99 protein-coding genes, 1 other RNA gene, 1 pseudogene and 1 other annotated feature (2 of these 102 cut by a window edge) are annotated in these 115343 nt (G+C 34.1%); of the genes and pseudogenes, 40 read left to right on the plus strand and 61 right to left on the minus strand.

Annotated elements, in window-relative coordinates:
* The 6 genes and pseudogenes from DS830_RS03085 to DS830_RS03110 all read left to right on the plus strand — a co-directional run.
* Positions 1–228, plus strand: partial view of a LytR/AlgR family response regulator transcription factor gene (locus DS830_RS03085; RefSeq protein WP_118901689.1) — the 3' end only. It extends 534 nt beyond the left edge of the window; the window shows 228 of its 762 coding nt (coding positions 535–762); its start codon lies beyond the left edge, outside the window; it ends in the stop codon at positions 226–228.
* A gap of 140 nt (positions 229–368) precedes the next feature.
* Positions 369–1035: pseudogene (locus tag DS830_RS09020) on the plus strand (response regulator transcription factor).
* Entirely contained in the window at positions 1017–2342 is a 1326-nt protein-coding gene (locus DS830_RS03095) for a sensor histidine kinase (RefSeq protein WP_162887491.1), read from the plus strand. Before DS830_RS09020 ends, DS830_RS03095 begins: the two are co-directional and overlap by 19 nt.
* 70 nt (positions 2343–2412) lie before the next feature.
* Entirely contained in the window at positions 2413–2817 is a 405-nt protein-coding gene (locus tag DS830_RS03100; RefSeq protein ID WP_118908208.1) for a YxeA family protein, read from the plus strand.
* 9 nt (positions 2818–2826) lie between these two features.
* Positions 2827–3579 (plus strand): ABC transporter ATP-binding protein, encoded by a 753-nt coding sequence (locus tag DS830_RS03105; protein ID WP_118908209.1) that lies wholly within the window; start codon positions 2827–2829, stop codon positions 3577–3579.
* A 10-nt stretch (positions 3580–3589) separates the two neighbouring features.
* On the plus strand, positions 3590–5386 hold the full coding sequence (locus DS830_RS03110) for an FtsX-like permease family protein (RefSeq protein WP_118908210.1): 1797 nt from the start codon (positions 3590–3592) through the stop codon (positions 5384–5386).
* A gap of 51 nt (positions 5387–5437) precedes the next feature.
* Here the strand turns inward: DS830_RS03110 and DS830_RS03115 are convergent, their stop codons facing one another.
* The gene (locus DS830_RS03115; RefSeq protein WP_118901707.1) at positions 5438–6076 is read right to left on the minus strand and encodes a TetR/AcrR family transcriptional regulator; all 639 of its coding nucleotides are present in this window, start codon (positions 6074–6076) and stop codon (positions 5438–5440) included.
* A 175-nt stretch (positions 6077–6251) separates the two neighbouring features.
* Between DS830_RS03115 and DS830_RS03120 the strand changes: the two genes are divergently transcribed.
* Entirely contained in the window at positions 6252–7646 is a 1395-nt protein-coding gene (locus DS830_RS03120) for an MFS transporter (protein ID WP_118908211.1), read from the plus strand.
* A 128-nt stretch (positions 7647–7774) separates the two neighbouring features.
* On the opposite strand, the gene DS830_RS03125 is transcribed toward DS830_RS03120, so the two are convergent.
* Both DS830_RS03125 and lepB read right to left on the minus strand, forming a co-directional pair.
* Positions 7775–7957 (minus strand): LBP_cg2779 family protein, encoded by a 183-nt coding sequence (locus DS830_RS03125; RefSeq protein WP_118908212.1) that lies wholly within the window; start codon positions 7955–7957, stop codon positions 7775–7777.
* 14 nt (positions 7958–7971) lie between these two features.
* Complete coding sequence (gene lepB, locus DS830_RS03130; RefSeq protein ID WP_118908213.1) at positions 7972–8631, minus strand: signal peptidase I; 660 nt, start codon at positions 8629–8631, stop codon at positions 7972–7974.
* Positions 8632–8795: 164 nt separating this feature from the next.
* Here lepB and DS830_RS03135 point away from each other — a divergent pair, with 164 nt between their 5' ends.
* From DS830_RS03135 to DS830_RS03150, 4 genes are read left to right on the plus strand one after another with little or no spacing between them, the layout of a single operon-like run.
* The gene (locus DS830_RS03135; RefSeq protein WP_118908214.1) at positions 8796–9572 is read left to right on the plus strand and encodes an NAD-dependent epimerase/dehydratase family protein; all 777 of its coding nucleotides are present in this window, start codon (positions 8796–8798) and stop codon (positions 9570–9572) included.
* A gap of 5 nt (positions 9573–9577) precedes the next feature.
* Complete coding sequence (locus DS830_RS03140; RefSeq protein ID WP_118908215.1) at positions 9578–10558, plus strand: hypothetical protein; 981 nt, start codon at positions 9578–9580, stop codon at positions 10556–10558.
* Positions 10558–11892, plus strand: coding sequence for an RsmB/NOP family class I SAM-dependent RNA methyltransferase (locus DS830_RS03145; RefSeq protein ID WP_118909091.1), 1335 nt, complete (start codon positions 10558–10560; stop codon positions 11890–11892). Before DS830_RS03140 ends, DS830_RS03145 begins: the two co-directional genes overlap by 1 nt.
* Positions 11893–11905: 13 nt before the next feature.
* A complete protein-coding gene (locus tag DS830_RS03150) occupies positions 11906–12844 on the plus strand; it encodes a 3-hydroxyacyl-CoA dehydrogenase family protein (protein WP_118908216.1) in 939 nt (312 codons plus the stop codon).
* Positions 12845–12875: 31 nt separating this feature from the next.
* On the opposite strand, the gene fni is transcribed toward DS830_RS03150, so the two are convergent.
* Genes fni through mvk form a run of 4 tightly spaced genes read right to left on the minus strand, consistent with a single transcriptional unit; the run spans position 12876 to position 16958 of the window.
* Entirely contained in the window at positions 12876–13919 is a 1044-nt protein-coding gene (gene fni, locus DS830_RS03155) for a type 2 isopentenyl-diphosphate Delta-isomerase (RefSeq protein ID WP_118908217.1), read from the minus strand.
* Positions 13920–13934: 15 nt separating this feature from the next.
* Positions 13935–15008, minus strand: a complete 1074-nt coding sequence (locus tag DS830_RS03160; RefSeq protein ID WP_118909092.1) for a phosphomevalonate kinase — start codon at positions 15006–15008, stop codon at positions 13935–13937.
* A 51-nt stretch (positions 15009–15059) separates the two neighbouring features.
* Positions 15060–16016 (minus strand): diphosphomevalonate decarboxylase, encoded by a 957-nt coding sequence (mvaD, locus tag DS830_RS03165; protein WP_162887492.1) that lies wholly within the window; start codon positions 16014–16016, stop codon positions 15060–15062.
* A gap of 12 nt (positions 16017–16028) precedes the next feature.
* Positions 16029–16958: a mevalonate kinase gene (mvk, locus tag DS830_RS03170; protein WP_118908219.1), complete on the minus strand. Its 930-nt coding sequence runs from the start codon at positions 16956–16958 to the stop codon at positions 16029–16031.
* A gap of 105 nt (positions 16959–17063) precedes the next feature.
* On the opposite strand from mvk, the gene DS830_RS03175 reads away from it, so the two are divergent.
* The 8 genes from DS830_RS03175 to DS830_RS08850 all read left to right on the plus strand — a co-directional run bounded on the left by DS830_RS03175 (position 17064) and on the right by DS830_RS08850 (position 31168).
* Positions 17064–20519: a PD-(D/E)XK nuclease family protein gene (locus DS830_RS03175; protein WP_118908220.1), complete on the plus strand. Its 3456-nt coding sequence runs from the start codon at positions 17064–17066 to the stop codon at positions 20517–20519.
* A gap of 3 nt (positions 20520–20522) precedes the next feature.
* Positions 20523–24185 (plus strand): helicase-exonuclease AddAB subunit AddA, encoded by a 3663-nt coding sequence (gene addA, locus DS830_RS03180; RefSeq protein ID WP_118908221.1) that lies wholly within the window; start codon positions 20523–20525, stop codon positions 24183–24185.
* 4 nt (positions 24186–24189) lie between these two features.
* Complete coding sequence (locus DS830_RS03185; RefSeq protein WP_118908222.1) at positions 24190–26979, plus strand: helicase C-terminal domain-containing protein; 2790 nt, start codon at positions 24190–24192, stop codon at positions 26977–26979.
* A 33-nt stretch (positions 26980–27012) separates the two neighbouring features.
* The gene (locus tag DS830_RS03190) at positions 27013–27495 is read left to right on the plus strand and encodes a hypothetical protein (protein ID WP_118908223.1); all 483 of its coding nucleotides are present in this window, start codon (positions 27013–27015) and stop codon (positions 27493–27495) included.
* Between the two features lie 29 nt (positions 27496–27524).
* Entirely contained in the window at positions 27525–28820 is a 1296-nt protein-coding gene (gene asnS / locus DS830_RS03195; protein WP_118908224.1) for an asparagine--tRNA ligase, read from the plus strand.
* A 102-nt stretch (positions 28821–28922) separates the two neighbouring features.
* A complete protein-coding gene (locus DS830_RS03200) occupies positions 28923–29534 on the plus strand; it encodes a DnaD domain-containing protein (protein WP_118908225.1) in 612 nt (203 codons plus the stop codon).
* Between the two features lie 2 nt (positions 29535–29536).
* Positions 29537–30181 carry an endonuclease III domain-containing protein gene (locus DS830_RS03205; RefSeq protein WP_118908226.1) on the plus strand — a complete coding sequence of 215 codons (645 nt, stop codon included), beginning with the start codon at positions 29537–29539 and terminating at the stop codon, positions 30179–30181.
* A gap of 810 nt (positions 30182–30991) precedes the next feature.
* Positions 30992–31168 (plus strand): hypothetical protein, encoded by a 177-nt coding sequence (locus DS830_RS08850; RefSeq protein WP_162887493.1) that lies wholly within the window; start codon positions 30992–30994, stop codon positions 31166–31168.
* A 336-nt stretch (positions 31169–31504) separates the two neighbouring features.
* Here the strand turns inward: DS830_RS08850 and DS830_RS03210 are convergent, their stop codons facing one another.
* Positions 31505–33817, minus strand: a complete 2313-nt coding sequence (locus DS830_RS03210; protein WP_118908227.1) for a transglycosylase domain-containing protein — start codon at positions 33815–33817, stop codon at positions 31505–31507.
* Positions 33810–34421, minus strand: a complete 612-nt coding sequence (recU, locus tag DS830_RS03215; RefSeq protein ID WP_118908228.1) for a Holliday junction resolvase RecU — start codon at positions 34419–34421, stop codon at positions 33810–33812. The genes DS830_RS03210 and recU overlap by 8 nt, the downstream gene beginning before the upstream one ends.
* Before the next feature lie 64 nt (positions 34422–34485).
* Here recU and DS830_RS03220 point away from each other — a divergent pair, with 64 nt between their 5' ends.
* From DS830_RS03220 to DS830_RS03235, 4 genes are all read left to right on the plus strand, one after another.
* On the plus strand, positions 34486–35043 hold the full coding sequence (locus DS830_RS03220; RefSeq protein ID WP_240366831.1) for an SLOG family protein: 558 nt from the start codon (positions 34486–34488) through the stop codon (positions 35041–35043).
* An 80-nt stretch (positions 35044–35123) separates the two neighbouring features.
* The gene (gene gpsB, locus DS830_RS03225; protein WP_118908229.1) at positions 35124–35561 is read left to right on the plus strand and encodes a cell division regulator GpsB; all 438 of its coding nucleotides are present in this window, start codon (positions 35124–35126) and stop codon (positions 35559–35561) included.
* A gap of 48 nt (positions 35562–35609) precedes the next feature.
* Positions 35610–35976: RNase P RNA component class B (gene rnpB, locus DS830_RS03230), an RNA gene on the plus strand.
* A 62-nt stretch (positions 35977–36038) separates the two neighbouring features.
* Complete coding sequence (locus DS830_RS03235) at positions 36039–37166, plus strand: THUMP domain-containing class I SAM-dependent RNA methyltransferase (protein ID WP_118908230.1); 1128 nt, start codon at positions 36039–36041, stop codon at positions 37164–37166.
* Here the strand turns inward: DS830_RS03235 and DS830_RS03240 are convergent.
* Entirely contained in the window at positions 37154–38077 is a 924-nt protein-coding gene (locus DS830_RS03240; RefSeq protein WP_162887494.1) for a magnesium transporter CorA family protein, read from the minus strand. The genes DS830_RS03235 and DS830_RS03240 overlap by 13 nt on opposite strands.
* Before the next feature lie 168 nt (positions 38078–38245).
* Here DS830_RS03240 and DS830_RS03245 point away from each other — a divergent pair, with 168 nt between their 5' ends.
* Genes DS830_RS03245 through DS830_RS03275 form a run of 7 tightly spaced genes read left to right on the plus strand, consistent with a single transcriptional unit; the run spans position 38246 to position 45696 of the window.
* A complete protein-coding gene (locus DS830_RS03245; protein WP_276103705.1) occupies positions 38246–38641 on the plus strand; it encodes an EbsA family protein in 396 nt (131 codons plus the stop codon).
* Positions 38625–40304 (plus strand): formate--tetrahydrofolate ligase, encoded by a 1680-nt coding sequence (locus DS830_RS03250; protein ID WP_118908233.1) that lies wholly within the window; start codon positions 38625–38627, stop codon positions 40302–40304. The genes DS830_RS03245 and DS830_RS03250 overlap by 17 nt, the downstream gene beginning before the upstream one ends.
* Positions 40305–40309: 5 nt before the next feature.
* Positions 40310–40768, plus strand: coding sequence for a signal peptidase II (lspA, locus tag DS830_RS03255; protein ID WP_118908234.1), 459 nt, complete (start codon positions 40310–40312; stop codon positions 40766–40768).
* Between the two features lie 14 nt (positions 40769–40782).
* On the plus strand, positions 40783–41697 hold the full coding sequence (locus DS830_RS03260) for an RluA family pseudouridine synthase (RefSeq protein ID WP_118908235.1): 915 nt from the start codon (positions 40783–40785) through the stop codon (positions 41695–41697).
* Positions 41697–42221 (plus strand): bifunctional pyr operon transcriptional regulator/uracil phosphoribosyltransferase PyrR, encoded by a 525-nt coding sequence (gene pyrR / locus DS830_RS03265; RefSeq protein WP_118908236.1) that lies wholly within the window; start codon positions 41697–41699, stop codon positions 42219–42221. The genes DS830_RS03260 and pyrR overlap by 1 nt, the downstream gene beginning before the upstream one ends.
* Before the next feature lie 5 nt (positions 42222–42226).
* Entirely contained in the window at positions 42227–43306 is a 1080-nt protein-coding gene (locus tag DS830_RS03270) for a carbamoyl phosphate synthase small subunit (protein WP_118908237.1), read from the plus strand.
* A complete protein-coding gene (locus tag DS830_RS03275) occupies positions 43303–45696 on the plus strand; it encodes an ATP-binding protein (protein ID WP_118908238.1) in 2394 nt (797 codons plus the stop codon). Before DS830_RS03270 ends, DS830_RS03275 begins: the two co-directional genes overlap by 4 nt.
* Here DS830_RS03275 and DS830_RS03280 read toward each other — a convergent pair whose 3' ends face one another.
* A complete protein-coding gene (locus DS830_RS03280; RefSeq protein ID WP_118908239.1) occupies positions 45697–47418 on the minus strand; it encodes an Rqc2 family fibronectin-binding protein in 1722 nt (573 codons plus the stop codon).
* 159 nt (positions 47419–47577) lie between these two features.
* On the opposite strand from DS830_RS03280, the gene DS830_RS03285 reads away from it, so the two are divergent.
* Entirely contained in the window at positions 47578–48444 is an 867-nt protein-coding gene (locus DS830_RS03285; protein ID WP_118908240.1) for a DegV family protein, read from the plus strand.
* 45 nt (positions 48445–48489) lie between these two features.
* On the opposite strand, the gene DS830_RS03290 is transcribed toward DS830_RS03285, so the two are convergent.
* The 3 genes from DS830_RS03290 to DS830_RS03300 all read right to left on the minus strand — a co-directional run bounded on the left by DS830_RS03290 (position 48490) and on the right by DS830_RS03300 (position 52568).
* Positions 48490–49893, minus strand: coding sequence for an MFS transporter (locus DS830_RS03290; RefSeq protein WP_420836985.1), 1404 nt, complete (start codon positions 49891–49893; stop codon positions 48490–48492).
* Between the two features lie 127 nt (positions 49894–50020).
* Complete coding sequence (locus DS830_RS03295; protein WP_118908242.1) at positions 50021–51664, minus strand: peptide ABC transporter substrate-binding protein; 1644 nt, start codon at positions 51662–51664, stop codon at positions 50021–50023.
* On the minus strand, positions 51654–52568 hold the full coding sequence (locus DS830_RS03300; RefSeq protein ID WP_118908243.1) for a proline iminopeptidase-family hydrolase: 915 nt from the start codon (positions 52566–52568) through the stop codon (positions 51654–51656). Before DS830_RS03300 ends, DS830_RS03295 begins: the two co-directional genes overlap by 11 nt.
* A 63-nt stretch (positions 52569–52631) precedes the next feature.
* Positions 52632–52884 (minus strand) — a binding site (T-box leader).
* An 817-nt stretch (positions 52885–53701) separates the two neighbouring features.
* On the opposite strand from DS830_RS03300, the gene xerS reads away from it, so the two are divergent.
* From xerS to DS830_RS03315, 3 genes are all read left to right on the plus strand, one after another.
* Positions 53702–54787 carry a tyrosine recombinase XerS gene (gene xerS / locus DS830_RS03305; protein WP_118908244.1) on the plus strand — a complete coding sequence of 362 codons (1086 nt, stop codon included), beginning with the start codon at positions 53702–53704 and terminating at the stop codon, positions 54785–54787.
* Between the two features lie 70 nt (positions 54788–54857).
* On the plus strand, positions 54858–55562 hold the full coding sequence (locus DS830_RS03310) for an ABC transporter ATP-binding protein (RefSeq protein ID WP_118901808.1): 705 nt from the start codon (positions 54858–54860) through the stop codon (positions 55560–55562).
* 16 nt (positions 55563–55578) lie between these two features.
* Complete coding sequence (locus DS830_RS03315) at positions 55579–58161, plus strand: ABC transporter permease (RefSeq protein WP_118908245.1); 2583 nt, start codon at positions 55579–55581, stop codon at positions 58159–58161.
* Positions 58162–58253: 92 nt separating this feature from the next.
* Here DS830_RS03315 and DS830_RS03320 read toward each other — a convergent pair whose 3' ends face one another.
* The 5 genes from DS830_RS03320 to parE form a co-directional block, all read right to left on the minus strand.
* Positions 58254–59471 carry an ArgE/DapE family deacylase gene (locus DS830_RS03320; RefSeq protein WP_118908246.1) on the minus strand — a complete coding sequence of 406 codons (1218 nt, stop codon included), beginning with the start codon at positions 59469–59471 and terminating at the stop codon, positions 58254–58256.
* Positions 59472–59604: 133 nt separating this feature from the next.
* The gene (locus tag DS830_RS03325; protein WP_118908247.1) at positions 59605–60534 is read right to left on the minus strand and encodes a manganese-dependent inorganic pyrophosphatase; all 930 of its coding nucleotides are present in this window, start codon (positions 60532–60534) and stop codon (positions 59605–59607) included.
* 51 nt (positions 60535–60585) lie between these two features.
* Positions 60586–61554, minus strand: coding sequence for a LysR family transcriptional regulator (locus DS830_RS03330; RefSeq protein WP_118901820.1), 969 nt, complete (start codon positions 61552–61554; stop codon positions 60586–60588).
* Between the two features lie 17 nt (positions 61555–61571).
* Positions 61572–64055 (minus strand): DNA topoisomerase IV subunit A, encoded by a 2484-nt coding sequence (gene parC, locus DS830_RS03335; RefSeq protein ID WP_118908248.1) that lies wholly within the window; start codon positions 64053–64055, stop codon positions 61572–61574.
* A 14-nt stretch (positions 64056–64069) separates the two neighbouring features.
* Positions 64070–66070, minus strand: coding sequence for a DNA topoisomerase IV subunit B (gene parE, locus DS830_RS03340; RefSeq protein WP_118908249.1), 2001 nt, complete (start codon positions 66068–66070; stop codon positions 64070–64072).
* Positions 66071–66182: 112 nt separating this feature from the next.
* Between parE and plsY the strand changes: the two genes are divergently transcribed.
* Positions 66183–66803, plus strand: coding sequence for a glycerol-3-phosphate 1-O-acyltransferase PlsY (plsY, locus tag DS830_RS03345; protein WP_118901829.1), 621 nt, complete (start codon positions 66183–66185; stop codon positions 66801–66803).
* A 292-nt stretch (positions 66804–67095) separates the two neighbouring features.
* Here plsY and DS830_RS03350 read toward each other — a convergent pair whose 3' ends face one another.
* From DS830_RS03350 to DS830_RS03430, 17 genes are all read right to left on the minus strand, one after another.
* Positions 67096–67785 (minus strand): methionine ABC transporter permease, encoded by a 690-nt coding sequence (locus DS830_RS03350; RefSeq protein WP_118908250.1) that lies wholly within the window; start codon positions 67783–67785, stop codon positions 67096–67098.
* A complete protein-coding gene (locus tag DS830_RS03355) occupies positions 67786–68829 on the minus strand; it encodes a methionine ABC transporter ATP-binding protein (RefSeq protein ID WP_205526809.1) in 1044 nt (347 codons plus the stop codon).
* 27 nt (positions 68830–68856) lie between these two features.
* Complete coding sequence (locus DS830_RS03360; protein ID WP_118908252.1) at positions 68857–70185, minus strand: M20/M25/M40 family metallo-hydrolase; 1329 nt, start codon at positions 70183–70185, stop codon at positions 68857–68859.
* A gap of 16 nt (positions 70186–70201) precedes the next feature.
* The gene (locus tag DS830_RS03365) at positions 70202–71035 is read right to left on the minus strand and encodes a MetQ/NlpA family ABC transporter substrate-binding protein (protein ID WP_118908253.1); all 834 of its coding nucleotides are present in this window, start codon (positions 71033–71035) and stop codon (positions 70202–70204) included.
* 420 nt (positions 71036–71455) lie between these two features.
* Positions 71456–72313, minus strand: coding sequence for an aldose 1-epimerase family protein (locus DS830_RS03370; RefSeq protein WP_118908254.1), 858 nt, complete (start codon positions 72311–72313; stop codon positions 71456–71458).
* 10 nt (positions 72314–72323) lie between these two features.
* Positions 72324–73724 carry an ATP-dependent protease ATPase subunit HslU gene (gene hslU, locus DS830_RS03375; protein WP_118901847.1) on the minus strand — a complete coding sequence of 467 codons (1401 nt, stop codon included), beginning with the start codon at positions 73722–73724 and terminating at the stop codon, positions 72324–72326.
* Between the two features lie 10 nt (positions 73725–73734).
* Positions 73735–74259 carry an ATP-dependent protease subunit HslV gene (hslV, locus tag DS830_RS03380; protein WP_118901850.1) on the minus strand — a complete coding sequence of 175 codons (525 nt, stop codon included), beginning with the start codon at positions 74257–74259 and terminating at the stop codon, positions 73735–73737.
* Positions 74260–75198 carry a tyrosine recombinase XerC gene (gene xerC / locus DS830_RS03385; RefSeq protein ID WP_118908255.1) on the minus strand — a complete coding sequence of 313 codons (939 nt, stop codon included), beginning with the start codon at positions 75196–75198 and terminating at the stop codon, positions 74260–74262.
* A gap of 49 nt (positions 75199–75247) precedes the next feature.
* Positions 75248–77359 carry a type I DNA topoisomerase gene (topA, locus tag DS830_RS03390; RefSeq protein WP_118908256.1) on the minus strand — a complete coding sequence of 704 codons (2112 nt, stop codon included), beginning with the start codon at positions 77357–77359 and terminating at the stop codon, positions 75248–75250.
* 60 nt (positions 77360–77419) lie between these two features.
* Positions 77420–78268: a DNA-processing protein DprA gene (dprA, locus tag DS830_RS03395; RefSeq protein ID WP_162887496.1), complete on the minus strand. Its 849-nt coding sequence runs from the start codon at positions 78266–78268 to the stop codon at positions 77420–77422.
* A 40-nt stretch (positions 78269–78308) separates the two neighbouring features.
* Positions 78309–79082: a ribonuclease HII gene (locus tag DS830_RS03400; protein WP_240366832.1), complete on the minus strand. Its 774-nt coding sequence runs from the start codon at positions 79080–79082 to the stop codon at positions 78309–78311.
* Positions 79075–79923 (minus strand): ribosome biogenesis GTPase YlqF, encoded by an 849-nt coding sequence (gene ylqF, locus DS830_RS03405; RefSeq protein ID WP_118908258.1) that lies wholly within the window; start codon positions 79921–79923, stop codon positions 79075–79077. Before ylqF ends, DS830_RS03400 begins: the two co-directional genes overlap by 8 nt.
* A 7-nt stretch (positions 79924–79930) precedes the next feature.
* Complete coding sequence (locus DS830_RS03410) at positions 79931–81346, minus strand: S41 family peptidase (RefSeq protein ID WP_118908259.1); 1416 nt, start codon at positions 81344–81346, stop codon at positions 79931–79933.
* Positions 81347–81358: 12 nt separating this feature from the next.
* Positions 81359–81589 carry a YozE family protein gene (locus tag DS830_RS03415; RefSeq protein ID WP_118901866.1) on the minus strand — a complete coding sequence of 77 codons (231 nt, stop codon included), beginning with the start codon at positions 81587–81589 and terminating at the stop codon, positions 81359–81361.
* A gap of 13 nt (positions 81590–81602) precedes the next feature.
* Positions 81603–82214 (minus strand): YpmS family protein, encoded by a 612-nt coding sequence (locus DS830_RS03420; RefSeq protein WP_118908260.1) that lies wholly within the window; start codon positions 82212–82214, stop codon positions 81603–81605.
* A gap of 1 nt (position 82215) precedes the next feature.
* Positions 82216–82968 (minus strand): SGNH/GDSL hydrolase family protein, encoded by a 753-nt coding sequence (locus DS830_RS03425; RefSeq protein WP_162887497.1) that lies wholly within the window; start codon positions 82966–82968, stop codon positions 82216–82218.
* A 57-nt stretch (positions 82969–83025) separates the two neighbouring features.
* Complete coding sequence (locus DS830_RS03430; RefSeq protein ID WP_118901875.1) at positions 83026–83871, minus strand: DegV family protein; 846 nt, start codon at positions 83869–83871, stop codon at positions 83026–83028.
* Positions 83872–83987: 116 nt separating this feature from the next.
* Between DS830_RS03430 and trhA the strand changes: the two genes are divergently transcribed.
* The gene (trhA, locus tag DS830_RS03435; RefSeq protein ID WP_118901878.1) at positions 83988–84653 is read left to right on the plus strand and encodes a PAQR family membrane homeostasis protein TrhA; all 666 of its coding nucleotides are present in this window, start codon (positions 83988–83990) and stop codon (positions 84651–84653) included.
* Here trhA and DS830_RS03440 read toward each other — a convergent pair.
* The 19 genes from DS830_RS03440 to dnaE form a co-directional block, all read right to left on the minus strand.
* Positions 84648–85133 (minus strand): dihydrofolate reductase, encoded by a 486-nt coding sequence (locus DS830_RS03440; protein WP_118908262.1) that lies wholly within the window; start codon positions 85131–85133, stop codon positions 84648–84650. The genes trhA and DS830_RS03440 overlap by 6 nt on opposite strands.
* A gap of 23 nt (positions 85134–85156) precedes the next feature.
* Complete coding sequence (locus DS830_RS03445; protein WP_118908263.1) at positions 85157–87043, minus strand: ABC-F family ATP-binding cassette domain-containing protein; 1887 nt, start codon at positions 87041–87043, stop codon at positions 85157–85159.
* Positions 87044–87048: 5 nt separating this feature from the next.
* Positions 87049–88248 (minus strand): CCA tRNA nucleotidyltransferase, encoded by a 1200-nt coding sequence (locus DS830_RS03450; RefSeq protein WP_118908264.1) that lies wholly within the window; start codon positions 88246–88248, stop codon positions 87049–87051.
* Entirely contained in the window at positions 88238–89509 is a 1272-nt protein-coding gene (locus tag DS830_RS03455; RefSeq protein ID WP_118908265.1) for a tetratricopeptide repeat protein, read from the minus strand. The genes DS830_RS03450 and DS830_RS03455 overlap by 11 nt, the downstream gene beginning before the upstream one ends.
* A 139-nt stretch (positions 89510–89648) precedes the next feature.
* Positions 89649–89924 carry an HU family DNA-binding protein gene (locus DS830_RS03460; RefSeq protein ID WP_118901892.1) on the minus strand — a complete coding sequence of 92 codons (276 nt, stop codon included), beginning with the start codon at positions 89922–89924 and terminating at the stop codon, positions 89649–89651.
* Between the two features lie 162 nt (positions 89925–90086).
* Complete coding sequence (gene der / locus DS830_RS03465) at positions 90087–91403, minus strand: ribosome biogenesis GTPase Der (RefSeq protein ID WP_118908266.1); 1317 nt, start codon at positions 91401–91403, stop codon at positions 90087–90089.
* A gap of 130 nt (positions 91404–91533) precedes the next feature.
* The gene (gene rpsA / locus DS830_RS03470) at positions 91534–92739 is read right to left on the minus strand and encodes a 30S ribosomal protein S1 (RefSeq protein ID WP_118908267.1); all 1206 of its coding nucleotides are present in this window, start codon (positions 92737–92739) and stop codon (positions 91534–91536) included.
* A gap of 68 nt (positions 92740–92807) precedes the next feature.
* A complete protein-coding gene (gene cmk, locus DS830_RS03475; RefSeq protein WP_118908268.1) occupies positions 92808–93476 on the minus strand; it encodes a (d)CMP kinase in 669 nt (222 codons plus the stop codon).
* Between the two features lie 45 nt (positions 93477–93521).
* Positions 93522–94121: a LysM peptidoglycan-binding domain-containing protein gene (locus DS830_RS03480; protein ID WP_118901903.1), complete on the minus strand. Its 600-nt coding sequence runs from the start codon at positions 94119–94121 to the stop codon at positions 93522–93524.
* 117 nt (positions 94122–94238) lie between these two features.
* Complete coding sequence (locus DS830_RS03485; protein WP_118901906.1) at positions 94239–94961, minus strand: pseudouridine synthase; 723 nt, start codon at positions 94959–94961, stop codon at positions 94239–94241.
* A gap of 12 nt (positions 94962–94973) precedes the next feature.
* Positions 94974–95537 (minus strand): SMC-Scp complex subunit ScpB, encoded by a 564-nt coding sequence (scpB, locus tag DS830_RS03490; protein ID WP_118901909.1) that lies wholly within the window; start codon positions 95535–95537, stop codon positions 94974–94976.
* 9 nt (positions 95538–95546) lie between these two features.
* On the minus strand, positions 95547–96278 hold the full coding sequence (locus tag DS830_RS03495; protein ID WP_118908269.1) for a segregation and condensation protein A: 732 nt from the start codon (positions 96276–96278) through the stop codon (positions 95547–95549).
* Positions 96279–96280: 2 nt separating this feature from the next.
* Complete coding sequence (locus DS830_RS03500; protein ID WP_118908270.1) at positions 96281–96643, minus strand: N-acetyltransferase; 363 nt, start codon at positions 96641–96643, stop codon at positions 96281–96283.
* Between the two features lie 8 nt (positions 96644–96651).
* Entirely contained in the window at positions 96652–97542 is an 891-nt protein-coding gene (gene xerD / locus DS830_RS03505) for a site-specific tyrosine recombinase XerD (protein WP_118909095.1), read from the minus strand.
* Position 97543: 1 nt separating this feature from the next.
* A complete protein-coding gene (locus DS830_RS03510; RefSeq protein WP_118908271.1) occupies positions 97544–98404 on the minus strand; it encodes a CvfB family protein in 861 nt (286 codons plus the stop codon).
* A 12-nt stretch (positions 98405–98416) separates the two neighbouring features.
* Positions 98417–98878, minus strand: coding sequence for a DUF441 domain-containing protein (locus DS830_RS03515; protein WP_118908272.1), 462 nt, complete (start codon positions 98876–98878; stop codon positions 98417–98419).
* A gap of 114 nt (positions 98879–98992) precedes the next feature.
* The gene (gene pyk / locus DS830_RS03520; protein WP_118901923.1) at positions 98993–100762 is read right to left on the minus strand and encodes a pyruvate kinase; all 1770 of its coding nucleotides are present in this window, start codon (positions 100760–100762) and stop codon (positions 98993–98995) included.
* Between the two features lie 57 nt (positions 100763–100819).
* Positions 100820–101779 (minus strand): 6-phosphofructokinase, encoded by a 960-nt coding sequence (gene pfkA, locus DS830_RS03525; RefSeq protein ID WP_118908273.1) that lies wholly within the window; start codon positions 101777–101779, stop codon positions 100820–100822.
* Between the two features lie 97 nt (positions 101780–101876).
* Positions 101877–105179, minus strand: a complete 3303-nt coding sequence (gene dnaE, locus DS830_RS03530) for a DNA polymerase III subunit alpha (protein ID WP_118908274.1) — start codon at positions 105177–105179, stop codon at positions 101877–101879.
* A 103-nt stretch (positions 105180–105282) separates the two neighbouring features.
* Here dnaE and DS830_RS03535 point away from each other — a divergent pair, with 103 nt between their 5' ends.
* Complete coding sequence (locus tag DS830_RS03535; protein WP_162887498.1) at positions 105283–105462, plus strand: YjzD family protein; 180 nt, start codon at positions 105283–105285, stop codon at positions 105460–105462.
* A 34-nt stretch (positions 105463–105496) separates the two neighbouring features.
* Here the strand turns inward: DS830_RS03535 and DS830_RS03540 are convergent, their stop codons facing one another.
* From DS830_RS03540 to obgE, 6 genes are all read right to left on the minus strand, one after another.
* A complete protein-coding gene (locus DS830_RS03540; protein WP_118908275.1) occupies positions 105497–106219 on the minus strand; it encodes a hypothetical protein in 723 nt (240 codons plus the stop codon).
* A 79-nt stretch (positions 106220–106298) separates the two neighbouring features.
* Positions 106299–106484 (minus strand): 50S ribosomal protein L32, encoded by a 186-nt coding sequence (gene rpmF, locus DS830_RS03545; RefSeq protein ID WP_118901937.1) that lies wholly within the window; start codon positions 106482–106484, stop codon positions 106299–106301.
* Between the two features lie 153 nt (positions 106485–106637).
* A complete protein-coding gene (locus DS830_RS03550; protein WP_118901940.1) occupies positions 106638–107444 on the minus strand; it encodes an SDR family NAD(P)-dependent oxidoreductase in 807 nt (268 codons plus the stop codon).
* Positions 107445–108389, minus strand: a complete 945-nt coding sequence (rnz, locus tag DS830_RS03555; RefSeq protein WP_118908276.1) for a ribonuclease Z — start codon at positions 108387–108389, stop codon at positions 107445–107447.
* Between the two features lie 17 nt (positions 108390–108406).
* The gene (locus tag DS830_RS03560; protein ID WP_162887499.1) at positions 108407–110317 is read right to left on the minus strand and encodes an acyltransferase family protein; all 1911 of its coding nucleotides are present in this window, start codon (positions 110315–110317) and stop codon (positions 108407–108409) included.
* Between the two features lie 20 nt (positions 110318–110337).
* Complete coding sequence (obgE, locus tag DS830_RS03565) at positions 110338–111624, minus strand: GTPase ObgE (RefSeq protein WP_118908277.1); 1287 nt, start codon at positions 111622–111624, stop codon at positions 110338–110340.
* 176 nt (positions 111625–111800) lie between these two features.
* Here obgE and DS830_RS03570 point away from each other — a divergent pair, with 176 nt between their 5' ends.
* The 3 genes in view from DS830_RS03570 to DS830_RS03580 are tightly spaced (at most 16 nt apart) and all read left to right on the plus strand, a layout consistent with a single transcriptional unit that may run on beyond the window.
* Complete coding sequence (locus DS830_RS03570) at positions 111801–112559, plus strand: DeoR/GlpR family DNA-binding transcription regulator (RefSeq protein ID WP_118901949.1); 759 nt, start codon at positions 111801–111803, stop codon at positions 112557–112559.
* On the plus strand, positions 112556–113473 hold the full coding sequence (pfkB, locus tag DS830_RS03575; protein ID WP_118908278.1) for a 1-phosphofructokinase: 918 nt from the start codon (positions 112556–112558) through the stop codon (positions 113471–113473). The genes DS830_RS03570 and pfkB overlap by 4 nt, the downstream gene beginning before the upstream one ends.
* Before the next feature lie 16 nt (positions 113474–113489).
* Positions 113490–115343, plus strand: partial view of a PTS fructose transporter subunit IIABC gene (locus tag DS830_RS03580; protein WP_118908279.1) — the 5' portion only. Its footprint extends 81 nt past the window's final position; only the first 1854 of its 1935 coding nucleotides appear in the window; the start codon lies at positions 113490–113492; its stop codon lies off the right edge, out of view.

Genomic DNA, 115343 nt, shown 5'->3' on the forward strand with positions numbered 1-115343 from the left:
CATGCACTCAATCAACAAATGGAAATTTATGGTTCATTAGATGAGGTTATGACAATGTCGAATAAAATATTACGCTGTCATAATTCATATGTTATTAATTCTGATCAGTTGCAACTGCTAGACCTAAATTCCATGTTACTATTTTTGAATCATAACTGTAGTTGCCCAGTTTCACGCAAATACTTGTCCTCCATAAAAAAGATTTTAAACTCAAAGAGACAAGGTTAATTTTAGTAAATTACTATATTAAGTTTTGAAAATATTAAGATTATTGTATTTCTCTCACCTTATTGTTATAGTGTAGTAGTACAGAAGAAAGCAACTGCACACTTGTTTAAGTTTTTTAATTTATGAGGGAATTATATACTATGAAAAAAATATTAGTAGTAGATGATGAATCATCGATTTTGCGGATAATAAAGCATAGTTTAGAAAAAAGTGGCTATAGTGTTGTGTGTTATGACAACTTACTTGAATTGAGATTAAATGAATTAAATGCGTATGATTTATTGATTTTAGATGTTATGTTACCCAAAATGAATGGTTTTGAATTTTTAAAGCGTTATCGTAATGAATTAGATTGTCCGATTATACTATTAACTGCTAAAAATCAAGAGAGTGATATTTTATTAGGATTAGGAATCGGTGCTGATGATTACATTACAAAACCGTTTCGTATTGCTGAATTACGAGCGCGGGTTGAAGCTCACTTGAGACGTGAAGATCGTCCACGACGTCATTTTTATAAATATAGATAATTTTAAATTTGATATTAATCAAAAAACGATGTATTTACAAAATCGAAAGATTTTTTTAACAAAAAGTGAATATGAGATTTGTGAATTTTTGGCAGTCAATAGAGGATCCGTTTTTTCTAAGGAGCAAATATATGAAAAAATATTTGGTTATGAAGGTGAGGGTGATAGCAGTTCCATAACTACGCATATAAAAAACATTAGACAGAAGTTAACATTAAAAAAATGTCCAATTCAAACAATTTGGGGGGTAGGTTATTTATGGGAAAAAGACAATTAACACTTAATCTGGTCTTTGGTGAATTTATAGTATCACTACTAGGTTCCTTAATTATAGCAGTTACATTACCAATAATAGTATTTATGTTAGGAGTTAATTGTAAGGCTTTTCATACGGCTGATTATTATCAAAATTTAGCCATCCAAACAGTGCAAAAAATCGAGGGCTCTTCACAATTTTCAAAATCACAAATACCGTCTGATCTTGATTATGCTATATTTAAAAATGGAAAATTACAAAAAAACAATTTAACACATAAAATATTAAAATATGCTGCTAAATATCAAAAAAATGCGATAAATACTTCAAAATATCACTTTTTGGCTGCAACAAATAAAAATAATAAGATAGTTATTTATTATCAAATACATACTAGCTACAATAATAAAAAATTGAATTATTATTTAGCTCCTCCCGAAAAATTACTATTATGGTTAGCATTTATTTTATTAATAATTTCTTGTTGGTTAAATATTCATTATTTTGCTAGACGTATTAAAAGGCAGTTAGTGCCTGTAGAAAAAGCAATAACCCAAATTGAGCAAAAGAACCTTAATTTTACGAGTAATTCGTCTCAAATAATGGAAATTAACCAGATCATAGCATCACTAAATACAATGAAAAATTCACTGAAGCAAGCATTAATGGATCAGTGGAATAGTGAATCTCAACAAAGAAATAAAACTGCTACTTTATCACATGATTTACGTACACCATTAACTGTAATTTTAGGAAATGCCGATTTATTAAAGGAAGAAAGTCTAACAACTGAGCAAAGACAAGAACTGAACGACCTAACTGCTAGTGCCGAAATTATGGAAGAAGATTTAGATAAACTCATTTCACTTTCTAAAAATAGACCTCTGATTTTAAAAAACGAGCAACAAAAAATTTTATTATGCGATTTTATGAAAAAGGTGACTAAAGAAATATTACCTTTAATAAAGCTTAAACATCTTAATTTTGAATTTGATAATCAAGTAGATTCCAGTAATCAAATCAGTGTGCCTATAGAATTACGCAGAGTTGTTGTCAATATTTTTAGTAATGCGGTAGATTTTTGTCCATCAAATGGAAAAATAAATTTAAAACTACTTTTAAAAGATAATATTCTAAAATTTGTTATTAATACTAACAGTACAGATAATAATTGTAATCGCTTGAATAATAAACATTTTGGTTTGGGGTTACCAATTTCGAATCAAATTATTAAAAAATATCATGGAAATATAGAATTTATTCAAGTTGAAAAGTCAAATATTACTCAATCTATTATCAATTTACCCATTGAGAAGACGATTATCTAACTCATTTTGATTTCTTTATAATTTCTTCATAATTACCTCTTAAAGTTGTAGTTAAAAGGAGGTACTAATCATGAAGAAAATTGTTAAAAGTGTACTACTGATTATTGTAATAATATTTTTGCTTTTGTATGTATTATCTAGAATGACTATCAATAATACTTCGACTTGGGCATATCTAATTGATATGTTAAATCCAATGGTAACAACTGAAACAGTTTATGCTAATGCTCCTACAAAAACAATAGAAGAATATCGCGATAATGCAAATAATAAAACTGATTATAGTTATAAAGTTAATAGTTATAACCAAAGCGGACAAAAGCGACAAATACAAGTTACTTCGTATGGTTCTAAATTAAAATTAGATTCTCATAGATATTTGAAGATTAGAGCAAAAGGACAATATGTAGGTGATTTTAGAATTGTTACAGATAATCAAGTTCCTAAAAAAGTTATAAATTACTTAAGGCATTAGGGTAAAAAAATGACAATAATTTTAAAAGTTCAAAAATTAAATAAAGTATACGGTAAAAAGGGCGATTATCAAACTACAGCTTTGAAATCGATTGATTTTACATTGGATAGTAAAGAATTTGTGGGAATTATGGGAGCCTCAGGTTCAGGAAAATCTACTTTATTAAATATAATTGCTTCCTTAGATAAGCCTACATCTGGACAAGTACTATTTCATAATCAGAACATAACGAAACTAAATGAAAATGAATTAGCCGATTTTAGAGCTCAACAAATTGGCTTTATCTTTCAGAATTTTAATCTTTTAGAGAATTTGACCAGTAGAGAGAATATATCTTTACCACTAATGTTACAAAAAACTGATTCCTACCAAATTAGCAAAAAAGTAGAAAAGGTTGCAAAACAATTATCAATTTACCATTTACTTGATAAATATCCTACTGAATTATCAGGTGGGCAAAAGCAACGTGTTGCAAGTGCACGTGCTCTAATTTCTGAACCACAATTAATTTTAGCAGATGAACCAACAGGAGCATTAGATTCTAAAAGTGCTCAAAATTTGCTAAATTTGTTGTCACAGATTAATGAGAATAACAATGTACCTCTTTTAATGGTCACACATGATCCAATCGCTGCTAGTTATTGTGATAGGGTTCTATTTATTAAAGATGGTGTGATTTTTAATGAGGCAAGCAATAATTCACAGAATAAAAATGATTTTTATCACAAAATTCTCACTATACTGGAAAGAATAAATTCTTGAGGTGACATAAATGATCAGGCTAGCTATTAAAAGCTTTCGTGGTAAGACCCGTGATTATGTAGTTCTTTTTTCTGGATTAATTTTTGCAGTGGCAATATTTTATATGTTTGAAGCTATCGCATGCAATCAAAAATTTTTATATAAAACTACTAGTCTTAGTTCAATTGTTATAATTTTTCAACTCGGCTCATTTTTATTAATAGCAATAACGTTGATTTATATAATGTATGCCAATTCTTTTTTTATTAATTTACAACAAAAAATGTACGCCTTATTATTAATATTAGGATCAAAAAGAAAAAGTTTATTAGTGTTAATAAGTAGCGAAATTATTATTATTGGTGGAATTTCAATTTTCATTGGAATTATTCTAGGAATAATTTTGACACAGTATACTAGTCAACTTTTAATTAGGTCTTTAGAATTAAAACTTAATAATTTTGATGTGATTAATTTAAAAGCAATAATCATAACAATTATCGTATTTCTAGCTATTTTTTTCTTTATAGTAATAGTTAATACGCAAAAATTTTTTAAAAAAACAGTGTTAGACATCCTAAATGAAATCACTCTTCCTAAAGTAAAAGCACAAAGTACTCTTAAAGCAATTGGAAAAGCTATTGCTGGTGTCATTTTGTTATTAATTGGTTATTTAGCAATGAGCCCTAAAATTGTAGAAACTTTTCAAGTATTAGCAATTTTAATTGCAATTATAACAATTCTTATGGGAACTTATTTAGTTTTAAATTCTATAATTCCATTGGTTATTTTGGAAATTAAAAAAAGACCTAATATAGTAAACAAACAATTAAATACTTTTATATTAGCTCAATTGAATTATCGAATCCAAGAATATACACAAGTTTTAACAATGATTACTATTTTATTCGCCTTATCTTTGGGTGCTGTGATTGTTGGCTTAAATTTTTATAACGAAGTTCCTATTTTAACAAATAGATCTACCGCTTATGATTTAAGCTTGGTAAAATCACAGCCAACCACTAAGAAAAAATTGGATAAAATAGCGCCAACTAAAGTTTCTAATTATCACTTTAAAAAAATGAATCATAATATTTATTTTGAAAAAAATCAATTTTCTAAAAATCCATTATTAATGAATCAACCAATCAATAATTCTAGTAAGGTTAAATGTTTAAAATTAACATCTCAGCAATTACAAACTGAGACAAAGGCTATAAATTATTTGCGCTCTTTCTTAACACCGGAAGATCAAGACAAACGATTGCTATTCATTGATAATAATACCTTTAAAAAACTCCCGGTAAATCCATACTATTTAACAACAGTGCAAGTTCAAAATTTTATGAAACATCGAGTAACTATTAAAAAATTAGTTAAAGAAAATGAAAAAATAAATCATTCTCATGAATTTAATTATAATCAAAAAATATATAATTATGAAAGGTTTAATAGTGCATTATCTGGATTTCAATTTATGGGTTTCTTTTTAGGAATTGCATTTTTAACAATGCTAGTTAGTTGCTTAATGTTTAAAATTTTATCAGGTGCAGCAATTGATCAATCACGTTATCAAATTTTACGAAAAATTGGAGCAAAAGTTCATGTTATGCAACAATCTATAGGAATAGAAATAGGTGTATTATTTGTATTACCAGCCTTTTTAGGAATTATTCATGTTTTATTTGGTTTGCGAATGTTTGGTCTTTTTTTTACTAATCCATATCATCAAGTTTTCGGGGTAACTTTATTATTTTTGCTTATTTATGGGTTATATTATTTGTTAACAACATATCTTTATCAAAAATTAGTTTTAACAAGAAAATAAATAATTAGCACTGTTGACTAATACAAAAGAAAAAAACTAATTTAATTGATATTAGTTTTTTTCTTTTGTATTTATTAGGGTTTGTTTAATGATTAACTCTAGACAAGTAATTCCTGTATTTTGTAACTGTTGCTTTTGTTCAATAGAATTATCTCCATAAATGATTTCATCAACTAACGAACTAATAAAATCAAATAAAATAATTGATAAATTATCGATATCTTCATCATCAAGGTGAACATTTTGTTTGGAATATTCAAGTATGCATTGTCGTGTTAGTTCTTGAACTTTTTGCTTTTGTTGAACAACGGTTTGCTGTACTTCTGGAATAGTATAACTAAGCATTTCAATTTGCGAATGGAATTGTTGATCTTCTAGTTTAGACAACATATTAACTAGATTTTGCAACCATTGATGAGTATCATTTTCAAATAATGCTAAGGCCGCATCAGTATTTAAATGTCCAAAAACACTATCAAAAGTTTGGTTATATTCATTCAATAGAGTTAAAAGAATTGCTTTTTTATCTTTAAAGTAAGAATAGAGAGTACCAATTGAAACTCCAGCAACTTTAGCAATTTCATTAGTTGAAACAATAAAATAATTTTTTTGGGCGAAAAGTTGCTTGGCTGTTTTTAATATTTTTTCTTGTTTAATGCGACTTCTTTGTTGTAGTGGTTGTCTAGGCATTAATTAGTCTCCAATATAATAACTTATTAAGTAGATTATAAGTCTCTAAAGTAGTAATTACAACATTAATTGAGTTAATGCTCATATTTATTCTTGCTTTTTTTGAATAACGGCTTATAATTAAAATCGTTTTAAAAACGAGCAATCGCTCATATTTTTGAGAAAGGAGAGAATTATGATATTAACAAGAAGAAAGAAAGTGACCGCTACTATTGCGATGTGTCTTGGTATTTTCTTAGTAATGTTAGATACAACTATCATGAACATTGCTTTACCAGCAATACAACAAGGACTAAAAATTAGCACTAGTCAACTTTCTTGGACTTTGAATGTTTATACAATCATTTTCGCATCATTTACTATACCACTAAGTAGACTGGGGGATATTTTTGGCCGTAATCGGTTATATTTATTAGGGCTATTGTTTTTTGGATTAGGATCAGTCGTGGCCGGAATAGCGACTAATTTTACTCTTTTAATTGCTGGACGACTTATTTCCAGTATTGGTGCAGCGATTTTGTTACCATTAGCAAATACAATTGGTATTTCTACTTGGAAAGTTGATCAAAGATTTAAAGTGGTGGCAGTTTTAGGATTAACTCAAGGCGGGGCTGCAGCTATTGGTCCCACTTTAGGAGGATTGGTAACTGATTCTTTAAATTGGCATTGGATTTTTCTAATCAATATTCCTATTGTTATATTAGCCATGATATTAAGTTTGACCAGTCTATCAATGGAAAAGCAAACTTATAAAAATATAAAGATTGACTGGTTAGGTAGTATTACTTCAATGTTATCATTGTTCTTCTTAACCTTAGGAATTATTAAAGGGCGTGTTTGGCAATGGGCTGATGTCAAAACAATTACTTGTTTCACTGTAAGTATTGCTTTATTAATACTATTTGTTTTGACAGAAAAACATACTGCTTCACCAATGGTTAATCTAAAATTATTTCAAGTTCGTCCATTTGTAAGTTCTGCAATTGTTGGATTATTAGCTCAATTTTTCTATATTGGAGTCATCGTAATGATGCCAACTTTCTTTACTCGTATTCAAGGAAAAACTGAATTACAAGCAGCGTTAATTTTATTGCCAATGTCGATTGCGGTTTTTTGCTTTGGTGGCTTAGGCAGTCTGTTGATTAATAAATTAGGACCACGAATGATTGTTTTTAGTGGTTTAATATTTTTAACACTGTCATATTATTTATTAAGTAACCTAAATCCAGATAAAATTTTTAATATGTCTTTAGCAACTTTTGTTTGTGGAATTGGTTTTGGTATTATTTCAGGTCCTGTAAATGTACTTGCAGCTTCAGAACTTGAAGGAGGGTTATTGACTGCTTCTCAAAGTGTTATTACGGTTTTTCGGCAAATTGGCTCTGTTTTAGGAGTAGCAATTTTTATGTCAATGCTAAATAGTAATTTGCAGAATTTAAAGATAAGAACTCCCCAACATTTAGCAATTTCTTATTTAAATATTTACAAATTTTGGATTCCATTTTTAATAGTCTCACTATTATTAAGTTTTAGTTTCGTTAAAAAAAGTCAATATTTAAAAAATAAATAAATATAAAATCAATGAACTAAAGTAGTATAGGAAAATTTTTAAGACTATCGATGATTTCCTGTGCCATTTCTTGAAATATAAAATAAAGAGTGCAACCACTAACTGAAATATGGTTGCACTCTTTTTAACTATGCGTGATCTTTGATGTATTGAATAATTCGACGTTCTTCATCGGCTGTATAATCATTTTTACCAGCTTTGATGTTATGAATTTTTTCAACGGTAAAGTGACTTTCAAAAGCAAACTGTGCATCATTTTTATCGGTTTTTTTCTGGTATTGAATAATTAGCTCAGCTAATTTATTTGGCATAATTCTCCTCCTTTTTAAAAAATCCGAAATTGGGTTAATGGCCAGTACCGGAATTTCACAACGCCCACAACTTTGTTCCGTTCGATGCAACCAATATAGCGACTATCTTTAGAAACGCTACGATGATCTCCCATTACAAAGTAAGTTCCTTTGGGTACACGATTAGTCTTTTTCATTTGGTCTAATTGCTTTTTAGAATAAATATCTTGATAATTAGAAGTTTTTGCTAAAGACCTAATCGAAAAATCTCCTGTATCTGTGTAGCGGGTACCATAAACATTATTAGAACCATCATCAACTAACTTACTACCAGGTTTGAGATAATTTTGAGGTAACTTCTTACCATTAATATAAATTTTATTATTTTTGGATACGACTTTTTGACCAGGCGTAGCAATAATCCGTTTAATGTAAAATGCACCTGGCTCATCAGGAGCGTCAATAACAACAACATCCCCAGTTTTCAACTTACTATGACGCCAGGCAATTGTTCGATCGCCATCTTCAAAAGTTGGCTGCATAGAAGTACCGGATACTTTAGTATTATAAAAAACGTACTTATTTAACATCAAAAAAGCTCCATAAATGATTGCAGCCAATACAACGGTTTGCACAATCCAGATTAGCCAATCTTTTGCTGTATTGCCTTCATTATTTTTACCAGTATCGCTCATTCAACTTGCCTCACTATCAATTCAGTTTATTTATAATCTATGATACACTTTTAAAGAGAAAATATGTTTAAATGTTTGTTAAAGAATTTTGAATTTTCATAAAACTTGCATTCTGTTTGCGTTATTATTATCTAAGGTTGTTATCTCACAGTAAAGGAAACATCATGGAAGTCTCAAACTATGAACAGAAACTTAAAGATTATCAAGCGCTTTTTTTGGATATTCCCAAATTCAATTATTTATTAGGACAATTAGAGCAGGTAATTAATACTTATCAAAAGCACCAATTACCGAATTTTATTTTATCAGATTTAAGGGTAAATACTACTGATTTTACGCAATTGATGGCTGATAAACAATTTTTATCCCAATATAATCTTGCGGCTAAAAGTGATTTTCTGCAGCAATTTGCTCGTTTTTTAGATGATTTTCGTGATTTTATTCAAACTAAATTTGGCATTTGGGCTATGTTGAATCAACCAATGATGGATTGTTGGGTACAATTATTTCCGCATGTTAAATATTTGGAATTAATGGCTGGCAATGGCATTTTAGCACGTGCATTGCAAGAACGTGGTCAACAAGTAATTGCAACGGACAATTTAACTTGGGCTCAAAGTAGCGCTACTGGTCAACAAAAATGGACTGCGATTGAACAGCTGGATGCCTTAACGGCCCTCCAGCAATATTTTAATGAGGTAGATGTCGTATTATTAGCTTGGAGTCCAGATCATGATAATATTGATGTTCAGATTTTGCAGTTTATACGCAAGTTAAATTCTAATTTGCAATTTTGGATTATTGGAGAATACCAAGGAGCTACTAATAGTGCAGAATTTTGGCAGCAAGCTCATTTAATTTATGATTGGCGATTAGCCAAAATTAACCGGCTTTATCCTGCTTTTGATATTGTGAAAGATCATGTATTTAAGATTGGGTGATAATCATGAAAAAAAATGTTCTAATTAATCTCGTTGTAATAATTGTGTTACTAGTAGCTGGTTTATTGGTTTCAAAAAATGATATGCGTAATTATCAAAGATTAATGGACCGGGGTAATATCCAAGACGGCGCGCTCATTTTTCCATCACGTTCACAGCAATCAATTCCGACAGCTTTGCGTAAAATCCAAGCTCACAACTTGCATGATTTTCAGATTTATTTTATTCAGAAAAAAAATCCCGATTTGAGTTATGTTTATATGTCTAAACATTTGACCAAAGTGCCAATGAATAGTGGACGCTATTTTTCTGAAAATGATTTTGCATCGCCAATCCCATTTGTGGTTTTAGGTAAAGATGTATATAAGAATACTTATAAACCGCAAACACAACCATATTTTCAGATGGATAATAATTATTATTCTGTTATTGGCTCCGTAGGCATGACTAATACGAAAAAACTGAATCGCCATATCTTTATTTCCGCTTCACCTAATCAATACAATAAAACGCAATTGAAGCATTATCAAATTGTTGTGGACGGTAATATTTTGCATCATCCGCAACATTTAAAACAAATGCAACATATTTTAAAAGCTCATCATTTGTATCGTTCTGCTAATAAAATTAATAATATTCATCAAACCTGGTGGATACGCTGGGGAGTAACTTTATTTGATTTGTTGGCATTAGCTATTGTTGTTATCATTTTATGTTGGTTCGCGCAAGTTCCAATGATTCAACTTTTAAAAAATACACCACTTAGAGGAGATTTATTAGCCGATTTTCAATTAGGCAATTGGTTTAAGTTTTTCTTAACAGAAGCCATTACATTTATCATTGCAGCTGCAATTATTTTCTTAAAAATCCCAATCATCAGCACCCGTTATATGTCACTTTATCTTTTTACTGTATTTATTGTGGTAAATATTATTGCTGCTATAAGAATTTTTATTGTTAAACAACAAAAGGAGTGGCAAGAATGATTCAATTACCGGCAGATTTTATCCAAAAATATCAACAATTATTAAAAAATCAAGCAGCCAAATTTTTAGCTAGCTTTAATAATGAAGCAACAGCTGGATTTCGTTTGAATCCATTAAAAGTTCAAGCACAATACGTTGACGAAGATTGTAGTCAACCAATAGCTCATATTTCTAATGCATACTACGGTACAATCAATGGCAATAATATTGATCATTTAGCGGGGTGGATTTATTCACAAGATCCAAGTGCTATGCATGTAGCCCAATTTGCGCAGCCGAATCCTCATGAAAGGGTGCTCGATTTATGTGCTGCTCCAGGTGGTAAAACTACTCAATTAGCGGCCTTAATGCAAGATACTGGTTTGTTAGTAGCTAATGAAATTAATCGTTCACGAGCGCGTGTTTTGTCTTCTAATGTAGAACGTTGGGGCTTGCAGCATACGCTTGTCACTAATAATTCTCCCCAAGACTTAGCAAAATATTTTCCAGAGTTTTTTGATTGCATTGTAGTAGATGCTCCTTGTTCAGGGGAGGGCTTATTTCGCAAAGATTCTGAAGCTATGCAATATTGGTCGTTAGAATATGTACAAAAATGTGCTCAACGGCAACGTCAAATATTAATTGAAGCTGTTAAAATGCTACGTCCTGGTGGACGCTTAATTTATTCGACCTGCACTTTTGCTCCAGAAGAAGATGAACAAAACATTAATTGGCTGACACAAAAATTCAATCTGACCATTTTACCGTTACACCATTATGAAGGCATGGATTGTGGACGCCCTGAATGGGGGGATAATAATTTGGAATTGCGTAAAGCAGTTCGGTTATTTCCGCATCATTACCAAGGTGAGGGCCACTTTATTTGTGCTCTGCAAAAGGCGGGAGATGCAGTTGCTACTTCTACTGCAAAAATGAATACTACGAAATTACCCAATTTAAAATTATGGCAAGAATTTGTTGATCATACTTTAGTTGATGTACATTTCGATTCACTGATTGTCCAAAAGAACACGCTTTATAATGCTGCCTTAGAGTTTTCTCAGCACCATCCACAAATAGTTCGTAATGGATTGATGCTAGGCGAATTTAAAAAAAATCGTTTTGAACCTAATCATGCTTTAGTCTTAGCTTTAAAGCCTACACAATTTCAACAAGTAATTGAATTAGAAGCTGAACAATTTCAGCATTTTGTTCATGGTGAAGCTTTAATTATTGATAATCAAGGTTACAATAAAGGTTGGGTAGCTGTAAGTTTTGAACATAAAATATTTTCTTGGGGTAAGTTGGTTGGTACGCAGTTAAAGAACTTTTATCCTAAGGGATTACGCCAATAAAGGAGATTTGGTCATGGATTTAAAAAATATAAAAATTATTGCTAATATCGGTGCAGGAACGATGGGGCATGCGACAGCACTACAGTTTGCAATGAAGGGCTATCAAGTTAATTTACTTGATACAAGTCAAGCAGCATTAGATAAGGGTATGCAACAAATTAAATCAGATATTGAAACATTTAAGCAGGCTGGTATTTTAACAGATAATTCTGAAGATATTTTGAATAAAATTTCAACAACTACCAATTATGAACATGCACTCTCAAAAGCGGACTTTGTAATTGAATCTATTATTGAAGATTTAGACATCAAAAAGCAGGTCTGGCAAAAAGTCGAAGAATATGTGCAACCAGAAACGATTTTGGCCACAAATACTTCTGGATTGAGTCCTACTGCTATTCAAGAAGTTTTACAAAAACCTGAAAGATTTGTGGTAGCTCATTTTTGGAATCCAGCACAATTAATGCCGTTAGTTGAAGTGGTCCCTGGAAAATCTACTACCCAAGCCACAATTGATGTGACAGTTGATTTAATGAATGATATTGGCAAACATGCAGTAGCCTTAAAGAAAGAATCCTTAGGTTTTGTTGGCAATCGCATTCAATTAGCTGTTTTACGGGAAGCCTTTCATATTGTAAGTGAAGGCATTGCTGAACCCGAAGCTGTAGATGATATTATCAAGTATAGCTTAGGTCGGCGTTGGAGTTTAGTTGGTCCTATTGCTAGTGCTGATTTAGGCGGATTAGATGTTTTTAAAAATATTAGTTCGTATTTGTATGCCGATTTAAGTTCTGAACAAGAAACTGATCCTTTATTGTCAAAGATGATTGCTGAGAAGAAATTAGGCTTAAAATCTGGACAAGGATTTTTTGATTGGCATGGTAGTGAAGGCGAACAAATTGTACAACAGCGCGATGAAGCATTACTAAAATTGCTAAAACAAGATCAATAAAATATTAAAAAATCTCGTTGGAATATTAATTCTAACGAGATTTTTGTTGAATAAAGTTATTAAGATTGACTGATAAGCGATAATCAACTTGTTTTAATTCAGTAAGTTGTGAACAATTAAGTAATACCATAATTTCTTTAATTTGCTGTAACCACTTTGCAAAATATTGAGTTGTTGATTCTAAAGACTGATGTTCTAAGATATGCAAGACTGGTGCAGCAATCCCTACAGCATGGGCACCTAAGACAAGACATTTGACGACGTCCAGCGGGGAACGAATACCCCCAGATGCTAAAATTGTCATTTGCTTTTGCAGCGGTTTAGTCTCTAATAAAGATTCTAAAGTTGTCAATCCAAAATTCTGTAAAAAGCTATAATCAGCCTGATGGTTGCGCGTGTTTTCAATTTGAGCAAAGTTAGTACCACCACGACCTGAAATATCAACTATTTGCACTCCGAGCTGTTGCAATTGGTTTGCCATTTGGGCGCTCATACCGAAGCCAACTTCTTTGATAATGATAGGTACTTGAATATGTTCAAGTAATTGTTGAATGTTATTTAGCCAAATAAAATCATGATTACCTTCAGCCATAACAATTTCTTGAGTAGAATTAAGATGTACTTGCAAGGCATCAGCAGCAATTAGATCTACACACTTTTTAGCGTCTTGCCAATTGGTATGAGCTGAAACGTTAGCCCAAATAATCCCTTGCTGATTAGTTTCACGCACGATAGCATAAGAACGCTGGACTTCAGGATTATTCGGATATTTTAGATAATTACTCATCGAACCAACGGCCATAGGAATTTGTAATTGGGCTGCCAAGCTAGCTAGTTTTTGATTAATTAAAATTGTTTGGGGTGAGCCACCAGTCATCGCATTAATATATAGAGGCGAACTGGCCACCTTGCTGCCCCAAGAAATTGTCGAGTTTACTTGCTCAAATGTAAAATTAGGCAAGCTGCTTGGTATTAATTGGATTTCATCAAACAATGGATTAGTCGGTTGATAATACTTTTCTGCCAAAAAAATATGTTCATTTTTGCGTTGCCAATCAAGTGGCTGTTTGGGCATTTTGTCACCTCATTATTAATCTAAGGAATGGACATTAAAATTTAAAGGCTGGATATCATTTTGACTCCAATCTTGTAATAAAGCTTCTTCAACTTCAGGACTAGCATCAATTACTGCAATCCCGCAATCACCGCCGCCGGCACCAGAACTTTTAGCTGCAGCGCCATGTTTTAAGGCTATTTCACATAAACGTGTTAGTTTAGGTGTTTCAATGCTGACACCACTAAAATGGGCTAATTGGTGTAAAAGTTGCCGATTAATCGTAATTTGCTCTTTAATAATTTGACTGGAACCACTTTTAAAACCAGCAATCATGGTTTGTAAACATTTTTTAGATGCCTGCAAAAAATGTAAATAATTAGTTTGTTGGCTAGCGCGAGCTACTGCAATTTTATCAACTAATACAGGCGTTGAAGCAGGGCTGCCACTCCAACCAATTAACAGATTTAATTTAGCGGGGAATTCTAACTGTTCAATATTTAATTCTGGCCAATCTAATTGGATAACTTCTGATAAAGATTTTGTAGCCAACATTTGAGTCAGCCACTGGCGATCAGGTGATTGATAGGCAATCCAACCACCATAAACACTAGCAGCTATATCACCAAATGAGCCGTTATTTTGCACCTTAAAATGTGAAATCGAAGCTAATTTAAAGACTTCTTCTTTGCTTAAATGTAAGTGATAAAACTCAGACAAAGCTTTGACGGTTGCTACAGTAATTGCTGCAGAAGAACCTAGTCCATATTTTTTACCATCTTGGGCATCCAATTGACTATTCACATTAAGATTAAAAAGTGCTAAAGGATGCTGCTTTTCTAAAGCGTATCTTTCTGTATATTTAATTGAAGATAAAATATATTCAAATGGATTATCCCGATTATCAATTATTAACTGGTTGCCATGACGGCGCCAATGTACAGGTATTTCTTCATACTGCTTGGAATTAATTGTTCCATGATCATATGCCTTGTTTATGGAAACCGTCACAAATTGATCTAATGCGACCACAATAGCTGGATATCCTGGTTCTACAACCGCGTATTCACCCGCAATATATAACTTGCCGGGAGCTTGAACAGTTATCACATCATCAAAACCTTTCCCTAAATAATTAACCAAGCAACTATTATATCATAATTAACGAATACCTGGACCAGGTTTTAATTTTGTTACTTGCGCTTGTGGGAAATTGGCTTGTACTTGCGCTTGTACCTGAGCCAAATCAGCAATAGATGTAATGATTTTGACGTTAGGTCCAGCATCGATTGTGTAGTAGGCTAAATAACCTTGTGCGCGTAGTTGGTGTACTAAGTTAATAATCTGGTAAGTAGCAGCAGTAAAATAAGTAAATGCCGGTCGAGAAGTCCAATTTAACGCATGCATTGCTAAACAGTTATCTTCTGCTATTTGACCGATAAGTTCTAAATCATGATTACGAAGCGCTTGTAACATAGACTTTAAATCTGTCTGCACTACTTGCGGCCATTGTGCGTAAAAAGGTGAAGTTTCTACGGCCTGCAGCATGCCTTTAGTAGAGGTAATCTTTTTTTCTTGATTATTAATGACCACACTTAACAAGCGGATAGGAAGATTAGGATTTTCATCAATTGCTTCAGCAAACGATGATGCATCATCAGTACCTTGATGCCATTGGACAAAACCCCCAAAAATTGAGCGGGTAGCAGAACCCGAACCCCGACGAGCTAAACGGGATAAGTCTGTTTTGGATAAATTCATTTGAAATAGCTTATCTAAAGATCCTGCTAAGGCAGCAAAACCTGAAGCCGATGAGGCTAAGCCTGCAGCAGTTGGGACATGATTAACAGTCTGAACACAAATGCGTTTTTGAGAATGATTTAAAGTGCGAACCAAATTTAAAAATTTTTCCACTCGTGCAGCAAAAGCTGCATCAGCAAGTTGGTGGTCTAGCCAAATTTCATCTTGAGCTGCGTCAATAAAGTGGGTTGTTGTCGTTGTATAATAACCATCTAGAGTTAACGATAAACTGTCAGTATAGGGTAAATGTAACACAGCATCTTTTTTACCCCAATATTTAATTAAGGCAATATTGGTATGAGCTGTAGTCTTCGTCATTATCATCACGTCCTATTTCAAATTTGCTAGAGATTGGATCCACACTTTTTGTGCTTGGGAACTTACGGCTTGAGTGATTTTTTGGGCAATTGTTTTAGTCGGAGCTAATGCAATGAGACAACCACCACGACCTCCGCCTGTAATCTTAGTGCCCAGAGCACCAGCAAGATTAGCAGTGCTAACCAACTTATCTAAGTTCGCATTGCTGATATTTAGTGTTTGTAAAATATTTTGGGCGGTTTGAAAAATTTGACCTAACGTCTTTATATCGTGCTGGGCGATTGCTTGTTGTGTTTGCTGAGTTAGGTCACCTAGTTGTTCTAAGAGGGGATTAACTATTTGTGGTTGTTGTTGCTTGAAAACACGCAAATCATGTACTGCCGCACCGGTATTACCCTTGATACCTGAATCGATAATAACTAAATACGCTGCTAGATTCATAGAAAATGGTTGCGTGATTTTATTTTTAATAAAATAAATTGGTTGTTGAGAATTAACCGTGATAGCATCAATACCGCTAGGCGTTCCATGGATTATTTTTTCTGAAAAATTAGTGTAATGAATTAATTCAGAATATTCTAAGGGAACTTTTGCGTAATCAAACATGGCTTTAGTAATTGCCGCACCGGTAGCAGCCGAAGAGCCCATGCCGCGTTCAATTGGTAGGTCGCTATTAATTGCAACTTTAAACGTTGTGGCAATCGGTAAATCTTTAGTTAACAATTCAATTAAAATACGAATACCAGCTAACTCAGGTGGACAATTAGTAATTGGTCCTTCAAAATAACGGGAGCTTAATTGCGAAATACTTTCATCAATGGGAGTAATTTTTACAATTGTGGGGATATCTAAGAGGGGAATCGTAATAGCTGGTTGCCCATAGACAACCGCGTGTTCACCAATTAAGATAATTTTCCCATGAGTTTGACCAATACCAACCATAAATAATTCCTCCTTTTTCCTTAATCTATTTTACACAAATACTTACAGTTGCACACATAATTCTCCTCGTTATAATAAAGTTAATCAAACAGTGAGGCTAAATATATGAAATTAAAATTTATTTTGGGCAAGGCACAAAATAATCGTCAAGCCATTTTATTTAAAGATTTGCAACAACAAATTACTCAAGCACCCGATGATCAATTTATTTGGATTGTGCCTAACCATTTAAAATTTGAAAGTGAAGTCAGCGTTTTAAAAACTTTAAAATCGCAAAAACAAATGTTTGCTACCAATCAAGTGCAGGTTTTTTCTTTCTCACGTTTAATTTGGTATTTTTTGCGTAATGATCCACTGTATCAAAGTCCTCAATTAACAACCACAACTCAGGCGATGATTTTAGCAAAAATTGTTCATCGTCTCGCGCCCCAGCTGCATTTGTATGCAGGTGAAGCTAATCGTTATGGCTTTATTGCTACTTTACAAGATCAAATCAATGAATTAATTACAGGTAATGTAACTGCAGAGCGCTTAGACCAATTAACCCAAGAGGTCAGCAAAATTGGAGATTTGGCCTTAAAATTGGCTGATTTGCAACTAATATATCGCTCTTATCAAGAACAAACACAACAACATTACAGCGATCAGCAGCAATTAATGCAATTGTTAAATAACTATCTGACAACTGATTCTCAGCAGAGTCATTTTCATTATTTAATTAGCGGATTTTCCCAATTTAGTGCTCAAGAAACTACACTTTTGCAGACTATGATTAGTCATGCTGCTAGTGTCGAGTTGAGCTTAGTCTTAGATCATCCGTATTCATCTCAACAAGAAAGTATCTTTTTTCAACGACCTCGAAAAACATTTATAGATTTATTTCAATGGGCCCGCCAGCAACAAATTCCAGTGACAACTCAAATCGCCACTGAACAACGAGTATGTGCTGATTTAGCACAGTTAGAAGATTTTTGGATTGCACAAAATACTAATATTGCTCATTATCCTTCCACACAATTACAAGATCCGAGTGCTATTCAAATTTGGACAGATACAATTGCCCAAAAAGAAGTAGCGGCTGTTACTACTTATATTCGTCAATTAGTTGCTACTCAAGGTTACCGTTATCGAGATTTTTTGGTTTTAGCACGTAATTTAGATGATTATCGCCAATTTTTGGAACCTTATTTTACTAATCAAGGAATTAGCTATTTTGTGGATTTGCAGCATTCTATGAAGGATCACGCCTTTAAAGATTTGATTGATAGTTTATTTGCGCTCTATCAAAATAACCTCCAATATACTGATGTCATGCGCTTTTTACGGACTGAATTAGTAATACCAGCGACAATGACTGTTGCTCAATACCGCCAAGCTGTTGATTTGACAGATAATTATATTTTAGCGCATGGTATTCGTGCGGCTGATTGGCTTAATGAGGCTGATTTTACTAGTGAGAGTTTAAATTCACAACTGCAAACACAATTGCAGCAAATTAACCAAATTAAAAGCTTGATTAAGTCTACTTATCAAGCAGTTGTTCAAATTGCTGAAACAGCAGGTAATTGTCGCCAAGCTAGCAGCCAATTATATGCTTTATTAGATAATTTAAGTGTTTTTATTAATTTGAAAAAATGGGAACAAACGGCAATTGAGGCAGGCGATATTACTCTGAGTCAACAACCACAACAAATTGTTAAAACTTTTGCCCAATTGTTGGATGAGTATGTCACTATTTTTGGGGACGATCAATTTGATGTCAGTGAATTCTTACTGGTTATTAATAATGGTTTTGAGCAAGCTCAATATTCAACCATTCCTTCGGTTTTAGATTCTGTGCATATTTCTGAATTAGGTATGGTCCAAAGCAATCAACAATTAATAACTATCATTATGGGTGCTAATGATTTAGATATGCCACAGGTGAATACAAATAATAGTTTATTGTCGGATGATGATTTAAAAGTTTTGCATCCCTTATTACAAGATGATGAACGTCTTCCCGAAACTGAGCAGCAGTTAAATAGTAATGAACCTTATCTGCATGATATTGGCTTTTTATCCAGTCAGCAACGGTTAATTTTTACTTATTCGTCCACTAAATCAGGTAATGAAGTTCATTTGTCACCATATGTTGAACTAATTAAACAGCATTTTAATCTCTCAGAACAAGTTTTAGATTGTGTAAAATCAAATAATGAACAGCAAGTTTTACGAACTGTTGGCAGTCCAACAATTACCCTCAATCATTTGCTGGAAATTTATCGTCAAGCCCAAGATCAACACCAAGAGATCCCACCGGCTTGGCAGAGTATTCATGATATTTTATTTGCTAATCCAGATAATAAAGCATATTTGGATTTGTTGTGGTCGAGTTTATACTATCAAAATATACCGCAGTCCTTAACTAATACCATTAGTCAAGCTTTATATGGTGACCATTTAATAGCCTCCATTTCGCAACTGGAAACTTTTTACCAAAATCCGTATGAATATTTTCTACGTTACGGTTTGAAATTGCAGCCACGAGCAGAATTTAAAATTACTCCTGCTAATCAAGGGACGTTTTTCCATGAAGTGATGGATCAAACCATTAAAACTTTACAAGATAATCACCAAACAATAAATCAATTAAGTGCCGAACAATTGCAGCATTTGTCTACACAAGTTATTCAAAAGATTTTATCTCAAAAACAGTATCAAATTTTTTCTCGTAGTGAAAAATTTGCGCGACAGCGAATGATTCAAACTGCTCAAAGTTCTTTAGAAGCTATTCGTCAGCAATCACGTTCTGCTGAGTTTTATCCTTACAAAACGGAAATAGCCTTTGGGCAGGTGGGGGCGTTACACAATATTGAACCCTTGCGTTATCAACTTAATGATCATCAAGATGTGGTGGTGCGCGGGCGGATTGATCGAATTGACCGCTTATTAAGTGATCCTCAAGATTATTTTGTAGTTGACTATAAGTCAAGCAAGCACGACTTTAAATTTTCTGAATTTTATGCGGGTATTAATCTACAAATGATGACTTATTTGGCTAGTTTAATTAATGATCCTTCTTTATTTGACGGTCCAGCGTTTGCTTTAGGGGGATTTTATTTTCAATTGCAAGATCCGACAGTGAAATTTGAAGATTTGAAGGGTCATTGGGATGATTATCAAAACTTTTTATTTAAACAATATAAATATCAAGGAATAATTATTGATAATGGAAAAACAGCCCAATTATTAGAGCCGCATTTAACGCAAGCTTCGCAAATTTTCCCCATTACTAAAAATTATAAAATTCGCGGGCAAAAAGTTGTCTCACCTCAAGAATTTACTGAAATGCTGCATTATAATCAGTTTCTGATTAAGCAAGCAGCGCAGAAAATCTTGACCGGTGACAATCAATTAAGTCCATTACGCCAAGATAAGCAGACCACAGCTTTACAATACAGTGATTATCTGCCAATTATGCAATTTGATGCAATGCTTCCAGAAAATAATTATCGCAGTTTAGAAAACATTGACAAGAAAACCTTTTTTAAAAAATTAAATCAGCCCAAGGAGCCATAAGTAATGTCTAAGTTTAAACCTACTAAAAGTCAACAACAAGCACTAACGGCACATGATAGTGATATTTTGGTTTCGGCTTCCGCTGGATCGGGTAAAACCACTATTTTAGTGGATCGAATTGTTAAAAAATTAATTGCTGGTCAAGAAATTGATCAGCTGTTAATTGTTACTTTTACTGATGCTGCTGCGCGAGAAATGAAACAGCGCTTAACAAAACGAATTCAAAATCAAGCCGCGGAAATTTCACCAGATAAAAGACAGCACTTATACCGGCAATTGTCTTTAATTCCAAGTGCCTATATCAGTACTTTGCATGCTTTTTGTCTGCGGGTTATTCGTAAGTTTTATTATTTAATTGATTTAGATCCTACTTTTCGTTTGCTGAGTGATGATAATGAGCGTTATTTGCTGAAAGAACGGGCTTGGCAAAAGGTTCGTGCAGACTATTATCAAGCCGACGATGCGGAATTTTTTGCTTTAGAAGATAATTTTGTGAGTGGTAACGACGACGATGATATGGCGGATTTAATTTTTCAATTGGCGGATTTTGCCTTAACTACTCCTAATCCAAATGAGTGGTTGGCACAGTTATCACAACAATACTTTATCGAAAATGATGTTAGTCAAACTGATTTTTATCAAGAAACATTATTAGATACGCTGACTAATAATATTGCCTATTTAAAACTGCAAGTTCAAAAAACTTTACAATATATTGACACATATGAACAACTAGAAGGTTACTATGATAGTCTGGCAGCATTAAATGAGCAGCTAAAACAAATTCAACAACAACTGCCAGAGCTTTTATGGGATGACTTGCGACGCTTAATTGTGCAACTGCCGCCAATTAAAGGCCGGGCTAAAGCAAAGACTGAGCCAGAAATTATGCAGCCGTTTAAAAATTTGAAAAGCAGCATTACAGAGCAATTACAAGAATTGCAATATAAATTATTTGCGCTTGATAATCAACAATGGCAAAAAATTTTACAGTCTGCCGGTCAGCTGGTGGATAAGCTGGTTACAGTGGAAGTTAAATTTTTAAAAAAATTCAAACAGGAAAAACAAGCACAGCACAGTTTGGATTTTAATGATTTAGAACATTACACTATGCAAATTTTACAAACTCAAAAAGATGGGATTGCAGTTGCTAAAGAGTACTATCAACAACAATTTACAGAAATTCTAGTTGATGAATATCAAGATACTAATCCGCTGCAAGAAGCAATTGTCCAACAGATTAGAAGAAATAATCCGGCTAATTTATTTATGGTCGGTGATGTCAAACAATCGATTTATGGTTTTCGCCAAGCAGCACCACAGCTATTTGTACACAAGTATCAGCGTATGCAAGTTGATTCGCAAGTGGGACAATTAATTAACTTATCCGAAAATTTTCGTTCAACTAAAAATGTGATTGATACCGTTAATGGTATTTTTGAACGAGTTATGGATCAGCATTTAGGAGACCTGGATTATACTCAAGATACCCGGCTGATTGCTGGAGCTGATTTTCCAGCTGATCTGGATACAACTACTGATGTTATTTTAAATCAAGCAGCTGAAAATTCTACTGATACTACTAATGAGCAAGCAGAGATTAATTTAATTATTGAAAAAATCCAACAATTATTTGCGGATAATTATCAAATATATGATCGTCAAAGTGGTCAAAAAAGACCCTTAAAATATTCGGATATTGTAATTTTAACGCGCGTAAAAAGTCTAAATAATGACATCGTTAATCAATTTGCGCAGGCTCATTTGCCGATTGTGGTACCAGATGCTGCAAACTATTTTCAAGCGACGGAAGTCCGTGTGATGCTATCAATGCTCAAAATTATTGATAATCCTCGCCAAGACATCCCGTTAGTTGCAGTATTGCGGTCCATGATTGGCGGACTCAACGAAAATGAACTAGCGTACTTGCGGATTAATAGTCGTACTGGTGATTATTACCAGGCTTTAATTAATTATTTAGCTGACAATAGTTATAATCAAAAAAATGAATTTGCACATAAATTGACCACTAAAGTTCAGCATTTTATGGAACAACTGGCAGGTTTTCGCGAACAAGCCCCTAAAATCAGCATTTCTGAATTAATTTGGCAAATTTATTTGCAAACGGGCTATTTGTCCTATGTGCAGGGGATGCCTAATGGTCGCCAACGAGTAGCTAATTTACATGCTCTCTATCAGCGAGCAGATCAATTTGAACAAATGGAATTTAAAGGCTTATTTCAATTTATTCGTTTTATTGAACATATTCAAAATAATCAAAAAGATTTGGCACAACCTCTTGAATATCAGCAGGAAAGTAATGAGATTACCGTAATGACTATTCATGGGAGCAAGGGCTTAGAATTTCCTATAGTATTTCTTTTAAATATTGACCATCGCTTTAATAATGAAGACAGCCATCGCAAATATTTGTTTGATACTCAACAAGGTATTGGTATCAAATATTTAGATCAGCAGACTCATATTATTTATGAAACTTTACCTATGTATACTGCCAAGGCCAAGCAAAGAAACAAAGTTTTATCGGAAGAAATCCGTTTGTTATATGTGGCTTTAACGCGAGCGCAGCAAAAATTAATTCTTGTCGGTTCTACCAAAAAAAGCCTTGAAGAAGAGTGGAATAATTGGCAGCTTCCCAATCAAACAGACACAGTCATTGATACTGCTATTCGTAGCAAATTTAATTCTTTTCAAAATATGTTGCAATATGTATGGGGACTTAATGGACAATTTACAGAAGATCAAGTGGAGGCTAAAGCTCAGAGTGCCTTCCAATTTGTAATAAACTGTAAATCTCCTCAAAAAATCACTCCGGCTGCTTCTATTGCCAATCAACAACCAGATGACTCAGCAATGAATCAAGAAATTACTCCCTTATTCAAAAGCACTGTCCAGAAAATTTTGAATTTTAGTTACCCTTACAATGTAGCTACCAAAACAACAGCTTATCAATCAGTTTCAGAAATTAAGCATCTTTTTGCTAGTCCTGATGATCAAGATTTACCCGTAATTGATTGGCAGCAACACAAACCCCAAGGTAATCGATATATTTTAGATGATTTTGTTCGACCACATTTTTTGACTGATGAAAAAGTGGCAGTTACTCCTGCTGATATTGGGAGTGCTACTCATTTGCTCTTACAAAAAATTGACTTAAAAAAACAACCAACAATGAGTGATTTTCAAGCTTTGGCACATACTCTGGTTCAGCAAAAAATATTAACCGCTGCAGTAGCAGCAAAAATTAATTACACTAGTCTAGCTCAATTTTATCAATCAGATTTAGGGCAACAAATATTACAGCAACAAACTAAGCTTCATCGTGAATGGGCGTTTTCATTGTTGTTGCCTGCAAAACGTTTATTTACACAAATGAGCCAAGAAATGGATGATCAGATTTTAATTCACGGAATTATTGATGGTTTATTTAGGGATGCAGACAATCAAATTATTATTTTTGATTACAAAACAGATTATTTAGATCCCCAGAAATCTAGCGGAAAACACTCGATTCCAAATGCTGTCCAAGAGTATTCTGGTCAATTGAACTTATATCAGCAAGCAGTTGAACAAATTGCTCATCAAAAAGTTGCACATAAATACCTCTGTTTACTTTCCATCAATCAGGTAGTTGAAGTAAAATAAATGCATGATGATTAAAGAAAAATATGTAGTAGTTGATTTAGAAACTACCGGAACACAATTTAAATCTGGTGATCAGATAATTCAATTTGCTGCTGTTGTTATTGAAGGACAGCAAATAACAGACAAATATAACTTTTTAATTAATCCGCAAAAAGAACTCAGTTCTAAAATTGCAGAATTAACCGGTCTTACTAATGCACAACTAGAGCAGCAACCTGAATTTGCTCATTTTGCGTATCAAATTCAAGCAGTTTTAGATGGTGCAGTTTTTGTGGCCCACAATGTTAATTTTGATTTGCCATTTTTACAGTCTGAATTACATGCGGCAGGCATCAATTATGTACCACAAGCAGCTATTGATACAGTAGAATTGGCCCAGATTCTCTTACCTGAAGCGCCCAGTTTTAAATTAGCTGATTTAACCAGTTATTTAAATATTCAACATTTAAATCCGCATCAAGCTGATAGTGATGCTTTAGTAACGGCACAGCTATTTTTGTACTTGCAACAGCAATTATTACATTTGCCGCAACCGACATTACAGTTATTGAAGCATTTTACGCACAGTTTAATTCGCCAAACTGGTGATTTTGTTGAATTAATGATTGATCAGGCTTGCAAGAACCCCAGCAAATTACCTGATTATTTAATCAATATTCAAGGATTGGTTTTCAAAAAGCCACAAACAGTTGTTAATAGCACGCCAATGAATAGTAAATATCCAGTAACAACGGCCAAAAAATCTACAATATTTAATCAGACTATTGCTTGTCGTCCCCAACAAATGAAAATGATGAATTTCATCCAACGTAAAGTCAGTCAACAAACTCCTTTAGCATTAGTGGATGCTCCCACAGGGATGGGAAAAACGTTAGGATATTTATTTCCTTTATCGTATTATTTAGACCAAGGCAAACAAGTTATTATTGCAACATCCACTAAGTTGTTACAGCAGCAATTAATACAAGAATCGCTGCCGTTATTGGAACGATTGCGACAGCGCCAATATAGTGCCACGATTATTAATAGTGCGCATAATTATTTAGATCTGGATAATTTTTATCAGGTATTACGGCATAACTTTGGTCATCGCCAAACAGATTTAGTAAAAATGCGCATTATTGTTTGGCTAACACAAACGCAAACCGGTGAATTATCAGAATTGAATTTAACTAATTATCAAAGTGATTTTTTCAAATTAATCGTAAGTAATGGACATCGGCAATCAGGTTTATTTTATGAATATGATTTTTGGCGGCGCCGCTGGCAAAATGCGCTCCAAAGTGATATTTTAATTACTAATCATGCTTATTTGTTAGATAATTTGGATACAAAGTTGTGGGATAACAAGCGCGTATTACTTATTGATGAAGCCAACAATATTTTGCAACAATCATTAAAACCGCAAGCGCATCTAATTTTTCGTACTTTAAAAGATGCTTTAAAAAAAATAAGTGATATTTTATATCAACAACGAGTAACTATTAGAAACTTTTTTAATCAAACTAGATTTAATTCTTGGACTCATGACGATTTATTAGCCTTGGATGCTGACTTTAATACTGCAAAACAACGTTTGGAATTTTTAGAAGCAGATTTATTAAGTAACTATTTAAAAAAGCAAATCCCGTTATCAAAACGCAAGTCTGAAATGGTTTTAACTTTAAGCAGTGAACAATTGCATCACCGAACTGTTAAAAGTTTGAATAAATTGGCTCAAGATTTACAAGCGATTTTAGCACGGCTAACCAAATTGCTACAACTTTATGAAGTGACTAAAACGAATTCTTTATTAACTATTGAGCAAATTATCTATCAATTAAAAATTCAATATCAAGTTCTTTGGCAGCAAGAACACCAATTAGAACAAGTATTAGCTGGTTTATCAGTTTGGCAGCCTGACACAGGGCTTATGGTAATGATGCAGGATTATAGTAATTGGGACTCCATTAGTTTAGCCACGCAAATGTTTAATCAAAATACGATAGTAACCAAACTCCAAGAAAAGTTTAGAACAACGATTTTTATTGGTGCAGCTTTACAATATCACCATAGTTTTCGTAATTTTTGTCAGCAATTGGGTATCAAAGAAAAATTACCCAAAAAAGATTACTTGATTTTAAAACGTGATTATGATCTTAATCAGCAGTTGCAAGTATATTTACCCAGGGATGTAGCAAATCCACGTAATAACCCAGAATTTGACAATTATTTAGCACATAGCATAGCTCAATTGCTTACTAATACTACTTGTAAAGCATTAATTATGTTTAATTCTTTGGCAACTTTACAGACTGCTTATCAGTATTTAATATCAACTAAGATCTCTGATCAACGAGAAATCTTAGCACAAGGGATAACAGGATCTAATCAACGAATTAAAAAACGATTTTATTTAAATCCTACTGCTATCTTATTAGCTGCCAATAGCTTTGGCGAAGGGCTGAATTTATCAGCTGGTGAGTTAAAGTTACTAGTCATTACCCGTTTGCCTTTTGAAGCCCCAAGTAATCCCTTAGTTCAAGCTAAAAATAACTATTGGCGCCAACAAGGATTTAATCCTTTTCAAGTTGAAAGTTTACCAACAGCAGTTAGGCGCCTTAAACAAGAAGTGGGGCGTTTGATTCGTTCTCCGTCAGATCAGGGTATTATTGTTATTTTAGATGATCGCATTGCTTCAACCAAATATGGAGAACGAATGTATCACGAATTAGAATTGCCACCTTACAACAATCAGCTAGCCATTTCCGAAATTGCTCTGCAAATAAATATGTTGCTTCGGACTAATTTTTGATACACTATATAAGAATGTTAATAAGGAGTACTCATGAAAAATCAATGGCATCGGACAGCTATTATTATTATTTTCATTGCATTAGTTGCTTTGGTTTGGGCTTTTTATTTGTTAGCTACTGGCTTACATAGTTCAGCTCGAACACAAGCACTTAATGTAGCTCAAAGTAAGGCTGATGTGACAAATGCAACTTTTTATTCGGAGTTTGACCGCCAACAGCGTTATTTTTCAGTGGGTGGTTATGATCAGCACCATCCCCAACAATTTAAATATGTTATTATCAATGGGCATAGTGGTAAAATTAATGTCTTAAAAGGTAAAGCAAATTTACCTTACCAAGCTCGGCAAATTGTGGAGGACAATCAACATCCGAAGAAAATTACCAAAGTTGCTCTAGGTTATCATCAGCAAAAACCGGTTTGGGAGATAACTTTTGTTAACAAGAATCAAACAGTTGGTTATTATTTAACTAATTTTAAAAATACCAAAATTGTCCAAGTTATTAATAATCTTTAAATTTAATTATAATGTTGGAGGAATAAGTAATGCAGCAAATTAATATTATTGATGCCCCAAAGCATGTTGATGAAGAAGTGAAGATTGGCGTTTGGCTCACTGACAAACGTTCTTCTGGGAAAATTGCTTTCTTACAATTACGTGATGGTACTGCCTATTTTCAAGGTGTTGTCGTCAAAAGCAATGTCAGTGAAGAAGTTTTTGAAATAGCTAAAAAATTACGCCAAGAAACAAGTTTTTATGTAACCGGCATTATCCATCAAGATAAACGGTCTCATTTCGGCTATGAAATTGAGGTTTCTAATTTAGAAGTTGTTGGTGAAAGTGAAGATTTTCCAATCACTCCTAAAGAGCATGGGATTGAATTTTTATTAGATAATCGGCATCTATGGTTACGTTCACGGCGTCCTTTTGCTATTATGAGAATTCGTGATGAATTAATTCGTGCTACTTACACTTTCTTTCATCAAGAAGGCTTCATAAAATTTGATGCTCCATTATTGACAGGTACTGCCCCAGAAGGAACGACTGAATTATTTGCCACTGACTACTTTGATACTGAAGCTTATTTGTCTCAAAGTGGTCAGCTATATGAAGAAGTGGGGGCAATGGCCTTTGATAAAGTGTACTCTTTTGGACCAACGTTCCGTGCAGAAAAATCTAAAACACGCCGTCATTTGACTGAATTTTGGATGATTGAACCTGAAATGGCATTTATGCATCAAGAAGAAAGTTTACAGATTCAAGAACGTTATATTGCTTTCTTAGTACAGTCTGTCTTGGATAATTGCCAATACGAATTAAAGCTTTTAGATCGTGATCCAGAAGTTTTGGCTCGTTATACTAAAACCCCATATCCACGGATTTCTTATGATGAAGCTATCAAGCTTTGTCAAGAGGGGGGAATTGATATTCAATGGGGTGATGATTTTGGTGCACCCGAAGAGACATATATTTCCGATCAATTTGAACAACCAGTTTTTGTTTTGAATTATCCTAAGGCTATTAAACCTTTCTATATGAAGTCTCATCCTACTAGAGATGATTTATATATTTGTGCTGATATGCTGGCTCCTGAAGGCTACGGTGAAATCATTGGTGGTTCTGAAAGAGAAGCAGATTATGATAAGTTAAAAGCTGAAATGGTTAAAAAGGGCTTAGATTTAGAAGCTTATGATTGGTACTTAGATTTACGTAAGTACGGTTCTGTACCACATGCTGGTTTTGGCTTAGGGTTAGAACGGGCCATTACTTGGATTTGTCATTTGGATCATTTACGTGAAGCTATTCCGTTCCCAAGAATGATTAATCGATTACGCCCTTAATTAGAAAAATTATTACAGGAGGATGGGACAACATTTTGTTCCATCCTCTTTCATTAAAGTATGTATAGTATTAAGTTATCTTTTTAAGAAAGTGGTGTAATAATGGTTAATTGGAAAAGTGTCGTCAATGCCGGTAGTACTAGTATTAATAACTTATTAATCCAACATTTTCAAGATTTAAAATTAACGAGTGAAGAATTTGTCTTATTTGTCAATTTAAAGATGTTTCAAGAATTGGGTGTCAAATTTCCTTCAACTGCTCAATTGACTCACAATACTGGTTTTTCGGCTGCTCAAATTTATCAATTAACACAAAGTTTAATTGATAAAAAATTAATCAAAATTCAATCCCAAACTAGTGAAAATCATAAATTTCAAGATTACTACGACTTATCACCGGTTTATGAAGCTTTGCAAAATTTGCAGGAATCTTCAAAACCTGCCCAAAAAGATGATGCCGCGCAGACTATTTTTCAAAAAATTGAAGTGGAATTTGGTCGACCATTGTCACCCATTGAACGACAAACGATTCAAGAATGGTTAACCCAAGACAATTACAGCCCTGAAATTATTAATTTAGCTTTAAAAGAGGCAGTTTTAAATCAAGTTTATTCTTTAAAATATATAGATCGTATTTTGATTAATTGGGAAAAACAACACATCACCACCGCAGCTCAACTCCAAAATAATAAGTCACATTATGGAGGTAATTAAAATTGTTATCTGCCCCTCAAATTAATCAAGCCTTTCAAATTATTTTAAAAGAATTTCCCAACGCGGGTCCTAGTTTACAAGCTCAAAGTAATTTTCAATATTTAATTGCAGTCTTACTAAGTGCGCAAACAACAGATAAGTCAGTTAATCAGGTGACTCCAAAATTATTCCAGCAATTTCCTACTCCACAAGCAATGGCAACAGCTACAATATCTGAAATCGAGCCATTAATTAAATCTATTGGTTTGTATCATAATAAAGCACGTTATTTAGTTGCCTGTGCTCAAAATTTATGTCGCCATTTTAATGGCGAAGTACCCTCAGTTAAATCGCAATTGGTTACCTTGCCGGGGGTCGGAACTAAAACTGCCAATGTTGTCTTAGCAGATTGCTTCGGTATTCCTGCATTTGCTGTTGATACTCATGTTAGTGCAATTTCTAAGAGGCTCCATTTTGTATCTTCTACAGCAACAGTCAATCAAATCGAGCGTCGTATTACTAGTGCTTTGCCAGATAATCTGTGGATTAGGGGACATCATGCTTTAATTGAATTGGGAAGAAAATATAACTTTCATAATGAAAAACAAATCCAAGATTTGCTTATTGTGCAAATCTGTGATCAATGGGAATTGAGTAATCAAAAATAACAAATAATCTGGGAAAAAGATCAGCATTAATAGATTCAAACCTTTGGAAAATCCAAAATTTTGAATCTATTTTTTATGCATTTACCATTGAGTGTAAGTTGTTTATCATAGTTAGCCCAAAACTTGGTTAATTGAGATAAAGTCATTATCATTAACAGGATTCCTAATTTAATTGAAATTGTCTCTTTGCTTCACCACCATATCCGGTATCTGCCACAATGTATTTGAATAAGTTTAGCCGGAGCATTTTTTATTTTATAGTATCGTGATGTACTAAAATTACAAAGACAAATATCTCTTTCAACAACGAAGCACATCTTTTCGAGATAAGTTGCCAAAAATAAATTATATCATTCTAAGAATGAAAATTAGTGAATATTAAAAGGACATAGCACTAACAGCACCAACTACAACAGTTTTTTAATATTAAACGTAAATAAAATTAAAAAATATATTGACTTTTAATTTTATTTTTAGATATAATCCCAACATAGAAAATTTATAAAAACCTGGAGGTGTCACCAATGAAACAAACTATTAAAAGAGCAAGTGTAATTACCCTTTTAGCTATTTCACTCGGCGCAACAACAACTCCATCACGCTGGGGCAGCTACATTGAATAACCAATCAACAACAATTTAATAAAGAGAATTAAAAAAATAAATTTTAGATTATGGTAAGCAACAAGATTCAAAAGCATACGCCAAAATTCCTCAATCTATCATAAATAAACAGCGGCGGAAATTATGTTAGGGGCAACAGGAATGGATTTACACTTTATTTAAATTCAGAAAAGTGGGGATACCAATAATGAAAAAAAAACAAGTAGAAAGAATAATACCAGTAATAGTTTTACTTTTAATTTATATGCCATCTTATTATTTCATTGTTCCATTATTCAAAAATCAAAAATTAGGAAACATATTAATGTCATTAATATGTATAGCAATAATTTGCATTACAACATCAAAAATAGAAAAAAAATAAAAAGTATAGAAAAATGGAATGCCTCATAATTGTTAGACAAAGACTAGCGATTGTGAGGTATTTATTATGACTTAATATCTCTGAAAAATTCAAAGTCAAAGTTGTTCAAGAATATACTCAGTTGTACAGCACTCAACGTATTCTTCAAAACTCCAAGGCTAAACGCCTAGCGAATATCGAAGACAAGCATTTTTTTAGTGTACCTTAAAATTTCTAAAAGATTAGTTCAAAGAAGAAAACAAAAAGCAAAAACCAAAATTAGTTTAAAATGGTTTTTGCTTTTTTAAGATTTTGCTTATGCAGTTTAAGAAATTCTAGAGTGTCTAACGTTTTGTTTTATTGAGTAGGGGGTTGACCATTATTGGCCGGGGGCGCGACTGGAGGAGTATTAGAAGCAGGCGGAGTTGTGGAATTGGAATTATTATCAGTATTATTATTAGGATTAGTAGCACTATTGCCATTGGTAGGTGGGGTAGTGGTGTCAGGAGAACTGTTAGTTGAATTATTGTTATTAGAATTGGAATTATTATCCCAATCACTATTACTGCGATTATCATCATCAGTACCAAATTCAGCGCTATTATTAGAATGTGCGCGTCGACCACGATTAGGTACGACTTCATTTGCACTATTGTCGTTGTTGTTATTAATAGTCGAATGAGCTGGAATATTATTAGGACGATGATGACGAATATATAAGATGTTGGTTCCAGCCACCCGAACTACACTGTACGGTTTATTCCAATTTTGGTTATTGGAATGTGCTGCTAAATAACGCATCAAATGCTGATATATTTGTGCCGCAATTTTTTGTTGAGTAGCGTCTAGTCCATGGATATTAGGTTGATCATAGCCAGTCCATACGCCAATAGCATAATTTTTGGTGTATCCAGTAAATAAAGTATCTTTAGACATATTTGCTAATGAAGGATTACGGGCAATTTCTTCATTGCTATAGTTACTCGAGCCGGTTTTACCTGCTTGATAAAGGCCACTAATATAAGCTTGTGAGCCCATTCCTGTAGGTTTCACAACATCTTTTAAAATGTCAGTAATTAAATAAGCAGTAGCTTCGCTCATTACCTTTTTACCAGTAGGATCATAGTGGTGGTTAAAACCATCAATAGTTTGAATTTTGGAAACATAGCTAGGTTTATAATAAGTGCCACCATTAGCAAAAGCTGAGTATGCACTAGCTAATTGTAAAGAAGAAACCTCACTGCCGATTCCCGCAGATAATCCTTCATTTTGAGGCACATTAATTCCCATATTACGGGCAAATTTACGTGCTCGATCAAATCCTACCGTTCCTAATGTGCGAATTGCCGGAACATTACGAGATTCAGCTAAAGCTGTACGCATGGTAATATTACCCATATAAGAATAATCCCAATTATTTAAACTGATATTGGTGCCAGGATAGGTGTAAGGAGTATCTCGAACAATTTGATTAGTAGGCCAATGTAAATATTCAATTGCAGGTGCATAATCCAAAATAGGCTTCATTGTGGAACCGTTGCTGCGAGAAGTTTGAACTGCTCGATTTAATCCTAACTGCACATCACCTAATTTGCGCCCGCCAATCATTGCAATTACGGCGCCATTATTAGGATCAACGACGCTAACGCCTGTTTGAAATAAATTATTAGGAAAAGCAATTTCATCGCTATTAACTATTTCATATAAACGTTTTTGCACTTTGGTATCCATATTAACAGTAATTTTTAAGTTATCGCGATAAGGATCGAAACCTTTCGCTTTAACTTCATGAATCACTTCTTTTATATAGGGATCTACAATTAATTTATTTTCTCCAACTCCCGTGTTCGGGCGATAGGCTTTCAAACCTGAAGTAATTGGGGTATTTTTAGCATTCTGAGCTTGTTCTAAAGTGATTTTATGATTGTTGTACATAGCTTTTAATACTAAATCACGTCTGGTTTTAGCTGCATCAGGATTTTTATATGGATCATAATTATTAGGTGCTTGTGGCATTCCAGCCAGCAGTGCCATTTGTTCTAAAGTTAATTGATTGAGATTTTTACCAAAGTAATAATGAGCTGCTGTTTGAAATCCATATGTCCCATTAGCCAAATATACTTTGTTTAAATAATATTCTAAAATTTGATCTTTAGAAAAATTTCTCTCTACCTTGACTGCTAACCAAACTTCTTGCATTTTACGCTTCAAAGTTTGATCAGATTTTTTAGTGGAAAAAACCGACAACTTAATTAATTGTTGCGTTAGCGTACTTCCACCTTGAATAGAGTCTCCTCGCAAATTATTAATTGCTGCCATAAAAATCCGAAATGGATTGAAACCTAAATGTTCTTGATAAAAATGCCGATCTTCTGTAGAAATAATAGCATCTTTCATAGATTGGGGTACTTTATCAATGGTAATATAGGTTCGATTTTCATTACCTAATGTTGTAATTTCTTGTCCTTTATGATCATAAATAGTTGAAGAACCACCACTTTGTAAAATTTCTGAGTTGACTCTAGGAGCGCTAATACCATAATAGACAAAAACAACGACCATTATAACAATCAAAGCCAAGATAGCATTTAAAAGGTATTTAAGTCCTTTATGATGAGATTTTTGCGGTTTTTTTTGACGATGATATTTTTCAATACGTGAATTAGCCATGATTTTCTCCTGTTTGGTTAATTAGTTGGCGGCAAATATCTAAATAGGGTAAGATAGGGTTATAGCCAGCCTTAATTTCTAAGGATTTTTTTTCAATGAATGCCAATGGTATTGATTTTTTACCACCCTTAATGGCACTTTGCCAAAAGTCAATTAGCACTTGTGCAGGCAACACAAAATAACGTTGGAGTGTTACAAATTTAATAATTGCAAAACAAATACCAGCTTGTTGCAAGCAACTATCTAGATGTTGAATTTGATGTTCATGAAAGTTGCTCAAGGGAAATGAACGTTTGTGTCGTGTTTCTTTGGCTTCAAAGTCAATGTAATGTCCTTGATAGACACCGTTATAATCAGTTGTGGATGCTTGCCGAAAATAGGCTTCTTTAATCACTGCGCGGCTGCGTTTAGGATAATCAACTTTGACAATTTGAATCGGTGTCGGTTTTTTATAAATGACGGCCACCTTGTGATTACGATAATAAGCATTACTTTCGTTGATTTCTTGTTCCAAGGTCATTCCACGATCACCAAAAATTGTCGGTCCTTTTTTGGTAATCGAATTAGCTGTCAAGTTTGTGCCTTGGGGATAATTAATAGTCAAATTATATCACTCCTAGCTGTTGAATATTATATCATGGTTCCTTAATGGACAAGAAAGATACTAAATGGAAAATATTAAAAATTTATGGGTCAGTGGATATCGTTCCTATGAATTAGGAATTTTTCAAGATGAGGATCCCAAAAAGAAAATTATTATGGATTATTTGACACAAATTTTACAAGATTATTGTGAAGATGGTTTGCAATGGATTTTAACAGGCGGTCAATTAGGAATCGAACAATATACGATTGAAACAGTTAAAAAAAATTCAATATTTCAAACCTATCACTTAAAAACAGCAATTATGTTACCATTTACTAATATAGCAAACAATTGGAGTGAAAAAAATCAACAACGCTTTGCCCTTGCTCAACAACAAGCTGATTATGTGAACAGCGTTAGTGCACAAGATTATGTAAATCCAAGTCAATTTACTAATTGGCAACAATTTATGTTGCAACATACGGATGCTGGTTTAATGGTTTATGACTTAGAACATCCAGGAAAAGCACAATATGAATATCGGGCTATTAAACAATATCAAAAAGAGCATGATTATGATTTGCGGTTAGTTGATTTTTATGATTTGCAAGATTTTATTGATGCACAAGTAGATTTTTAAAAAAAACTAAAGTTCTACGTTATTAAGAAAGCGGCCACTAGTTTTTGTTATAATGAATTAGTAAGATTGGGGTGTATTAAATGACAGAGGTTAAATTAAGTCCAAAACAAATTGTAGAGAAAAGATTTAAAACTGCCATAAAAGGGTATAGTGCTAAAGAGGTCGATGCTTTTTTAGATGAAATTATTCAAGACTATGAAGCATATGAAAAAACAATTGCTGATTTAAAGTCTGAAAATAAACGTCTCATTGATCAAATTGATAATAATAGTGGTGTTAAGACTGAAGTTAGTCCCAAAGAAACTGCACAGTCAGTAACACCTGTGAGTTCTGTTACCGATTCTTTGGACAATTCAGCTCCAGGAACAACTTATTATGACATTTTAAAACGATTATCTAATCTAGAACGGCACGTATTTGGTCAATCAGCAACAGTTGCAAATACTGTTAATTATGCTAAAGCTGACGATCAGCGCCAACCGATTGTTAATTCAAGCGATCAATTACCACGAGATTGAATTAAAGGCTAGCATTTTTAGGTCAGAGAGTGTAAGATATTAAATGCAGGTTTTGTGTAATCGCGGTTTGTTTATTGCAAACTGAGGAAAGTCCACGCCGGCATAAGCTGCAATGCTTATAGTGTTCGCGTTCAGCCCAATAAGCTGGAGAATCTGTTAATCAGATTACGGCGGTGAAAATTCTAAGGTCTTAACAAAGGCTATGTACGAGTAACCTGAAAGTGCCACAGAGACGCATACTTTTGGAAACAAAAGATTGGAACGGGTAAACCCCACGAGCAGGAAACCCAAACTTTGGTAGGGGAGTTTCGACACGGGGAATTAAACTCACGTCGAAAACACTGTAAAGTGTAGATAGATGATTACAAAAGGCAGTTAGTGGCGTAACTGCTGGAACAGAACGTGGCTTATAGAAATCTGCTAAGCCAAAGGGTGGACAACTATGTCCGCCCTTTTTATATATAGAAGGAGAAAATTATGAAATTATTAGCAACTATGGCTAGTGGATTTGAGGCTATTACGAAAAAGGAATTGCAGGATTTAGGCTATCAAGTCCAATTAGAAAATGGTAAGGCCTACTTTGAAGGCGAATTAGCTGATATTGTTAATACTAATTTATGGTTACGCAGTGCGGATCGCATTAAAATTGTTTTAAAAGAATTTACAGCAACAACTTTTGATGAGTTATTTGAAAATGTTAAATCTGTTAGTTGGGACAATTGGTTACCATTAGATGCTGCTTTTCCAGTTAAGGGACGCAGTGTTCGCTCACAATTACACTCAGAACCCGATATTCAATCACTAACCAAAAAGGCAATTGTTGATAAGATGACCACAGTTTATCATCGCCATGGTTGGCTGCCTGAAAGTGGCCCCACCTTTCAAATCGAAATCAGATTAGTAAAAGATCATGCTGAATTAACATTAGACACCACAGGTGAATCACTGTTTAAAAGAGGCTATCGGCAAGAACATGGTGGAGCTCCTTTAAAAGAAAACTTTGCAGCAGCACTCGTTTTACTAACACCTTGGCGCGCTAATGATCCTTTTTGTGACCCAACTACTGGTTCTGGAACTATTGCAATTGAAGCTGCTTTAATTGGTCGCAATATTGCACCAGGTTTACAGCGACATTTTGCGTTTGAAAAATTCCCCTGGTTTGATTCCAATTTGCTAACTAATGCGCAAGAACAAGCCCGCACGCAAATTCTTCCTAGCGGTGATTTGCAGATTCAGGCTAGTGATATTGACGGATCAATGATTGATATTGCAAAATTAAATGCTCATCAAGCGGGTGTTTTGCATGATATCAGTTTTAAACAAGTTGCTGTAAAAGACCTTAATATTACGACTGATAATGGAATATTAATTGCTAATCCACCTTATGGCAAACGAATGCAAGACCAAAAGCAAGCTCGTAATCTTTACCAACAAATGGGCGATAACTTTTCACAATTAACTACCTGGAGTAAGTACTATTTGTCAAGTGATCTAGAATTTGAAAAGTACTATGGCACAAAGGCTACTAAACGACGTAAATTGTATAATGGCGCCTTAAGGACTGACTTTTTCCAATATTGGGGACATCCAACTTATAAAAAATGACGGCGAATCATATCAATAATTAAAATAGCCGTTAAAGCAATCGTGATAATAAGGGCGTACAACCAAGCCCATTTACCATCAGCTAATGGTAAATGCATATTCATACCGTAAAACCCAACTACAATCGTAGGAATGGTTAAAATGAGAGAATAAACTGTTAAATAACGCATTACATCATTGGTATCATTATTTAAGATATTATTATATGTTCCCGACAACTGTTGGACGATGTCATTTATTAATTGAAAATCTTTCAAAGCTTGATTGGATTCGATACGGGCTGATTCTAATTGTTGACGCAAATTATGATCCATTTTTAATTTGTTGTTAGGCATTTTAAAAAAGGCGCGAATTTGTCCGACTAAGTTTTCGTTGCCTGAAGTTGCTGTTAAACCGAAAGTAATCTTTGATTGAAGTTCGGCTAAAGTTTTAATCGTTGCTGCTCTTTTGGAACGTTTATGAAATGCAACTTCAATTTTTTCTTGCTGATCATAAAAATGTTTGACAATATCTAAGAATTCATCAGAAATCCGATGAATAAGATAGGCAAATAATTGAAAAGCAACATGTGATAGTTGTTGATCTTGATTAAAAAATTTAACAATATAACCCATAATATGTTGGCTATATTTATTAGTAAAGCAAATAATATTTTGATCATTGACAATAATAGTTACAGATTGGACCATTTTGGCAAGATCATCTTTAAAAGACGGAATACTAATGACCATTAAATAACTATCAGTTGCCTCAGTGTAACTTATGCGGGGACGCTCAAACTTGTCTAACGCATAATTAATCGTTTCTCGAGTAATTTTATAATCCTTAATTAAACGATTTTGTTCCTCAGCAGTGATGTCATTGGCATTAATAACGGCTAAGTTGGTTTTAAGTGCGTACTCTTTTATCATAACTAAATCTCCATTTGCAAGTTGTTTATAATAAATAATCATAACTTTAAAACTGGTATTTGTCATGGATTCTTCAATGGAAATAAATTCACTCTTTACCAATGGCAATTAATTTTGTGATAAAATCAAGCTATTGAAATTAGTAAATGGGGTGAAATCATTCAAAGAATTCACTATCAACTAGCCAACCAACTGGGAATTATTGCTTGGTGCTGGATTTTAAGTGTTCTTTTGTTAGGCGGAATCGTTCTTTTTGAGAGTCAGTGGAATAATTATTGGGGCTGGGGATTAATAGTTTTAGCTGTTATAATTATACTTTTACAAATTCAACGGCATACCCTAATAATTGATAGTCATCAACAATCTTTAACGATTCACGGATTAATTAATACCAACCAGCATCATTTTAATTTTGCACAAATCAAAAATGTCAAATTCCAAAGACATCAATGTGTTTTTATTTTTCAAGATAAAAGTTATTTTCCCTTACAGTTATGGGTAAGTAAAAAGGGTATTAAACAATTAAAAAAATTAAATTTAGGAAGTGATGCTTGTGAAAACTGATATTCAAATTGCACAAGAAAATGAAAGTAAAGATATTCAACCAATAACTAAAGTGGCTGCTAAACTAGGATTAGAATCAGCAGACTTAGAATTATATGGCAATTACAAGGCTAAAATTAATCCTGCAGTAGTTGAAAAGTCAAAAAAGCAATCCATGGGTAAATTAATTTTAGTAACGGCGATGAACCCAACTCCTGCAGGTGAAGGTAAATCCACAGTTATGATTGGTTTGGCTGATGCATTGCAACAATTACAACAAAAAACAGTCGTAGCAATGCGGGAACCATCTTTAGGACCAGTAATGGGAATTAAAGGCGGAGCTGCTGGTGGCGGTTATGCGCAAGTTGTGCCTATGGAAGATATTAATTTGCATTTTACAGGCGATATGCACGCTTTAACTGCTGCAATTAATACTCTTTCAGCTTTGATTGATAACCACATTCAACATGGTAATCAGCTGCAACTTGATCCACGACGCATTACTTGGAAGCGAGCTTTAGATGTTAATGATCGGGCTTTGCGTAATGTAGTTATTGGCTTAGGTGGTCCTACTTCTGGAGTGGTGCGAGAAGATCATTTTCAAATTACAGTTGCTTCGGAAATGATGGCAGTTTTATGTCTAGCACAAAATCGTTCTGATTTAAAACAAAAAATTGGTCAAATTTTGATTGGCTATACTTATGACCAACAACCTGTATTTGTTAAAGATTTACATGCCGAAGGTGCTTTGACTTTACTTTTAAAAGATGCTATTAAGCCTAATTTGGTACAAACTCTCGAACACACACCAGTAATTATGCATGGTGGACCTTTTGCGAATATTGCCCATGGGTGCAACAGCATTATTGCTACTAATTTGGCTTTACATTTAGGTGATTTTGCTTTAACAGAAGCAGGATTTGGTGCTGATTTGGGAGCTGAAAAATTTTTAGATATTGTTTCGCCCAAATTAGATAAAAAACCAGATGCTGCAGTAATTGTTGCTACTATTAGGTCGCTTAAATATAATGGTGGCTTATCGTTAGATGAAATTCAAAAACCTAATTTAACAGCTTTAAAGGCTGGGTTTGCTAATTTAAAACGTCATATCTTAAACATGAAGCAATACGGGTTACCTGTATTAGTAGCAATTAATCGTTTTAGCAATGATACAGATGACGAAGTTAAATTGTTACAACAACTATGTCAAGAATTAGATGCAGCGGCTTATCCTGTAACGGTTCATCAAGATGGTGGTCAAGGTGCATTGGAATTAGCTCAGGCAATTGTTGACTTACCTAAAGCTACTGCATATCAAAGACTTTATGACGATAATGAATCCATTTCTACCAAAATCACACATGTTGCTCATGATATTTATGGGGCACAGCAAGTTGTTTTCAGTACAGCTGCCTTACGTCAATTAAAATCAATTGAACAACATGGCTGGGATAAAATGCCAATTTGTATTGCTAAGACCCAATATTCTTTTAGTGATGACCCACATCAATTAGGTGCGCCAACAGATTTTGATTTACATGTTCAATCAATTGTTCCTAATCTAGGAGCGGGATTTTTAGTAGTCTTAACAGGTAATATTTTAACAATGCCTGGATTACCTACCAAACCAGCTGCTTTAAATATGGATATTAATGACCAAGATCAAATTACAGGACTATTTTAATCACTATGGCATGGATTAGTCTTTTAATTATTATTTTAGGTGTGGGGTTGGATCAAATTATTAAGCAGTGGGCAATTATAGCTTTACCAGCTGGAAAAGAGTCTGTAATTGTTCCTAATTTTCTAGCTTTAACGCGATTAAATAACCATGGCGCCGCTTATAATATTTTGTCAGGTCAACGAGGAATTTTCTTAGTTATTACTGTAATAGCATTAGCAATTTTGATTTATTTGTTCTTTAAATTTAAAAATCGTTCTCATTGGTTAACAATTAGTATCGCATTTTTATTGGCAGGGACTATCGGTAATGCCTGTGATCGTTTATTTCGGGGTTATGTGGTTGACATGATTTATTTAAATGTTTTTAATTTACCATTTTTAAACTTTGTTTGTAATATTGCCGATATTTTAATTACAATAGGCGTTATATTATTGCTAATTTATGTTTTTAAAACTGATGAGTAAAGAGGAGAAAGACAATTACTACTTTTGCTTTTAAAAATAATGAAAATTCAGATCGACTTGATAAAATAATCTTGAAGTTTCATCCTGAATATACCCGTGCTCAAATTCAAAAATGGATTAAAGCTAATCAAGTGTGTGTTAATCAGCAAATTATCAATAAAACTGGTTATCGTATTTTAACTAATGATTTAATTGAAGTTACAGTAACAAAACGCGAACCATTACATGCAACTGCACAAAAGTTGCCTTTAAATATTATTTATGAAGATGATGATGTATTAGTAGTTAACAAACCGCAAGGGATGGTCGTTCATCCCTCGGCAGGGCATCCAGATGGGACTTTAGTTAATGCAATTTTGTATCATACACAGATACAGAGTAAGGATATAATTCGACCAGGCATTGTTCATCGGATTGATAAAGATACATCCGGTTTATTAATGATTGCTAAATCAGAATTAGCCCAAGAATCACTGAGTGCACAAATTAAAGCTAAAACCAATTTACGTGATTATTTAGCAATCGTGCATAATCCTTTTGAGGAAAAGGAGGGCACTATTGAAGCTCCGATTGGTCGTGATCCCAACGAACGTAAACGCCAAGCTGTGATTGCCACTGGAAAAAGTGCAATTACTCACTTTCAAGTACAGGAAAATTTTACCAAGTTTGCTTTAGTCAAATGTCGTTTAGAAACTGGACGGACTCATCAAATTCGGGTACATTTACAATATATCGGTCATCCTGTTGCTGGAGATCCCTTATACGGTCCTCGACACACTTTGGCTGGAGCAGGGCAGTTCTTACATGCGCAAACATTAGGTTTTCGCCATCCACGCACTGGACAATGGTTAGAATTTCATGTCGACCCACCACAAATATTTCAAACAACCCTAAATAATTTACGGACTAATGAGAAAGGAAACTTGTAATGAACAAGGAAATTGTTGACGATAAAACAATGAAGCGGACATTAACCCGCATTACTTACGAGATTATTGAAAAAAATAAAGGTAACCAGAATTTAGTCTTAATTGGAATAAAAACAAGAGGAGCTTATTTAGCTAAAAGAATTAAATCTCGACTTTATCAACTAGAAGATATTGATGTACCTCAATTTGATCTGGATGTTACTAATTTTAGAGATGATCACCCTGTCGAAAAGCAAGCCGAAAACCCCCAGTTTAAGGCAGTCGATGTTAATGGCAAACATATTGTTTTAGTGGATGATGTACTGTACACCGGCAGAACTATTCGGGCAGCTTTGGACGCTATTATGAGTATTGGCCGTCCCAGTAAAATTTCTTTAGCCGTTTTGGTAGATCGAGGCCATCGAGAGTTGCCAATTCGTGCCGATTATGTAGGGAAGAATATTCCTACCTCCCATAAAGAAACCATCAAAGTTTCAATGGCAGAAATTGATGATGAAGATAAAATTGAGATTTTAGCTAACTAATAATTATGAAAAAATATTTAATTTTAGAAGATGGCACCGTTTTTCGTGGTGACAGTGTGGGTGCTACTTCAATATCAACAGGGGAATTAGTGGTTACTAATAATATCAGTGGTTTAGAACAAACTATTACTGACCAGACCTATAATGATCAAATTATAGTTTTTATAGCGCCACTAATTAATACTATTGGAATGAACCGTGATGACTATGAGTCAATTGCTTTAAGTTGTAAGGGTGTAATTTTTAATAGTATCCCAGTCAATCAAATGAACGCAAATAACCCTAGTTCTTTGGCACATTTTTTAGAAAAGCGCCATTTACCTGGTATTACCAATATCAATGTTCAACGCTTGGCAGCTCATATTAAGAAGCATGGTTCTATGAAAGCTAGTATTATGGATACAGATGATGAACATGCGATTGACCAAATTCGAGCACTCGTTATTCCACGTGACCGAGTCAAAACTGTTTCTACCAAGCAACCATATCCTAATCCTAATGTAGGATTTAAAATTGCTGTCATTGATTTAGGATTAAAATTTTCAATTTTGCGCCAATTATCTATTCGAAAATGTGATTCAGTTATTTTGCCCTATAATACTAGTGCAGAAGACATTATGGAATTAGATCCAGATGCTGTTTTATTCACAAGTGGGCCAGGAGATCCACATGAAATCCCGGAAACAATTACAACTTGTCAACAATTAGAAGGTAAAATACCCATTCTGGGTATTGGTTTAGGACATTTGGTGGTGGCCCTTGCAAACGGTGCTGAAATTGAGCGCATGCGTTATGGCCATCACGGCTCTAATGTACCTACTTTAGAAATTGCTACTGAAAATATTGAATTTTCTAATCATAATCATAATTATGCTGTTGCGCATTCTAATATGGCAAGAACTAACTTTTTTATTACTTATCGCTGTGTCAACGATAATGTGATTGAAGGTTTACGCCATCGCAGCGATCCAACGATGACTGTCCAATTTCAACCAGAAGCTGCTCCAGGAACTCATGATGCGTTGTACGTTTTTGATGAATTTATAGAAATGATTAACTCGTTTAAGCAAGGAAAACAACTATGACCAAAAATGTCTTAATAATTGGAACCACCACTGGATTAGTATCTGGCGAAAAACTAGATCAAGAAAAAGCTATTTATGCCACATTGGAAACTTTTCACAAAGAAGGCTATAAAACAGTTTTATTAACAGAAAATCGTGAACTATTTCCGGAATTTCATACTTTGGCTACTCATATAGTATTTAGAGAAATTAATCTTAGTAATTTAAAAACAGTTATTTTACAATATCAAATTGATTTAGTCTTTCCAACATACACAGCCAACAGTAATTTACATCTTTTTCGAAATCTCATCAAACAGGACTTCTTTAAAAAGCATCAAGTGAAATTGCTAAATTTAAATCAACAAAATTTAAATTTAGCAATTAGTCACAAAACGCTTACTAGTTATCTTCAAAATAAAGGATTTAGAATAATTGAACATGAGCTAATTAGTAATCTGGATGAGGCAATGGCTTTTGTAGATAAACACCACTTTCCGGTAATTATCCGGGTAAACAATAAAGAACAAAGGACTTATTGGAATAGTATCAATACTAAAGCTGAACTAGCCAAATTGTTTGCAACTACTACTGCTGTGGAAGGTTATGAAATCGAGCGTAGTATTAATAATTTCAAAGAAGTTACTATGACCTCTATTCGAGATCGTTTTGATAATGCAGCTTTGATCTATTCGTCTGAAGATATTGATCCAATTGGAATCCATTCCAATGACTCTATTAGCGTTACTCCAGTGTTTTCTATTGCTAATTCTATGTTTCAGCGCTTACGTGATGCCATTTTAAAATTAACACGTATACTGAAAATTGTAGGTGTTTGTACTTTTCATCTAGCTGTGGATGAACAAACTAATTCTTTTTATGTATTGGAAATTTCACCTTTATTTCAAAGCAAAATTTTACCAATTATTGCTAGTACTGGGTATCCGTTATTTGAAGTGATTTGTCAAGTCAGTCTAGGTAAAAGATTACAAGAAGTAGTTTCTTTAGATGGTTCCAAATTTAATGCTGCTGTAGAATTGACTCCTAACCATATTACAGCAAGATTTCCCATTTGGCAGACGCACAATTTATCTAAACTCAATAACAATTTGGGACCTCATAAATCTTCTTTAGGAGCCATTATTGTTAATGGAAATAATTTAGAGACTATTATTATGAAGGGATTTCAAATACTTGATTTAACAGATGATATTTTTATTAATCATCCCGATGCTAATTTGAGTGACGAACAAATTGAATCGGCCTTGTTTCATACTAATATTCGCAGAATTATTGCGGTTTGTGAAGCGTTAAATAGAGGATTTGATGTTCACGAAATATACAGTTTCACCAAATATAATCATGTGTTTTTGGAATCTTTAAAACACTTATTGGATCTTGCACGTTTATTAGAATATCAAAAGGGTAATTTAGAAGTTTTATCAACATGTAAGCGTTATGGCTTTTCTGATTTTTTGATTGCTCATTTATGGAAAATTACGACTGAGCAAGTACAAAAAATCACTGCGCAATTAAGTCTGCAGCCAATTGCGCTACCAGCACCGAGTTCCTTTTCACTAGATCAAGGCACTGTAAATAATTACTATACGGTCTTTTTGGATGATCCACTACCGTCATTACCAACTTATCAAATTATCATTAACGACTATCCTAATTCAGATATGATTTCTAATTATGAAATGACGATTTTAGCGCAACAGTTGATTCACCAATTTCAAATGGACGGTTATTTAGTTGCTGTACATGGTAGTTTATTGAGTAAAATTGACTCTAATACGATAAGTGATTATTTTATGGATTCCATATATAACAAGTCATATTTATATAGTGATCAAAATCGATTAAACATCACCATTAATACTCTAGAAAATCAGCATCTCAGTTATCCGTTAGCCATTCATAATTTCAATTACCAGCAAGAAATTTTTAAAAATCAAAATGTAATGACAGAAATTGCTTTTATCCAAGATGCTTCTCAACAATTATGGCTTTCATCGCCGATTACCAACGTTGCCAAACAAAATTCGTCCCAACGTTTTGAAGTCACGTCTGTTCCGGGCAAATTAAGCCCTACATTAGCACACACAGTAATCAATTATGTGCATCAGCATCTTTCTAATTTAAAATTTGGTACTCTAATTATGTCAGATGCAACTGTATCTCAATTTATTCCCGGCTTTACTACTAATGTTGGCATTATCAGCCAAATTAATCCTAATTTCACAGATGTTTTGTGCCATGCGCTCGTGGGTATCGCTACTCCTAAATCTCAAAAAAGTAAAAACTTATTTGGACGCAAGATTAGTTTTAGTCAATTATCCAATGGTTTATATAACACTAAAATACATTACTTTGACTTGCCAGAAGGTTATCGTAAGGCATTTAAATAATTATTTTTGGGGTAAATCCTGCTTAGGTTCGACCATTAATGTTTTTTGGTCGGTGTAAATGACAAATCCTGGCTTGGCACCATTAGGTTTATGCACGTGTTTAACTAGGGTATAATCAACTGGTACTTTAGCTTTATTTTGTCCCGCTTTAGAGTAGAAAGCAGCCAGCTGGGCAGCTTGTTTAATTGTTTCTGGACTTGGTTTAAAATCGGCAATGATAACATGTGAACCAGGCATATTTTTGATATGCAGCCATGTATAGCGTTTATCAGCAAATTTAGTGGTTAAATAATCATTTTGTAGATTATTTTTACCTACATGAATTTGGGTTCCATCAGCAGCAATAAAAGTTTCACCGTGATGAATTTTAGCTGGACGTTTTTTGTTTTGCTGTTTTTGCTTGAGATAACCTTGCTGGCGCAGTTCCACTGTAATATCAGCAATATCTTGGACTTGCGCATATTCTAATTGCGCAAGAATTCCTTCTAAATATTCTTTTTCTTGCTGGGTTAAATTCAATTGTTCTTTTAAATGAGCAATTGAATTTTTTAATTTTTGGTAAGTTTTAAAATATTTTTGTGCGTTTTGAGAGGGGCTTAATTCTGGCTGTAAGGTGATTGCAATTGGTTTGTTGTTATCATAATAATTTTCTAGAGTTATTGATTGAGCACCTTTAGGAACCTGATTCATAAAGGTTGTTAAGAGTTCCCCCCGCAAGCGAGCTTGATCGGCAGATTCAGTTTTTTGTAAATCTTTTTGCAATCTTTTGATTTTAGTCCGATCACGTTTTAAATTACGCTTAATGACTTGCAACAAATTATCCGCCTGCTGGCGTACGCGATCTTTACGTGCCCGATCGTGGTAAAAAGCATCTAACATTAAACTTAAAGTAGTAAATTGTTGGTCTATAAATCCTTGTGCTTGGATAGTTTGATAGGGAATGGGTGTAAAAGTTTGTTGCTGTTGTTTAGTATAAATTGTAGCTTGTGGTTGTTGTAATTGTTTGAACATCTGATTAAAACTTTTTAAAATAGCATCTGCATTTGCTTTAGTTGTTGTCAGCCGAGTAACTAGCTCTTTTGTAGAGTCTTTGCCTAAACCCATAAAATTTTCTTTAATTAAATTGGTAACATCGGCTACATTTTGTTTTACAAGCACATCTTGGTGTGATTTTATAAATTGTTCGCGGGCAAAGGCATCAAATGGATCCTGTAAATTCTGTTGTGGCGGTAATTTGTAAGACACTTGAGGTAACAATTCGCGGTAACGATCTTGATTGGAACTAATGTGCTTGATTGCATCAATAATTTTTTGATCGCTTTGTCGAACCAATACGATATTACTGTGGCGATTCATAATTTCTACATATAAGAATAAGGTCTGTGTATCACCTAATTCGTCACGGTTTTGTAGTTGAAAAACAATCATCCGATCATTTTTGATTTGACTAATATCTTTAATTATTGCTCCAGATAAATGTTTCCGTAATGTCATGACAAAATTACTTGGTTTTGCAGGACTTTGAAACTTCACTTCTGTAATTTGCACACGGGCATAGCTAGGATTGGCAGACAATAAAAGACTATAATTGTGATTAAAAGCACGAACAGTTAATAATAATTCTTGTGCAAATGGTTGCTGAATTTTGGTAATTCTTCCTGAAAGAAGATGCTCTTTCAATTCGAAAACCATCGTGTGTGTAAATATTCCGTCAAATGACATTATAAAAACAACTCCTATTTTATTTTTATTTTAAAAAAAATCAGATTAATACTTAGCTAACATTTTACACCATTCAAGATAATATGATACAATTGGTCGTATTGTAATATTAGTCATCATGCTTTAGCAATGCTAATGAAGAACGGTTGGTGAAAATATATGAAAATTGCTGTAGTAACAGACAGCTCTTCATACCTATCTAAAGAAGAAGCAAAGGAAAACAACATTTATATTATTTCAATACCAGTGATTATTGAAGATCAAGTTTATCATGAAGGTGTAGATATAACTACTAAGGAGTTTTATGAGCGTGTACGCAATCTCAAAGAACTTCCTAAAACTTCACAACCAGAATTTGGTGAATTAAATAAATTGTACGATCAATTGGCTGATAAAGGTTACGATGCTGTTATTTCAATTCATTTAGCATCAACAATCTCTGGATTAATTAATAGTTTAAATGTCTTATCCAAGACTAAGACAAATATTAAAATTATACCATATGATTCGCATATTACGGTGCGTTTAATGGGATATTTGGCGCTGGAAGCAGCACGTATGGCCAATGCAGGTAAAGACCTGGAGACAATTTTAGCGCGCTTAGACGATTTACGGAGTACAATTGATGAAAACATTATTGTCAATGATTTAACTAATTTGGTAAAGGGTGGGCGATTATCTAACGCTTCAGCCGTAATTGGAACTATGCTTAATATTAAACCTTTGTTAACCTTTGATGATCAAACTGATGAAATTGTTGCTTACGAAAAAGTTCGTTCAATTAAAAAGGCTTATCTGAAAAGTGAACAGCGATTTGCGAAAGCTCAAGCAGCAGCAGATTTTCCATATCGTTTAATAGTAATTGACGCAAATGATCAATCAGAAAATGATATTTGGACTGCAGATTTACAGAAAAAATTTCCTAATACAACAATTGAACAAAGTTATTTTGGTCCAGTAATTGGAACGCACTTAGGTGAGAAAGCTGTGGCTTTAGGGTGGATTAAAGATTTTGAAAAAGTTTAAACTAAAAGCGTCTGAAACAATTTTTGTTTCAGACGCTTTTTGATTTTATCGAACTTTATCATCTAAGATATGTTTACCGATTAGAGTTGTACTGAGAGCAATTATAGCTAAAATAATTAAAATTAGAAAATCTAACTGACAGCCTTTGGCTGCTGTTTTAGCTATCATACTGGAATTATGTGCAAGATTTAATTGCTGTGCAGAAACAACAGCTGACATAATTCCAGTACCTAGTGATCCAGCATATTGTTGCAATGTATTAAACAAGGAATTAACATCTGGTTTTTCATTAATTGCAACCAATTTGCTGGCATCCGACATTGTATTGCCATAACCAAAATTAAAGCCACCACGCATAAAACAATAAAAAATCATAATTAGAGTAATTGTAATTTTATGGGTAAGTAACGTAAATAAAATTGCACCAAATAACATCGAAATATTTGAAATAAACAAGGGTAAAAATGAACCCTTACGATCATAAACACTGCCAGCAATCGGTGAAATAATGGCACCTAAAATTGAACCTGGTAATAATATTAAACCTGCAACCATTGAATTGGTTTTTAAAGTTTCTTCAGCTAAAATAGGAATAACAAATGAAATCCCAATATTCATAAACTGTAAAATAAAAAAATTAATTGCTCGTAAACTGACAATCGGATATCGAAGAATTTGAAAATTCAAGAGCTGTCTTTTTCCGTATTTAAGATGATACATAAAAAACAGCATTAAAATAATAGTTATAATAATTCCTACAATGAAATTATTACTAGTAAAACCTTGTTTACCACCTTGATCAATACTGATGATTAAAGTTACCATTAAACCAGCCAAAATTGCTAAACCTAAAAAATCAAATTTTGGATTATCATGACGTGCTTGAAGACTGATGGTTAAACCACCTGTTAACATTACAATCACAATAATAGGTAACACACCAATAAAAATCATTCGCCAAGACATATAGTTATTAATAATCCCGCCATAGGTGGGTCCTAAAGCTGGGGCAAAAGATGTGACCATAGTTGCAAAGCCGGTATAGATTCCTAATTTATTAGTAGGAATTCGTGAAAGAATAATATGAAATAAAGTTGGTGTCGATAAACCAGTTGCAATAGCTTCTAGTAAACGTCCTAACATTAAAATTGAAAAAGTAGATGCTGCAGCACAAATAATTGTTCCAAGTAAACACATAGTAGCAGCAGTTAAAAATATTTTACGCGCATCAAAACGTTTAACTAAATAAGAAGTTGTACTCATTACTATTGTAACTAATAATAAATAACCGGTTGTTACCCATTGCACCGTACTCAAAGTAACTTGGAATTCTTTCATTAAAGTAGGAAAGGTAACATTCATAGATGTTTCAATCAAAATCCCAATAAAGGATAAAAAACCAGTCGCTAAAATTGACAATTTAGTTTTAATTGTAACTGGTTGATCCATAAAATTCATCTCACTTTCTTAATAGACACACCCAATAATTTTAACACAGAAATTTATCATAGACATAGCTGCTTAATAGACAAAAAAACACATTCTTAATAGAATAGTGTTAAGAATGTGTTTTAATTTATTTTAAATATGCTTGGGTATAATCAGTTTCTCCAACTGGATGCCGTAAAACACCTTTTAATTTAGGATTTACCAAATGGCTTTCTACCATTTGGTAAAGTGGAATAACAGGTAATGTCTGATTTAGACGTTTTTCTAAGTTATTCATATGTTGCCAATACTGCTGATTATTATTTGAACTAGCGATTGCCAGATTGTACTGTTTATTAAAATATTCATCGTTATATTTACCATAATTTTGTGGATTATCTTTAGTCAAAATACTCATAAAACTTGTAGGATCGGCAAAGTCAGCCAACCAAAGAGTATTTCCCAAATCAAATTTTCCACTGTGAACATAAGATGAAGCACTTTTTTCAGGAATATTTTTCATATTAACTTTAACATTTGGTAAATTATTTTGAATTGATGCTTGAACAAATTGTGCTACATTTTTTGTGACAGTCTGATCATCACCAATTAAAGTTAAAGCAACAGTCTTTTTGAATCCTGATTCACGATACCCTTGTTTCCATAATTTGCAAGCTAATTTAACATTATAAGTTTGTTGAGGTTGATTTTCATCAGCAAAATCTTTACCATTAATTGGATCTTTGACTAAATTTTTAGCAACATAAGTATTGGCAGGCAAAGAACCATCAGCAAGTACATTTTTGGTTAGAGTTTTACGATTCAACACTAAACTAAGTGCTTGACGCATTTTGTTATTTGTTAGTGGGTGATTGTTTGCTAAATTAACACGAAGATAATAATTACCAGCTCTATTTTGATGAATAAGATTTTTATCTCCTTGTAATTCTTTAGCTGTAACTCCCGTTATAGTAGCATCATCCAATTTATTTCGTTCAAATAGTTCATGAGCTGTATTAGGGTCTTTGATTACTAAATACTTAATTGTCTTTAAATGAACTTTTTTCTTGTTATAATAATACTTATTAGCTTTCAATGACCAATTTTCATTAGTGCCATCCCATCCAGTTGCATAAAATGCACCATTATAATATAAAGATTTGGAATTAGTTCCATACTTATTACCGAATTTTTTTAAGGCTGTCTGATTTTCTGGAAAGAATGCGGGCATAACCATCATTTTATTAAAATAAGGCATTGGATGTTCTAGTTTAACTTGTAATGTATACTGATCTAGTGCTTTAACTCCCAATGATTGAACTGATTTTTGACCAGCAATAATTGCATCAGCATTTTCTATACCAGAAAAAATATAATTATAACCGGATTTAGATGTTGGAGCAACGGAACGCTGCCATGCAATTACAAAATCATGCGCTGTTACAGGATCTCCATTGCTCCATTTTGCATTATGACGCAGGGGAAACGTATAAACAGTCCCATTATCAGTAGGCTTAACTATTTTAGTTGCCATAGCAGGGGCAGGTTGATGCTTACTGTCAGCTTTATATAATCCCTCCATTGTATTTTCTAAAATATTCCAAGTGGTTAAATCAGCATGATTAGAAGTATCTAATGATAATAATTCATTAGTTTGCATCAAGGTAATTGAATCTTTAGAAGTTTCCTTATTTTCTTGTTTTGCATTAGATTTTGTTGATGCACATCCAGCTAAAAGCAATACCGATATAAATACATTGAGTGAAGAAAATAATAACTTTTTATTTAACATTTGAAAATTCCTTTCGCGAATTGTTAACATCTTCAATATAATTACCTAGAGTATTGAAAAATGCTCTGGGATTATCAACACTATGACAATGACCTCCGTCAGGTGTTAATACAAAACGTGAATGTAATAATTGGTGGTGCATACGATCTGCAGATTTTAAAGACATTGTGTCATATTCCCCAAAAGTTAATAGAGTAGGTACTTTAATCTTTGAAGTATTATTTCTGTTATCCCAGTTTTTTAATATTCCAGTCATAACAAACTCATTATTTCCCTGAAAATAATTGTATACAGGGGCAGCATTAGTTCGAACAAGGTGGTGTGGTCCATTTTCTGGATGTCGCATTACGTATTTTTTATAAAGTTTTTGAACTAACAAGTTATACATAGGGTCTTCAAAACGTTCAGAACTTTCAACAGATTTCATGTATGATACTTCTTGTTCGCTAAATGTTTGCTCGCGTAAATAATTGATATAACTAATATATTCAGGAATATTATCAATCATACTCATTAATATTAAACCTTTAAGATGTTTACCATACTTCAAAGCATATTCTTGCGCTAGTAATCCGCCCCAAGAGTGGCCTAGTAAGTAAAATTGATCCCATCCAAGTTTTTTTCTTACTTCTTCTAATTCATTTAAATAGTAATCAATTGACAAGAACTTTTTATTGTTTGTTTTATTAAAATCAGGTTGGTCAGAATAAAATGATCCTAATTGATCGTACATAGCAACTTGTACTTTATATTTTTTTAATTCTTCACCAAAATTTTCAAATTCTTCATGCGTTCCACCAGGTCCACCATGGACACACAAAAGCTTGGTTGGTCCATCACCAGATATTCTAGAAAATAGGTGAAACCCATTATTTAATGTTAAAATTTTACTTTCATTTTGCATTTTAATACTCCTCCTTAAATAAATTAAAAAACAAAAAAGCACCCTGACAAAAGAAAAAACTTTTGAAAGGGTGCTAAACAAGCACGGTACCACCTTTATTTGCTTTAAAAACTTAAAGCCTTAATTACACAAACGATTATTCTTACAATAAAAACAATGATTTGCTGCATTTATAACGGATGCATACCGACGTAGCTTACTTAATTCAGCTAATAGCTCCAAAGAGATTTTCGTAAATAATTTTTGTATCTGCTTGCACTAAACCAGACTCGCTAAACAATCCAATATTTACTACTTACTTTTTCAATGCTTTTTAATTTATTTTTAATTTTATGATAATCGAATGATAAAACATAGATCAATTAATGTCAATATTTATTTTATAAATTATTTTAATTTTTTGGAGTAGGTAGTAAATAGGTAAAATTATTAAATTGATTCTACTTTACATAATATATATTATACGAAGTTGTTATTTTGATTTTATCAACAATAAAATTATTAAATGTACTCATGAGTTTAGATATACATCTTAATTACAACTATAAACTGTAAGCTGTATGTATATATAATATATTTATTACTTGTAGTTATTTAATAATTTTTCGCATAACTTTTTAAAAATTTAGAACTTTAATACATTGAGTTTAAAACAACTTCATTATCATTAATAATATACTCTTAATTTTAAATTGATTAATATGAACCGTTCAATTTTGATACTGAATCATAATGTATCTTCTTGATCAAGTTAAAAAGATATTACACATTCATGAGCCTTGGAAAAAACTCACAAGTTATGAAATTATCTTTATAAGACAAGCTAAAAAACGCTTGAAATCAATGTTTAACAAAACGGATTTCATGCATTTCTTGTTTTTTCGGTACTTTTTTCTCAGCCTCATTGCCTCATTTGATTACTTAACTAACTAGTTATCTAATATTAGATCTGTCTTTAATTAATAAAAGCATTAGTTGGTTGACTTAACGACTATGTGTGTTTGACTTTATCTTGGTATTGTCTTTGAATTTATGCTAAAATATAACTTAATAAAATTGATGTTTTATTAAGTTATATTTATTAATGAAAGACCCCCTATCAATTTTAATCTAATTTTGGGAGCTTATTAAAAATGCAAAAAGAAATTTATATTCAAAAAAACGACAAACTCGTAGCTACTATGCCTTTTTATGTTAAAAAATATTATTTGGATAAATCCACCGTCCCATTGTCTCCCTCAACGTTATATCAATATCTTAATGAATTTCGGCGTTTCTTTAATTGGTTAATTGATACCAATATCACCCACACTCACCAAATTAAAGATATTTCTCTTGCTGATCTTGAGCATTTAAGCAAAGAAGATTTAGGACTTTATAAAGCTTTTTTATTAAATCGAGGTAAAGAAACTTCCCAAAATCCCAGAACAACGTTATCGCATCGCACAGTTAATCGTTCTTTAAATGCTTTATCTGCTTTGTTTCGCTATTTAACAGTTGAATCTGAAACTGAAACCGGCGAACCATATTTTTATCGAAACGTTATGAAAAAAATATCTTTAGTACCTGATAGTGAAACTCTCCAAACTAGAGCCCATAATATCAAATCGCAATTAATGTTAGAAAATGATCAACAATATTTAGATTTTATTTGGCATTCCTATGCAAAAAAATTAACCAATAAACGTCAAGCAAAACTATTTGAACGGGATTGGGAGCGTGACTTAGCAATTAATGCTTTAATGTTAGGCAGCGGTATTCGAGTTTCTGAATTAACTAATGCTAATATCAAAGATTTAAATTTTAAACAAGCTCAAATTACTGTCTTACGCAAAGGTGGTAAGCAAGATTTAGTCCCAATAGCTAATTGGGTTTTAAAATATATTCAACCATACTTATTAATTCGCAATGAACGCTACCAAGCTGCCACTACCCCTGCCCTCTTTGTCACTAAGGGGAGCAAAGGGCCACGAAGGATTTCTAGTGCTACCGTTGAACTATTAGTTGCTAAGTATTCTTCGGCATTCAATAATATTCGTATTACTCCTCACAAATTACGGCATACATTAGCTTCTAAACTATATTTAGAAACTCATAATGAACATTTAGTGGCTACCCAATTGGGACAAACTTCTACTAAAGCCACCGGTTTGTATACTCATATTATCGATACTGAACAAAAAAATGCGCTTGATCAGCTAAATTCAGATAGCGACTAACAATTTACTATTATAATGAGATATGTTTTAATAACCACATAAAATAAATAGTTATCATAAAGGAGTAAATATGTCTTATATACATTTGCAAAATGTTTCAAAAATTTATAATTCTGGACAAAGCAACGAAATCAAAGCCAATGACAATATTAATTTTGATTTGCAAGCTGGTGAATTAACTATTATTGTGGGCGAATCAGGTGCAGGTAAATCGACATTACTTGATATTTTAGGAGGAATGGATACTGTTACTTCTGGTGAAGTGATTATAAATAATGAAAAAATTTCCAACTATAATCACCATCAATTAACAACCTTTAGACGCAATTCCATTGGTTTTGTTTTTCAATTTTATAACTTATTGCCTAATTTAACCGCTCGCGAAAATGTTGAATTAGCTGCTGAATTAGTACCTCAAGCTTTAAGTGTGACAGATGTATTAGCTAAAGTGGGCCTTAGTGAACGTCAAGATAATTTCCCCGGAGAACTCTCAGGTGGAGAACAACAACGAGTTGCCATTGCACGAGCAATTGTTAAAAATCCCGCATTACTACTTTGTGATGAACCAACTGGCGCTTTAGATTACCATACAGGTAAAAAGATTTTAAAATTTTTGCAAGATTTTTGCCATTCCAAAAATAAAAACGTTATCATTGTAACACATAATCAAATGATCAAACCAATGGCTGATCACATTCTGGAAATATCTGATGGTAAAATTAAGCACGATGAAATCAACTCTCACCCTACTCCTGTAGAAGAGATAGAGTGGTAATTAGGCGGTGCAAGTAATGAAAAAAATATTACGAAAAAACATTTGGCGAGAGTTTCAATTTTCTTTTTCACGCTTTTTATCAGTAACTATTTTATTAGCCTTAGGTGTTTTTGTTTTGGTTGGCTTGAAATCTACTGGAACTGATATGCGCTTAACAGCTAATCAGTACTATAAGCAACATCATTTGGCTGATGCCCAACTAACTAGTAATTTGCCCTTAACTAAATCTGATCAAAACAAAATTCAAAACCAACTCAAAAAGCATCATGGCCAATCATTCTCTGTTGCTGAACAACAAGATAGTATTATTGCTCATTCACAAGATGTTATTCGATTACAAAATCTAACCACAAATGTTTCGCAAGCCAAATTAGTCAAGGGTCATTTTCCCCATCATGAAAATGAAATTGTACTAAATGTTCAAGATCAAAATCACTACAAGATTGGCGATTGGTTAAAACTAGAAAAGAAAAACAGCCACAACTTAAAAAACCAAAACCTAAAAATTGTAGGTTTTGTTACTTCTAGTGACTATTTAGATAAATCACAATTAGGAACAACTACTCTCAAAAATGGACGGGTTAATACTTTCGGATATTTAAAGCAAAGCGCTTTTAAAAAATTTCAACCTACTATTATTAAGTTGAATTTTAATAATGTTAATCGTCAAGCATATAACGATACTTACGAACGTCAAATCCAAAAAAATGTAGACCAATTACAGCATTCTATGAACACTTTGGCAAAAGATAAAAATCAGCAATTACAACGTCATTGGCAAAATATCTATCAGCAAAAAGCATTACAGTTACAACAATTACTTCAATTCAATTCCCCTGTACTTAATCAACAAATCATTCAAGGACAAAACCAATTACAGCAATTAAAAAATAAAATTAAACAAATTCCTCCAGTTGAATATACTATTCAGACTCGAAGTGATTACAATTATGGATATAATACTTTTGGTGAAGAAGCTAAGCGAATTGATATTTTATCCAATGTTTTTCCTTATGTCTTCTTTATAGTAGCTTTAATTGTTTGTTTTACGACAATGTCGCGCATGGCTAGTGAAAAACGGGAAGAATTGGGATTATTAACAGGATTAGGTTACTCACATTTTGATGCTATAAAAGTATTTTTAGTTTATGGATCTTTATCTGGCTTATTAGGCGCAGCAATCGGGGCTTATTTAGGTTCAACGTTTTTAACAACCAAAATTTACGAAGCTTACTCAGCTAATTATGCCTTGCCTTCTCTTACAATCCAACCAGTGTGGACCTGGATTCTGGTCGCATCTGTGATTGCATTTGCAGTAGCTGTTTTACCAGCCTTATCGGTTGCATTGCAAGAACTAAGAAGTGAACCAGCTATTTTATTACAACCTACAGTTCCTACTAAAGGCGGAAAAATTTTATTAGAAAAACTTACTTGGGTGTGGCAAAAAATTAGTTTTAAATATCAGGTCACTTTTCGTAATATTTTTCGATATAAAGCACGCATGTTAATGACAATAATTGGTATTTTCGGGTGTACAGCACTCTTGATTACCGGCTTTGGTATTCGTGATTCATTGACTGGAATTGTTAAAACGCAATATCAACAATTAATTCATTATGATGAAGTTAATATTTTTAAACCCGGCGTTACAACTACCCAAAAAAATAATTATTTACAAAAAATTAAAAAGCATAATAATGTTAAACAAGCTCAGTTAATCAACTATCAATCTATGTATGTTCGTGGTAAGCAAAATATTAATAATCAAGAAGTCACACTGATGGCTGCTTCCAACTTCCAACAACTTAATAAATTTGTAAGCTTAAAAACTATTAATGAGCAACCAATTGAATCGAAAAACCTTCAAGGCATAGTTGTTACCCAAAAGTTAGCTGAATCGATGCATTTAAAGGTTGGTGATTATTTAAAATTTGAAAATAAGATTGGACAACAATATCAAGCCCGCATTGGAGCTATTAGTAAAATGTATGCTGGTCATTTTATTTTTATGACCGCAGCCCAATATCAGCATATATTGGGACAGCAATTTATAGCTAATTCGCTGATTGTTAATAACAAACAGCGATCATCGCAAAAAATTAATCATCTTTCGACGTGGCTTAACCGGCAACCAGAAACTTTAACGATTATCCGTTCAGATACCATCAAAGATGCTATCAATTATATTTTGGATGGTTTAAATAATTTAATCTTCATTATTATAATTTGTTCGTCACTTTTAGCCTTAGTCGTCTTATATACTTTAACCAATATTAATGTTTCTGAAAGGTTACGTGAGTTAGCAACAATGAAAGTTATTGGTTTTTATCAATCTGAAGTAGTGATGTCAATCTTTCGAGAAACTATTTTTCTGACAATTGGTGGAATTATTTTAGGATTTGGTGGTGGTTATTTGCTACATCATTATATTATGCAAACACTGCCTCCACAAAATGTGATGGTCAGCATGTATTTACGTAATTCTAATTTTTTGATTTCTACTATTATGACCCTGATTTTTGCAATTTTTGTGATGATCATCATGTCCCAAAAAATTAAAAAAATTGATATGTTGGCCGCTTTAAAGGCCGTTGACTAAAATTTAACGCTCGACAAAATTTATTTTGCTGGGCGTTTTTATATGTAAGAAAATTAGAACCTAGGGGGTTCTAATTTTAGTTATTAACCTAATTATTTAAAAAATTCTACAATAACTTTTTTAAATATTTCGATAAATTCTAAATACATTGCTTTTGAAACAAATTCATTATCTTGATGAGAATTACCATTACCTGGACCAAAAACAACATAGTTACAATTAGTAGGTTGATCAATAAAGAACTTAGAAGCATCAGTTCCACCCGAAACCCCTACCGCTAAGATTTCATCAGCAGAAAATGGAATTCCTGATAATTTGGCTTGCTGTTCAAATTGCTTAATTTGTTCTGCAGTATAATTTTGTTTTTGTAAATAAGGTTGTCCAATTTTTTGTACTAATTTCAATAAGCGTGCGTCTTTATTACCTAAAATCGGCACAATATTCATACCACATTCTAAAGCGATCTGGCCAGTTGTATGGGCATTATATTGGTCTATTGTGTTTTGAATAATATCTAGTATCTTTTGATTAGGTAATTCTGGAATGGTCCGAATATTTAAAACAGCTTCTGCAGATCCAGGAATAGCATTAGGTTGGGTACCACCTTTAATAACATCAATATTAAAGACTGTTTTTCCAAGGACCTCATTTTCAGCTTCATCCATCAGATTCTTTAATTGTTTTTGAATATCATTTAAAACATTTAACAAATGTTCTACTGCATTATTACCTAAAGCTGGCATGGAACTATGTGCAGCTTTTCCAATGGATTTAATATCAATATCTAATTCACCTTTGCTGGCATACACAGCTATAAATCCTGATGGTTCAGCTATTAATAAGCTATCGACATCTTTCATATAGCCTTCTTTTTGCAAAACTTCAGCACCTTCTTGGCCAACTTCTTCTCCTGCGGTTGCCATAAAGCGAATTGTACCATTAATTGGTGTCTTACTTTGTTTCAATTCAATTAAAGCAATTACAATAGCGGCTAATCCCGCTTTCATATCTGTAGTACCGCGTCCGTATAATTTATCTCCTTGTTCAGTTAGTTGAAAGGGATCTGTATCCCAATTCTTTTCTTGGACATCCACAACATCCATGTGCCCCGATATTGCTAATACCGGTTTGCCAGTTCCAATTTCGGCTACTAAATTAGCACGATCGCCACTAACCGGAACCAACTTACTTTCAATTCCATTTTCCTGTAGTAAAGATTGTAGATACAAAGCAACTTGTTTTTCATGATCATTGACAGATTTATAACTGATTAACTTGCTTAAAATTGCAATTTTGTCTTCTTCATTCATATTATTTTTCTCCCTTAAGTTGTAGTACTTATAGTATAACAAAGTTAACTTATAAATGATAAAAAAACCATATTCTCATAATATTTTAATATTATATTTAAAATATTGATAGAATATGATTTGTCTATTTTTATTAAAATTGTTGTTGTAATGGCGGTACAATTTGTTTCTTTCTGGATACTACACCAGGTAAATCTAATCGAGAATTCTCAATATCGTGGTTGAATGCTTTGGCAACCTTAGTTTGTAAATCATTATCTCCAGTAACAACCATCGTTGTATCACTGTCTAAAACATTAGTAATTGCCAATAAAAATAAATCATAACCATTAGTCTGACTACTTTGCTTCATCGCATCTTCAAACTCTGATTGTCGCTCCAAAGCCTCAGCCAAATCAACAACGTTAACTTGGGCAATTCGAACATTATGGCCACCCATATCAAAGGTTTTAGCATCAGCATCTATTAGGTCTTCTGCTGTTTTGGCAGCAATATTAGTTCCTGCTTTTAACATCTTTAAGCCATAATCTTGATAATCAACATTGGCCACATCAGCTAAAGCTTGAACAGCTTGACGATCATCATCAGTGGTGGTTGGTGACTTTAATAATAACGTGTCTGAAATGATAGCAGATAACATCAAGCCAGCAATTTTTTGCGGAATTTGAACTTCATTTTCATTATACATTTTCCACAAAATCGTACTCGTACATCCAACTGGTTCTGCATGATAAAATAGCGGTGAAGTGGTCTTAAAATTAGCGATTCGATGGTGGTCAACCACATGTGTTACTGCCACAGTATCGATATCTGGTACACTTTGTTGTGCTTCATTATGATCAACTAACATAACTGCTTGAACTTGATCACCAATTTTGTCGATAACTCTAGGAGTTACTTGATCGAAATAATCAAGTACAAATTTAGTTTCATCATTAGGTTCGCCTAAGGCTACTGCCTCTGTCTCATATCCTAATTGATTTTGCAATTGTGAGTAAGCAATTGCTGCTACAATTGCATCGGTATCAGGATTTAAATGCCCAAATACTAATTCTTTTGCCAATATTATCCCTCCAAATAATTACAACTTACTATTATTATAATACAAAGGCACCTACATAGGGCGATAATCTTGTAATCGTTCATAATAGGATTTCTTAGAAATATATTCGTCCCAACATTCAAAGAAATTAGCAATTCTTGGAATACTGGATTTTTCATGACGAAAAATAAAACTCATTTCAAATTTAATTTTTGGATCTAGTGGAGTTTGATATAAGTGAATCTTATCTTGATTGGCGATCACAAAACTCTCTGGAAAGGCTGCATAATAATTTTTTTGTTGAGCAAACCGCAAAATTTGTAAAGGTGAGGCAAACCGTCCTTGACTTTTGGGCGGATCAATTAATTGATTTTTGAAGTGTTCTCGCAAAAGCTCAGTTAAATAGTAATCATTAGGGTATGTTACCCAAGGATGAGCTGTCACGTATTTAAGTTTTAAAGATTTTTTTTGAATCCATTTTTTATTATTATGCAACAAAATTAAACGTTCATCCATAATCTTCCGTGCACAATATTGTTTCCAGTTTTTAATTGATTTATCTGGAAGATACATAATAGCAATATCAATTTGGTTATTTTCCAAATCACTCCATAAAGCTCGGCGCGTAAGAAGTGATACTTCGATTTCTACTTCTGGTTGTAAATCATTATAGTGAATAATGAAATCTTCTAAAACTTGGTCCTCAATAGTTGCTAGTAAGCCAATCCTAATTGAGCCGGTTGAAGCCATGGTAGATTTTTGAATATTGTCAACAGCTGTAATCATGGTTTGGTAAATGTCAGTCACTGCACTTAAAAGTATCCGTCCTGCATCAGTTAGATTAATTTGCTTTCCCACTGTATAAAATAAAGGAGTGCCAATACCATGTTCTAATTTTTTGATTTGCTGAGTTAGAGCTGGTTGTGTAATTCCCAATGATCTTGCTGTTTTAGTGTAACTTAAAGTATGAGCTAACTTAGCAAAATAACTCAACGATTTAGAAGTTAATGAATTAATAAAATCATCTTTACCAGAATTCATAATGACTCCCCCATATTTTATTCATTGTTGTCTCCCTTATTTTCAGAATTGTTTGATGTAGTTGGACGTGCATTTATGAATGCTTGCTCAATTGTACCTGATTTTTCCAAATCAATAACAAAAGAACCATTAGAGTAACGATCACCAAAATTAAATTCGCTAGGATCAATGTCAATTTCGCCAGCATTTGTAGTCATAACTTTTAATATCTCATCATTAGTTAGCAAACGCGCAATTTTTATTCGATGAGGCTTATTCTTTAATTCTCGTAAAGTTAAAACTCCACGACGGGCTCGGGAACTTTCTGAAAGTTCAGATAGTTCCATTTTCTTGAAAGCTCCTCTTTGAGTCAAGATGATGATAAATTGCTTTTTAGACGGATCCACTACATCATAATCCACCACTTGGTCTTGATCCTTAAGGGACATAAATTTAACACCAGCGGCTTGCGCACGCACGATAGGTATTTCCTCAATACTAAAACGCAATGCATAAGATTTTTCCGTAAAACCAATCACTTGTAAATTAGCATTTGATTCAGACAAATAAAAAACACGCAAAATTTTACTATTATCAGAATGTAATTTCATGGTTTTTATTGCGCGCGAACGATAAGTCCTTCCCGGTAACAAATCTGCAAATTTCACTTGCTTGATATAACCATCAGTGGTCGCAAATAAAAACTTGCCCGGACCTTTTAAGTCTTTAAACACAAAAGCATTTAATATTTCTTCATCTGGATTTAAGCCAATAGTTTGTGATAAATGTTGACCAGTATCTTTCCAACGCACATCGTCTAGTTCATGAATTGGACGATAAATTAAATGTCCTTGATTAGTAAAAATATAAAGGTGATCTAAAGTTGAAGCTTCACAATCTAGGATTGGATTATCTTCCGGACGCAAACCATTATCGGTTGCAGTTGAAGCTTGATATGAGCGCAAACTACTCCGTTTAAGATATCCTTGTCGACTAACTAAAACTCGAACTGTTTCTTCAGTTACCATCACTCGCCGATCAATTTTTATTTCAGCAACTTCTGCTTCAATTTTCGTCAGCCGGGGTGTAGCAAATTCTTTTTTAATCGCTTGTAATTCTTGTTTAATAACCTTCAATAATTGCTTTGGATTAGCAATGATAGCTTGATAGCCAATAATTGATTTTTGTAGCTGCGCCTGTTCTTTTTGAAGTTGTGTAACATCTGTATTTGTTAGACGATACAGTTGCAATGCCACAATTGCGCTGGCTTGTTCTTTAGAAAATTGATGTTCAGCTACTAAATTTTTAACTGCATCACTTTTATTCTTGCTGGCTCTAATGGTATGAATTACTTGATCAAGAATTGAAAGAGCCTTAATTAAGCCATCAACAATATGCAATCTCTTTTGAGCCTTGTCCAAATCAAAGTTAGTTCTTCTTAAAACTACTTCCTTTTGATGATCAATATAAGCCTTTAGGATTGGCAAAAGTCCCAGTTGCTGGGGGCGCATCTTAGCAATTGCCACCATGTTGAAATTATAAGTCACTTGTAAATCGGTATTTTTGAATAAGTAATTCAAAACTGCTTGCGCATTGACATCACGTTTTAGTTCAATCACAATGCTTAATCCATGTCGATCAGATTCATCTCGCACCTCAGCAATACCATCAATTGTTTTTAGTAATCTTATTTCATCAATCTTTTTTACTAAAAGTGCTTTATTAACTTCATATGGAATTTCCGTTACAATAATTTGACTGCGATGACCGCGTAATTCTTGAATTTTCGTTTTAGAACGTAAAATTACTTTGCCACGACCAGTTTGATAAGCTTTTTTAATGCCACTTTTTCCTTGCAAAATTCCACCCGTAGGGAAATCGGGACCTTGTACATATTGCATAGCCTCATCTAAAGTCAACTCGGGATTATCAATTAAGGCAATAGTAGCATCAATGACTTCACCTAAATTATGCGGAGGAATCTCAGTAGCATAACCGGCAGAAATACCAGTAGCACCATTGACTAACAAATTAGGAAAACGTGCTGGTAAAACTGTTGGTTCTTCTAACGTGTCGTCGAAATTTAAAACCATATCGACAACATCTTTTTCAATATCCTGTAATAACGCTTCTGAAGCTTTGCTCAAACGAGCCTCAGTATAACGCATAGCTGCTGGAGGATCGCCATCCATGGAACCATTATTACCATGCATTTCAATTAAAGGTACTCGTAATTTCCATGATTGACTTAACCGAACTAAAGCTTCATAAATAGGCGTGTCCCCATGTGGATGAAAATTACCCATTACATTACCAACCGATTTGGCAGATTTACGAAAAGCCTTGTCAAAAGTATTGCCATCTACATGCATTGCATAGAGAATTCGCCGCTGTACTGGCTTCAGTCCATCACGCACATCTGGAAGAGCTCGTTCTTGAATAATATATTTGGAATAGCGACCAAAACGATCACCCATAATTTCTTCCAAAGAAAGCTCTTGAATTTTGGAACTATCTGCCACTTTCTTCACTCACTTTATTTTGAATTTAATTGATTTTTTAAATCACGTTTAGCAAGAACATTCTTGCTTGAATCAGTTTCCAAAAGACTGCCGTCTTCTTCTAGATTAAATTTAACATTTTCTTCAATCCATTCCCGGCGAGGTTCCACTTTATCGCCCATCAATGTTGTCACTCGTCTTTCGGCAAGAGCCGCATCATCAATTCGAACCCGCACCAAAGTACGAGTAGCAGGATTCATTGTGGTTTCCCAAAGTTGACCAGAATTCATTTCACCTAATCCTTTAAAACGCTGCAAACTATACCCCGGACCCATTTGCTTAATTTCAGCATTTAATTCAGAATCGGTCCATGCGTATTCAATTTTTAGTTTGTCTCCACGCCCCTTTTGTAGCTTGTACAAAGGTGGTAAAGCAATATATACTTTGCCTGCTTCAATTAAAGGACGCATGTAACGATAGAAAAAGGTTAATAACAAGATTTGAATATGCGCACCATCGGTATCAGCATCAGTCATAATAATAACTTTATCATAATTACTATCTTCGGCTTTGAATTCAGGACCTACGCCAGCACCAATTGTATAAATCATAGTATTAATTTCTTCATTTTTAAAAATATCATCCAGCTTCGCCTTTTGAGTATTTAATACTTTCCCCCGGAGCGGTAAAATGGCTTGAAACTTGCGATCACGTCCCTGCTTAGCAGAACCACCGGCGGAGTTTCCTTCGACTAAGTATAACTCATTTTTTTGAGGATTACGTGACTGCGCAGGCGTCAATTTACCCGAAAGTACACCTTGATCTTTCTTTTTTCTTTTACCAGAACGGGTATTCTCACGGGCTTTGCGCGCAGCTTCGCGGGCTTCGCGCGCTTTTAAGGCTTTTTTAACTAAAGTTTGTCCAAAATCTCCGTTTTCTAAAAGATAAAAAGACATCTGCGTATAAACAACGTTATCTACGGCTCCACGGGCCTCGGTAGTTCCTAATTTACTCTTAGTTTGCCCTTCAAATTGTAGTAAATCTTCAGGTATCCGTACAGATAAAACGGCGCTTAAACCTTCGCGGACATCTGTCCCTTCTAAGTTCTTATCATTTTCTTTAAGTAACCCGACTTTGCGAGCATATTCGTTAAACGCCTTGGTTAAACCAGTTTTCATGCCTACTTCATGGCTACCACCATCGGGTGTGCGCACATTGTTCACAAATGAAATCATATTTTCTGAATAACCATCATTATATTGGCCGGAGAACTCCACTTCAATATTATTTTGGTGGCCATCAAAATAAAAAACATCTTTAATGGGATCTTTACCTTCATTGAGATATCTCACAAAAGATTGAATTCCATCAGGAAAAAAGTACTCTTCCTTATGCGCTGAATCAGTTCTTAAATCAGTTAAGGTGATCGTAACACCCTTTAAAAGAAAAGCCGATTCTCGCAAACGTTCAGCCAAGGTATTAAAATTAAACGTAGTTGTTTGAAAAATTTCAGGATCTGGCTTAAAAGAAATTGTGGTTCCACTTGTTTGTTTAACTTTACCGATTTTTTTAAGCGTTCCTTGTGGTTGACCACCATGAGCAAACTCTTCTTCATAGGCAATGTGATCTCGTACAACTCGAACTTTGAGCCATTCGGATAGGGCGTTAACTACTGATGAACCTACTCCATGCAAACCACCAGAAGTCTTATAATTATTTTCAGAAAATTTACCCCCAGCGTGTAAAACTGTTAAAATAACTTCAATAGTGGGAATACCAGATTTATGCATCCCGGTTGGCATCCCTCGACCTTGATCGGCCACTGTTATAGAATTATCAGGATTAATTATTACATCGATATTTTTTCCAAAGCCAGCCAAGGCTTCATCAACTGAATTATCAACAATTTCATACACTAAATGATGTAAGCCGCGAACATCCGTAGAACCAATATACATTCCAGGACGTTTGCGTACAGCTTCCAAACCATGTAAAATCTGAATAGATGAATCATCATATTGTTGTTTTTTAACCATTAATCGAATCTCACTTTCAAAAAAAGAACAGTATAGTTATTTAATTTGTATTAAAATATCTTTGATACACAATTTCGAATTAAAAAAGGTATCTTCATTGGAGGTTTAATAATTGAAACTTATAATCTGTTTTATTCTGGCATATTTAATTGGCTCTATTCCCTCAGCTTACTTACTAGGAAAAATTTATTTTCATCAAGATATCCGACAGTTAGGTAGTGGCAATATTGGGACCACTAATACTTTTAGAACTTTTGGATTTTTCCCGGGGACAACGGTTCTGTTACTAGATATTTTTAAAGGCACCTTAGGAGCCAGTCTACCGTTATTTTTAGGTGTTCCTGGTAAACAATGGGTTTTACTAGTCGGAATTGCTGCTGTTATTGGCCATTGCTTTCCCATTTTTCTGCATTTTAAAGGTGGAAAGGCTGTTGCCACAGGTTCTGGAATTTTATTAGCTTATAATCCCGTGCTATTTTTAGTTGCAGCTACCATGTTTGCAGCTTTAGTATTGTTAACCAGTACAGTTAGTATTGCTAGCTTAGTAGTAATGCCCGTCTTTACAATTATCACTTTTGTGATTCATGATTACTACTTGTTATTAGCTGCTATTATTGTCACCATTATTATTTATATTCGCCATTTACCAAATATTAAACGTTTGGCAAAGCATCAAGAGAATCTTGTTCACATCGGTTTAGTTTATTATTTACAAAAGAAGCGCCATCAGTAATTATACACCAGAACGTTTGTTCGGTTAAGCCTCAATTTTAAAAATTGGAATAATTATTGAAAGCAAACTATATTGTAACTAATTTTTAGCTAAATTGAAACTCGAATAATAATTAATAACTTAAAGAATCTATAATTTTATATTATAAGAGTGCTTATAAAGCTGGAACATACTTTTGTTCGAGCTTTTTATATTATACAAGTAACAAAAGATTTAAGTACATACTAGTTGTGATAATATTATTTAGCAAAAAAATAGCTCAGTATTCTTTAAAATACTCAGCTAGTAACAATTAATGTTGTAATTTTTTCACTGCGAAATCCCCAATTCCTTGGACAATAAAGACTAAAATCAAAATTAAAATCATTGACACAATTGTGACGTCATTTTCAAAACGCTGATATCCGACGGCAATGGCCATATTACCCAGGCCACCGCCACCGACAGCACCCGCCATAGCGGTTAACCCAATTAAACTAATTAAAGTCAAAGTGGCCGAACGAATTAACTCTGGTAGTCCTTCTGTTAAATAAACATGATAGATAATCTGCCAAGGTGATAACCCCATTGCTTGGGCCGCCTCTATGATTCCTGGATCCACTTCCACTAAAGCTAATTGAACCTGACGTGCAAAAAATGGAGCTGTTCCAATGATTAACGGCACCAAAGCTCCTGTAGGACCAATTGTTTGTCCTACAATTAGCTTCGTAAACGGTCCAATAACTGCCAGTAAAACTACAAAAGGAATAGAGCGAAATAAATTAACTAATTTATCTAACACATAATATAACCGCTTATGAGGCAAAATTCCATTGGCATCAGTAACCAGTAAAGCAATGCCTAAAATTATTCCCAAAATACCTGCAAAAATTGCACTAATAAAAGTCATATATAAGGTTTGGTAAATTGCAACTTCAAATCCATTATCACCACTCCAATTGGCAACTACGTTGGGCATCCAAGTATTAATTAATTTAACCATTTAATTCGCCTCGATTTCTGCTAAATTAATTTGTTTAACATTGACATTTAATTGATTTAAATAAGCTAAGGCCTTTTGGACATCAGTAGCTGAACCATTTAGTGCTAATAACATAATACCAACTGTTGTCCCTTGTAATTGTTCAATATTGCTAAACAAAATATTTGCTTCTACATTAAATTTTTTATACAACTCCACGACGATTGGTTCTTCAGTTACATCCCCTAAATAATTTAATTCAATTAAATTTTGGGCGTTAGCCGGCAAAATTTGACTCTTTTTGATTTCTTTTAGTGCTGGTCCTAATTGTGTCGAAGAATCAACAAATTTTTTAGTCAAGGCATGCTGTGGTTGGCCAAAGATATCAAGTAAACTGCCTTTTTCTACAATTTTGCCTTGATCCATAACTGCAACATGGTTACATACTTGCTTGATAGCGTCCATTTCATGAGTAATAATCACAATCGTAATTCCTAAGGATTGATTTAAATACCCTAATAAATTCAAAATTTCAGTTGTAGTTTCTGGATCTAACGCACTAGTAGCTTCATCGGAAATCAAAATTTCAGGGTCATTAGCTAGGGCGCGGGCAATGGCAACTCGTTGTTTTTGCCCTCCTGATAATTGCGAAGGATAATTATCAGCCTTATCACTTAAGCCCACTAATTTTAACAATTTGTTAACCTTTTGTTGCCGCTCAGTAGAAGTTAGTTTTGAATCCATTAAGGGAAAGTCAACATTTCCAAATACAGTACGCGAATTCAGTAAATTAAAATGTTGAAAAATCATCCCAATATTTTTGCGTTCCACGCGCAATTGCTTGGGTGTTAACTGTAGCAAGTTTTTATGATTAACGATTACTTGTCCGGCTGTTGGCCTTTGCAAAAGATTAATCACTCGCACCAGCGTACTCTTGCCTGCTCCCGAATAACCTATAATTCCATAAACATCCCCTTGCTTGATTTCTAAGGAAACGTCCTGAACTGCATCAACTATTTGATCCTTTTGCGTAAAACGTACTGCCACTTGATTAAGTTCAATAATTGTCTTCGTTTCTGCCATAAATTATACCTACAACCTATCTAAAAATTGATCAAAAAAGTCAATAAATGCTAAATAATCTTGAATCCGAATATTTTCATTGGGAGCATGATCTCCAGATTTACTGTAACTAACACCACATGATACAATTGGTGCCTGCGTATATTTATTAATCAAATACATTGGACCAGTTCCAGGGCTGGAAGGCAATAGTTCTACTTGTTGGTCTGATCCATAACACTTTTGGGCAGTATCAACTAATAAATCAACTAGTGGATGATTTAAATCCCAACGGTATCCTGCTTCTCCTAAAAGATAATTCACTTTAATATCAGCAAATCCTTGTTCTTGTAAATAGTTAGTTAGCTTATTAAATAAATCTTGGGGATCTTGATTGGGTACTAATCTAAACTCTAACTTGGCTTTCGCAGTTTTGGGTGTAACTGTTTTAACACCATCGCCCTCCCAGCCACTACTTAAACCTTCAATATTAATTGTTGGACTAAAAGTTAAATTATAATTAACAGATTTATTTTTGAGCAAAGGTAACTGTAGATCCCATTTTTGCTGCAAATCTGGGGTGATTGCCTGATTCACTAAGTCTTGTTCCCTTTTTGTAGGTTCAACCACATCATCATAAAATCCTGGCACTTTAATAGTACCATCGCTATCTCGTAAAGAGGCTAAAGCTGCTACTAAACGCCACGTTGCACTATCGACTACTGCAGCAAAGGAAGAATGCAAATCAATTGCAGCAGAATTAGCTACTAATTCAAAACACAAAACGCCTTTATTTCCACCTTGAATACTAAATTGTTCATGCTCATTTTTGCTGCCCGACTCCCAAATGACTAAATCCGCTGCTAATAATTGATGATATTTTTGAAGATAGTCTGGCAAATGTTCACTAGCGACTTCTTCTTCACCTTCAATCAAAAATTTAATATTACAAGGCAAATCTCCATGTTGTTGACGATAAATCTTTAAAGCTGTAATTCGACTAATTAAATCAGCCTTACAATCCGAAACACCACGTCCGATTAACTTATCGGAGGTAACTTTTAATTTAAAAGGATCTGAATTCCAAAGTTCTACTGGTTCTTCCGGTTGTACATCGTAATGATTGTAAATTAAAATCGTTGTTGAACTAGGGGTTTGAGGTTTAATTTCTGCAAAAACTAAGGGTACTTGATAATCATCAAAGACCTGAACTTGAGCACCGAAGTCACTTAATAGCTTTTTTAAAAATTGTGCTGTTTCGACTTGATATTGCTTCTTAGCTGAAACGGAGGGTAAAGCTATATAATCAGATAAATCCTGCAAAGAACTTTGAATTATTGGATCTGTCAATTTTGTCATTTTATCGCTCTCTTTATTAAAATTTTGAATTCCAGACAGTTACAGCACCTTGACCGTATACTTTCTTAATTGCTTTGGCTACATCAGCAGATTGGAAAGCTTTAACAACCTTTTGATAAGTCTTATTGTGCTGATCTTTCTTATTAGCAACAATAATATTAATCCAAGGCTTGGACTGCTTAGAAATCTTTTCTTTATAAATAACTTTTTTTGCACTTAATTTAGCAGCATTAGCGACGTTACCGTTAATAACAGCTACATCAACATCACCTAATGAATGTGCTGTCTGAGCTGCATCTAAAACATTAAATTTTAAATTCAATTTATTTATTTGGATGTCTTTGGTTGAAGGTAATTTTTTCTTAGTATTTTTTAAAGTAATTAGGCCAGCATTTTCTAATAATTGTAAAGCTCGTGCTTCATTAGACGCATCGTTGGGTACTGCTACTTTGGCGCCATTTTTAATTTGTTTAATATCTGTGAGCTTGTTAGAATAAACAGCCATTGGTTGAATTACTGTATTGCCAATAGCAACCAAATTAGTATGATGAGCCTTGTTCCAATTACTCAAGAAAAAACGATGTTGAAAGGCATTGATATCTAGTTCTCCTTGAGATAAAGCTGTATTAGGCTGATTATAATCAGAAAACTCCACAATTTTTAAATTAATATGGTCCTTTTTAACTTTTTGCTGAACCACTTTCCAGATTGGCTCATCAGCATTGTTAATACCAACTTTAACAGTTTTTTCTTGTGAACCCTGAGCACCACATCCGACAGCTAAGAAAATAACTCCCACAAAACTAATTGCTAGAAAAACTTTTTGAATAATCTTGTTAATATGTTTCACGTTCTCCACCTCATTTTATTTTTTGGTCAACGTTCCTACGCAAACAAAAAACCGCTTCTAATTGACTTTAACAGTCTTTTAGAAGCGGTTTTTATCCGCGGTACCATTCTAATTTGGCTTTAGCTTACACTAATACCCTTAACAACGTACAAAATATCTATACGCGTGTACGTTAAAGGGTACCAACCATTGCCACCTAATTGGTTCTATACACCAACTCGGTACACCAATCACAGGTCATTTTCATTAAAGATTAAGGGCCTCATCTCAACATGCAAGGCTTTCTGTACCTAAATTCTTTAATTACTTCCCCTGATCATTTTGTTTGTCATATTCACGTTAACTATTGTGATATATAATAAAATTATTTTTAATTGTTGTCAACTAAAAGTTCATTTTTTTAATATAAATGAGGATATGCTAATTAAAAGTCACTTGCCAACTAGCATTGAACAGTTGCTGAGGTTGAAGTTGATTAATGCCAAATTTATGAAATATTTGGCCGTCACTGTCTTCAGTATCAGCTAATCCCCACCAAGGCTCCAAACAGATAAATTTTCCTTTCTTGGGGTAGGCTGACCAAACTCCAAAATATGGAGAATTAGTTGTCATCTTAATTTGATAATGATCTGGTGTGCCAATACTATAACTATTCATACCATGAGATTGATAAACCCAAGCATCATGGTCAAAACTCTCGGAATTTAAGGCAATTTCACGCGTTGAAACAGCTTGCAACTGAGTTTGATCGATCAAATTATTGTCAGTGAATTGCAATCGTTGTACTTGTTGCGGATTTTCAATTATTAATTGTGCTTGAGGTTGCTGGTAATCAAAAACAAATCCAGGATGACCGCCAATGGCAAAAGGCATAAGCTCTTGACCATGATTTTGAATGCTGTAATTTACTTGCAAATCATTATCATGCAAAATAAATGTGATTTCTAAAGTAAATAAAAACGGATAAACAGTTTGGGTTTCTCTATCAGCCTGCAGTTTCAGAGTCAAATAACTATCTTGCTGATTAACAACCTCAAATTCACAATCTCGAGCAAAGCCGTGTTGTCCTATCTCATATACTTGTTTATTTAATCGATAATGATTATCTCGCAACCGACCGACTATTGGAAACAGTACTGGAGCATGGCGCGGCCAAACATCTGCTTGTGCCTGCCAAATACGTTCTTGATTTGATTGATCAACGACACTTTGCAGTTCAGCACCTAAAGTTGAGATTTTAACAACTAACTGATTATTCTTCAAAGTAATTAAAGTCATACAATTCCCTCTACAAAATGTATTTAGTTAAATCATTATCATCAGCAATAGTGCCAACTTTTTGATCGACATATTCTTGTGTAATTGTAATATCACCCATCTGCATGTCAGGAGCTTCATACATAATTTCTTCTAATACTTTTTCTAATACAGTAGCCAAACGCCGAGCACCAATATTTTGGCTTTCATGATTAACTTTATAAGCAATGCGAGCAATTTCTTCAATGGATTCTTTAGTAAATGTTAAATGAATACCATCACTGCCAATCATGGCAATGTATTGTTTAACTAAGGCATTATCTGGAGCTGTAAGAATGCGAATAAAGTCATTTTCAGATAAATCATTTAATTCTACTCGAATGGGGAAACGTCCTTGTAATTCAGCAATTAAATCGCTCGGTTTGCTTTCGGCAAAAGCTCCTGAACCAATAAATAAGATGTGATCAGTTTTCACGGTACCATATTTAGTATTAACACTAGAACCTTCAACAATTGGCAAGATATCACGTTGGACACCTTCACGAGATACTTCACCAGAATTTTTCTTATTGCCAGCAGTAATTTTATCAATTTCATCAATAAAAATAATGCCATCATTTTCAGCGCGCTGAATAGCAGCTTGGTAAATTGCATCATGATCGACTAATTTGCTGGATTCTTGCTCAATTAAAACTTCCCGAGCTTCTTTGACTGGTAATGTCCGACTAACTTTTTTCTTTGGCAAAATAGAGTCCATCGCACTATTTAAATCAATTCCCATTTGTCCCATCATATCATTCATTGGATTAACTTTATGAGACTCTTCGACTTGGATTGTTACTTCTTCATCTTCTAATAATCCCTTATCTAGTTGTTCTTTAACACTTAAGCGTTGATTGCGGACATCATCTGTTACTTCTTCATTATTAGGTACAGGATTTTCTCCTTGAGAAAGTGAATTAAAAGCCGCCATCATATCTTGAATACCGTTAATCTGCTTAGGTTCTTTCTTAACTCCAGGGACTAATAACTTGACTAATTGTTTGTCAGCTTCTCGAGTAGCTTGTGATCGAACATCACGATATTGAATATCTTCTTCAATTTTGACAGCTACATCTACTAAATCACGAATCATAGATTCAACATCACGACCAACGTAACCTACCTCTGTAAATTTGGTAGCTTCAACTTTAACGAAGGGGGCTTGAACCACTTTAGCTAAACGCCGAGCAATTTCTGTTTTACCAACACCTGTTGGTCCAATCATTAACAAATTCTTAGGAGTAATATCTTGTTGCATAGCTTCTGATAATTGCATCCTCCGGTAGCGATTATACAAAGCAATCGCCACGGCCTTCTTAGCTTCATCTTGACCAATAATATATTTATCCAATTGTTGAACAATTTGTTTAGGTGTCATTTGCGTTGTCATTTATATCCTCCTACAACTGATCTGTAATAATGCTTTTGTTGGTAAAAATATCAATATCAGAAGCAATATTAATTGCTTCTTGTGCAATTTGTTGAGCTGACATCCCTGAACTATGGCGAATCATGGCAATTGCAGCTGCTTGCGCAAAGTTACCGCCAGAACCAATTGCAATTACGTCTTCATCAGGTTCAATGACTTCACCATTACCTGAGATGAGCAACAAATCAGTTTGATTAAAGGCAATCATCATTGCTTCTAATTTTTGTAAAGTTGGATCTTTACGCCAATCTTGTGCTAATTCTACTGCAGCACGTTTTAAATTGCCTGAGTAAGATTCTAGTTTCTTTTCAAACCAATCTTCTAATGTAAACGCATCAGCCACTCCTCCAGCAAATCCGATTACGACCTGATTATTAAAAATCCGCCGGACTTTATGCGCTGAAGCCTTCATGATTGTCTTTTCGCCTGCTGTAACTTGACCATCACCAGCAATCGCGATTTGATTTTGATAACGTACTGCACAAATAGTTGTCATTTAATTTACCTCATTTTCATTATTAGCTCGTGGAAAATATTTCCGATAATCTTGTTGTAAATGTTCCATGGTTAAGTGGGTGTAGATTTGGGTAGTTGAAAGACTGGAATGTCCTAGCAATTCTTGAACAGTTCTTAAATCAGCTCCATTATTAAGCATTTGCGTGGCAAAACTATGACGCAACATATGGGGATGAATATTAGCCGTGAGATTAGTTTGTTTGATAATCTCCTTGAGAATATATTCAATTCCTCGACTAGTTAATTTTTGTCCATGATTGTTTACTAATAAAAAGTTGTGCTCAGTTTGTGAGCCCATCAACTGCCGTCGACCAGATTGTAAATATGTTGTAATCGCCGCTTGCGCTTTGGAACCAAGTGGTACATAACGATCTTTATCGCCTTTTCCATGAATTAAGATTATTTTCATCCCAAAATCAATTTGTTGCAAGGTTAAATTACTAGCCTCACTCACTCTAACACCTGTACCATAAAGAATTTCTAGTATAACTCGATTACGCTGTTTTAAAGGTTCATCACCTGCAGTCGCTGCGAGTAATTCTTCTAATTCTTTATTATAAAAAAATTCTGGCAAAATATGAGAATGTGATTTTAAATGGACTAATTCACAGGGGTCCTGCTTAATCAGCTGTTGCTTTTTTAAGAATTTAAAAAAAGTGCGTAAAGCAGAAATTTTTCGAGTAATCGTTCGACTAGCATATTTTTTTTGAGTTAAATAATCTAAATAATTTTCTACATCAACAGTCGTTACTTTTTTAAAAGCAACTGGCTTACCTGCATCTTCAGATAAAAAAGTTTGAAAATGTTGTAAATCACTGCGATAAGCTTTGACAGTTAACTCTGAATAATGCCGTTCGACAGATAAATACTGCATAAATTTCTGCAGCCACTGCTCATCCCTCAAAAAAACACCTCCCATTTACTCTCATACCATACCACAAGAGAAATAGCGGTGCTAATAAAATTTATTATTTCTGAACTTCTTCTTCATAATCGCCATTAGGACAAACTACTTGACGACCACCCTTAACTTTTTTCTCAACTAAATAATGTCCATCCTTAGGACAATCACGGTTAATAGGCTTATTCCAATCAACAAAATCACAATCCGGATAACGGGAACACCCATAAAAAATTCGACGCTTTTTAGATTTACGTTCCACTACTTGACCCTGATGACATTTCGGACAAACTACCCCAATTTCTTTGATGATTGGTTTTGTATTGCGACAGTCCGGAAAACGACTGCAAGCAAAAAATTTCCCATAGCGTCCCAACTTAATAACCATGGGCGCTCCACAAATATCACAATCAAATCCTGCAGGTTCATCTTTAATTTGTAATTTTTCAATTTTTTCATCGGCATTTTTTAATTCTTTAGAAAAAGGCTGATAATACTCATCTACAACTTTAGTCCATTTTTCTTTACCTGCTTCTATACCATCTAATTCATCTTCTAACTGGGCAGTAAAATCAATATTCACAATATCTGGAAAATATTTTTCAATTAAATTATCTACAATTTCACCTAGTTCAGTTGGTTCAAAGCTACGGCCATTTAATTTGACATAATAACGACGCTGGATAGTATCAATTGTTGGCGCATACGTGGAAGGACGACCAACACCGTTTTCTTCCAGGGCCTTGACCAAAGAAGCTTCAGTATATCTAGCTGGTGGCTGTGTAAAATGTTGTTCTGGATTGGTATCTAATAATTTAACTTGTTGACCTTCACTTAAATCTGGTAAAAGATTATCTTTAGTTTTATTATCGTCTTTATATAACTTTAAAAAACCATCAAACTTAATTTGTGATCCATTGGCTTGAAATTGGACTTTGCTTTGTTCTAATACTACCTTCACGGTATCCATAACAGCTGGTGTCATTTCACTAGCAACAAACCGATTCCAAATCAAGTTATAAAGGCGATATTGATCTCTTGTTAAAACTTTTTTAAGAGATTGCGGTGTTCGTAAGACTGAAGTCGGGCGAATCGCTTCATGAGCGTCTTGAGCTCCTTCAGGATTTTTGGTTTTATGCAATTTAGTTGCTGCATATTGTTCACCGTATTCTTCTTGAATGAATTTGGCAGTTTCATGTTTAGCAACAGTGGCAATCCGCGTAGAATCAGTCCGCATATAGGTAATTAAACCGACACTGCCTTGACGCCCGCCTAAATTAATACCTTCATACAGCTGTTGCGCTAACATCATGGTTTTCCGCGTTTTAAAGTTTAATTTTCGATTAGCTTCTTGTTGTAAGGAGCTAGTTGTAAACGGAGCTGCTGGATAACGTTTCCGCTCTTTTTTAACAACTTTAGAGACATTAAATTTTTTTCGTTTATCAATCTGTGCCAAAATATCTTTAACTGCTTGGTTTGACGGTAATTCTTTTTTCTTGCCATCAACACCATAAAAATTAGCTTCAAAAATATTTTTCTTGGCTGTTCCAGCTTGAAAATGACTTAAAATCGTCCAATACTCTTTCGGCTGAAATTTTTGAATAGATTTTTCCCGTTCAATGACTAATTTCAAGGCAATAGACTGCACACGACCTGCACTCAAGCCCTTTTTTACTTTTTGCCATAGAATCGGACTAATTGAATAACCGACTAACCGATCTAAAATTCTTCGTGCTTGTTGGGCATTCACCAAATCCATATTAACATTACGGGGATGTTTAAATGCTTCTTTGACAGCATCTTTAGTAATTTCATTAAAGACAACTCGATTTTTATCGTCAAGATCTAATCCCAAAACATAAGAAACATGCCAAGCAATCGCTTCGCCTTCACGATCAGGATCGGCTGCCAGATAAACATTTTGCGAATTTTTCGCAGCTTTTTTCAATTCTTTAATCGTGTCGCCTTTGCCGCGAATAGAAATATAAGTTGGCTCGTAATTGTGATCAATATCAACTCCCATTCGACTCTTTGGCAAATCTCGAATGTGTCCTTTGCTGGCTAAAACTTTATAATTTTTTCCTAAATATTTTTCAATTGTCTTAGCTTTTGCTGGTGATTCCACAATCACTAAATTTTTAGTGGTGGGTTTACGTTTTGTTGCTTTTGAGCTTACCAAAAAAAAGCTCCTTTCTTCAATCAAGTCGTTTCAAATAATATGCTAGATGATTCTACTTTGTCAAATTTTTTTTGCAACTTTCAAGTCACTAATAAATTCCGTAGCATTCAAATATGGTCGTGCACCTGCCGTAATTAATTGGTTGCACCCTTGAGATAGAGAACTAGTTATGGGTCCTGGTACAGCCCAAACATTACGATTTTCTTGTAACGCTAATTCTGCTGTAATTAAAGTACCACTCCGCTGGCGTGCTTGGGTTACTAATAGATTATCACAAAGTCCAGCAATTATGCGATTCCTTTGCGGAAAATAATAACGACGTGGACTGGTAGTGGGTGGATATTCACTTAATATTAATCCTTGCTGACTAATTTGTAATTGTAAGGATTTGTTTTCTGCTGGATAAAAATAATCTACTGAATTGCCCACAACTGCAATAGTATTGCCAAAATGATTCAGAGTTATCTGATGACAAAAACTATCAGCTCCGCGTGCTAGACCACTAATTGTGGTTATTTTTTGTTCTACCAATCCTGGTATTAAACCATACATAATTTGTTCTGTATAATGATTACATGCACGTGCACCAATTAAAGCGACAATCGGAGTTTTTAGTAATTGCAAATTTCCTATATAGTACAAAATAGCTGGCGGATTATAAATTTGCCGTAGTTGTGTTGGGTATGCTTGATCAAAAAACGTAATAAACCTAGCTGCATTTAAAGATTGGTGCAACCAGCGCTGCTTAAAAATTATTTGTTTATCTGCTTTTAGATGTTGGACAACAAAATCCAGCAAAAAATCAAGTTGAGAACTCACTTGATAATATTGCTGGCAAACTTTGAGTATTAACTGATTACTAACACATTGTGTTGCTGACAAACGTCGAATTAATGATTGAATTGTCAAGATACACCATCTCCGTATTTTTTTAAAATTACGGAAATAACTATAAATATTTTTTTATAGGTGCAAAACTGTGACGATGCAGTGGACAAATACCGTATGTTGCTAATCCAGATAGGTGCTCTTTCGTACCATAACCAGCATTATTTTCAAAACCATAATGCGGATAAATCTGTGCGTAAGTTTGCATTAATTCATCACGATAGACTTTAGCGATAATACTAGCTGCACCAATAGAAATGCTGCGCGCATCCCCTTTGATGAGCTTGGTTTGGGCAACATTAACAGGGACATGCATAGCATCTACTAATAGATGATCAACTTTTATATTAAGTTGCTTCACTGCTTGCGCCATTGTGATTTCAGTAGCATGATAAATATCTTTTTCGTCAATTAACTGCCGCTCTCCAACACCCACGCTCACATCAAGGGCCACTGCTAAAATTTGCGTATACAGCTGTCGTCTCTTAGCAGCACTTAATTGTTTAGAATCATTAATTTCCCACAAATCAATATTGGCCGGTAAAACTACTGCTGCTGTGACCACGGGACCTGCTAATGGTCCACGACCCACTTCATCAATACCTGCCACTACTTGTCCTTGATTCCAAAAATGTTTTTCAATTTGCAGGCGTTGTTCAAAACTCTGTTTTAGTCGTTCTTGTTGAATCAACTTTTTTTGATGACTAATAGCTAATTTTTGCACTCCTTGACGGGGGTCATCTTTTATCTGATCCCAAATATAATCAGCAGTGGGTTTTTGCGCTAATAACTTTTTAATTTGATTAATAGTTAGATGGGAAATATTTTCACTCAATCTCGTTCACCATATCCAAAGTATAACGCCCTAGAACTCCTTTTCTAACATCTTGAATTATTTTCAGTGCAGTTCGCTCATAGTCATCTTTAAATCCAAATTGCTGTGTTAATTTAATCAACAGCTTATCACTTGATAAAGTAACATCAGTATTGTTCAAATGATAGGCGGCTTGTAATTGTGGAGAATAATAATGTTGCCAATATTCCAAAGCAAATATTGCTAAATCCATTGCAGATACTAGACTATCTTTAATTGCACCACTTAAAGCCAGTTTTAAACCAACTGTTTGATCATCAATCTTGGGCCACAATACCCCGGGAGTATCCAAGAGTTCAATTTGGGATTTAGTTTTAATCCAATTTTGATTTTTAGTTACACCTGGACGATTACCTGTAACTGCGACGTTTTTACCGGCCAATTTATTCAAAATTGTTGATTTTCCTACGTTAGGAATTCCAATACACATGGCACGAATAGTGTAGTTCTTGACACCACTACGCCGAAATTTTTGTAATTTAGCAGCCATCAGTTTCTCTAGTGCTTGAACAATTACTTGTAAATGATTGGTGTGCTGAGCATCAATTGCTAGACTCATGATTTGTTGCTGGTGCAAATATTCTTGCCATTTTTTAGTTTGGCTGGAATCGGCTAAATCTTGTTTGTTCAAAATTATGATCCGTTTTTTAGACTGAATTAATTGATCTAACACTGGGTTAGCCGAAGAAAGTGGTAAACGAGCATCACGAATTTCCAAAACAGCATCAACCAGCTTTAAATGCTCTTGAATTTGGTTCTTTGCTTTATTCATGTGTCCTGGATACCATTGAATTGTTGCCATTACTCATTTACTCCTTATCATTTGCTAAAAGTTCAATTGCTTTATTATTCATTTCGTCATTAGTTTGAGCTTGCTTTAGTAGTTTTTGCGTTAGTGCTTGTCGCGTAGCTTGATTTAACGTTCCAGTTGCTGGAAGTCCATTTTGACTTTGAAAGTTTTGCAGTGCTGTCATTGTGGCAGTATCTAATTGGCCTGATAATTCAACATCACTCCCCAATGCTTGTAAAACTTTCTGAGCAGTTAAAACATCCGGTTCTGAAGAACCACTATTAAGTGTTTTTTTACTAGTAAAAGCTTTTAAATTTAAATATGCAGGATATGTGACCTTAAAAGTTGGTTCAAGTCCCTTTTTATTAATCCAATGCCCTTGAGGTGTTAGCCATTTCGCAGTAGTAATCTTCATTTCTGATGAGGAATTGAGCGAATTAACGGTTTGGACCACTCCTTTACCGTAAGATTTTTCCCCTACTAAAGGTTTTTTGCCTGATTCATGTAAAGCCGCAGCAAAAATTTCTGCTGCACTAGCACTTTGATTGTCTATCAAAACAACCACTGGCAAATGCACCTTATAATTTTTCAGATAATGCTTATTTGCACGGTAAGTAATATCGGTTTGATGACGACCAGTAATCGTAACTATTTTTTGACCATTTTTTAAAAACATACTAGCACTTGCCACGGCTTGTTCCATTAACCCACCTGGATTACTACGAACATCAATTATTAATTTTTCAACACCTTGATGGCGCAAAGCAACAATTTCTTTTTTTAGATCTTGAGAAGTGTTTTCTGAAAATTGAGCAATAGTAATTTGCCCGATTTGAGGATAGTCTTTATTCACTTGTCCAGTGACAGTAGCCATTTTAATAGGTGCCCGGCGTAAATTAACTGTAAATTGTTTTTGCTGTCGCTGCAATTGCAATTGCACCTTAGTACCCGTTTTTCCACGAGTTAAAGCTGAAGCTTGTTCAACGGTTAAGTCACGGGTGGATTTTTGATTAATCTTCAAAATCACATCATCGGCTTTTAAACCAGCACGTTTTGCTGGTGAATGCGGCATCACATTGACAATTTTTATTCCGGAACTAGCTTTGGTAATAGTTGCTCCAATCCCAGAAATTTTTCCAGAAATACTTTCATTTAAATCAGTCCGATTTTTAGCAGTTAAAAATTGCGAATAAGGGTCATCTAATGAATCAATCATTCCTGAAATGGCACCATTAACCAATTTTTTAGAAGGAACCTTTTTATAGTAATTTTGATCAATATTTTCATATACTTCTTGAATTTGCCGTAAATCAGAATTCATCAAAGGCGATTTACCTAACATCCAAGCTACAAAAATAAAAGTCAAGGCTGAACCACACAATAGACTACCGATTATTACAAGTATTAATGTTTTCCATGAAAAAGAATGTTTCATATTTTATCCTTATCAATTAAAATGTTCTAAAGTTTCTTGATAATTGCGAAATGCTAAATCAAAGATATCCATTGTCGGTAAATAAGAACCATTTAGTTCTAAATAATTGGATATTTCATCATAATCTTGCGATTGTTTAGGAAATGCTGAGTCAAAAAAAGCCGCATCCGCAAAATGTGCAATTGGATCCGAGCTATTTGGATTTCTTTGTGTCATTAGATACTCATAAAAAGTTTTTCCCATTATGTGTGCCTCTTTACATTTTAGTAGAATAAACCTTAACTACAATTTTGTTTTGCTGTAAATTAAGTTGGTCAACCTTAAAGTAATATCCTTGATCAGTCCGATGAGCAGGTAAATCAATATTGATTAAACGTTGTTTACTATTAATTTGAACCCACTTAGGAAAATGGTAATTATGAGCGATATAAAACATGACAAATTCCAGCGGTATTCCTAATTTGCCAACCTTTAGCTGTTGGGCTTTAAGTTGAATGCCCCCATTGGCCGTTGCATAGGGCTGAGTTTGTAAAGTAAAGTTAATCTTGGAACCTAAAAATTCCGCACTGCCTAAAAGATTAACATGTTTACCCTCGATATTTAAATGATATTTAATGTCATTACCATTTAAATATTCTTTTATATAATGATTGGCTAATCTTTGAGTTTGATTTTTAGTGAGTTCCACTTGAAAAATCGAACTTTGGTTTGTCGTCTGACTAGTTTCAATACTGTTAGACCAATTTGTAGTTGTATCTGTATGCAACACTTGATATGTTAAAAAAGCAAAGATAACTATAATTAAAGCAATTAAAATTAAAAAAGCATATTTCCAAGGATTGAAATACTTTTTTTGTGAGCGTTGCATTCTATGGCCTCCACTCTGTCTTAGTAGCTTGTAATTTTTTCCATAATTTATCAGTCATGAGTTGGTATCCTTGACGATTAGGATGAAAATAATCTTTAGTATAAAGTAAAGGATTAGTAGTTTCTTGGTTCTTTTTAGAATACTGTAATTTCTTAGGTTGAGCTAACGCACTAATGTCAACAAAATGAACCCGATGATAATCTTGAGTCAACAAACGAGTATTTTGATTCCAATTATCAATCGCCATTTTCATTCCGGGAACTTTTTTAAAATAAATCGCATAAGGATTATAAATACCATAGATATAAATTGGTGCCCGTGAATTCAAGCTGCGTATTTCTTTAATCATATTATTCATATTAGCTGTATAAGCATCTTGATATTTTAAGAGTTGACTTTGTGAAAGTCTTAGTCCTCGTGCTCGCAAAGCGTGCATAACATCATTACCTCCAGCAGTAATAATAACAATGCGGCTTTTTTTCAGAGCTTGACGAAGATTATCCTTACTTTGTACTCGTTTTAAAATTTGTTTGCTGGTCTCACCACTAATTCCAAAATTGTCAACGTGAACTTTTTGTTTGGTAGCACGCTTTAAGGGCTTTTGAATAAGATAGCAATAACCACCACGCTTAGTGGGATCACCAACTCCATAAGTCAAAGAATCCCCTACCGCTGTCACTGGAAAGGACTTTTGTTGAGCCTGAACCGGTTGGGAACTCCAGATTATTCTTCCTGCAAATATAATTACCAACAAACAAGTTAAAATCCGCTTAATATCTAGGACCTTCCTTCTTCGCAGTCAAATAATTAATTAACGATAATAATACATAATTGCAAATGCACCCTTACCAGCATGAGTAGTAATAACTGGACTAGTTACTTCATTTAAAATCGGTAATTGGGGCCATTTTTCATGAATTCGTTGTTCTGACTGATTAGGTAAAGTGATGTCATCAACATAAGAAATTCCAATTTCAGCTATTTTGTCACCATCTTCATTAATTTGTTGAACAACTTTATCCATATAATTTTCAATTGTTTTGATACCACGTCCCTTTTTCAGAATTCCTAACTTGGAATCTTTTAATTGAACAACAATATTAATTTTTAAAAAAGTAGACAAGCTAGCAGCCACTTTCCCTAGACGACCACCATTTAAGATATTATCCAGATTAGGAATGCCTAGATAGAGATGTGTTTGATTTTTAATCTTTTCAATTACCGGTAAAATATCTGCTATATCTGCTCCTGATTGCGCTAACTTAGCTGCTTCTATTACTTGAAATGCCAGCGCACGATCTGTAAATCCACTGTCAACAACAGTAATATCTAATCCTGTTATTTGCGCTGCTTGGCGTGCTGCTTCCACTGTTCCGCTTAACCCCTTAGTCATATGAATAGCTAAAATTTTACTACCATCCGCGCCTAACTCTTTAAAAGTATCTACAAAACGTCCCAGTGGTGGTTGACTGGTTTTAGGTAGATTTTTAGAGACTAACATTTTTTGAACAAATTCTTGTCTGGTAATTGTTTCGCCATCAATAAATTGTTGGCCATCAATTTCAATTGACAGTGGAACAAGTGCAATTTCATATTTTTTAATTTCTTCTGCTGTGATTTGAATCGATGAATCTGTAACAATTTTAACCTTATTCATAATAAATCCCGCCTTTAATCTTTAGGAAGTTTAATATATAATGCATTATAATCTTTGATAATAATAAATTCTAATCAACGATTATAATTTTAACATAATAACCAAGGAGAAATAACGTGTCAAATTTATTTACTAATCCTACTAATCGAAGTAAGTCATACCAGATTACCAATGAAATACTTAGTGCCCTTACCCATGGAATTGGATTTATCCTTTCTGCTATTGGGACGATTTTACTTTTAATTAAAGCTAACCATCAGCAGCACAACCAATTATTGGCTGTAATAGCGTACTCCATTTACGGATTTACATTGATGTTCTTATATCTTTGTTCAACATTATTTCATAGTCTTTATTTTACCAGAGCTAAACACTTTTTTCAGATTTTAGACCATAGTTCTATTTTCTTACTAATTGCGGGAACTTATACACCCTTTTGCTTGTTGGGACTTAAGCAACCACAAAGTTGGTTGTTCTTAGGATTAATCTGGTTAATTACTATCGGTGGTATTATTTATAAAATTTTTAATATTGGTCATCATCCCATTATTGATACAGCTTTATACGTAATTATGGGCTGGATGGTTGTTATTATTATGAAACCTTTACAATTAGCAATTGGCTCCCAAGGTATCATTTTACTTTTCTGGGGTGGTGTTGCTTTTACCGCAGGAGCACTACTATATTGTATGCGCGGAATTAAGTATATTCATGTAATTTGGCACATATTTGTCATGTTGGGTAGTACACTAATGTTTTTTGCGGCTTACTTTTGTCTATAGTCTTTGGTATATCATAAATTCATGTGTCCAGGCATTGTTTTCATTAACAATGCCTTTTTGTTTTTGGACTAACTTAAAATGAGTATAGTCAATTTGGGGCATGTAAACATCCCCTACAAATTGATGAGCAATTTTGGTTACATATAAGTATTCAACCTCATCTAAAAATTGTGCAAACACCTGGCTGCCACCAATAATAAACACTTGTGAATCTTGGGCAATCAACTTTAAAAGTAGTTCTTTAGAACAAACAACTTCTACATTAGGAAGTTGCAATTGGGTATTATGACTTAATACAATATTGCGACGATGAGGCAACGGTCCATGGGGGAGACTTAAAAACGTTTTATGTCCCATTATAATTGTATGATTCCAAGTAACTTTTTTAAAATACTGTAAATCATTAGGTAAATGCCAAGGCAAATGACCTGCTTGCCCAATTAAATGATTCTGATCTTCTGCCCATAAAAATGCTAACAAGGTAATCTTCCTTTCTCATCAACTCACTCTTCTTTTTCAGCTAGTTGTGTCCAACGCTCGACAGTTGTTTCAATTTGTTGTTTTAATTCATCTAACTGTTGTTGCTGTTTCAATAACTTTTGGTAATCTTGACCAATTTTTGTCATTTCTTCTTCTAAAGATTTTTTTTGCTGTTCTAATTTATCAATTTGAGGTTCCAGTTTTTCCAATTCTAATTTTTCTGAATAAGTTAATTTATCGGATGTTGTACTATGAGTACGTCGATTAGTATTGGCTTTATTGGCATTTGACTTATGTTTATTATGAGTTGTTTGTTCCTTTAAATAATTAGAATATGAACCCCAATGGCGGTCAATTTGTCCTTGGCCTTTAAAAACTAACAAATCATCTGTGATTTTATCTAAAAAATAACGGTCATGCGAAACAGCTACTACTGTGCCTTCAAATTCCATTAAATAGTCTTCTAAAATTGTCATGGTTTCAATGTCCAAGTTATTCGTTGGCTCATCTAGCAGTAAAACGTTTGGACGACGTATTAAAACTGCCAATAAATAAAGCCGTCTTTTTTCTCCACCGGATAAATCACGTATAAACGAGCCTTGTTGTTGCGGTGAAAATAAAAATCTTTCCAATAATTGAGAAGCTGATAAACGATAGCCAGAAGCATCTTCTACATTTTGGCCAATTGATTCTAAGTAAGAAATTACCCGCATATCAGAATCCATGGCCTCGACGTGTTGGGTATAATATCCAATTTTAACAGTTTGTCCAATTTCTAGCTGTCCTGCACTTAAATTCTGTCGTTGGGCTAACACATTTAAAAAAGTTGTTTTCCCAGCCCCATTAGCGCCAATAATTCCTAAATGTTCCCCTGAATTAATGCGTAAATTTAAATCCTGCACTAAGACTTGATTGCCAAATTTTAAAACTGCATCCTGTAAATTAAAGACATCCTTGCCCAAACGCTGCTGTTTAATATCGATGGTCAGCTGACTGTCATCATTGACATTTTGTCCCTTGAGTTGCTGACTTAATTGTTTAAAACGTTCAACTCGAGCATTTTGCTTGGTACCACGGGCTTGGACACCTGCGCGCATCCATTTTAGTTCATGCCGATATAAATTTCTTTGATGTTGCTGAGTGGCTGCCCAAGTTGTTTCATTTTGGGCTTTTTGTGTAACATAGTCTTCATAATTACCAGAATATTCAATAACTTGCTGTTGGCTAATTTCTAAAATCCGATTAGCTACTGAATTTAAAAAATAACGATCATGAGTGACAAAAATAACCGCTCCTTGATAGTTATTTAAAAAAGTTTCCAGCCAAGTAATGGCGTTTTCATCTAAATGATTAGTGGGCTCATCTAGAATTAATAAGTCAGCCGTAGAAACTAAAACTTGGGCTAACGCCACTCGTCTTTGCTGACCACCGGATAATTGACCTATGGTTTGATTAAATTGAGTAATTCCTAACTTAGTTAAAATGGTTTCCACGGTAGATTGAAATTCCCAGCCATCCAATCGATCCATTTCTTCTTGAGCTTGAAAAAATTTTTTAGAGATTTGTTGATTATCGGGCTGATGGGAATATTGATTGAGTACTTGCTCATAGTTACGCACAGCGACATATAAAGGCTCTTCTCCTTGCAAGATGGCCTCAATAACCGTTAAAGACTCAGCAAATTTAGGAGTTTGCCGCAAGTAACTGATTTGATAATCATGGGGATGTTCGATAATTTTTTGCTTTAACAATTGTTCATCAATTAATGAATTTAAAAGAGTGGTTTTACCCACTCCATTGAGTCCTACTAATCCCACGCGATCTGGGGTATTAATTTTAAATGAAACATTGGTATACAGAGTACGAGCTCCTACATTTTGTTCTAAATTATTAACACTTAAAGTTTTCATAATAGTCACTTAAATTCCAATTCATTAGTTTTTAAAAAATTAACAATTTCTTGATAATTATTCTGTAAATTGCCTGCGATAATAGCTTTTTGAATATACTGTAAATAATAGCCGATTTTCGGTCCGGGACTTAATTTCAGAACGGCCATTACTTGTTGTCCATTAATAGCTAATTCATGTACTGATTTTAAAGGTAAGGCAGCATAAGCGCTGAGCATTAATTGACTTAGATGGGATTGCTCGACTAAATTCAGCACTTTGGCAGCTACATTAACTGCTTTTTCTCCAGCCAAATATAAATCCCAACTATTTCTATTGACATTTAATAATAATTGGACAGCTGTCTGCGCTAATTTAATGGTACTATTAGCAATCTTCCAATGATGTAAAAATTGGTGTAGTTGCTTTTTATCAAAGCTCTCTAAATATCCGATTAAAGACCAGATAGCTGCTTCATCGTCAATTTTCCCTGTCGAATAGTCAAGTAACTGCTGAAAATCGCAATTAGCTAATCCTGGACAAAATTGATACAACTTTGTGTTAAAAAGTGTTTGTAATCCTGCTTGACGATTAATTCCTTCCATTAATTTAATGAATTCTTCTCTAATTCGTTCCACGGCGATATATTGTAGCAGCTTGGCATTAGCCTTAATGCCTAATAATGTTTGTTCTTCAATCGAAAAATCCAGTTGAGATTGAAACCGGACTGCTCTTAACATTCTTAAAGCATCTTCATGGAATCGCTCACTCGCTACTCCAACAGCTTTAATGCGCTGATGCTGTAAATCAGCCAATCCAGTAAATAAATCTATTATTTCTCCTGCTGAATTCATGGCTAAGGCATTAATCGTAAAATCTCGTCTTTGAAGATCTTCTTCTAGAGAACGAACAAATTCAACTGAATCAGGGCGCCGAAAGTCCTGATAACCTGATTCAGTTCGAAAAGTCGTAATTTCATAAGTATGATGTTGATAAATGACAGTCACTGTACCATGTTCAATACCTGTGTCTATTGTTTGCGAAAATATTTGTTTAATTTCCTGCGGATAAGCACTAGTGGCTAAATCAACATCATGCAAATGTCGTCCTAATATAGTATCACGTACACAACCACCTACGAAGTATGCTTCAAAACCGGCTTGATTGATTTGGCGCAGAACTGGCAAGGCATTAGCTAATTGGATTGGTAGTTGTTTAATTATCATCTAAATCACTCAATTCTTGCTCTAATTCATTAATTTCTTCATCGTTAGGAACTAATTGCAAATAACGTTTAGTGGCTGCTTGTAACAATTGAGGTTGCGATTTTTGCCGTAAAATATTAATTAAATCTTTTAAATAAAAGGCATTATCTTGATATTGTTGATAAACATTTAACATATCTTTTAAAGCTTGATCAAACTGTTCCAAAGCATTTTCAGAACGGGCCAAATTCCAATAAAAGCGAGGTTGGTCAGCTAGCTCTTGATGGTATTTATTTAATAAATCTAGATTAGCTTGATGATCTTCTATCTGTAAATATAGATTGCTCAAAGAGATGATAAGTTCACTATTATCTGCTACTTGTTCAATACCCTGAATTAACAAGTCTTTTGCTTGTTGAAAATTGCCAGTTTTCAAAGCTGCCTGTGAACCTAATTGATATAACTCTTGATTAAAAGGATCATACCCTAAACCAATTTGCGCTTGTTTAACTGCTAATTGATAATCTTGTTGCTGAATAGCAACTTTAACGGCCAAATTATAACCAGCTGAATAATCTGGAGTTGTTGTCAACAAATTATCGAGTATCTTTTGGGCAGTAGAAAAATTTTTTAATTCAATTGCCACTGTGGCATAATTAGCTTGATTATCCGCAGTCATAGTCTCTAAAGGTACTAGTTGGTATTCTTGAGCAGCTTGCTCATATTTCCCTTCACCTGCATATGCAGAGGCTAACCGTTGGATTAAAGAAATACCAGAGAAATTTTTTTGTCCTTGATTAATTAATTTTTCATAAAAAACTTCTGCTTGAGCAAATTTATTTTCAACAAAATATAGTTCAGCTAAAGCAAATTGGATAACTGGTTCGGTAGGAGCCAATTTCAAAGCTGTTTGTAACTTTTGTTCACTGACTTCATATAAACCAATTGTCTGATATAAATCAGCACTAACCAGTAAAGCAGACAAATAGTCTGACGATTCAGGACTTACTTGCTCTAATAAATCAGTTGCCTGATCAATTTTATTATCCGAAATTAAAATTTCTGCTAAATCAATTTTTAAAATATCTTCGTTAGGATACTTCTGCAGTAATTGCTTATAAATAGTTTTTGCTGCATCTGTAATACCAATAGCAGTTAGATTTTCTGCTAAAGAAAATAACTCATCATCATTGTCTTGTTTAAGGGCTTGGTGCACAAAATCTTGAGCCTGTAAAACATCACCACTGCTATATGCCGTTAAAGCTTTTTCAGAAAAAGACATCTTCTAAGCTCCTTTACAATTTGAATTTACCTTACCACAAATTTTTATCTTCGACACATAAATTGCTATAACTTATCCATAAAAAAATAGAAACAACGTTAACGTCGTTTCCATTCAGATAAATAAATCTTTTAAAAAATTATTTAACTGCATCCTTCAATGTTTTACCAGGTTTGAAGGCTGGTACTTTACTTGCAGGAATTGTAATTTCTGCATTAGTTTGTGGGTTACGGCCCTTACGAGCAGCACGATGACGTACTTCAAAGTTTCCAAAGCCGATTAATTGAACCTTTTCGCCCTTAACTAAGTTATCTTGAATAGTACTAAATACTGCATCAACAGCTGCTGTAGAATCCTTCTTAGTTAAACCAGTTTTTTCTGCAACACTTTGAATTAATTCTGCTTTATTTGCCAAATATTTCACCTCCGCAAAGTAACAAATCCAAATTAATTCACTACTCAATTCTTAATGACGACTACCACACCATCATCCTTTTCCAAATTATCATAACATCTGCGTCAGAGCAAGGATTATCATCATTTTTTTAAATCTTTTTGTCAATTCTTAAGAAAATCCTTACTTCCGTTTTCGAGCAATAATTTTAATTGGCGTACCAGTAAAATCAAAGGTTGTACGCAATTGATTGATGATAAATCGTTCATAAGAAAAATGAAATAAATCGGGATCATTTACAAAAACAACAAAAGTTGGAGGTGTAGTAGCTACTTGTGTTAAATAATAAAGGCGCAAACGTTTATTCTTTACAGTAGGAGCAGGTGCAATTGCTGTAGCCTTTAATAATAGTTCGTTTAATAATGACGACTGAATTCTTCGCTTTTGATTTTCATTAATTGTCATAACTAATTCGACTATTTGTTCGAGGCGCTGGTGTTTGAGTGCTGAAACAAAAATAATAGGTGCATAATTAAGATATCGAAATTCTTTACGTATATAATCGGTAAACTCTTGCATTGTTTTTTGATCTTTATGGATTACCGCATCCCATTTATTAACAGCAATAATGACACCACGTCCGGCTTCATGTGCATAACCAGCTACACGTTTATCTTGTTCACGAATACCCTGCTCACCATCTAACACCATCACTACTACATCGCTACGATCGATTGAACGCATTGCACGTAAGACTGAATATTTTTCGGTATTTTCATAAACTTTGCCACGTTTTCGAATCCCAGCAGTATCAATCATCGTAAATGATTGCCCGTCCACTTCATTAACAAAGCTGGTATCAATTGCATCGCGAGTAGTACCTTCCATTTGTGAAACGATAACGCGTTTTTCACCTAAAATCGCATTTACCAAAGATGATTTACCTACATTGGGTCGCCCGATAAAACTGAACTTAATTGAATCATCCGCCTTTTCTTCCGATTGTGCAGGTAATTTTTTGACAATTTCATCAAGCAAATCACCCATTCCTGTACCATGTACCCCGGAAACAGCAAATGGTTCACCTAAACCCAACATATAAAAATCATAGATATCTTGACGTTGGTCTAAATTATCAGCCTTATTAACTGCTAAAACTATTGGCTTATGTGATTTATATAAAATTTTAGCAACAATTTCGTCTTCTGGTGTAACACCAACACGGGCATCAACAATCATCACCACAACATCCGCTTCTTCAATAGCAATTTCAGCTTGACCAGTAATTTCTTTATTTAAAGTTTGGTCATCAAGTGTAATTCCACCGGTATCAATTATACTAAACTCTTTGCCAACCCATTCTCCATGCGCATAAATACGATCACGAGTTACTCCCGGTGTATCTTCAACAATTGAGAGTCGTTGGCTGATAATTCGATTAAAAATTGTTGATTTACCTACATTTGGTCGGCCTACTAAGGCCACAACTGGTAATACCATACTCTTCACCTTCTTTTATTAATCACAAAAAGGGACCGTGAGCAATCCATTTCACAATCCCTTAGTTTTAAATATCCAAATATTGCGTTTACAAAACAATTTTGCTATTTACTGGCACATCTATTAAAAATTATTTATTAAGTTTATTATTACCGATAATATCACCTAAAGAAAAACCTCGTTCTTCATCTGGCAACTTATAATTTGATGGTTCAGGAGAAGCAGCTTCTTTTGGCTTTTTACTTTCATGTGGATTATCTATTAAAGCCTTAATAGAAAGACCCAAGCGTCGCTTGTCTGGCTCAACATTTAATACCTTCATGTGAACTTTTTGTCCAACTTTTAAAACATCACTCGGCTTATTAACACGATCCCAAGAAATTTGTGAAACGTGTACTAAGCCTTCAACTCCAGGTAAAACTTCGACAAAAGCACCAAAATCTGTTAACCGACGAATTGTTCCATCGACTTCATCACCAACACTAATTTTTTCGGCAACAGTTTCCCAAGGTCCTGGTTGAGTTGCTTTAATTGATAATGAAATCCGACCACGATCTTTATCAACATCAAGTACCTTAACTTTAACATCTTGTCCGGGTTGTAAAACATCGCTTGGCTTATCAATATGTTGATAGGAGATTTGAGAAATATGCACTAAGCCATCAACACCACCTAAATCAATAAATGCACCAAAATTAGTTAAACGCGACACTTTAGCTTCTAGTACATCACCAGGCAAAATCTTGGCAAATACTTCAGATTGTTTAGCTGCTTTTTGTTCAGCATCGATTTCTTTATGAGACAAAACTAGTCTATTCTTAGCACGATTAACTTCAATCACTTTTAAAGTCAATTCTTTACCAACGTAAGGATTTAAATCACGAACAAAATGATCAGAAATCATTGACGCTGGAATAAATCCCCGTAAACCACTAATGTCAACCAATAAGCCGCTTTTGACAGTTCCAGTAACTTTACCAGTAACTGTTTCATCATTATCTTTTATGGCAGCCATTTTTTCATAGGCTTTTTTATTTTCAATCCGGCGCTTAGATAAAATAAAGCTTCCGTCTTCTTTGTCACTGGCAGATGGCCGTACAACCAATAATTCTAATTTATCTCCAACGTGTGCTAAATCATGAATATCAGCTTTACGATCAGCAGTTAATTCTTTGAGTGGTACTACCCCTTCAACTCCGGAATTATCAATTCCTACAACTAATTGACCATCATCGATTGACAAAACCTCTGCTTCGACAATATCACCTATTTGTACTTGATTAAAGCTATCCAAAGCCTGCTCCATCGGATTTGTGCTGCTATGCTCTTCAGCCATTTTAACATCCTCCTCAACATCATTCGAAATCTATCTTAATTGAAAAACATAATAATTACCAGAGGTAATCACTGATTATTTGTTTTATTATGAATGATTTTTAATATTTCTTCAACCACTTGGTTAATTTCTAACTTTGTAGTATCAACTTCTATCGCATCTGACGCCTTTTTTAAGGGTGAAATTTGTCGGTGAGAATCTTTATAATCTCGTGCGGCAATTTCATCTTCAATAGTCGACAATGGTGTCTCAATTCCCCGAGTCTTATTTTCTAAATAACGTCGGTGAGCTCGTTCCTGCACACTAGCGACTAAAAAAATCTTCACTTGCGCATCAGGTAAAACTGTGGTTCCAATATCACGACCATCCATAACTACGTCGTTTTCTTGAGCAATTTGGCGCTGTTGCTGAACTAATAAATCTCGAACTGATGCTAATGCTGCTACTTGTGAAACATTCTTGCTTATTTGTGGTTGTCGAATGTCCTCACTAATATCATGGCCAGCTACTAAGACATGTTGTTTGTCAGATTCAACACGAAACGAAATAGGAAATTGTTTAATTAATTTTGCAATGCCATCAGCATCACTATAATCAATTTTATTTTGGCGAGCCAACCAAGTTGCAGCACGATACATTGCTCCAGTGTCAGTATAAACATAGTTTAACTTAGCGGCAATAATCTTAGCAATTGTACTTTTTCCCGCCGAAGCGGGACCATCAATTGCAATCTGCATTCATATTCACTCCTAAATAAATACATAATAAATCCATTTTGGATTTTATTTTACTCGCAATTGCATTCCTGGACGTAAAACTGTACCACTAGAAATACCATTTAATTGATATAATTGCGCAGTCGTTAATCCATGATTTAATGCAATTCGATAGGCATTATCACGTGCTTGCACTACATAATATTGACCAGCATCTTGTTGATTTTGACTAGCAGCAGCTGGCTGTTGTTGCTGCTGATTATTTTGTTCAGATACTTGGCTTTGTTGTTGTTGAGCCTGTGCTTGATTTTCATCAGGTTTAGTCACTTGATTAGCTTCTGCTGGCTTTTTTTGTTCATCTAGCTTGGAAACAACTTTTTTAGCTTTTTGTTTTTTTGCTTTAGGCTTAGAAGCCTTTTTAGTCTTAGAGCTGACGGCAACTTGATTTACACTATCAATAGATGATTTATCATGATTAGCCGAAAATTTTTGACCAATAATAGGCAAAAACATCACTACTAGCAAAATAATAAATAAACTCCAAACCAACAATTTATTACTATGTTGACTCTTTTTTTGTCGAACACGTGATAGTTGCTCTTCTTTTTCAGCATCGGAATCCTCACCAAAAGTTGATTCCCAAAGTTTAGGATCCTTGTCACTCATAATACTCACCCCTATTGTCTAACTCTAGTTTACCAGTTTTTAGACAAAAATTCTTTAAGATTTACTAAAAATATATAATTTAAGTTAGCTGGATGGGCTAATTTTAACTTGCCTTACTTATAATTTTTTTAAGGCCTTAATTTCTTCATGTTTCAAAAATCGCCAATCTCCGGCTGTTAACCCTTGCAATGTTAAAAAACCAATTTGCTCACGCTTTAATTTTAGAACTTGAGAACCAATCTGCTTAAACATTTGCTTAACTTGATGATTCATTCCTTCGTGGATTGTTAATCTAACAATTGATGTTTTTTTGCGCTGATCAACTGAAATTAATTCAGCCTTGGCAGCTGCAGTTTTTCTTCCATTAACAATCACACCATGACGTAACTTTTCTAAATCATGGGACTGAATAATCCCAGCTACTTTAGCTACATAAATTTTATCTATCTTATTGCGTGGATGAAGCAAATGATTAGTTAACTCCCCATCATTGGTCATTAGTAAAAGACCTGAAGTGTCATAATCTAGACGACCTACAGGATAAATTCGCGCATCAATTATTTCTGTAAAATAATCTGTGACCACTTTACGGTTTTTTTCATCATTAACTGAACTAATAACACCCCGTGGCTTATAAAACAAAATATAAATTTTAGGATCTTTTTCTATTGGGACTCCATCTACTTCAACGCGATCATGCTTAGTAAATTTAGAGCCTAGTTCACGGACAATTTGACCATTAACCCGCACACGACCTGAAGTAATTAAATCTTCTGCTTTTCGTCTTGAAGTTACTCCAGCGTTAGCAATGATTTTTTGTAATCTTTGTTCTGTTTCCATCAATATTCCTTTCTAATTTTCAGAAAATAAATCAAGATTAACCGGTTGTTCTTGAATTCTATTTTCAAATTCTTGCAAATCAGGTAAATCAGCTAAAGAACGAAGGCCAAAATAATCCAGAAATTCTTCCGTAGTAGCGTACATGATAGGACGTCCGGGTGCTTCTTTGCGACCTTTAGTTTTAATCATTTGTCTTGCTTGCAAAGTTTGAATTGTTCCACTACTATTTTTAACTCCGCGAATAGTGTCAATCTCAATTCTTGTTATTGGCTGACGATAAGCTACAATGGCTAATACTTCTAAAGCGGCTTGGCTTAAATTAGTTGCCTGCTCATTTTTTAAAAATTTAATCACTAAAGATTGATATTGGGGTTTCGTTAATAACTTATAATACTTACCGTATTGTTGAATGCTTAAAGCAGCTGTATTATCATTGGCTAATTGCTGTTGTAATTGTTCCAGATGTTGCCGAATAGCCGCGCTATCAGTTTGAAGAACTTCTGTTAAAGAAGCCAAATCGACTCCTTGCTCACCAGCTGTATATAAGATAGCTATAATTTCTTGATCTAATTGCATAATTAATTTTTACCTCAATGTAACTATAATATCTGCTTGGTAGTTTAATTGTTGTACGTTAATTGACTGCTCTTTAATTAATTCTAGCAGTGCAATAAACTTTGTTACCACTTCTTCAATTGTTGAGCTCTGATGTAATAGTTCACTAAAAGTAGCCTTGGTACATTCTTGCAGTTGGTCTATAATATCGGTTTGTGCTTGGGCAATAGAAATTTGTTCTTCTTCTACTGTCGCGGATTTTTCTAAATGTGTATATGCTCTTTGCAATAAGTCAGCCATCGTGACAGCCAAATCATTAGTTGTTTTCACTCCCGGTTTCAGAGGAATGCCAGAAAGATTGGGTAAAGTTGAAAGTGATTTAGCATGGAGCATTTGTCGATGATTTTCCAAGGTTTTAAACGTTTGTGAAATACTTTTAAAAGTTTGATAAGTTAATAACTGTGCCACTAAATCGCTACGTGGATCATCTGGTGGTTCTTCTACGGAATTTTCTGCTTCTAATAATGGCGATTTTGGTAAAAGCATTTGACTTTTAATACGCATCAAAGTCGATGCCATTACTAAATAATCACCTGCAATATCTAACTGTAAAAAATTCATTTGATGTAAATATTTAATATATTGCTGAGTTATATCAGCAATCGGAATATCATAAATATCAATTTTAGCTTGTTTAATTAAATGCAAAAGTAAATCTAAGGGTCCTTGAAAATCCGACAATATTAATTGCAGTTTTTCCATTATTAATTTGCTCGCTTTGATTGTTTCCAGGCTAAAATTAAAGGTGTTATTTCAATTGAACCCATAATTGTGGCTTGCTGATAATACTTTTGCACTTCATCCAATACCTGAAAAATATTATTAGTTGATCTTTCGGACGGACTCAAGGATATATAACGAACCATTACAATTTGTTGTTGAATTTCTAGTGCAATAATTCCACTAAAATTGCCACTTTCATTTTTGTAAAGTAATAACTGATGCTTATCATCAGTGGTATACAGTCTCAGTTCCATTTTTAAATGGTCTAAATCTTTTAGCTCTGGGATATAAGACATAAAACCCATTACTATTTTTTGATAATTATCACTATATTTGACTAACATTTTTACTCCTATGCTCGCGGATGTGTTTGGTGATAGACTTCTAACATCCGTTTTTGAGACAAATGTGTATAAATTTGAGTTGTTGAAATATCACTATGACCTAACAATTCTTGAACTACTCGTAAATCGGCACCATGCTCTAGTAAATGGGTGGCAAAGGTATGCCGCAAAGTATGCGGGGTGACGTTTTTTTGGATGTCAGCTTGTTGAACATACTTTTTGATAAGGTCCCAAATTGCTTGCCGAGTAATAGGATTGCCATGAAAATTAACAAATACTATATTGTGTACATGATGATATTTGTTCACTAAATTTATTCTAGTGGTTTGAAGATACTGTTCTAACCATTGCTGTGCAATATCTCCAATAGGAATTAGACGTTCTTTATTGCCTTTACCTATCACTCTAATTAATCCTAAATCTAAATGCAAACTATTTAATTTCAAATTAGCTAATTCACTAACCCGTACACCCGTAGCATACATCGTTTCTAAAATAGCACGATCACGCACTCCCAAAGGTGTTTTGATATTTGGTTGTTTTAAAAGCTGTACAACTTCAGTCTCCGACAGAGTTGTTGGTAAATGAGCTCCCATTTTAGGCGAGTCAATTTCCAACATTGGATCTTGGTCAATTTGTTTGGTTTTTAACAGCCAACGATAAAATTGACGTAAAGCGGAAGTCATCCTAGCCAAAGAGTTTTGCGCTTTTTGTGCTTGTAATTGCGAAGCTAAAAAATTAATAATTGTAAAATAGCTTTCTGGAAAATTAGTGATTTTTTGTTTTTGCAAGTATTCAGTAAATTCTAATAAATCTTGTGTATAGGCCGTTACTGTGTTAGCAGCCAATCCCCGTTCCAGACGTAAATAACGTGCAAAATCTTGCACTGTATCGGTCATTTTAATCATTTTTAACGAGATGAAGTCCCTCTTCATCTTGAGTAATTAAACGTTTTTTTAATAAGTGTCCTACGGCACGTTTAAAGTTGCCTTTGCTGATACCAAAATATTGCTTAATATCTTCCGGTGAACTCTTATCGTTAAAACCAATAGTTCCTTGTGGTTGATGTTGTAAAACTGCCAAAAGCATTTCAGCATCCGGAGTAATCTCTTCATATGAACGTGGTTTTAAAGAAAGGTTGAGATGATCAAAACTCATCCCAATTACACGTCCTTGTACCACTTCACCTAAACGTGGTTCTCGATCACGTTCACTAGGATGAATAAATCCCAAGTAATAATCTGACGTGATGACAAAAGTTCCGCTAAGTTTTAAGCGATAAACTGTTGCTGTCACATTCGTATTTTTTAAACTTGCTTGTGGACGTCGGCTAATTTGTTGAAAAACGCCGCCTTCAGCTAATTGGCCCCACATTCGATTCTTGTGATCAACTTTTATGGCAATAAACAAACGATCACCTTTTTTGGGCCAGAGAGATTTCATTTCTGGTAAATCATCTAAAGATACTACAATATCTTTATCCTTTAAGCCAATATCTACAAATACACCCAAATCAGTTCGTACTTCAACTACATTGCCAAAACCATATCGATGTTTACCAATTTGCGGAATGTTGGTAGTTATAGTCAAGTGATGTGATTGATTTTCATATAAAAATCCTTGTACTTGCTGAACTGGTTGTTCTAGTTCAGTTTTATCCAGTTGAAAAGTTAGACCATTTATTGAAACAAAATAAAATTGATCATTTTGGTCAATAATTTTTCCTGTTTGAATGGTACCTAACAATTGTTGTAGTTCCAAATTTTCACCTCATTATTTAATTCCAAAATTAGCTAATAACGTTATTATACAATAGGTCATGCCGGAAGCAATTACTGGCCCAGCAGCAATTCCTTTAAATAACACCACTCCCAATATTGTGCCAAAAACTAACGCTACGGTCATTTCTGGACTTGCTGATAGTAATCCTACTCCCTTAGCTGATAAAACTGCAACTAAAATACCGCATAATACCGCAATATAACCGGCTGGACTTTTAAAAGCATTGAACAAATCTTTAAAACCAATTTGTCCAAGCGCAATAGGCATTAAAATTGCAACAGAAATTACTGTTACTCCCCAGTTAATACCTTTATTTTGAATAATTTGCATTAAATTTTTAGTATGGGGAATTAATTTCATAATAATGACAACTACTGAAGCAATTTGTAAGGATTGATTTTTACTTAAAATCGCAATAACAAAAATGATTAATAAAAACAGCCAGCTTTCCATAACTTCACCTCATTAACTAAAGACTATCTTATCATATAAGTAAAAATAGAACCCCCAAAAAAGGAATTTATCCAAACTTTGGGGGTTACCATTTAATATTATTAAAATTGAATTTTAAAGTGAGTTAGAAGCGCCACGATAAACATTACCACGACGTGAATCAACAGTAATAACTTCGTTGTCTTTAATCACTTTAGTAGCATCTTGTGCTCCAACAATAACAGGAATACCCATTGCAATACCAACTACAGCAGCATGGGATGTTAAACCGCCATTTTCAACAACTAAAGCACTAGCTTTTTCAATAGCTGGCAAATAATCTTTATCAGTATTTTCAACTATCAAAATATCTTGATCACTGATTTTACTATGAGCTTCTTCAGCACTATGAGCAACTACAGCTTTACCAACGATTGTTTCGTCACCAACACCTTGGCCTTTAACTAACTTAGAACCAATTAATTGAACTTTCATCAAATTAGTTGTGCCACTTTCGCCTACTGGAACACCAGCAACAATTAAAATCAAGTCGCCTTCTTTTGCAAAGCCTAATTCTTGAGCCTTTTGAGTAGCTAAATCAAACATTGCATCAGTGTTAGTTGGTCGTTGAGATACAATTGGAACAACTCCCCAGTTAACAGTTAAGCCACGTTGAGTCCGTTCATCAAAGGTAATCGCTAAAATGTCAGCACTTGGACGATATTTAGAAATCATCCGTGCTGTATAACCTGAATTTGTAGCTGTGACAATTGTATGAATACCTAATTCTTGTGCAGTTCTAACAACAGATTCACCAATTGATTCTGTCGCATTAGCACCCTTATATTCTTCAAAACGTTGTAATGCTAAAGTATTAGAACTATCTAATTGTGCTTGAGTCTTTAAATTGATTTTATTCATAGCAGCAACAGACTCTACTGGATAATCACCATTAGCACTTTCACCAGAAAGCATTGTTGCATCAGTACCATCTAAAACAGCATTAGCAACATCAGTAACTTCAGCTCTGGTTGGGCGAGGATTTTCTTGCATTGAATCTAACATTTGAGTAGCCGTAATAACAGGTTTTCCTAAAGCATTGCATTTTTTGATTAAAGATTTTTGTACAAATGGAACATTTTCAAAAGGAATTTCAACACCCATGTCACCACGAGCAACCATCAAACCATCAGAAACTTTTAAGATATCGTCAATGTTGTCAATACCTTCTTGAGATTCAATCTTAGGAAAGATTTGTACATGATCCATGTGCTTAGCTTCCAAAAGTTCACGAATATCTAAAACATCTTGAGCCTTACGCACAAAACTAGCAGAAATATAGTTGATTTCATGATCTAAACCAAAGTTAATATCATCAGTATCCTTTTCAGTAATACCTGGTAAGCGAATTTCAACTCCAGGTGCATTAACTCCCTTTTTAGAACCAATCATTCCTTCATTTTGAACAACTGTAACTAATTCTTTGTTTGCTTCATCTTTTTCGGTTATTTTTAAATCAACTAACCCATCATCAATCAAGACATGTCCACCAACATGAGTGTCATCATATAATCCGGGATAAGTAACCGCAATTTTTTGTGGATTACCTTTCAAATTGCCGTCCATAGAAATACGAATAACATCACCAATTTTAGCTTCGAACTTGCCGCCTTCTTGCTCGGTTGTCCGAATTTCAGCACCTTTGGTGTCTAACATAATACCAACAGTCTTGCCGGTAATCTTTTCAGCCTCATGAACCATATTCATCCGTGATAGATGTTCTTCATGATCCCCATGAGAGAAGTTAAAACGAAAGACATTAGCACCTGCTTCTATCAATTTGACAATTGTATCAACACTATTACTAGCTGGTCCTAAAGTACTAACAATTTTGGTTCTTTTCATCAATGTCTCTCCTTCAAAAAATTGATTAAATATACACAAACAGTATACCAGAAATTACTATTTAGCTAAAGTTTTGTTTATATCATATAAACTTAAATCAGCCTTATGCTTGCTGCTAAATAAATCAGTCATATTATGGTAAGTCAGCTCATTGTCTTCCATACCAATAGCTATGCCGCCTTTACCTTCATTTAGTAAGTCAACCGCATAAGCACCCATTTTGCTAGCTAAAACTCGATCACGCGCTGATGGTGAGCCACCTCTTTGAACGTGACCTAAAACTGTGCTGCGGGCATCAAAGTCGCCATATTGCTTCAACTGATTCATAAATTCATCAGCATGCATCACACCTTCAGCCAAAACAACAATAGTATGTTTTTTGCCACGAGCACGTAAATTTTGAATATTTTTGGCTACTTGTTCAACATTAAATTCACGTTCTGGAACAATAATTTCGTCAGCACCACCGGCAACACCAGCCCATAAAGCAATATCTCCAGCACCACGGCCCATAACCTCAACAACAAAAGTACGTTCGTGACTAGCAGCTGTATCCCGAATTTTATCAATTGACTCCACAACTGTATTTACGGCTGTGTCAAAACCAATTGTAAAATCAGTATACGGAATATCATTATCAATTGTTCCCGGTAAGCCAACTGCATTATAACCATGCTCAGTTAACCGCAAAGCTCCATGATAAGAACCATCTCCACCAATAACAACTAGAGCATCAATACCAAACTTCTTTAGTTGTTCAATTCCTTTTAACTGGCCTTCTTCTTGAGCAAACTCAGGATAGCGGGCTGAATAAAGAATAGTTCCGCCACGATTAATGATATCCCCAACAGTCGAACGTTCCATCTTGAAAATATCACCAGCAACTAAACCAGCATAGCCATAATTGATACCATAAACTTCAATCCCAAAGGACATGGCCCGCCGAGCAACGGCCCGAATTGCAGCATTCATACCCGGTGCATCCCCGCCACTCGTCATAATACCGATTTTTTTCATCTTTACACCTCAACCAATTTAATTTCTACATAAAACTACACTACAAAATATAACATTAATTTAAAAAAATTACAGTCCTATTTTCATAAAAACGCCATCATTGATAAATAAAATTATGCAAACCTACTAAATCTGTCAATTTTTTTTGTACAACCTTGTTATTAGCAATTTTATTTTGTTTTTTTAGTAAATATTTTTCATCACTATCAGCAAAATATACAACTACAGGAATATTTCCCGGAAATTGCTGTATCAGTTGTAATAATTGTTGCAAATTGTGATTGCTTTTATTCTGAAAACGAACATATAAATGTTGTGCTTTAGGTTTTTTTAGTGCAGTTTCAGCTAGTTCAATATTTTGAGCAATATATTCTTTATCTTGTTTTTGACCATTAGTTACTTTCAACTTAATCAAATAAACTTGATTAGCTTCTATCTCCACATTTTGATAAAGCCGCGGAAAAACCGTGACCGAATAATCAAAAATATCATCTCCACCAGTTAAAAAAGCCATATTAGAGCCCTTTTTAGTTCGAATAACTTTAATATTTTGTACATAATAAAGCACATTTGCAGTTACTCCAATATTCAAATCGACTATTGTTTGAATATTGTGGGCAACCAGCGCTTTTTTATAGCGATCAATTGGATGACCCGAGACATAAGTTCCTAAATATTGCTTTTCTTGAATTAGTTTTTCACTAGTACTGAAATCTTTGACATGATGTTGTTTGGGTTTAACAATATCAAATAAAGAAACACTGCCCGCAGCCAATTTAATGCTTTCCACCAAATCACCAACATTTTGAACGAGCTGCCGCCGATTGGTCGAAAATTCATCCAAAGCTCCGCTATACACTAGTGGTAAAATATTGTCTGCTTTCAAAAATCTGACATCTAATCTACGCAAAAAATCAACTAAGTTAAGATATTTGTTATCCTGACGCTTAACTAAAATATCATTGATCACATCACGCCGCATTTTCTTGATGAATAGTAGGCCAAAACGCAAGTGCTGATTTTCTATTGAAAAATAACTTTGACTAAGATTAATACTAGGGGGTAAAACTTGAATTTTGCGTAGTTTAAGCGCACGTAAATAAATAGTTATTTTGGTATCGTTATTGATATTAGAATTCAATAGTGATACAAAAAAGGCTTGCGGATAATGCACTTTGATATAAGCTAGGTCATAAGCCAGCTTGCTGTATGCAACCGCATGTGATTTATTAAAACCGTAATTAGCAAATCGTTCAATATACTCATAAACTTTTATTGCATTTTGCTGTTGATGTCCCCGTTTGACTGATTGCGAAACAAATTCATCACGTTTTTGGGCAATAAGAGTCTCGTTTTTTTTGGCCATTGCTCGACGCAGTAAATCCGCTTCTGCTAAAGTAAACCCAGCCATTTGGGATACTACTTGCATTACTTGTTCTTGATAAACCAATATTCCATAAGTTGACTTTAAGACTGGCTCTAAGGAATCATCTGGGTAACTAATAGGTTCTTGATGATGCTTACGAGCAATAAAATGAGCAATATTTTTCATAGGACCTGGCCGATATAATGCATTAGTGGCAACAATATCTTGAAAACTGGTTGGTTGTAATTGTCGTAAGACTGCTTTAATTCCCGCTGATTCAAATTGGAAAATACCGTCAGTGTCCCCTGCTTGAAATAATTTTAGAGTTGCTTCATCTTCTAAGGGAATTTGTGTTAATTGAAAATCGGCAGCAAAATCCTGCTTAATTAGTGTAACTGCAGAATTTAAAATCGTTAAATTATGGAGACCTAAAAAATCAATTTTTAATAAACCTAAGGCTTCAACGTTGCCCTTGGTTTGTTGAGTTAATAAGGCACCATCACTCCCACCTTGTTGTAAAGCAACTGTTTCATCAAGGTTATGAGCACTTAAGACAATACCAGCTGCATGTGTTGAATAATGTCGTGGCAGATTTTCAATTTTTAAAGCTGTTTTGAACATTAACTGATTACGCGTTGATTGCTGATACAAATTTTTTAAAGCTGGTGATTGTTGATAGGCAGTTTTTAAATCAATGCCAAGAGTTTTAGGAATGGCTTTAGACCAACGACTTAAATCCGTCTGACTAAGTCCAAAAACTCTGCCGACATCACGTAAGGCTTGTTTAGCAGCAAAAGTCCCAAAAGTTATAATTTGGGCCATATGATCATCGCCATATTTATGCTGCATATATTGTACTAATTCATCACGCCGATTATCCGGAATATCTAAATCAATATCTGGCATATCTACCCGTTCCGGATTTAAAAAGCGTTCAAATAATAAGCCATATTGAATAGGATCCACTTGCGTGATTCCTAAAGCGTAACTGACTAATGAGCCCGCAGCAGAACCACGACCTGGACCAGTCATAATGTTCATTTTATGAGCCTGATTAATGGCATCCCATACTATCAAAAAATAATCAGCATAACCCATTTTTTCAATAACATTTAATTCATGCTGAGCACGTTTTTGATAAGTTGCGGAAATAGATGGTCCTAAAATATTGTGCAAACCAGCTTGGACCAAGTTGCGCAAATATGCAATTGATGACACTTTTTTAGGGGTGGAAAATTGAGGTAATAAAGTTCTTTGAAATGGTATTTGTACTTGACATTGTTGAGCAATGATTTGAGTATTGTCCAGTGCGGTTTGCAAATTTTTACTTTGAAAATCAGCAACAAAATCATTTTTAGAACGTAAATAATTATCGCCCTGTCGAATAAATTGAGTAATTTTTTCACCACTTGCAATATGATGCAAGACTTCATTACTAAAGGCGTCTTCCGGTTGCAAATACTGAACATCATCCAAAGCTACACAGGGTATCTGATGTAATTTGGCTAATCGATTAATTAATTGGGCCTGATCTTGCAAATTATTTCTCAAACTAATTCCTAAATATAAATCTTGCTGCATTATTTGCTTTAAAGCTGCAAGATACTCAGTTACTTGTTGTGAATTATTTGCCAACAAAGCGCTTAGTTCACTCTTATTTGCAGGTACAATCATAATTAAATCATTTAATAATTCAGACTTTGTTGTAATTAACAGTGGATCTTCTTGAGTCATAATCCAAGTTGATAATTTTAATAAGTTGTGATATCCATGATTGTTTTTTGCCAAAACAATTAGTGGATATTTTTCATTTGTGTCTATGAGGCCATTAACTTGAATAGTTATGCCTAAAATAGGATGTATTTGGTATTTTTGAGCTAGCTTATAGAATTCAACCAGACCATAAGTTACATTGATATCGGTTAATGCCAAGTGTTTATATCCTAAATGCTTGGCCTGTTTCATCAGGTTGTTTAAACTAATAGTACTTTGCAATAAAGTATAACTACTCAAAACTTGGAGTTGAGCGACCATGACAACCTCCCTTTAGGGCTATTTTACAACATTTTTTTCGAAAATTTATAGAAAGGCTTTAATTTATGTGTTAAAATTCAGCTATGAAAGTGAGATGGACAATGTGAAATATCTCGTAGTTATTTTTTGGACAATCATTTACGGACAAGTTATTGGTTTTATTGGTTCTTCACTTATCAGTGCTTCATATAGTCCAATTAATGCTTTAATTGTATCAACAATCTTTGGTATTATTCTCTGTGTTCTACCAAGTATTCTCAAACCAAATACTAAAAAAGGATAGCTGTCAAAGCTATCCTTTTTTGTATCAAGTTTATTTATTCTGTGATGTATAAGTAAAACTTATCACTAGAAACTCCTAATTTGAATTGTTTACCATGAGAAGTAATTGTCTTTAAAGCTGTTTGGTTCTTTTTAGCATCGCGCATTTGCTTAGCTAATTGTTTTAAGACATCGCGCCCATCGGCGCCGATTAATTGGCTAACTGTTGCAATAGATTTACTAGTGCTTTGCACCCCTGCTTTAGTCTTCATTGCTTTCAGCGGATAAATCAGTGTGACTGCCATTAACTTTTGTTGTTGTACATTAATTCGAACCGTTTGGTCTGGTGTATTAACAATATTGGTAATAGTATTGTTCAGTTCGGAATTTAAAACTGGTTTTTGTTGTTGAGCTAACAATAAATAATTATATTTTTGGGCAAATTCAGGATAGTCCATAATAGGTTTGGCAGCCGCTATTTGAACAGTCTTATATAGTTGCTTTTGTTGATAGTCACTTTTAATTTTAATATTTTGTTTTTGTGGCGAGCGAGCCACATTAATTGCAAAGGAACCATCGTTATTAGTAACTTTTTTGGTTTGTGCTTGCTTATTCATCTGATAGCTTAACTTTGCTTTAGGATTAGTTTTACCCTTGACAACTGCTACCATCCCATCAGCATGATAGGTCGTTTGTGATGTTGATAAAGTATTTTTAGAACAAGCAGTCATTAAAAATATTATTGGTACAATAAATATCCATTTTAAATTATTTTTCATTTTTTCACCCAAGTAATGTTAAATTTAGATAAAGAAAAGACAGACTAAAATATCGGTTTTAATCTGCCTTTATAGTTAACTAATTGTTGCTTTGATCAGCATTGACAACTTGACGACCTTTGTAATATCCCTTTGGTGAAACATGATGATTCATGCGATATTCACCAGTTGTGACATCAAATTGAATATTCGGTTGACTTAATTTAATATGTCCCCGACGTTGACGCTTTTTTTGCTTGGATGTTTTTCTTGCTGGAACAGCCATATTTAATTATCTCCTTTTTTAAATTGCCTTTACTGGCTCACAGAATACCAATATTTGTCAGTACCGTACCTATGATATGTTACTATCAAATATTGTTTAGAGCAAGGATTTTTTAAAATTCTATATAATCTTATTACAAATAACTATTAAAGTCTACTTTTTATTACCAATTTTTTGAGTGATAAAATCTCCCAAAGAAGGCATAAATTCATAAAATACATGCCCCAGTTCCATTATATGTGGCAAGTTAATTTCTCTCACTGGAGAGCCAATAGCTTGAATTATTTTTTGTGAAAGCTTTTCTGGATCTAACATTAAAGCACCAACAGATTTTACATAATTACCAGTATGATCAGCAATCTTAAAAAAATCAGTCTTAACTGGTCCCGGATTAACGGTAGTCACTTGGACATTAAAGGGCCGTAATTCCAAACGCAAACTATTAGAAAATGCAATTACTGCAGCTTTTGTAGCTGAATAAACGGCAGATTTAGGAGTAGCGATTTTCCCCCCCATTGAACCAATATTAATAATTTGTCCTAGGTGTTGCTCAATCATATTAGCTGCAATGTAACGTGTCATTAACATTGTGCCTAATACATTAACCTTGAACATTTTGTTCCATAAAGAATAATCGGTCTCTACAAAAGTTGTAAAATCACCAAAACCAGCAGCATTAATTAGAATATCTATATGTTGATATTCTTTAATCAACTTTGCTGTAGTATCTTGAACGTGTTTGGCAATACTAACATCTAACACTTCAATTGCAACACTACCAGATGTCAAAGCTTGGCATTTTCGTTGCAATTGTTCCAAAAGATCTTGACGACGAGCAATAAGAATCAAATTGGCATTTTTATAGGCTAACTGCAAAGCCAACTGCTGCCCAATGCCGGAAGAAGCTCCAGTAATAATAATGTTTTTACTAGCCAAGTTGCGTAATGCCGTAAGATTCATTTATGATGTCAACTCCTGTCGTTTAAATTTTATTTCAAAAGTATCAAAATCTTTCACTACATAACTTTTGGGAAAAATCTTTCGTGCATCATTTAATAACTCGTAAAATTTATTGCCAACGTAACGTGCAGAAATATGGGTTAACAACAACTGTTGTACATGCGCTTTTTTAGCTATTAAAGCTGCTTGACGACTGGTTGAATGAAAATGTTGACGCGCCATTTTTTCTTCTGCACCGGCTAAAGTGCTTTCGTGGACTAATACATCAGCATCAGCAGCCAGATTTATACTTTCTGGCGTATACCGCGTATCACCTAAAATAGTTACAATTCGTCCAGGCTGGCTCGGTCCTAAAAAATCATGCCCGTCTAATTGAGTCCCATCAGCTAAAGTCACTAATTCACCATTTTTTAATTGACCCCAAATTGGTCCATTTGGTATATGGTACTGCTGCAACTTTTGAACTAATAGTTCACCTGCATGCGGCTTTTCTTCTATACGATAACCATAAGAAGCAATTCTATGATCTAGCTTACCACAAACCACTTTAAACATTGAATCTTCAAAAATTGTGCCTACATTTTGAATTTCATGATAATTAATTGGATAACCTAAATGACTATCGGATAAATATAACGAAGTCTGAATAAACTTTTTAATGCCCACAGGACCATAAATATCCAAAGGATCTTGTCCGCCTTGAAAAGAGCGAGAAGATAATAATCCTGGCAAACCAAAAATATGATCACCATGTAAGTGAGTAATAAAAATTTTATTAATTTTTCGAGGCTTAATCGTTGTGGACAAAATTTGTTGCTGTGTGGCTTCACCCGCATCAAATAACCAAATTTCATTTCGCTCGTTTAAAAGTTTTAATGCAACGCTTGAAACATTTCTCCCCCGTGAGGGCGCCCCCGCTCCTGTACCCAAAAATTCTAACTCCATGTTTTAACTTCCATATCTTAGTATTTAACTTTTTTTAAAATTTGTTTAGCAATAAAATAACTATAATATTTTGAACCCTTATCATTTGTATGAACTTGGTCATCAAAAAACCAGTCAGAATGATTTTTAGCATAAGTATACCAGTCTATTTCCTGCAAATTTTTATAGTGGTGCGCTTGTTGGGCAATCACACTATTGACAGGTTTTTCCCATGAACGTGTTGGAACATGAACATTTATCCAAAAAACTTGTCTCTTGGGCCCTGCGATCTGCATAATTTCATGGACTTGCTGTTCATTAACCATGCCATTGGTTCCCATTCCAATAATGACAACTTGAGGTAAAACATTTTGCGCTTTATAATTTTTTAATAAGTCAATTGCAACATCAATACCACGACTCACATCAGCATTAATTAACATATTAGGAAATATTTGCCTTAAACCATCCGAACCATCTACCATGACAGAATCACCAATTGCTAAAGCTGATAAATCTTGAGCTCTTTGTAAATCAAATTGCGATAAACCCATTTTTTGATAATCTAAATTGACCGGATGTTCTTTAGCTGCTTGTTGCCATTTCTTGATTTGTAAGCGCTGTGCTTTAGTGGTTTTATGAGATTCTCCGTGCATTTTTTGAAGAATACGTTGATTGTTTTTTTTGTTTTTAAGATGGTTATTTTTTATTTTAATAGCTAATTGACTATGATTAACATCCTTAGCAGTTACATTTTGGGATTGAACTAAGCCATATGAACCAGCCAAAACAATAAAAGAAAAACTTAAAAGCTCCAATTTAGCGACAATGCGTTGCGACTGGAATAATTTTTTGAACCAACTCCACCAATTATATTGTGCCAAAGGTTGTTCGAAAAAATGATAAGATAACCAACTAATTGCAATAATCAAACAAATCTCTAATATAGGATATAAAAAGCGGTGATCCGCAATGTTCATAACCTTTGCTTCAAAAAATATCATCACTGGAAATTGATATAAATAAATCCCATAGCTTAATTTACCAATTTCTTTAAACAGCTTATTTGTCAGCAGTCGATTCCAAATAGACGCTGGATGCGCAACTACTGCCACTAATATAGTTGTAAAAATAGAAAAAATTAACATTCCGCCACGATACATAAATGGTTGGGTTGCTTTCATTGTAAAGATAAAAATTAGCATCACTAACAAGCTAATTGCACCCAATAAATCTAATAATATTTTATCTTTTTTCAAAATATTTTTGCGTAGATGATTGGTTGGCCAAATAAAAGCTAAAAGACAACCCAAAAATATTGAAAATATTCTTGTATCAGTTCCATAATAAACTCGACTGGGATCAACCTTAGGATTATATAATAAGGCCATGAGCACCGCTGATATTACAGTCGCTATAAAAGTTAAGGCAACTACTCTTTTTTCTGAAATCAACCGCAATAAGAACACTAAAATTAAAGGCCAAATAAAATAAAACTGTCCTTGAATCGAAAGAGTCCACATATGTGTGAAAGGAGATTGATTACCTGCAAATCGTTCAAAATAAGATTGTCCATGTGCTATTTGCCAAAAATTAAAAACATTTAAAACATTAGTAATGAAAATCGAACGTAAATTAGCTAATAAATTTTTTTGAAAAAATGCCATATAAGCACTGGAACTAAAGAGCATCAGCAATAAACCAGGATACAGGCGCTTAAATCTTTTTGAATAATAACTTTGAAAATCAAACGTTCTTCTTTTTTGCAGGGAACGTAAAATTTGATCAGTAATTAAATAACCTGACAAAACCAGAAATATAGGTACTCCTAGATATCCACCTAAAAAAACATCAGGATTTAAGTGATATAAAATAACGCCTAAAACCCCAATTGTTCTTAATCCATCAAAACCAGTAATATAGCGACGCGGTTTACCTGTATTAATCAATTTAATTACTCCAGCAATATTTACATAAATTCGAATTCAAAATCATCAATCACAACCGTATCACCTGTCTGCGCTCCAGCTTTCATTAACGCCTCATCAACACCCAAATTCTGTAATTTTCGAGCAAAGCGCATAATACCATCTTGATAATTTAAATTACTTCGTTGTAAAAGTCTGCTAACGGCTGCATTGATAACTTGATAAGTATGTTCATCCAGTTTTTCTACTTTAATTTCATCAGCATCATTTTTTTGGTAACGATACAATTTCTTTTGTTCTGTATCAGATTGTTTTTGAGGTTGTGTATCAGGCAATTTTGCAAGCAAATCAGCTGTGTGACGCATTAATTCTTGTACACCTTGATGAGTAACACTCGAAATTTGATAAACATCTTGTGCGCCAAGATTTAATTGCTTCATAAAATCAGTTAAACGTTGTTTTGATCCACTCAAATCCATTTTTGTCGCCACAATAACTTGGGGACGTTGCAAAATCTGTGGATCATAATTTTGTAATTCTTGGAGGATTTGTTGATAATCAGTAACTGGATCGCGCCCATTATTCGGATCCATTTCTACTAGATGTAAAATCACATGCGTTCTTTCAATGTGCCGTAAAAATTGAAACCCTAATCCTACTCCTTGAGAAGCTCCAGTAATTAAGCCTGGTAAATCAGCCAAAACAAAATCACGACCATCTTCTAATTGCACCATACCTAAGTTAGGAGTCAAAGTTGTAAAATGATAAGCAGCAATTTTAGGTTTTGCTGCTGTGGCTACTGATAATAAAGTGGATTTACCAACGGAAGGTAAACCTACAAGTCCAACATCTGCTATCACTCTCAATTCTAAACTAATAGAACGCTGTTCACCTAATTCACCATTCTCAGCAACTTCGGGAGCAGTATTGCGTGAATTAGCAAAATGAATATTTCCACGCCCGCCATGACCACCGCGCGCCACAACTAATTCTTGATCATTAGATGTTAAATCGCCTAAAATTTCATTGCTATCAAGATCTTTGACGATAGTCCCAGGTGGTACACTAATGTAAATATCTTTCGCATTAGCACCATGCATAGATTTAATCATCCCTTGGCCCCCAGCAGGAGCTTGAAAATGGCGATGATATCTAAAATCCATTAAAGTTCTTAAACCAGCGTCAACTTTAAGAATAATACTACCGCCATTGCCGCCATCACCCCCAGCAGGTCCACCATTGGGTACATATTTTTCATGACGGAAAGCAACGGCTCCATCACCGCCCTTTCCTGCCTTAACTGTTATTGTTACATTATCAACAAACATTCAGTTCCTCCAATGCTTCTTATCAATCAATCATTTTACCATACTTAGTAATAAATTTGATAATTATCACTTGTAAAAACATTATAATTGATAAAAATTTTTTTGAACTTTTTTGAACTCTTTTGGTTGATTTTGGATTTAAATGGTGTATGATATTTCTTGGAGGTGAGATGTAAGTGATTACAGAGCGGCGTCATCAGTTAATTTTACAAGAATTACAAAAAAAGCAAGTTGTCACAATTAAGGATCTAGTAAAATTAACTAATACCTCAATATCAACAATTAGACGGGACTTAATGCAATTAGAAAAGCAACAACTTCTAATTAGAGTTCACGGCGGATGTAAGTCCATCAATTCTAGTCTCCATGAAGAACCCAAAGTTGCACAACGTCAGCAATTATCGTCATCACAAAAACAAAAAATTGCTCAATATGCTGCAACTTTAATTCAAGATAACGAGGTGATTTTTCTAGATTCGGGAACGACTGTTCAAAAAATGATTCCCTATTTAGCTGAACGACAACACCTATTAGTAATTACCAATAGCGTAGATAATGGCTCATTATTAGCAGATTATCAGATTAAAACTATTATTTTGGGTGGTACATTGCGTTCTTTAACCAAGGCCACTGTTGGACCTAGTGTTGATGACTACTTGAGTCAGTGTCATCTTGATCGTGCGTTCATGGGTGTTAACGGCTTTGATGTTGAACATGGATATACAACTCCAGATCCTGATGAATCTGCGGTTAAACAATTAGCAATCAATCAATCTGATCATGCCTATGTGTTATCAGATAATTCCAAATATGGCCAAGTACGCTTTAGCAAATTTGCTGATTTATCCGCCGCTCATTTAATTACAGATCATTTGACAACCAATGTACGACTACAATTAGCTAACTATACTAAGATAACGGAGGTTGAGAAATGATTTATACAATTACTGCAAATCCGTCTATTGATTACGTTTTGCAGTTACGCCAGTTAACTCTTGGTGAAGTAAACCGGACTGAAACGGATATCAAACTTCCAGGAGGAAAAGGTATTAACGTTTCTCGAATTTTGCAACAATTAGGTTTAGAATCAGTTGCTTGGGGATTTGTTGGTGGTTCTACCGGTGATATGTTTCAAGCATTACTAGCAAATCATCAAGTGAAAACTGATTTTATTTCGGTCGCAGGCGACACACGCATTAATGTGAAAGTAAAAGCCACCGATGAAGAAACTGAAATTAACGGACAAGGTCCAGCAATTTCAATGACCGAAAAGAAAGCCTTATTGAATAAGGTACAACAAGTTACTAAAGGTGACGTTGTGATCATGTCTGGAAGCTTGCCGCCACAATTAGACAATAATTTTTATTTAGAGATTGCTAAAATTGTAATTGCTCAAGGAGCCGAGTTTGTAATTGATACGACAGGACAAGCATTATTAGATACCTTGCCGCTGCATCCTTTAGTCATCAAACCCAATCATCATGAGTTAGCAGAGTTATTTCAAACAAACTTTCAAGATACTCAAGATATAATTAATGCAGCCCGGAAATTATTAGATCAGGGTGCTCAGCATGCACTAGTATCTATGGCTGGCGCAGGAGCTTTATTAGTGACCAAAAATCACGCTTATCAGTGCAATGCACCTAAAGATATTGTTAAAAATTCAGTAGGTGCTGGCGATTCAATGATTGCCGGGTTTGTTGGCACACTTATGCAGACACAAGATCCAATCGAAAGCTTTCATCAAGGAGCTGCTTGTGGATCTGCCACAGCATTTAGTGAAGATTTAGCTACTAGTGCCAAAATCAAGGAAGTTTATCAAAAAATTACAGTAACTAAAATCCAATAAAAGTGAGGAAGATTTCATGGATTTAAAAGAACTACTTCGTAAAGACGTCATGATCATGGATTTAAAAGCAACAACTAAAGAAGCTGCTATTGATGAAATGATTGCAAATTATAAAAAGCATGACGTAATCGATGATGTCGACTTGTTTAAAGCTGATATTTTAAAACGCGAAGCTGAAACCAGTACCGGAATTGGTGATGGCATTGCCATGCCCCATGCTCGTGATAAAGCCGTTAAAAAAGCAACTGTTATGTTTGCCAAAAGTAATAAAGGTGTCGAATATGATGCTTTAGATGGTCAGCCTGTCAGCCTCTTTTTCATGATTGCTGCACCTGATGGCGCCGACAATTTACATTTACAAGCTTTAGCTGCCTTGTCTTCTTTATTAATTAATCCGCAATTAGTAGCAGCTTTGAAAAAAGCTACTACCCCTGAGGAAGTTCAAGAATTATTTGATCAAGCTGAAGCTGCTAAGGAAGCTAAAGAAAAAGCAGATGCTGCTAAAAAGGCTGATAATACAAGTAGTGAATCTAGCCAACATAAAGGCTTTATCGTTGCTGTTTCAGCTTGTCCTAATGGAATTGCGCATACCTATATGGCAGAAGCAGCTTTAAAAGAACAAGCAGAAAAATTAGGCGTTGAAATTCGTGTTGAGACTAATGGCTCTGAAGGTGTTAAAAATCGTTTAACTGCCGACGAAATTAAACGTGCTGATGGTGTTATCTTAGCTGCTGATAAGAAAGTAGAAATGCCGCGTTTTGATGGCAAACCTCTCTTAAATCGTCCTGTTATTGATGGTATTAACAAGGCTAGCGAGTTAATTCAAAAAGTGGAAAATGGTGAAGCTCCAATTTATCATGCTGATCCATCAGAAGCTGGTAATAGCGATAGTAATACTGCAGAAGAAAAATCTCTTTGGTCGCGTGTTTACGCCGACTTGATGAATGGTGTATCTCATATGTTGCCATTTGTGGTTGGTGGTGGTATTTTAATGGCCCTTTCCTTCCTTTTGGAGAATATTGTAGGACCAAAATCGACCACTTTCTTATTTTTAAATGGTATTGGTAATTATGCTTTTAGTTTCTTAATTCCTGTTTTAGCTGCTTATATTGCTGTTTCTATGGCTGATGTACCAGCTTTAATGCCTGGTTTTGTTGCTGGTTATATGGCTTCGCAAGCAACAGCTAGCTTTGTTCATTCGAATAGTCCGGCTGGTTTTATTGGTGGTTTATTAGGTGGTTTCATTGCTGGTTGGGTTGTCATTTTCCTGAAAAAAGCTTGCAAGAATATTCCTCAATCTTTAAATGGTATGAAACCAATGTTAATATACCCAGTACTGGGCTTATTGATTGTTGGTGCAATTATGTACTTTGCAATCGATCCAATCTTTGCTGTAGTTAATCAAGCTATTTCTACCTTCTTAACTCATATGGGTACTGGTAATGCTGTTATTTTAGGTGCTTTATTGGCTGGAATGATGGCTATCGATATGGGTGGTCCTTTCAACAAGGCTGCATATGCCTTTGCAATTGGTACTTTCACAACCACTAAAGATGGTGCTTTAATGGCAGCTGTTATGGCTGGCGGAATGATTCCACCGTTAGCAATTGCTTTAGCAACTACTATTTGGAAAAATAAATTCACTAAAGCTGAACGTGAAGCTGGCTTGAGTAACTATATTTTAGGTGCGGCTTTCATTACCGAAGGTGCCATTCCCTTTGCTGCTGCTGATCCACTGCATGTTTTAACTTCTAGTGTCATTGGAGCTGCCATTGGTGGTGGTTTAACCCAATTCTGGAAGGTTAATGTACCAGCACCTCACGGTGGAATTTTTGTTTCACCATTATCTAATCGTCCTTGGTTATTCTTA

Source organism: Bombilactobacillus bombi, assembly GCF_003522965.1.
GTDB classification, from domain to species: domain Bacteria; phylum Bacillota; class Bacilli; order Lactobacillales; family Lactobacillaceae; genus Bombilactobacillus; species Bombilactobacillus bombi.

Coding starts and splice junctions, on each gene's coding strand:
- DS830_RS03095 (WP_162887491.1), top strand. CDS start 1,017: ATGGGAAAAAGACAATTAACACTTAATCTGGTCTTTGGTGAATTTATA.
- DS830_RS03100 (WP_118908208.1), top strand. CDS start 2,413: ATGAAGAAAATTGTTAAAAGTGTACTACTGATTATTGTAATAATATTT.
- DS830_RS03105 (WP_118908209.1), top strand. CDS start 2,827: ATGACAATAATTTTAAAAGTTCAAAAATTAAATAAAGTATACGGTAAA.
- DS830_RS03110 (WP_118908210.1), top strand. CDS start 3,590: ATGATCAGGCTAGCTATTAAAAGCTTTCGTGGTAAGACCCGTGATTAT.
- DS830_RS03115 (WP_118901707.1), bottom strand. CDS start 6,076: ATGCCTAGACAACCACTACAACAAAGAAGTCGCATTAAACAAGAAAAA.
- DS830_RS03120 (WP_118908211.1), top strand. CDS start 6,252: ATGATATTAACAAGAAGAAAGAAAGTGACCGCTACTATTGCGATGTGT.
- DS830_RS03125 (WP_118908212.1), bottom strand. CDS start 7,957: ATGCCAAATAAATTAGCTGAGCTAATTATTCAATACCAGAAAAAAACC.
- lepB (WP_118908213.1), bottom strand. CDS start 8,631: ATGAGCGATACTGGTAAAAATAATGAAGGCAATACAGCAAAAGATTGG.
- DS830_RS03135 (WP_118908214.1), top strand. CDS start 8,796: ATGGAAGTCTCAAACTATGAACAGAAACTTAAAGATTATCAAGCGCTT.
- DS830_RS03140 (WP_118908215.1), top strand. CDS start 9,578: ATGAAAAAAAATGTTCTAATTAATCTCGTTGTAATAATTGTGTTACTA.
- DS830_RS03150 (WP_118908216.1), top strand. CDS start 11,906: ATGGATTTAAAAAATATAAAAATTATTGCTAATATCGGTGCAGGAACG.
- fni (WP_118908217.1), bottom strand. CDS start 13,919: ATGCCCAAACAGCCACTTGATTGGCAACGCAAAAATGAACATATTTTT.
- mvaD (WP_162887492.1), bottom strand. CDS start 16,016: ATGACGAAGACTACAGCTCATACCAATATTGCCTTAATTAAATATTGG.
- mvk (WP_118908219.1), bottom strand. CDS start 16,958: ATGGTTGGTATTGGTCAAACTCATGGGAAAATTATCTTAATTGGTGAA.
- DS830_RS03175 (WP_118908220.1), top strand. CDS start 17,064: ATGAAATTAAAATTTATTTTGGGCAAGGCACAAAATAATCGTCAAGCC.
- addA (WP_118908221.1), top strand. CDS start 20,523: ATGTCTAAGTTTAAACCTACTAAAAGTCAACAACAAGCACTAACGGCA.
- DS830_RS03185 (WP_118908222.1), top strand. CDS start 24,190: ATGATGATTAAAGAAAAATATGTAGTAGTTGATTTAGAAACTACCGGA.
- DS830_RS03190 (WP_118908223.1), top strand. CDS start 27,013: ATGAAAAATCAATGGCATCGGACAGCTATTATTATTATTTTCATTGCA.
- asnS (WP_118908224.1), top strand. CDS start 27,525: ATGCAGCAAATTAATATTATTGATGCCCCAAAGCATGTTGATGAAGAA.
- DS830_RS03200 (WP_118908225.1), top strand. CDS start 28,923: ATGGTTAATTGGAAAAGTGTCGTCAATGCCGGTAGTACTAGTATTAAT.
- DS830_RS08850 (WP_162887493.1), top strand. CDS start 30,992: ATGAAAAAAAAACAAGTAGAAAGAATAATACCAGTAATAGTTTTACTT.
- DS830_RS03210 (WP_118908227.1), bottom strand. CDS start 33,817: ATGGCTAATTCACGTATTGAAAAATATCATCGTCAAAAAAAACCGCAA.
- DS830_RS03220 (WP_240366831.1), top strand. CDS start 34,486: ATGGAAAATATTAAAAATTTATGGGTCAGTGGATATCGTTCCTATGAA.
- gpsB (WP_118908229.1), top strand. CDS start 35,124: ATGACAGAGGTTAAATTAAGTCCAAAACAAATTGTAGAGAAAAGATTT.
- DS830_RS03235 (WP_118908230.1), top strand. CDS start 36,039: ATGAAATTATTAGCAACTATGGCTAGTGGATTTGAGGCTATTACGAAA.
- DS830_RS03240 (WP_162887494.1), bottom strand. CDS start 38,077: ATGATAAAAGAGTACGCACTTAAAACCAACTTAGCCGTTATTAATGCC.
- DS830_RS03250 (WP_118908233.1), top strand. CDS start 38,625: ATGCTTGTGAAAACTGATATTCAAATTGCACAAGAAAATGAAAGTAAA.
- lspA (WP_118908234.1), top strand. CDS start 40,310: ATGGCATGGATTAGTCTTTTAATTATTATTTTAGGTGTGGGGTTGGAT.
- pyrR (WP_118908236.1), top strand. CDS start 41,697: ATGAACAAGGAAATTGTTGACGATAAAACAATGAAGCGGACATTAACC.
- DS830_RS03270 (WP_118908237.1), top strand. CDS start 42,227: ATGAAAAAATATTTAATTTTAGAAGATGGCACCGTTTTTCGTGGTGAC.
- DS830_RS03275 (WP_118908238.1), top strand. CDS start 43,303: ATGACCAAAAATGTCTTAATAATTGGAACCACCACTGGATTAGTATCT.
- DS830_RS03280 (WP_118908239.1), bottom strand. CDS start 47,418: ATGTCATTTGACGGAATATTTACACACACGATGGTTTTCGAATTGAAA.
- DS830_RS03285 (WP_118908240.1), top strand. CDS start 47,578: ATGAAAATTGCTGTAGTAACAGACAGCTCTTCATACCTATCTAAAGAA.
- DS830_RS03290 (WP_420836985.1), bottom strand. CDS start 49,893: ATGGATCAACCAGTTACAATTAAAACTAAATTGTCAATTTTAGCGACT.
- DS830_RS03295 (WP_118908242.1), bottom strand. CDS start 51,664: ATGTTAAATAAAAAGTTATTATTTTCTTCACTCAATGTATTTATATCG.
- DS830_RS03300 (WP_118908243.1), bottom strand. CDS start 52,568: ATGCAAAATGAAAGTAAAATTTTAACATTAAATAATGGGTTTCACCTA.
- xerS (WP_118908244.1), top strand. CDS start 53,702: ATGCAAAAAGAAATTTATATTCAAAAAAACGACAAACTCGTAGCTACT.
- DS830_RS03310 (WP_118901808.1), top strand. CDS start 54,858: ATGTCTTATATACATTTGCAAAATGTTTCAAAAATTTATAATTCTGGA.
- DS830_RS03315 (WP_118908245.1), top strand. CDS start 55,579: ATGAAAAAAATATTACGAAAAAACATTTGGCGAGAGTTTCAATTTTCT.
- DS830_RS03320 (WP_118908246.1), bottom strand. CDS start 59,471: ATGAATGAAGAAGACAAAATTGCAATTTTAAGCAAGTTAATCAGTTAT.
- DS830_RS03330 (WP_118901820.1), bottom strand. CDS start 61,554: ATGAATTCTGGTAAAGATGATTTTATTAATTCATTAACTTCTAAATCG.
- parE (WP_118908249.1), bottom strand. CDS start 66,070: ATGGTTAAAAAACAACAATATGATGATTCATCTATTCAGATTTTACAT.
- DS830_RS03350 (WP_118908250.1), bottom strand. CDS start 67,785: ATGGTTAAATTAATTAATACTTGGATGCCCAACGTAGTTGCCAATTGG.
- DS830_RS03360 (WP_118908252.1), bottom strand. CDS start 70,185: ATGACAAAATTGACAGATCCAATAATTCAAAGTTCTTTGCAGGATTTA.
- DS830_RS03370 (WP_118908254.1), bottom strand. CDS start 72,313: ATGACTTTAATTACTTTGAAGAATAATCAGTTAGTTGTTAAAATCTCA.
- hslU (WP_118901847.1), bottom strand. CDS start 73,724: ATGACAACGCAAATGACACCTAAACAAATTGTTCAACAATTGGATAAA.
- hslV (WP_118901850.1), bottom strand. CDS start 74,259: ATGACAACTATTTGTGCAGTACGTTATCAAAATCAAATCGCGATTGCT.
- xerC (WP_118908255.1), bottom strand. CDS start 75,198: ATGGGAGGTGTTTTTTTGAGGGATGAGCAGTGGCTGCAGAAATTTATG.
- ylqF (WP_118908258.1), bottom strand. CDS start 79,923: ATGGCAACAATTCAATGGTATCCAGGACACATGAATAAAGCAAAGAAC.
- DS830_RS03410 (WP_118908259.1), bottom strand. CDS start 81,346: ATGAAACATTCTTTTTCATGGAAAACATTAATACTTGTAATAATCGGT.
- DS830_RS03415 (WP_118901866.1), bottom strand. CDS start 81,589: ATGGGAAAAACTTTTTATGAGTATCTAATGACACAAAGAAATCCAAAT.
- DS830_RS03420 (WP_118908260.1), bottom strand. CDS start 82,214: ATGCAACGCTCACAAAAAAAGTATTTCAATCCTTGGAAATATGCTTTT.
- DS830_RS03430 (WP_118901875.1), bottom strand. CDS start 83,871: ATGAATAAGGTTAAAATTGTTACAGATTCATCGATTCAAATCACAGCA.
- DS830_RS03445 (WP_118908263.1), bottom strand. CDS start 87,043: ATGAAAACTTTAAGTGTTAATAATTTAGAACAAAATGTAGGAGCTCGT.
- DS830_RS03450 (WP_118908264.1), bottom strand. CDS start 88,248: ATGATAATTAAACAACTACCAATCCAATTAGCTAATGCCTTGCCAGTT.
- DS830_RS03455 (WP_118908265.1), bottom strand. CDS start 89,509: ATGTCTTTTTCTGAAAAAGCTTTAACGGCATATAGCAGTGGTGATGTT.
- der (WP_118908266.1), bottom strand. CDS start 91,403: ATGGTATTACCAGTTGTGGCCTTAGTAGGCCGACCAAATGTAGGTAAA.
- rpsA (WP_118908267.1), bottom strand. CDS start 92,739: ATGGCTGAAGAGCATAGCAGCACAAATCCGATGGAGCAGGCTTTGGAT.
- cmk (WP_118908268.1), bottom strand. CDS start 93,476: ATGCAGATTGCAATTGATGGTCCCGCTTCGGCGGGAAAAAGTACAATT.
- DS830_RS03480 (WP_118901903.1), bottom strand. CDS start 94,121: ATGAGTGACAAGGATCCTAAACTTTGGGAATCAACTTTTGGTGAGGAT.
- DS830_RS03485 (WP_118901906.1), bottom strand. CDS start 94,961: ATGGAAACAGAACAAAGATTACAAAAAATCATTGCTAACGCTGGAGTA.
- scpB (WP_118901909.1), bottom strand. CDS start 95,537: ATGCAATTAGATCAAGAAATTATAGCTATCTTATATACAGCTGGTGAG.
- DS830_RS03495 (WP_118908269.1), bottom strand. CDS start 96,278: ATGGAAAAACTGCAATTAATATTGTCGGATTTTCAAGGACCCTTAGAT.
- DS830_RS03500 (WP_118908270.1), bottom strand. CDS start 96,643: ATGTTAGTCAAATATAGTGATAATTATCAAAAAATAGTAATGGGTTTT.
- xerD (WP_118909095.1), bottom strand. CDS start 97,542: ATGACCGATACAGTGCAAGATTTTGCACGTTATTTACGTCTGGAACGG.
- DS830_RS03515 (WP_118908272.1), bottom strand. CDS start 98,878: ATGGAAAGCTGGCTGTTTTTATTAATCATTTTTGTTATTGCGATTTTA.
- pyk (WP_118901923.1), bottom strand. CDS start 100,762: ATGAAAAGAACCAAAATTGTTAGTACTTTAGGACCAGCTAGTAATAGT.
- pfkA (WP_118908273.1), bottom strand. CDS start 101,779: ATGAAAAAAATCGGTATTATGACGAGTGGCGGGGATGCACCGGGTATG.
- dnaE (WP_118908274.1), bottom strand. CDS start 105,179: ATGGTCGCTCAACTCCAAGTTTTGAGTAGTTATACTTTATTGCAAAGT.
- DS830_RS03540 (WP_118908275.1), bottom strand. CDS start 106,219: ATGAAAAATAATTTAAAATGGATATTTATTGTACCAATAATATTTTTA.
- rpmF (WP_118901937.1), bottom strand. CDS start 106,484: ATGGCTGTTCCAGCAAGAAAAACATCCAAGCAAAAAAAGCGTCAACGT.
- DS830_RS03550 (WP_118901940.1), bottom strand. CDS start 107,444: ATGAATCTTACGGCATTACGCAACTTGGCTAGTAAAAACATTATTATT.
- rnz (WP_118908276.1), bottom strand. CDS start 108,389: ATGGAGTTAGAATTTTTGGGTACAGGAGCGGGGGCGCCCTCACGGGGG.
- obgE (WP_118908277.1), bottom strand. CDS start 111,624: ATGTTTGTTGATAATGTAACAATAACAGTTAAGGCAGGAAAGGGCGGT.
- pfkB (WP_118908278.1), top strand. CDS start 112,556: ATGATTTATACAATTACTGCAAATCCGTCTATTGATTACGTTTTGCAG.